Origin of the sequence: Enterococcus sp. 2G9_DIV0600 (assembly GCF_002140615.1) — a bacterium.
GTDB classification, from domain to species: Bacteria; Bacillota; Bacilli; order Lactobacillales; family Enterococcaceae; genus Enterococcus_D; species Enterococcus_D innesii.
This window is the reverse complement of record NZ_NGLL01000001.1, coordinates 1508063-1623405: the sequence shown is the minus strand read 5'-3', so window position 1 is coordinate 1623405 and position 115343 is coordinate 1508063. Positions and strand designations below refer to the sequence as shown.

122 protein-coding genes (1 of these 122 cut by a window edge) are annotated in these 115343 nt (G+C 40.9%); 11 read left to right on the top strand and 111 right to left on the bottom strand.

Annotated elements, in window-relative coordinates:
- Positions 1 to 208 carry the 3' end of a PTS fructose transporter subunit IIABC gene (locus tag A5870_RS07695; protein ID WP_086292305.1) on the top strand. It extends 1718 nt beyond the left edge of the window, so 208 of the gene's 1926 nt are visible here — the last part of the coding sequence; its start codon lies off the left edge, out of view; it ends in the stop codon at positions 206 to 208.
- 42 nt (positions 209 to 250) lie between these two features.
- Here A5870_RS07695 and A5870_RS07690 read toward each other — a convergent pair whose 3' ends face one another.
- Entirely contained in the window at positions 251 to 1582 is a 1332-nt protein-coding gene (locus tag A5870_RS07690; protein ID WP_086292304.1) for a hypothetical protein, read from the bottom strand.
- Between the two features lie 129 nt (positions 1583 to 1711).
- Here A5870_RS07690 and A5870_RS17310 point away from each other — a divergent pair, with 129 nt between their 5' ends.
- Positions 1712 to 1888, top strand: a complete 177-nt coding sequence (locus tag A5870_RS17310) for an SPJ_0845 family protein (protein ID WP_170924099.1) — start codon at positions 1712 to 1714, stop codon at positions 1886 to 1888.
- A 111-nt stretch (positions 1889 to 1999) separates the two neighbouring features.
- Here the strand turns inward: A5870_RS17310 and A5870_RS07685 are convergent, their stop codons facing one another.
- The 8 genes from A5870_RS07685 to A5870_RS07650 form a co-directional block, all read right to left on the bottom strand.
- Positions 2000 to 2881, bottom strand: a complete 882-nt coding sequence (locus A5870_RS07685) for a helix-turn-helix domain-containing protein (RefSeq protein ID WP_086292303.1) — start codon at positions 2879 to 2881, stop codon at positions 2000 to 2002.
- Positions 2882 to 3052: 171 nt separating this feature from the next.
- Positions 3053 to 3637 (bottom strand): ribosome biogenesis GTP-binding protein YihA/YsxC, encoded by a 585-nt coding sequence (gene yihA / locus A5870_RS07680; protein ID WP_077454549.1) that lies wholly within the window; start codon positions 3635 to 3637, stop codon positions 3053 to 3055.
- 70 nt (positions 3638 to 3707) lie between these two features.
- Positions 3708 to 4952, bottom strand: coding sequence for an ATP-dependent Clp protease ATP-binding subunit ClpX (gene clpX / locus A5870_RS07675; protein WP_005235713.1), 1245 nt, complete (start codon positions 4950 to 4952; stop codon positions 3708 to 3710).
- Positions 4953 to 5178: 226 nt separating this feature from the next.
- Positions 5179 to 6462, bottom strand: a complete 1284-nt coding sequence (gene tig / locus A5870_RS07670) for a trigger factor (RefSeq protein ID WP_005225965.1) — start codon at positions 6460 to 6462, stop codon at positions 5179 to 5181.
- A 119-nt stretch (positions 6463 to 6581) separates the two neighbouring features.
- Positions 6582 to 7529 (bottom strand): hypothetical protein, encoded by a 948-nt coding sequence (locus A5870_RS07665; protein ID WP_086292302.1) that lies wholly within the window; start codon positions 7527 to 7529, stop codon positions 6582 to 6584.
- Positions 7530 to 7566: 37 nt separating this feature from the next.
- Positions 7567 to 8397, bottom strand: coding sequence for an RDD family protein (locus A5870_RS07660; protein ID WP_086292301.1), 831 nt, complete (start codon positions 8395 to 8397; stop codon positions 7567 to 7569).
- A 2-nt stretch (positions 8398 to 8399) separates the two neighbouring features.
- On the bottom strand, positions 8400 to 9431 hold the full coding sequence (sppA, locus tag A5870_RS07655) for a signal peptide peptidase SppA (RefSeq protein WP_086292300.1): 1032 nt from the start codon (positions 9429 to 9431) through the stop codon (positions 8400 to 8402).
- A gap of 31 nt (positions 9432 to 9462) precedes the next feature.
- Positions 9463 to 9753, bottom strand: coding sequence for a hypothetical protein (locus A5870_RS07650; protein WP_086292299.1), 291 nt, complete (start codon positions 9751 to 9753; stop codon positions 9463 to 9465).
- A 445-nt stretch (positions 9754 to 10198) separates the two neighbouring features.
- Between A5870_RS07650 and glmS the strand changes: the two genes are divergently transcribed.
- Positions 10199 to 12010, top strand: coding sequence for a glutamine--fructose-6-phosphate transaminase (isomerizing) (gene glmS, locus A5870_RS07645; RefSeq protein WP_086292298.1), 1812 nt, complete (start codon positions 10199 to 10201; stop codon positions 12008 to 12010).
- 285 nt (positions 12011 to 12295) lie between these two features.
- Here the strand turns inward: glmS and glmM are convergent, their stop codons facing one another.
- From glmM to nifJ, 4 genes are all read right to left on the bottom strand, one after another.
- Positions 12296 to 13651: a phosphoglucosamine mutase gene (gene glmM / locus A5870_RS07640; protein ID WP_077454554.1), complete on the bottom strand. Its 1356-nt coding sequence runs from the start codon at positions 13649 to 13651 to the stop codon at positions 12296 to 12298.
- Between the two features lie 39 nt (positions 13652 to 13690).
- On the bottom strand, positions 13691 to 14782 hold the full coding sequence (locus A5870_RS07635; protein WP_077454555.1) for a CdaR family protein: 1092 nt from the start codon (positions 14780 to 14782) through the stop codon (positions 13691 to 13693).
- Positions 14779 to 15660, bottom strand: a complete 882-nt coding sequence (gene cdaA / locus A5870_RS07630; protein ID WP_005235688.1) for a diadenylate cyclase CdaA — start codon at positions 15658 to 15660, stop codon at positions 14779 to 14781. The genes A5870_RS07635 and cdaA overlap by 4 nt, the downstream gene beginning before the upstream one ends.
- Positions 15661 to 15961: 301 nt before the next feature.
- Positions 15962 to 19672 (bottom strand): pyruvate:ferredoxin (flavodoxin) oxidoreductase, encoded by a 3711-nt coding sequence (gene nifJ, locus A5870_RS07625; RefSeq protein WP_086292297.1) that lies wholly within the window; start codon positions 19670 to 19672, stop codon positions 15962 to 15964.
- 227 nt (positions 19673 to 19899) lie between these two features.
- Between nifJ and A5870_RS07620 the strand changes: the two genes are divergently transcribed.
- Complete coding sequence (locus A5870_RS07620; protein WP_077454411.1) at positions 19900 to 20415, top strand: DsbA family protein; 516 nt, start codon at positions 19900 to 19902, stop codon at positions 20413 to 20415.
- 88 nt (positions 20416 to 20503) lie between these two features.
- Here the strand turns inward: A5870_RS07620 and whiA are convergent, their stop codons facing one another.
- The 7 genes from whiA to uvrB form a co-directional block, all read right to left on the bottom strand.
- Positions 20504 to 21439, bottom strand: coding sequence for a DNA-binding protein WhiA (gene whiA, locus A5870_RS07615; RefSeq protein ID WP_005235679.1), 936 nt, complete (start codon positions 21437 to 21439; stop codon positions 20504 to 20506).
- 18 nt (positions 21440 to 21457) lie between these two features.
- On the bottom strand, positions 21458 to 22459 hold the full coding sequence (locus A5870_RS07610; protein WP_086292296.1) for a gluconeogenesis factor YvcK family protein: 1002 nt from the start codon (positions 22457 to 22459) through the stop codon (positions 21458 to 21460).
- Positions 22456 to 23346, bottom strand: a complete 891-nt coding sequence (gene rapZ, locus A5870_RS07605) for an RNase adapter RapZ (RefSeq protein WP_077454413.1) — start codon at positions 23344 to 23346, stop codon at positions 22456 to 22458. Before rapZ ends, A5870_RS07610 begins: the two co-directional genes overlap by 4 nt.
- Positions 23347 to 23459: 113 nt before the next feature.
- On the bottom strand, positions 23460 to 24170 hold the full coding sequence (locus A5870_RS07600) for an amino acid racemase (RefSeq protein ID WP_086292295.1): 711 nt from the start codon (positions 24168 to 24170) through the stop codon (positions 23460 to 23462).
- Between the two features lie 3 nt (positions 24171 to 24173).
- The gene (locus A5870_RS07595) at positions 24174 to 25427 is read right to left on the bottom strand and encodes a carboxylate--amine ligase (RefSeq protein WP_086292294.1); all 1254 of its coding nucleotides are present in this window, start codon (positions 25425 to 25427) and stop codon (positions 24174 to 24176) included.
- Positions 25428 to 25735: 308 nt separating this feature from the next.
- The gene (uvrA, locus tag A5870_RS07590) at positions 25736 to 28552 is read right to left on the bottom strand and encodes an excinuclease ABC subunit UvrA (protein ID WP_086292293.1); all 2817 of its coding nucleotides are present in this window, start codon (positions 28550 to 28552) and stop codon (positions 25736 to 25738) included.
- A 13-nt stretch (positions 28553 to 28565) separates the two neighbouring features.
- A complete protein-coding gene (gene uvrB / locus A5870_RS07585) occupies positions 28566 to 30557 on the bottom strand; it encodes an excinuclease ABC subunit UvrB (protein WP_086292292.1) in 1992 nt (663 codons plus the stop codon).
- A 270-nt stretch (positions 30558 to 30827) separates the two neighbouring features.
- On the opposite strand from uvrB, the gene A5870_RS07580 reads away from it, so the two are divergent.
- Both A5870_RS07580 and A5870_RS07575 read left to right on the top strand, forming a co-directional pair.
- The gene (locus A5870_RS07580; RefSeq protein WP_086292291.1) at positions 30828 to 32981 is read left to right on the top strand and encodes an amino acid ABC transporter substrate-binding protein/permease; all 2154 of its coding nucleotides are present in this window, start codon (positions 30828 to 30830) and stop codon (positions 32979 to 32981) included.
- A 1-nt stretch (position 32982) separates the two neighbouring features.
- Positions 32983 to 33720, top strand: a complete 738-nt coding sequence (locus A5870_RS07575; RefSeq protein ID WP_086292290.1) for an amino acid ABC transporter ATP-binding protein — start codon at positions 32983 to 32985, stop codon at positions 33718 to 33720.
- A 50-nt stretch (positions 33721 to 33770) separates the two neighbouring features.
- Here A5870_RS07575 and A5870_RS07570 read toward each other — a convergent pair whose 3' ends face one another.
- From A5870_RS07570 to A5870_RS07515, 12 genes are all read right to left on the bottom strand, one after another.
- Positions 33771 to 34010 (bottom strand): hypothetical protein, encoded by a 240-nt coding sequence (locus tag A5870_RS07570; protein ID WP_081118611.1) that lies wholly within the window; start codon positions 34008 to 34010, stop codon positions 33771 to 33773.
- Positions 34011 to 34370: 360 nt separating this feature from the next.
- Positions 34371 to 34826, bottom strand: a complete 456-nt coding sequence (locus A5870_RS07565; RefSeq protein ID WP_008382180.1) for an S-ribosylhomocysteine lyase — start codon at positions 34824 to 34826, stop codon at positions 34371 to 34373.
- Between the two features lie 12 nt (positions 34827 to 34838).
- On the bottom strand, positions 34839 to 35483 hold the full coding sequence (locus A5870_RS07560; protein ID WP_086292289.1) for a class I SAM-dependent DNA methyltransferase: 645 nt from the start codon (positions 35481 to 35483) through the stop codon (positions 34839 to 34841).
- A 2-nt stretch (positions 35484 to 35485) separates the two neighbouring features.
- On the bottom strand, positions 35486 to 36631 hold the full coding sequence (locus A5870_RS07555; protein WP_086292288.1) for a cystathionine gamma-synthase: 1146 nt from the start codon (positions 36629 to 36631) through the stop codon (positions 35486 to 35488).
- Positions 36621 to 37586: a PLP-dependent cysteine synthase family protein gene (locus A5870_RS07550; protein WP_086292287.1), complete on the bottom strand. Its 966-nt coding sequence runs from the start codon at positions 37584 to 37586 to the stop codon at positions 36621 to 36623. Before A5870_RS07550 ends, A5870_RS07555 begins: the two co-directional genes overlap by 11 nt.
- A gap of 403 nt (positions 37587 to 37989) precedes the next feature.
- Positions 37990 to 39090 carry a glycerol dehydrogenase gene (locus A5870_RS07545; protein ID WP_086292286.1) on the bottom strand — a complete coding sequence of 367 codons (1101 nt, stop codon included), beginning with the start codon at positions 39088 to 39090 and terminating at the stop codon, positions 37990 to 37992.
- Between the two features lie 187 nt (positions 39091 to 39277).
- Positions 39278 to 40447: a molecular chaperone DnaJ gene (gene dnaJ, locus A5870_RS07540; protein ID WP_005225937.1), complete on the bottom strand. Its 1170-nt coding sequence runs from the start codon at positions 40445 to 40447 to the stop codon at positions 39278 to 39280.
- A gap of 126 nt (positions 40448 to 40573) precedes the next feature.
- The gene (gene dnaK, locus A5870_RS07535) at positions 40574 to 42403 is read right to left on the bottom strand and encodes a molecular chaperone DnaK (RefSeq protein WP_005225936.1); all 1830 of its coding nucleotides are present in this window, start codon (positions 42401 to 42403) and stop codon (positions 40574 to 40576) included.
- A 52-nt stretch (positions 42404 to 42455) separates the two neighbouring features.
- Complete coding sequence (grpE, locus tag A5870_RS07530; protein ID WP_077454424.1) at positions 42456 to 43043, bottom strand: nucleotide exchange factor GrpE; 588 nt, start codon at positions 43041 to 43043, stop codon at positions 42456 to 42458.
- 38 nt (positions 43044 to 43081) lie between these two features.
- The gene (gene hrcA / locus A5870_RS07525) at positions 43082 to 44125 is read right to left on the bottom strand and encodes a heat-inducible transcriptional repressor HrcA (protein ID WP_005225934.1); all 1044 of its coding nucleotides are present in this window, start codon (positions 44123 to 44125) and stop codon (positions 43082 to 43084) included.
- A gap of 170 nt (positions 44126 to 44295) precedes the next feature.
- Complete coding sequence (gene hemW, locus A5870_RS07520) at positions 44296 to 45486, bottom strand: radical SAM family heme chaperone HemW (RefSeq protein WP_086292285.1); 1191 nt, start codon at positions 45484 to 45486, stop codon at positions 44296 to 44298.
- Positions 45487 to 45927: 441 nt separating this feature from the next.
- A complete protein-coding gene (locus A5870_RS07515) occupies positions 45928 to 46575 on the bottom strand; it encodes a hypothetical protein (RefSeq protein WP_086292284.1) in 648 nt (215 codons plus the stop codon).
- Between the two features lie 162 nt (positions 46576 to 46737).
- Here A5870_RS07515 and A5870_RS07510 point away from each other — a divergent pair, with 162 nt between their 5' ends.
- Positions 46738 to 47559, top strand: coding sequence for an aldo/keto reductase (locus A5870_RS07510; protein WP_170924100.1), 822 nt, complete (start codon positions 46738 to 46740; stop codon positions 47557 to 47559).
- A 136-nt stretch (positions 47560 to 47695) separates the two neighbouring features.
- Here the strand turns inward: A5870_RS07510 and iadA are convergent, their stop codons facing one another.
- The 4 genes from iadA to truB all read right to left on the bottom strand — a co-directional run bounded on the left by iadA (position 47696) and on the right by truB (position 52724).
- Positions 47696 to 48880 (bottom strand): beta-aspartyl-peptidase, encoded by a 1185-nt coding sequence (gene iadA, locus A5870_RS07505; protein WP_081118619.1) that lies wholly within the window; start codon positions 48878 to 48880, stop codon positions 47696 to 47698.
- A 30-nt stretch (positions 48881 to 48910) separates the two neighbouring features.
- Positions 48911 to 50602: a putative basic amino acid antiporter YfcC gene (gene yfcC / locus A5870_RS07500; protein WP_170924115.1), complete on the bottom strand. Its 1692-nt coding sequence runs from the start codon at positions 50600 to 50602 to the stop codon at positions 48911 to 48913.
- Positions 50603 to 50841: 239 nt separating this feature from the next.
- Positions 50842 to 51795 (bottom strand): riboflavin biosynthesis protein RibF, encoded by a 954-nt coding sequence (ribF, locus tag A5870_RS07495; RefSeq protein WP_170924101.1) that lies wholly within the window; start codon positions 51793 to 51795, stop codon positions 50842 to 50844.
- A gap of 2 nt (positions 51796 to 51797) precedes the next feature.
- Positions 51798 to 52724, bottom strand: a complete 927-nt coding sequence (truB, locus tag A5870_RS07490) for a tRNA pseudouridine(55) synthase TruB (RefSeq protein ID WP_086292281.1) — start codon at positions 52722 to 52724, stop codon at positions 51798 to 51800.
- A 122-nt stretch (positions 52725 to 52846) separates the two neighbouring features.
- Between truB and A5870_RS07485 the strand changes: the two genes are divergently transcribed.
- Positions 52847 to 53425 (top strand): phosphatase PAP2 family protein, encoded by a 579-nt coding sequence (locus tag A5870_RS07485; protein WP_086292280.1) that lies wholly within the window; start codon positions 52847 to 52849, stop codon positions 53423 to 53425.
- 51 nt (positions 53426 to 53476) lie between these two features.
- Here the strand turns inward: A5870_RS07485 and rbfA are convergent, their stop codons facing one another.
- The 12 genes from rbfA to A5870_RS07420 all read right to left on the bottom strand — a co-directional run bounded on the left by rbfA (position 53477) and on the right by A5870_RS07420 (position 63855).
- Positions 53477 to 53827, bottom strand: a complete 351-nt coding sequence (rbfA, locus tag A5870_RS07480) for a 30S ribosome-binding factor RbfA (RefSeq protein WP_077454432.1) — start codon at positions 53825 to 53827, stop codon at positions 53477 to 53479.
- A gap of 32 nt (positions 53828 to 53859) precedes the next feature.
- Positions 53860 to 56511, bottom strand: coding sequence for a translation initiation factor IF-2 (gene infB / locus A5870_RS07475; protein WP_086292279.1), 2652 nt, complete (start codon positions 56509 to 56511; stop codon positions 53860 to 53862).
- 12 nt (positions 56512 to 56523) lie between these two features.
- Positions 56524 to 56826: a YlxQ-related RNA-binding protein gene (locus A5870_RS07470; RefSeq protein WP_086292278.1), complete on the bottom strand. Its 303-nt coding sequence runs from the start codon at positions 56824 to 56826 to the stop codon at positions 56524 to 56526.
- Positions 56819 to 57115 carry an RNase P modulator RnpM gene (gene rnpM / locus A5870_RS07465; RefSeq protein ID WP_005225922.1) on the bottom strand — a complete coding sequence of 99 codons (297 nt, stop codon included), beginning with the start codon at positions 57113 to 57115 and terminating at the stop codon, positions 56819 to 56821. Before rnpM ends, A5870_RS07470 begins: the two co-directional genes overlap by 8 nt.
- A gap of 16 nt (positions 57116 to 57131) precedes the next feature.
- On the bottom strand, positions 57132 to 58346 hold the full coding sequence (nusA, locus tag A5870_RS07460) for a transcription termination factor NusA (protein ID WP_086292277.1): 1215 nt from the start codon (positions 58344 to 58346) through the stop codon (positions 57132 to 57134).
- Between the two features lie 21 nt (positions 58347 to 58367).
- Positions 58368 to 58841, bottom strand: coding sequence for a ribosome maturation factor RimP (gene rimP / locus A5870_RS07455; RefSeq protein ID WP_077454435.1), 474 nt, complete (start codon positions 58839 to 58841; stop codon positions 58368 to 58370).
- Between the two features lie 207 nt (positions 58842 to 59048).
- Positions 59049 to 59387 carry a DUF2752 domain-containing protein gene (locus A5870_RS07450; protein WP_170920140.1) on the bottom strand — a complete coding sequence of 113 codons (339 nt, stop codon included), beginning with the start codon at positions 59385 to 59387 and terminating at the stop codon, positions 59049 to 59051.
- Entirely contained in the window at positions 59387 to 59821 is a 435-nt protein-coding gene (locus tag A5870_RS07445) for a DUF4234 domain-containing protein (protein WP_086292276.1), read from the bottom strand. The genes A5870_RS07450 and A5870_RS07445 overlap by 1 nt, the downstream gene beginning before the upstream one ends.
- Positions 59822 to 59997: 176 nt before the next feature.
- Positions 59998 to 61938, bottom strand: coding sequence for a threonine--tRNA ligase (gene thrS, locus A5870_RS07440; RefSeq protein ID WP_005235617.1), 1941 nt, complete (start codon positions 61936 to 61938; stop codon positions 59998 to 60000).
- Between the two features lie 312 nt (positions 61939 to 62250).
- The gene (locus tag A5870_RS07430) at positions 62251 to 62427 is read right to left on the bottom strand and encodes a 2-hydroxymuconate tautomerase (RefSeq protein WP_005225916.1); all 177 of its coding nucleotides are present in this window, start codon (positions 62425 to 62427) and stop codon (positions 62251 to 62253) included.
- A 70-nt stretch (positions 62428 to 62497) separates the two neighbouring features.
- Entirely contained in the window at positions 62498 to 63013 is a 516-nt protein-coding gene (locus tag A5870_RS07425) for an ASCH domain-containing protein (protein WP_081118627.1), read from the bottom strand.
- Entirely contained in the window at positions 62983 to 63855 is an 873-nt protein-coding gene (locus A5870_RS07420; protein WP_081118628.1) for an aminoglycoside 6-adenylyltransferase, read from the bottom strand. The genes A5870_RS07425 and A5870_RS07420 overlap by 31 nt, the downstream gene beginning before the upstream one ends.
- A 140-nt stretch (positions 63856 to 63995) precedes the next feature.
- Between A5870_RS07420 and helD the strand changes: the two genes are divergently transcribed.
- On the top strand, positions 63996 to 66275 hold the full coding sequence (gene helD, locus A5870_RS07415) for an RNA polymerase recycling motor HelD (protein ID WP_086292275.1): 2280 nt from the start codon (positions 63996 to 63998) through the stop codon (positions 66273 to 66275).
- A gap of 66 nt (positions 66276 to 66341) precedes the next feature.
- Here helD and A5870_RS07410 read toward each other — a convergent pair whose 3' ends face one another.
- The 24 genes from A5870_RS07410 to fabT form a co-directional block, all read right to left on the bottom strand.
- Positions 66342 to 67001: a hypothetical protein gene (locus tag A5870_RS07410; RefSeq protein ID WP_086292274.1), complete on the bottom strand. Its 660-nt coding sequence runs from the start codon at positions 66999 to 67001 to the stop codon at positions 66342 to 66344.
- A 212-nt stretch (positions 67002 to 67213) separates the two neighbouring features.
- Entirely contained in the window at positions 67214 to 67936 is a 723-nt protein-coding gene (locus A5870_RS07405) for a YebC/PmpR family DNA-binding transcriptional regulator (protein WP_005225911.1), read from the bottom strand.
- A gap of 79 nt (positions 67937 to 68015) precedes the next feature.
- On the bottom strand, positions 68016 to 69182 hold the full coding sequence (locus A5870_RS07400) for a nucleotidyltransferase (RefSeq protein ID WP_086292273.1): 1167 nt from the start codon (positions 69180 to 69182) through the stop codon (positions 68016 to 68018).
- Between the two features lie 27 nt (positions 69183 to 69209).
- On the bottom strand, positions 69210 to 69938 hold the full coding sequence (locus tag A5870_RS07395; protein WP_081118644.1) for a class I SAM-dependent DNA methyltransferase: 729 nt from the start codon (positions 69936 to 69938) through the stop codon (positions 69210 to 69212).
- Positions 69938 to 70279, bottom strand: a complete 342-nt coding sequence (gene rsfS, locus A5870_RS07390) for a ribosome silencing factor (protein WP_034695537.1) — start codon at positions 70277 to 70279, stop codon at positions 69938 to 69940. The genes A5870_RS07395 and rsfS overlap by 1 nt, the downstream gene beginning before the upstream one ends.
- An 11-nt stretch (positions 70280 to 70290) precedes the next feature.
- Positions 70291 to 70890: a bis(5'-nucleosyl)-tetraphosphatase (symmetrical) YqeK gene (gene yqeK, locus A5870_RS07385; RefSeq protein ID WP_081118631.1), complete on the bottom strand. Its 600-nt coding sequence runs from the start codon at positions 70888 to 70890 to the stop codon at positions 70291 to 70293.
- Entirely contained in the window at positions 70880 to 71521 is a 642-nt protein-coding gene (locus A5870_RS07380; RefSeq protein WP_086292272.1) for a nicotinate-nucleotide adenylyltransferase, read from the bottom strand. The genes yqeK and A5870_RS07380 overlap by 11 nt, the downstream gene beginning before the upstream one ends.
- A 12-nt stretch (positions 71522 to 71533) precedes the next feature.
- Positions 71534 to 71845: a ribosome assembly RNA-binding protein YhbY gene (gene yhbY / locus A5870_RS07375; RefSeq protein WP_086292271.1), complete on the bottom strand. Its 312-nt coding sequence runs from the start codon at positions 71843 to 71845 to the stop codon at positions 71534 to 71536.
- A 15-nt stretch (positions 71846 to 71860) separates the two neighbouring features.
- Positions 71861 to 72979 carry a ribosome biogenesis GTPase YqeH gene (gene yqeH, locus A5870_RS07370; protein ID WP_077454368.1) on the bottom strand — a complete coding sequence of 373 codons (1119 nt, stop codon included), beginning with the start codon at positions 72977 to 72979 and terminating at the stop codon, positions 71861 to 71863.
- A gap of 1 nt (position 72980) precedes the next feature.
- Positions 72981 to 73505, bottom strand: coding sequence for a YqeG family HAD IIIA-type phosphatase (locus A5870_RS07365; protein ID WP_008378174.1), 525 nt, complete (start codon positions 73503 to 73505; stop codon positions 72981 to 72983).
- 359 nt (positions 73506 to 73864) lie between these two features.
- Positions 73865 to 74590: an amino acid ABC transporter ATP-binding protein gene (locus tag A5870_RS07355; RefSeq protein ID WP_086292269.1), complete on the bottom strand. Its 726-nt coding sequence runs from the start codon at positions 74588 to 74590 to the stop codon at positions 73865 to 73867.
- Between the two features lie 16 nt (positions 74591 to 74606).
- On the bottom strand, positions 74607 to 75296 hold the full coding sequence (locus tag A5870_RS07350) for an amino acid ABC transporter permease (protein ID WP_005225900.1): 690 nt from the start codon (positions 75294 to 75296) through the stop codon (positions 74607 to 74609).
- Positions 75297 to 75318: 22 nt separating this feature from the next.
- Complete coding sequence (locus A5870_RS07345) at positions 75319 to 76164, bottom strand: transporter substrate-binding domain-containing protein (protein WP_086292268.1); 846 nt, start codon at positions 76162 to 76164, stop codon at positions 75319 to 75321.
- Between the two features lie 190 nt (positions 76165 to 76354).
- Entirely contained in the window at positions 76355 to 77140 is a 786-nt protein-coding gene (locus A5870_RS07340) for an acetyl-CoA carboxylase carboxyl transferase subunit alpha (protein WP_077454372.1), read from the bottom strand.
- Positions 77133 to 78002, bottom strand: a complete 870-nt coding sequence (gene accD, locus A5870_RS07335) for an acetyl-CoA carboxylase, carboxyltransferase subunit beta (protein ID WP_008378181.1) — start codon at positions 78000 to 78002, stop codon at positions 77133 to 77135. Before accD ends, A5870_RS07340 begins: the two co-directional genes overlap by 8 nt.
- A 12-nt stretch (positions 78003 to 78014) precedes the next feature.
- Positions 78015 to 79379, bottom strand: coding sequence for an acetyl-CoA carboxylase biotin carboxylase subunit (locus A5870_RS07330; protein ID WP_005225896.1), 1365 nt, complete (start codon positions 79377 to 79379; stop codon positions 78015 to 78017).
- Between the two features lie 7 nt (positions 79380 to 79386).
- Positions 79387 to 79815, bottom strand: coding sequence for a 3-hydroxyacyl-ACP dehydratase FabZ (fabZ, locus tag A5870_RS07325; protein ID WP_005225895.1), 429 nt, complete (start codon positions 79813 to 79815; stop codon positions 79387 to 79389).
- Positions 79816 to 79819: 4 nt separating this feature from the next.
- Complete coding sequence (gene accB, locus A5870_RS07320; protein WP_008378185.1) at positions 79820 to 80302, bottom strand: acetyl-CoA carboxylase biotin carboxyl carrier protein; 483 nt, start codon at positions 80300 to 80302, stop codon at positions 79820 to 79822.
- On the bottom strand, positions 80303 to 81541 hold the full coding sequence (gene fabF, locus A5870_RS07315) for a beta-ketoacyl-ACP synthase II (RefSeq protein ID WP_008378187.1): 1239 nt from the start codon (positions 81539 to 81541) through the stop codon (positions 80303 to 80305).
- A 12-nt stretch (positions 81542 to 81553) separates the two neighbouring features.
- A complete protein-coding gene (gene fabG / locus A5870_RS07310) occupies positions 81554 to 82291 on the bottom strand; it encodes a 3-oxoacyl-[acyl-carrier-protein] reductase (RefSeq protein ID WP_086292267.1) in 738 nt (245 codons plus the stop codon).
- Positions 82292 to 82300: 9 nt separating this feature from the next.
- Positions 82301 to 83224: an ACP S-malonyltransferase gene (fabD, locus tag A5870_RS07305; protein ID WP_008378194.1), complete on the bottom strand. Its 924-nt coding sequence runs from the start codon at positions 83222 to 83224 to the stop codon at positions 82301 to 82303.
- A 123-nt stretch (positions 83225 to 83347) separates the two neighbouring features.
- A complete protein-coding gene (locus A5870_RS07300; RefSeq protein ID WP_005225890.1) occupies positions 83348 to 83572 on the bottom strand; it encodes an acyl carrier protein in 225 nt (74 codons plus the stop codon).
- A 52-nt stretch (positions 83573 to 83624) separates the two neighbouring features.
- On the bottom strand, positions 83625 to 84587 hold the full coding sequence (locus A5870_RS07295) for a beta-ketoacyl-ACP synthase III (RefSeq protein WP_086292266.1): 963 nt from the start codon (positions 84585 to 84587) through the stop codon (positions 83625 to 83627).
- A 9-nt stretch (positions 84588 to 84596) separates the two neighbouring features.
- The gene (fabT, locus tag A5870_RS07290) at positions 84597 to 85037 is read right to left on the bottom strand and encodes a fatty acid biosynthesis transcriptional regulator FabT (RefSeq protein ID WP_008378199.1); all 441 of its coding nucleotides are present in this window, start codon (positions 85035 to 85037) and stop codon (positions 84597 to 84599) included.
- A gap of 320 nt (positions 85038 to 85357) precedes the next feature.
- Between fabT and A5870_RS07285 the strand changes: the two genes are divergently transcribed.
- The gene (locus A5870_RS07285) at positions 85358 to 86299 is read left to right on the top strand and encodes a GIY-YIG nuclease family protein (protein ID WP_086292265.1); all 942 of its coding nucleotides are present in this window, start codon (positions 85358 to 85360) and stop codon (positions 86297 to 86299) included.
- A gap of 68 nt (positions 86300 to 86367) precedes the next feature.
- Here A5870_RS07285 and A5870_RS07280 read toward each other — a convergent pair whose 3' ends face one another.
- From A5870_RS07280 to A5870_RS07105, 39 genes are all read right to left on the bottom strand, one after another.
- Positions 86368 to 86598, bottom strand: coding sequence for a YkuJ family protein (locus tag A5870_RS07280; protein ID WP_005225886.1), 231 nt, complete (start codon positions 86596 to 86598; stop codon positions 86368 to 86370).
- A gap of 83 nt (positions 86599 to 86681) precedes the next feature.
- Positions 86682 to 87557 (bottom strand): NAD(P)-dependent oxidoreductase, encoded by an 876-nt coding sequence (locus A5870_RS07275; RefSeq protein WP_086292264.1) that lies wholly within the window; start codon positions 87555 to 87557, stop codon positions 86682 to 86684.
- A 159-nt stretch (positions 87558 to 87716) separates the two neighbouring features.
- Positions 87717 to 88901: a tyrosine-type recombinase/integrase gene (locus A5870_RS07270; protein WP_086292263.1), complete on the bottom strand. Its 1185-nt coding sequence runs from the start codon at positions 88899 to 88901 to the stop codon at positions 87717 to 87719.
- A complete protein-coding gene (locus A5870_RS07265) occupies positions 88894 to 89100 on the bottom strand; it encodes a DUF3173 family protein (protein ID WP_086292262.1) in 207 nt (68 codons plus the stop codon). The genes A5870_RS07270 and A5870_RS07265 overlap by 8 nt, the downstream gene beginning before the upstream one ends.
- Positions 89101 to 89170: 70 nt before the next feature.
- Positions 89171 to 89539 carry a hypothetical protein gene (locus tag A5870_RS07260; RefSeq protein ID WP_016620368.1) on the bottom strand — a complete coding sequence of 123 codons (369 nt, stop codon included), beginning with the start codon at positions 89537 to 89539 and terminating at the stop codon, positions 89171 to 89173.
- 43 nt (positions 89540 to 89582) lie between these two features.
- Positions 89583 to 90164: a hypothetical protein gene (locus tag A5870_RS07255; RefSeq protein ID WP_086292261.1), complete on the bottom strand. Its 582-nt coding sequence runs from the start codon at positions 90162 to 90164 to the stop codon at positions 89583 to 89585.
- An 11-nt stretch (positions 90165 to 90175) separates the two neighbouring features.
- Positions 90176 to 91228: a lysozyme family protein gene (locus A5870_RS07250; protein WP_016620370.1), complete on the bottom strand. Its 1053-nt coding sequence runs from the start codon at positions 91226 to 91228 to the stop codon at positions 90176 to 90178.
- Positions 91229 to 93592 carry a CD3337/EF1877 family mobilome membrane protein gene (locus A5870_RS07245; protein WP_086292260.1) on the bottom strand — a complete coding sequence of 788 codons (2364 nt, stop codon included), beginning with the start codon at positions 93590 to 93592 and terminating at the stop codon, positions 91229 to 91231.
- Positions 93593 to 93603: 11 nt separating this feature from the next.
- Positions 93604 to 96126 carry an ATP-binding protein gene (locus A5870_RS07240; RefSeq protein WP_086292259.1) on the bottom strand — a complete coding sequence of 841 codons (2523 nt, stop codon included), beginning with the start codon at positions 96124 to 96126 and terminating at the stop codon, positions 93604 to 93606.
- 42 nt (positions 96127 to 96168) lie between these two features.
- Positions 96169 to 96567, bottom strand: coding sequence for a TcpE family conjugal transfer membrane protein (locus A5870_RS07235; RefSeq protein WP_042890934.1), 399 nt, complete (start codon positions 96565 to 96567; stop codon positions 96169 to 96171).
- A gap of 13 nt (positions 96568 to 96580) precedes the next feature.
- Positions 96581 to 96799 (bottom strand): TcpD family membrane protein, encoded by a 219-nt coding sequence (locus tag A5870_RS07230; protein ID WP_016620374.1) that lies wholly within the window; start codon positions 96797 to 96799, stop codon positions 96581 to 96583.
- Positions 96799 to 97809, bottom strand: coding sequence for a conjugal transfer protein (locus tag A5870_RS07225; protein ID WP_086292258.1), 1011 nt, complete (start codon positions 97807 to 97809; stop codon positions 96799 to 96801). Before A5870_RS07225 ends, A5870_RS07230 begins: the two co-directional genes overlap by 1 nt.
- Before the next feature lie 10 nt (positions 97810 to 97819).
- On the bottom strand, positions 97820 to 98596 hold the full coding sequence (locus A5870_RS07220) for a hypothetical protein (RefSeq protein ID WP_016620376.1): 777 nt from the start codon (positions 98594 to 98596) through the stop codon (positions 97820 to 97822).
- Between the two features lie 168 nt (positions 98597 to 98764).
- Positions 98765 to 99127: a hypothetical protein gene (locus A5870_RS07215; protein ID WP_016620378.1), complete on the bottom strand. Its 363-nt coding sequence runs from the start codon at positions 99125 to 99127 to the stop codon at positions 98765 to 98767.
- A 182-nt stretch (positions 99128 to 99309) separates the two neighbouring features.
- Positions 99310 to 100071, bottom strand: a complete 762-nt coding sequence (locus A5870_RS07210) for a hypothetical protein (RefSeq protein ID WP_086292257.1) — start codon at positions 100069 to 100071, stop codon at positions 99310 to 99312.
- Positions 100068 to 100922, bottom strand: a complete 855-nt coding sequence (locus tag A5870_RS07205) for a hypothetical protein (RefSeq protein WP_016620381.1) — start codon at positions 100920 to 100922, stop codon at positions 100068 to 100070. Before A5870_RS07205 ends, A5870_RS07210 begins: the two co-directional genes overlap by 4 nt.
- Entirely contained in the window at positions 100912 to 102384 is a 1473-nt protein-coding gene (locus A5870_RS07200) for an ATPase, T2SS/T4P/T4SS family (protein WP_086292256.1), read from the bottom strand. The genes A5870_RS07205 and A5870_RS07200 overlap by 11 nt, the downstream gene beginning before the upstream one ends.
- A 4-nt stretch (positions 102385 to 102388) precedes the next feature.
- The gene (locus A5870_RS07195) at positions 102389 to 102790 is read right to left on the bottom strand and encodes a hypothetical protein (RefSeq protein WP_016620383.1); all 402 of its coding nucleotides are present in this window, start codon (positions 102788 to 102790) and stop codon (positions 102389 to 102391) included.
- Between the two features lie 64 nt (positions 102791 to 102854).
- A complete protein-coding gene (locus A5870_RS17305) occupies positions 102855 to 103016 on the bottom strand; it encodes a hypothetical protein (RefSeq protein WP_170924102.1) in 162 nt (53 codons plus the stop codon).
- A gap of 27 nt (positions 103017 to 103043) precedes the next feature.
- Entirely contained in the window at positions 103044 to 103352 is a 309-nt protein-coding gene (locus tag A5870_RS07190; protein WP_016620385.1) for a hypothetical protein, read from the bottom strand.
- Between the two features lie 57 nt (positions 103353 to 103409).
- Positions 103410 to 103571 carry a hypothetical protein gene (locus tag A5870_RS17300; protein WP_016620386.1) on the bottom strand — a complete coding sequence of 54 codons (162 nt, stop codon included), beginning with the start codon at positions 103569 to 103571 and terminating at the stop codon, positions 103410 to 103412.
- A gap of 32 nt (positions 103572 to 103603) precedes the next feature.
- Positions 103604 to 103918 carry a hypothetical protein gene (locus tag A5870_RS07185; RefSeq protein WP_016620387.1) on the bottom strand — a complete coding sequence of 105 codons (315 nt, stop codon included), beginning with the start codon at positions 103916 to 103918 and terminating at the stop codon, positions 103604 to 103606.
- A gap of 4 nt (positions 103919 to 103922) precedes the next feature.
- A complete protein-coding gene (locus A5870_RS07180) occupies positions 103923 to 106526 on the bottom strand; it encodes a hypothetical protein (protein ID WP_086292255.1) in 2604 nt (867 codons plus the stop codon).
- A gap of 69 nt (positions 106527 to 106595) precedes the next feature.
- Positions 106596 to 106940, bottom strand: a complete 345-nt coding sequence (locus tag A5870_RS07175; protein ID WP_086292254.1) for a hypothetical protein — start codon at positions 106938 to 106940, stop codon at positions 106596 to 106598.
- A 4-nt stretch (positions 106941 to 106944) separates the two neighbouring features.
- Positions 106945 to 107475 (bottom strand): hypothetical protein, encoded by a 531-nt coding sequence (locus A5870_RS07170; RefSeq protein ID WP_042890936.1) that lies wholly within the window; start codon positions 107473 to 107475, stop codon positions 106945 to 106947.
- A gap of 9 nt (positions 107476 to 107484) precedes the next feature.
- Positions 107485 to 107637 (bottom strand): hypothetical protein, encoded by a 153-nt coding sequence (locus A5870_RS17295; RefSeq protein ID WP_159160505.1) that lies wholly within the window; start codon positions 107635 to 107637, stop codon positions 107485 to 107487.
- An 18-nt stretch (positions 107638 to 107655) separates the two neighbouring features.
- Entirely contained in the window at positions 107656 to 107868 is a 213-nt protein-coding gene (locus A5870_RS07165; RefSeq protein ID WP_042890939.1) for a hypothetical protein, read from the bottom strand.
- A 95-nt stretch (positions 107869 to 107963) separates the two neighbouring features.
- On the bottom strand, positions 107964 to 109148 hold the full coding sequence (locus A5870_RS07160; protein WP_236550324.1) for an XRE family transcriptional regulator: 1185 nt from the start codon (positions 109146 to 109148) through the stop codon (positions 107964 to 107966).
- Positions 109149 to 109451: 303 nt separating this feature from the next.
- A complete protein-coding gene (locus A5870_RS07155; protein ID WP_086292252.1) occupies positions 109452 to 109682 on the bottom strand; it encodes a hypothetical protein in 231 nt (76 codons plus the stop codon).
- Positions 109683 to 109705: 23 nt separating this feature from the next.
- Positions 109706 to 109924 (bottom strand): hypothetical protein, encoded by a 219-nt coding sequence (locus tag A5870_RS07150; protein WP_016620396.1) that lies wholly within the window; start codon positions 109922 to 109924, stop codon positions 109706 to 109708.
- A 1-nt stretch (position 109925) separates the two neighbouring features.
- The gene (locus tag A5870_RS07145) at positions 109926 to 111299 is read right to left on the bottom strand and encodes an FtsK/SpoIIIE domain-containing protein (RefSeq protein ID WP_086292251.1); all 1374 of its coding nucleotides are present in this window, start codon (positions 111297 to 111299) and stop codon (positions 109926 to 109928) included.
- Positions 111292 to 111651 (bottom strand): hypothetical protein, encoded by a 360-nt coding sequence (locus tag A5870_RS07140; protein ID WP_086292250.1) that lies wholly within the window; start codon positions 111649 to 111651, stop codon positions 111292 to 111294. Before A5870_RS07140 ends, A5870_RS07145 begins: the two co-directional genes overlap by 8 nt.
- Before the next feature lie 34 nt (positions 111652 to 111685).
- On the bottom strand, positions 111686 to 112165 hold the full coding sequence (locus A5870_RS07135; RefSeq protein WP_086292249.1) for an antirestriction protein ArdA: 480 nt from the start codon (positions 112163 to 112165) through the stop codon (positions 111686 to 111688).
- Positions 112166 to 112291: 126 nt separating this feature from the next.
- A complete protein-coding gene (locus A5870_RS07130; RefSeq protein ID WP_086292248.1) occupies positions 112292 to 112675 on the bottom strand; it encodes a DUF961 family protein in 384 nt (127 codons plus the stop codon).
- A 21-nt stretch (positions 112676 to 112696) separates the two neighbouring features.
- A complete protein-coding gene (locus tag A5870_RS07125) occupies positions 112697 to 113005 on the bottom strand; it encodes a DUF961 family protein (RefSeq protein ID WP_086292247.1) in 309 nt (102 codons plus the stop codon).
- 31 nt (positions 113006 to 113036) lie between these two features.
- Positions 113037 to 113390: a HepT-like ribonuclease domain-containing protein gene (locus tag A5870_RS07120; RefSeq protein WP_016620402.1), complete on the bottom strand. Its 354-nt coding sequence runs from the start codon at positions 113388 to 113390 to the stop codon at positions 113037 to 113039.
- On the bottom strand, positions 113359 to 113703 hold the full coding sequence (locus tag A5870_RS07115; RefSeq protein ID WP_086292246.1) for a nucleotidyltransferase family protein: 345 nt from the start codon (positions 113701 to 113703) through the stop codon (positions 113359 to 113361). Before A5870_RS07115 ends, A5870_RS07120 begins: the two co-directional genes overlap by 32 nt.
- Before the next feature lie 172 nt (positions 113704 to 113875).
- The gene (locus tag A5870_RS07110; RefSeq protein WP_086292245.1) at positions 113876 to 114118 is read right to left on the bottom strand and encodes a hypothetical protein; all 243 of its coding nucleotides are present in this window, start codon (positions 114116 to 114118) and stop codon (positions 113876 to 113878) included.
- A gap of 531 nt (positions 114119 to 114649) precedes the next feature.
- On the bottom strand, positions 114650 to 114865 hold the full coding sequence (locus tag A5870_RS07105) for a helix-turn-helix domain-containing protein (RefSeq protein WP_086292244.1): 216 nt from the start codon (positions 114863 to 114865) through the stop codon (positions 114650 to 114652).
- 158 nt (positions 114866 to 115023) lie between these two features.
- Between A5870_RS07105 and A5870_RS07100 the strand changes: the two genes are divergently transcribed.
- A complete protein-coding gene (locus A5870_RS07100; RefSeq protein WP_086292243.1) occupies positions 115024 to 115236 on the top strand; it encodes a helix-turn-helix domain-containing protein in 213 nt (70 codons plus the stop codon).
- The last annotated feature ends 107 nt before the right edge of the window (positions 115237 to 115343 follow it).

The window sequence follows — 115343 nt, the reverse complement described above, 5'->3', positions numbered from 1 at the left end:
GGCGATCCCAAGCTTTATCGTCGGTTCTGCACTGACTGGTGCGCTTGTCGGTGCCTTTGATATCCAATTAATGGCCCCACACGGTGGGATCTTCGTTGTCCTATTATTATCTAAACCAATTTTATTCTTGCTATTCATCTTGATCGGTGCAATCGTTTCTGGCGTCGTATTCGGTTTGTTGAAAAAAGCGCCTGAGCAAACAGCCTAATTGAAAAGACCCGCAAGATCCTGGTGATCTTGCGGGTCTTTTTCATTCTTGATTGGTAAAGAGCTGCTGTTCGACTAGCTTTTGGGTATTCATAAAATATACTCGTAGTTTTTTCCCATCCTTCTTTAGGTTAACCCACGTATATTTGCGCGTGCGGTGCAAATACCCAAAATGAACATCCGGCATCGCTGCTTTCAATCCGTCTATCGGCAGCTCCTTCAAGGCTGTTTCTGGTAAATAAAATTGTAAGCAAGCCGTGTAGTCTTTAAAGCGATCCTCTGAGTAATCAATTTCGAGGTGATTCCGGATATAAAAGGCATATGCCTCGACCCCATCATCTACAGTCAATTCCGGTTTTAATACGATATAATCCATCATGCGCAACCGCTCTTGATCAATCCAAGGAAAATATGCTTGTGCATTCAAGTAACCTTTTACCCGACGCTCCTGGTACTCTTCATTCACCAGGTCGAAGCTTCGAGTGACGAAATGTGTCGCGTTACGCTTAGTTGTCGGCTGCATCCGATCATTTTGGTATTGGATGGTTTGGATCAAGTGATCGCCAAAGGCGTATTCAATATATGGTTCTCTTAAAATACCGACGCCGTTATCCCATGTCAATTGATCAATCCCAGTTTGATCACGAAACAAACGCTGGTAAGAAAGATTCAACTCGTGATCCCACTGAAATGGATCGCGATACAATTCCACCATCACGATTCCTTGATCTCTCACTTGGACTTGCTCAACTTGTTGCGCATCCGTAATGATCACCTGAGGAATGATATGCGCGTAGAATGCCGAAAAGTACATTCGCCAGCAAGAGGTCAGTGTATAGCCATTGTAAAAGACGTCGTAACCAGAAAACTGATTGCAGTCGATGACGATTTCTTGTTCAAAATTTTTCCGCTTCGGTAACGCGTTGATTTCAGCAATCGATTGAAAAATTTGTCTTTTCTCGATTCGCTCGACGTTATGCATCAAGTACTCGTCATATGAACGCAAATAGCCGAACAAGCCATCTCTTTGCATCGTTTCATCGAAGTAACTTAAAATAACTGGTTTTTGCGTGGAAAATACGTCTTTTGTAAATAGATGTCGTTGCAACACTGCTTCTTGAATGACATGGATACTGGACTCATTTTGGCCATCCGTCACAATAATTTCTGTATTGATTTCTTCAGGGGCATTATGCAACAACCGACTGATTTCATTAAAATCGTAAGGTTTCTTTTCTTGCTGATTGTAGTAATATTCCGTCGGCTGATAGCTAAGACGAACCAAAGTGAACCAATTCTCAATCAACAAACGCAACTGTGATGCTTCCATTTGTGTCGATTGTAGAAAGCCATAGATTTTTTCAGTTTTGATCATCGCTATCCCTCTTTTCTATCCCCTTTCTTTAATTATAGTAAAGGGAGAAACGATTGAACACTATTTCGCTTTTTTTTGATGAAATCTCAGACCTTTCGTGGTAAACTAAAGGCGCTTGGAGGTGAACCTATGGGCTTAAAATTCCAACGAGAAGACTCGCTAGATAAAATGCTTGATGATTTTGCCTTTCTTCCCGATAACGATAAGGACAATAAAAAGGAACAAAACGATATTGAACGTTTCTTAAAAAACGAACCTGATGATGAGAAAAAAAAACAAACAAAAGATAGTAAGAAAGCAGACTAATAAAAAAGGCAAAGGACGCTTCCCTCCCTTGCCTTTTTACTTATGCGAATAGAAAATGAGCCACTGAGTCTACTTAAATGCAACAATCAGAATTGGCATCTAACGATTTCCTTATAGCTCTTCATACATCATGCTTTGACGTAAGCGCACTAAGCCAATGGTCAACAAGCAGAGAATAAGGAAGACGGCTGCTAAGATCGTCATCACGAAGATCACCACAAAAATCGGTGAATTTGTAAAATGAATCATTGGTTCAAAGATAGTGGTCTTGATCAAGTCAGGGATCTTCGAGGCTAAGAGTTGTTGAATCGCTTGGTTAAAATCTTCCGTGGTTGAATTTGATGGCAAAACAGCCATAAAACTCCCCACACCGTAATTGGCAACCCCAATCCACGCAATTGCGACATTTGCTAAAGCGAGCCAGCCAATGCCAAGATTACCGACAACAATCGAGCCGACAGCAAGATTGCCAATCCCAACTAAAAAGCCAAAACAGAGGTTCCCTATTGCAATAACACCGGTGCTGACTGTCCCAATCCCTACCATTCCGAAGGACAATAAGCCAATCGATAAAAAACCTAAGCTGACAATTCCCAAAGCAATAACCCCTTTGGCTTTGACACCAAGGCTAAACCAGCCGCTGGCAGTTGGTAACTCTTTTATCAGAACAAAAAACTCTCGAACACTCGTCACTTGATTCAGCAATAAGAATAAATTGGGAATCAAAATGTGCATTAACGGAAGCCGCAGAACCATCCGTTCACTTTTGTATTCATAATAATAGGTTTCTTTCTTTTCTTTTAGTAACTCTTCCACTGGTGTCCCTAGTAAATCGGCTAGATGAACCAATGTCTCGATATCTGGCAATCCATTCCCTCGTTCCCATTTTGAAATGGCCTTATCAGAAACAAATAACCTTGCAGCTAATTCCTTCTGAGTTAAGTTATGCCTTGATCGATACTCTTTTAGTTTTTTACTCAGTGTTTCATGCATTCGACCACACCTCCTTGTTACAAGTTTAACAAATAACAAGGAGATTTTCGCTAAAATTGGGCAAATTTAGCACTCTACGCTGCGTAGAGTAGCATAAATCAGCTAATTTCCACTATAAAATGCGAAAAACCGAAGCAAGGGACTTCTTTGCTTCGGTTTCCGAATTAATAATTATTTTATTGCTGCTTCAATCGCTTTCCATGCTTCTTCTTTTCCTTGTTTGGTAATAGAAGAAAATAGGATAAACGTATCTGCTGGATCAAAGGACAACGCTTTTTTGATCATACTCTCGTGCTTGTTCCATTTTCCACGAGGAATTTTATCTGCTTTGGTAGCAACCACGATCACCGGGATCTCATAATACTTTAAAAATTCATACATTTGAATATCTTCTTGGGAAGGTGCGTGACGTAAATCAACCAAAGATACTACTGCTCGCAGCTGCTCTCTTTGTTCGAGGTACGTTTCAATCATTTTCCCCCATTTCGCTCGCTCGGTTTTCGATACTTTTGCATAGCCATAGCCAGGGACATCGACAAAATGCAGCGTATTTTCAATCAAATAAAAGTTCAACGTTTGGGTCTTCCCCGGTTTTGACGAGGTACGGGCTAAGTTTTTACGGTTAATCAATGTATTGATAAAGGATGATTTACCGACATTGGAACGCCCTGCTAAGGCAATCTCCGGTAAGGGTGTGTCTGGGTATTGTGCTGGTGATACAGCACTGATGACGATCTCAGCATCATGTACTTTCATTGGATCGCTCCTTTTCATTTTTTTCAAAAAGAAAGCCGGATAGCAATGAAACTATCCGACTTGGTCTCGATTAGACTGCTTTTTTGGTCTCTTCATTGTAAATGATTTTTGGTTCGCCAAGTCCTTTCGCAGCTTCTTCCGTAATAGTGACTTTTTGAATCGACTCATCAGAAGGAACATTGAACATGACTTCCATCATAATATTTTCGATGATCGAACGTAATCCACGAGCTCCGGTGTTTCGCTCAATTGCTTGCGCAGCAATCGCACGTAAAGCCTCTGGCTCAAATTCGAGTTCTGTATCATCTAATGCCATCAATTTTTGATATTGTTTGACAAGGGCATTTTTAGGTTCAGTCAAAATATGCACTAAATCATCTACCGTCAATTTCTCTAAAGCAGCCATCACTGGCAAGCGACCGATAAATTCAGGGATCAAACCGAATTTAAGCAAGTCTTCAGGAATGATCTGTTGCATCACGCTCTCGCCTTCTTCAAGACGTTTGTTGTTTGTACCAAATCCAATAGTTTTTTCACCTAAGCGGTTTTTAACAATTGTTTCGATCCCGTCAAACGCCCCACCAACGATAAAGAGAATATTGGTCGTATCGATTTGGATCATCTCTTGATGCGGATGTTTCCGTCCACCTTGAGGCGGCACACTAGCAGTGGTTCCTTCTAGGATCTTCAATAAAGCTTGCTGAACACCTTCACCAGAGACATCACGAGTAATCGATACGTTTTCACTCTTACGGGCGATTTTATCGATCTCATCAATATAGATAATCCCTTTTTCGGCCATCTCTACATTATAATCAGCAGCTTGTAACAGTTTCAAAAGAATGTTTTCCACATCTTCACCGACATAGCCGGCTTCTGTCAAACTAGTTGCATCAGCGATTGCAAATGGCACATTCAGAGAACGTGCTAACGTTTGTGCTAAGAATGTTTTCCCTGAACCCGTTGGTCCAATCAAGCAAATATTGCTTTTTTGTAATTCTACATCTTCAGCTGTCGTTTCTACATTGACCCGTTTGTAGTGATTGTAAACCGCTACAGCCAATGTTCGTTTGGCACGATCTTGTCCAATCACATATTCATTGAGAACATTCAATAGTTCTTGCGGTTTCGGCACTTCAGTAAATTCCCGAACTGCTTCTTCGTAAAACTCTTCATCAATGATTTCTTTGCACAAATCGATGCATTCATTACAGATATAGACCCCAGGACCTGCAACGATCTTTTTCACCTCTTCTTGTGTTTTTCCACAAAAAGAACAACGAACAGCTTCATTACCGTTTGTATTATCGTACATACTGTTCACCCCTTGAAAATTTTCCAACCTATTTAAAGGAGTGGAATTTGGTTTACTAACTTTGCAGTCTTAAACAATCATATCATAACTTTTTTGAAAGAAAAAGTTCTTTTTACTTTGCCTAATGTTTTCTTATCATTTGTTAGTAATTCCCAAAACCTCCATTTTTACTCCCATGAAAAAACGGCAAACACCGGTAGATGTTCGCCGCTTTTAAGAGTTTTGCTTACGCTTCTTTTGCAGTACCTGTTACAAGTTCAACTGCTTTTTTCATTGTGATATCATGTTTCAACATGTCTTCTGTTAAGACGCGTTTGATTTGATCCACTGGCATGTTGTAAGCTTCAGAAAGTTCTTTGATTTCGTTTTCGATATCTTCTTCTGTTGCTTCCAAACCTTCTGCTTTAGCGATTGCTTCGATGACAAGGTTTGTTTTCACGCGTGTTTCTGCTTCGCCTTCGAATTGTGTGTGAAGATCAGCTTCAGTTGATCCAGTTAATTGATAGTACATTTCTGGTGAGATTCCTTGACGTTGCATGTTGTTTAAGAATTCATCCATTGAACGGTGAACTTCGTCATGCACCATTGAATGTGGTAATTCAACGATTTCTGCGTTTTCAACTGCTTGACGGATTGCAGCTTCGTCTTTTGCATCTTCTGCTGCTTTTTCTTTTGTTTCTGTCAATTCAGCACGGTATTTTTCTTTTAATTCAGCTAATGATTCAACGCTGTCATCAACGTCTTTTGCGAATTCATCATCTAATTCAGGAAGTTCTTTTGCTTTGACTTCATGAACCGTTACTTTGAAGACTGCTTCTTTACCAGCTAGATCTTCTGCTTGGTAATCTTCTGGGAAAGTCACGGTAACGTCTTTGCTATCGCCAGCTTTTGTTCCCACTAATTGTTCTTCAAAGCCAGGGATGAATGAGTTTGAGCCAAGTTCAAGTGAGTAGTTTTCACCTTTGCCGCCTTCAAATGTTTCTTCCCCTAAGAAGCCTTCAAAGTCGATAACGACTGTGTCGCCATTTTCAGCTGCTTCGTCTTCTTTGATAACTAATTCAGCTTGTGCTTCTTGTTCACGTTTGATGCGTGCATCCACGTCTTCTTCTGTTACTTCACGGTCTTGTTTTTCAACTGTTAATTCTTTGTAATCACCAAGTTTAACTTCAGGTTTTACAGTAACTTCTGCTTTGATTACCCAATCTTGGCCTTTTTCCATGCTGTCAACGTCGATTTTTGGTTGCGCAACAGGATCGATCCCTGCTTCTTTTACAGCAGCTTCATAAGCTTCTGGAAGAACAGCGTTCAATGCATCTTCATACAACGCTTCTTCGCCATACATACGGTTAAATACTTGGCGTGACACTTTTCCTTTACGGAAGCCAGGTACGTTAAGATTGCCTTTCACTTTATTGAATGCAGTCGTCAAGCCTTTTTGGATTTCTGCTTGAGCGATCGTAAATGTCAAAACACCATCATTGGTGCCTGTTTTTTCCCATTTTGCAGTCATTTATTTCCCTCCGAATATTAATTGATTTACATATGAAATAGCTTCATGCATACCTTTAAATAGTACACTAACGTTGTTTAATTGTAAACATTTTACCATGAAAGTTGCGAATTTTTCTTTCAGCGAATGCTCAATCGTAGGATATTGCGCAAGTGTCGTTTGCGCTCTTCTATTTCATTCGCTGCTTTTGGCTGTTCTTTTTCTTCAAATAACCCGCGATAATCTGCAACGTAGCTTGCCACCCACGCTTTTGCCTCTTCTTTTGCTGGTAAAAATGGGTAGCTGATAGCTAAATGATCATTGATTTCTGCTGAGACACTTTCTGCTAAAATCGGATCCTCTTGGGCGATCGTTTCGTCAATCTCTTTCTTGATCGCCTTAACAGCGTCATCCTCTTGCAAAAGTTTCACCTTTTTCGGAACGATCTGCTGCATATTCCCAAGGTAATCGATCAGTTCAAATGGTTCGTCTACTTCTAAACGCACCAGCTCATCCACTAATTTAGGCAGTAAATACGGATTTTTGATGGAAGCCAGCGTTTCATGCATCAGCGTGACAAATTGTGGTTTGGTAATGGCTTGGGTAAAAACGTGCCATTCTGTTGCACTCACCGGTTGATTGGCTTCATCCAGTGCACGTAGATGCTTGCGTTTCCCATGAAAATCTTCCAGCCCTAAAATTTGCTGCACTTCTTCTACTTTAGCTAATTCAGTTGCTAACTGTTCCTGATAGCGGCTTGCAATTTTTGTTTTTTTACCTAATGTAAGCCAGCGCCGAGCTTTTAAATACTGTCCATCCAAGATCAGCAGATGACCAATTTGTAAATACCCATCGGTTTCTTTTAGATAGTCATCCAAATAGTCTTCCGCCAGATCTAACGCTTTGGCAAAATCATTCAGCTGCTGCAGACATTCCACAAGCCATTGATTGATCTCAAAACTGGCATTTTTTTGATAGAGTTCATTGTACAGGCGAAAAGCTTGCAAAAACTCTTTTGACTGGTAGGCTTTTTCTGCCGCCAGACGAAGCCGTTCATTTGGTCCTGGGAAATCAATCGTCTCACCCATTCACGATCCCTCCTTTACTACTTGCTTGATCTGCTGGTTAGTTCTGTGCACCAACCATTACATGATTGGCATCTACCTGTTTATTAAAGGCTTTGATCAGATTGATGGTCACCACACTGGTTTCTGCAAAATAATCCGCAGCCTGCTGCTTATTTTTATTAAAAATGATTGGCAGGTAACCGAGATAAAAGAAAACATTGAATTGCAGCACATAGCGCCCGCAAAGTTCGCGGATCAAGACCGTTTGCCAGCTAAGTTCTTCTTCGACGAAAGAAATAACGCGGATGCCAAAAAGCATTTTCCCAATTGTTTGACCATGATTCAGCTTCGTCATCAGAACAAAATAGCCGAGATAGATCGCTAAGGCACAGATGTTGTAAAGGCCAAACCGCTGGTTAGTTGCCGTTAGATTCGCTAGATTATAGATACTGCCGATCGTTATTTGCGTGATTGCCCGAATCACTAGAAGATCCACTAAAAAAGCAAACAGACGGATCCAAAAACCGGCAAAAAAGTAACTAGGAAAGTCATTAAAGAACCGTTTGTCTTCGGTCTGTTTTTCAGGTTCTTCAAAATGTTGCCACGCTTTTTGTCTTTCTTCGATCTCGCTTTGGGTATACTCTTCTTCTTGAAAAGACGTCAAGACTTGTTGATAAAAATCATCGGGATGGTTTACTTGTCCGTTTCTCATCGCTTTGCTAGCATTTACTGGTTCGGTTGTTTCTGAAACCTGTGCTTCAGTTGGCACATCCGTTTGACCGGTTGCCGGTGTGGAGGGTTCCCGCTGTTCCCTTTGATCGAATGGCATACTTTTGTGATTGTCATCCGTTGACGATGCGCCAGCGGAAAACTTGTTTTTCTCTGTCATAGTTATTCACCTCCATAGTAATAAAGAGGTTTAGGAGCATCGCTGGTTCCAAGGCTTTCCATCAATTGGATCACTCGCTCTGTGTTTGATTCTTTTAACCCTTGCAGTTCGGCTAAACTTGAACCTAACCAAGTAGAAGCAAATCCAGTAGATGAAACGTCATAGCTGAAAATCTCGGCATCTTCCAAGCCTAGATCTGCTTGCATTGCTGCTAATGTATCTTCAGGAAAGCCGATTTCATCCACTAAGCCAACAGACACTGCTTGCTGACCATCATAGATGCGGCCATCAGCGATCTTTCTGACAGCTTCTTCTGTCATGCCACGTCCTTCTGCTACGATTTTAACGAACCGACCATAGGCATTGTCGACATAGGTTTGCAAGACTTCTTTGTCGGCTTCTGTTGGTTCTCTCGTTGCTGAACCTACATCTTTTAGTGCACCACTTTTATACGTATTGTCTTCGATCCCTAGCTTTTCGAATAAGCCGGCATAGTTGAGCCCTGACATGATCACCCCGATTGAACCGGTAATCGTTTCATCCGTTGCAAAAATTTTATCAGCACCTGCCGAGATATAATAACCGCCACTGGCTGCCATATTTTTCATGCTGACATACATCGGAATCCCTAACTCTTTGATTTTTGCTAACTCACGAGCGATCTCCGCACTTTCATAGACGCCGCCTCCAGGGGTATTGACTTCCATCAAAATGCCCCCAATAGTTGGATCTTCTTGGATCATCCGTAGTTCTTCTAAAAACCGCTGATGATCATAAGATTCCGTTGTAAATAAACCGCCGCTGGAGCTGCTGGCGATCGTTCCTTCTAAAGATAAGCGAACGATGCGATTGTCTTGATCTCCGGCAACTAATGTTGTCTCTTCGATCGCATTACTTCCATAGAACAAAGCATTTAACCCTTGCAGCGTCTGAGTTTCCTCTTGCTCTGGACGATTTGTAATTGCTGAAAAAATCCCCGAGCAGATAAATAACCCTGCTGCGATCGCCACTGCGATCCATCTTCTTTTATTCATTTTCCCACCTAACTTTTCACCTTTCCCATAATTAGTATAGATTTTTAATGACGATCACTGCTTCTTCGTCTCCAACCGCATCAAATTTTCCACTTTTTTCAGCTAACACATAGCCACCAAAAAATTCCTTTGTTAGTTCATCCTGGACTTCGAATGTTTGCGCGGTTTCAACGGTGACTGACCCGGGCAAAATTTCTTGCAAGCTGTCCCAGCCCGTATCCAACATGACCTTTGTTTCATCTGTGACATTAGGATCTGTTTCTATCGAAGCTACCATTTTCTTTAGCTCTGAAAAAGTCATACAATTTACAAATTCTGGCATTTCATTCCCTCACTTTCTTACTTTTTTATTGTATCGAACTTAAAAAAAAAAGCATAGCTTTATGAGGAAATTTCTTGGGAATCTTATTCGACAAAGCTATGTCAGCTGTTTTGATTCCCTTTAGACAGGTTCAAATCAGCCTTACCAATAACTATACCAATTATTTTTATATAACTTTCAGTTGACAGAAACAGGAATAGATATTATGATATTGCTTGTATTTCTATAAAATATCTCACAAGGAGGATAGATAGACCAATAAGGATAGCGCCTGATCTGGAAACAGATGACGAGGAAAGAGTTTATCGAAACATTCGGCGGATGACTCTAGGGACTGCACTCTACAGGCAAGAACAAATCTCATCGCAAGATGATGACAAAGACTTGCTACGCAGATAGAAATACATAATGTCAAACTAAATTTTTTGAAAGTAGGATTATCATTATGTGTGGAATTGTAGGAATCGTAGGAAAATCAAATGCAGAACGGATTATTTTGAACGGATTGGAACGCTTGGAATATCGTGGCTATGACTCAGCAGGTCTTTATGTCGCTGATCGCACTTCAGATCATTTAGTGAAAGCACAAGGAAGAATCAAAAACTTGGAAGAAAAAGTGACTTCTGAAGTAACAGGAACGATCGGTATCGGACATACCCGCTGGGCGACCCATGGCAAACCATCAGAAATGAATGCTCATCCTCACACTTCAGCAAACCAAGCACTCGTTTTGGTTCATAACGGTGTGATCGAAAACTTTGAAGAGCTTCATCAAGAATATTTAAGCAACCACCAGTTTGAAGGTCAAACAGATACCGAAATCGTTGTTCATTTGATTGAAGTGTTGAAAGAGCAAGACAACAGCACGACCAAAGCAGCCTTCAAAAAAGCTTTGTCCTTGATTCGCGGCTCTTATGCCTTTGCTTTAGTCGAAAAAAATGATCCAGAAACCATTTATGTTGCCAAAAACAAAAGTCCTTTATTGATCGGTTTGGGAGATGGATTTAATGTCATCTGTAGTGATGCCTTAGCAATGCTTGATCAAACGACTCATTTTGTTGAGATCGAAGATGGCGAAATGGTGACCGTAACCGCCGATGGGATCGAAATTGAAGATCCAAAAGGAAACCTTGTGTACCGTGAATCTTATGAAGCACAACTAGATCTGACTGACATCGAAAAAGGAACGTACCCTTACTACATGTTAAAAGAAATCGATGATCAACCAACTGTGATGCGCCGCTTGATCCAAGAATATCAAGGAGAATCCGGTGAAGTAGTGATCGATCCAGCGTTAAAAAACGAACTTTTAGCGAGCGATCGGATCTACATCATTGCTTGTGGTACCAGCAATCATGCTGGCTGGGCAGCAAAATCCATTTTAGAAAAACTAACACAGATCCCTGTTGAGGTTCACTTATCTAGTGAGTTTGGCTACAACATGCCATTGTTGTCAGCAAAACCCTTCTTCTTGTTCTTATCACAAAGTGGTGAAACGGCAGATAGCCGTCAAGTATTAGTGACGATCAACCAGTTAGGTCTTCCTAGTCTGACGATTACCAACGTTGCTGGTTCTACTCTTTCTCGAGAAGCGAACCATACCTTGTTGCTTCATGCTGGTCCAGAAATCGCTGTTGCCTCTACAAAGGCGTATACTGCACAGATCGCAGTGATGACGTTATTAGCAAAAGCCATTGGTGATGAAAAAGCCGTCGCTGAAGCATTGGACTTTGATGTCTTCCATGAACTAAGCATCGTTGCTTCTGCAATGGAAGCTCTAGTAGATGAAAAAGCTGTTATTAGTCAATTTGCTGAAGATTTCTTATCTGATACCCGCAACGCCTTTTATATTGGTCGTGGGAATGATTACTATGTATCGATGGAAGCGGCATTGAAATTAAAAGAAATTTCTTATATCCAAGCGGAAGGTTTTGCGGCTGGTGAATTAAAACACGGCACCATCGCGTTGATCGAAGAAGGTACACCAGTGATCGGTGTGATCACGGAAGAAGTGACCGGCTCTCATACGCGAGGCAATTTAAAAGAAGTCGAATCTCGTGGGGCTCATACCCTTGTGATCGTTAGCCAAGAATTAGCAAAAGCGACCGATCAAATCATCTTGCCAAACGTCCACCCATTGGTAACCAGCTTAGTGGCAGTCGTTCCAACGCAACTGCTAGCATACTTTGCTACTTTACAACGTGGATTCGATGTTGATAAACCAAGAAACTTAGCAAAATCCGTTACGGTCGAATAAGTTTTTTAAAAGATCAAAAGCAAATTGATTAGACTCTACAAAATAAAAAGACCGGCTAAGAGGATCTCTCGATCTTACTTAGCCGGTCTTTTTCCCTTATCGCTTGCCCAATAAATACAAAAAGACTTTTAAAAAACTAGCTCCACTTGTTGAAACCGCGACTTACCTTAAATGAGCACCCTTTATTCCGGTGATAATTAGGACGATCCTTTTTCACTTTTTTCTGATTAGCAACTGAAAAAAAGACGATCAAAGCTTTCCTCTGATCGTCTTTTTTTCGTTTAATTATTCCGCACCGATTTCTTCTCGAACGACCGCTGCGATTTTTTCTACATAATAGTCAACTTTTTCAATCGTTGGCGCTTCCGCCATCACCCGAAGCAATGGTTCTGTTCCGGAAGGACGAACTAAGATGCGGCCTTCACCGTTCATTTCTGCTTCTGTCTCTTCTACGATTTTACGGATTGCAGGAACATCCATCGCACCATTCTTATCGGTCACTCGAATGTTGACCAGCTTTTGTGGATAGATCGTTACTTCTCCTGCTAATTCAGACAATTTTTTCCCTGTCTGTTTCATGATATTCAATAGTTGGATCCCTGAAAGTAAGCCGTCTCCGGTCGTATTAAAATCTAAGAAAATCATATGCCCAGATTGCTCGCCACCGAAATTATAATCATTTTTACGCATTTCTTCTACGACATAGCGATCACCAACTTGTGTGATCACATCTTTCAAACCAATGGCTTCGACTGCTTTATGGAAGCCTAAGTTACTCATGACCGTCGTAACGATCGTTCCTTGGTTCAAGCGTTTTTGTTCTGCTAAATATTTTGCACAGATATACATAATTTTATCGCCATCAACAATGTTCCCTAATTCATCAACTGCAATGACCCGATCACCATCTCCATCAAACGCAAGACCAGCATCTGCACCTTTTTCAACGACGAACTCAGCTAATGCTTCGGGGTGCGTTGAACCAACACCATCATTGATGTTCAATCCGTCTGGGGAAGTACCCATCGTGAAGAATTCTGTTTCTAGATCGGCAAACAGTCGATTGACACTGGTAGCTGTTGCGCCATTTGCTGCATCAACGCAAACCGTGATCCCTTCCAAATCGTCAGGAATCGTTTGACGTAGAAATTGAGAGTATTTCAATAACCCTTCTGGGAACTCATCCACCGTTCCTAAGCCATCAGCAGAAGGTCGCGGAAGTGTGTCTTCAGGCGCATCAAGCAATGCTTCAATTTCAGCTTCTTGTTCATCAACTAATTTAAAGCCATCATTTCCGAAGAACTTGATCCCATTGTCTTGTGCGGGATTGTGAGAAGCAGAAATCATTACACCTGCGCTTGCTTTTTGTACTTTCGTCAAGTAAGCCACTCCCGGTGTGGAAATAACACCTAGCTGGAATACTTCGATCCCAACGGATAATAGACCAGCAATCAATGCGCTTTCTAACATCTGTCCAGAAATCCGTGTGTCCCGCCCAACCAATACGCGAGGACGACGGTCGCCGGTTTCGTGCTGACTTAGTACATAGCCGCCATAACGACCCAATTTAAATGCTAATTCAGGTGTCAACTCCTTATTCGCTTCTCCTCTAACACCATCTGTACCAAAATATTTTCCCATTTTAATAACCTCTCTTATTCATTCTCTACAGTCAAACGACTAAGGACTACTTGTCGTTGTGCTGCTTGCGGAATTCTCTGTTTGCTCGTTTGTCGTGTCGACTGCCGAAGAATTATCTTGAGAATTCTCACTATTCTCTGCTTCATTGCTATCATTGTTTGATTGATTCTCCGTAGTAGTTTGTGCAACTGGTGTGATTTGGATCGTCACGACCGTCGGATTAATCGTCGTCCCATCAGGCACTGGAATGGTTACTGTCCGTTCCGTCGTTGTCGTGATTTCACTAACGTCCACCGGCACACCAATCTGCTGTGTTTCATCCAAGATACTTTGTGGTCCTGTCAAAACGGCACTAATACTGCTCATGCGGTAGATATAATGGGAGACCCCTTCTGGTGTTGTCCCTTGTTGCGTAACAAACAACTCAATTTCTTTACTTGGTGCTTCCATCATCAAGGCAACATCTACCGAATCAGGGTCAGCGATGATCGCTAGTGGATTGTTGTCACTATCCCATGCTTCGATCGTTCCACTGACAGTGATTGAATCACCTGTGATATCATCGGGATTGACGATTGCTACCACTCGGTCGATTTCCGCTAACGTTTGATCGCCGGTCGTGATTTCTACTTTCTGCGGATCGACACTCATTGAATCGACGCCGTAGCCGCTGGTTGCTCCGTCTGTGGAGATGACGGGTTCAACGGTAAAGGTTTGGGTGACTTTTTTCTCGATCGTCACAGTGACTGTTTTTGGTTCGATTTCAGCTGTGACACTTGAACTAAGATTTTTTACTTCTAAAGGGACCTCGTGCGTTCCTTCATCGAGACCAGTCAAATCAGCTACGACTCGAAAGCTCCGTGTTTCCTCACTACGTTCCGCATTCAATTGTACACGATTTCGACTAGATAAGGTCACATCCACTGTTGTTTCAAATCCTTGGATGAAGTATTCATCCGTATCGTAGGTGGTCTGAATCGGTACATTATCGATCTCTTCCTCATAAGGATTTGATGTTCCCGCAAGATTGACTTGCAGACTTGATCCGCTGGCGATGAAAAACAGAACCAGACTAAAGAACAGCGCTAGTATACCATAAAATACGTTTTGACGACGCTCTTTCTTGATCATTTTCTTCCTCCTTTGTTGACCCCTTCAAAGAAAGATTGCAGCAAGTTGCGTTTACCAGGTTTTTCTTCCGGCACTAATTCGCGATTCAACACGTCAAGATACTCTTGGCGAGAAAGTTCGGTCAACATGCGATTATTTAGCGTAATACTAACATCACCGGTTTCTTCTGAGACGATAATAGTCAATGCGTCACTGACTTCTGAAATCCCGACAGCCGCTCTATGGCGTGTCCCGAATTCTTTCGGAATCAGCGGACTTTCCGACAATGGCAAGTAGGCACTAGCAACAGCGATCTTATCATCTCTTAAAATGACTGCGCCATCATGAAGCGGTGTATTGGGAATAAAAATATTGATCAGCAATTCACCCGTCACATCCGCATCTAAAGGAATCCCGGTTTCGATATATTCTTCTAATCCCGTCGTCCGCTCGATCGTGATCAACGCACCGATCTTTCGTTTTGCCATATATTGAACAGCTTTGTCTAACGCTTGGACCAAAACTTCATCTCGTCGTTTTTCATTCTTAGAAGTCTTGAAGAAAGAGCTGCGTCCTAGATGCTCTAACCCTCGTCGAATTTCTGGTTGGAAAATAACAATTGCAGCAATCACACCATAAGTGATGACTTGATCCATCAACCAAGATAGCGTCTTTAATCCTACAATACCTGCCAAAAACCTTAGAACAATGAACAGGCCGACTCCTTTGAACAACTGGATCGCTTTTGTGCCTCGCACAAGCTGGATCAACTTATAAACCAAGTACCAAACAACGATCACGTCTAAAACATTTACTAAAAATGACCAAGAAAATATATCAAATGAGAGCAATTCTCTCCAATAATCTAAATTAAAAAAATCCCTGAAATTTATCAACATAAACAGCCTTCCTTTATTCTTAAGACTTCAGATAATAGTATAACACAGGACTTCTTCAAAGATTTGAAAAAAAACAAATTTATGAAAAAGTTTTGAAAAAATAAACAGCTCTTTTACTTAGTTTACCATTATCCTGAAATCATTGTTTGTCAAAGGTCTTCGAAGATTTCATCTAAGGAGTCATCGGCACCCATTTCATAGAAAAAAAACAAACGACCCTGAAAAAACAGCACAAACCGTTTTTCAGGGTCGTTTCTCCGCAATCGATTGATTCCTCAAAGAGCGATTAAAACCACTTAGCTTACTCTTGCTGACGGCGTTTCGCGCGTGCCGCTCGCCGCGCAGCCCTTTCAGCTAACTGTTCTTCGCTTAGGGTCTGTCTTTCTCTACGCACACGAGTCGATTTTACAGCCGTTGTTTGTTCCGGGTGACCACTTTCCAATGGGCTATTTTCGTCCGTAACGTCTGTTTTTTCAAGTTTTGCTCGTATTTTTTCTTCTTGACCTGCTAAACGGGCATAGTTATAGAAACGAGTTTTGGCATCTGAAACGGTTTTTTCAAACAATGCTTGCGCCGCATTGGGGTTGGCACTGTGTAAAGATGCAAAACGAACTTGGGTCTGCATAAAGGCGGGCATTTGGTCAAATGCCGGCTTTTTGAAATCAAGGGTCATTGGCTGTTTCCCTTTTTCTGCCAGAAGCGGGTTATAGCGGTAGAGACTCCAATACCCCGATGCAACTGCTTCTTGTGCTTCCTTCAAGGATTGACGCATTCCACCAGCAAGACCATGAGTGATACATGGTGTATAGGCAATAATGATTGACGGCCCAGGGAATCGCTCGGCTTCTTCAAAGGCTTTGATTGTTTGCATTTGATTGGCACCAGATGCGATTTGTGCGACATAAACGTGGCCATAGGTCATCGCCATCATTCCCAAGTCTTTTTTGGAAACAAACTTGCCACTCGCAGCGAATTTAGCAATTGCCGAAGTCGGTGTTGCTTTAGAGACTTGTCCTCCTGTATTAGAATAGACTTCATTATCTAACACGAGAATGTTGACATCTGCACCAGAAGCGAGGACATGATCAATACCACCAAATCCGATATCGTACGCCCAGCCATCCCCGCCAATCATCCATTGGCTTGGCTTAACGAATAAATCTTTCTCCTTCAAGATTGGAGCCAGCTGCGGAGTATCGAAGACTTCCGCTTCTAAGGCGGCGATCAGTTTCGCTGCTCGCTGCTGGGTCCCAGCACTTTCTTCTCGATGAAAGTCCCAATCCTCAATCAAAGCCTGCAATTCTTCTGATACAGCGGCTTTCAATGACTGCAACTGGGCTGCTAATTTCTCCCGTCTCGTTTGATTGGCTAAGAACATGCCATAGCCATATTCGGCATTGTCTTCAAATAACGAGTTTGACCAAGCTGGACCTTGTCCTAAGTGATTGGTTGTATAAGGGGATACTGGTGAGGTTCCACCCCAAATCGAAGAACAGCCGGTCGCATTGGCGATCATCATGCGATCCCCAAACATTTGGGTCAATAATTTGACATAAGGGGTTTCCCCACAACCCGCACAAGCACCAGAGAACTCCAATAAAGGTTTATTGAATTGGGAGCCTAGGACCGTCCCAGGTTTTGCTGGATTTTCTTTTTGACGTAAAGTCATCGCAAAAGCCCAATTTAAAGCTTGTTCCTTTTGTTCTTCGTAAGGACGCATCGTCAAAGCTTTCCCTTTGGCGGGGCAGGCTTCCACACAAAGACCGCAACCTGTACAATCTTCAACGGAAACTTGAATTCGATATTTTTGCCCATTCGCGCCTCGCATCTCTCTGACGATAAAGCCTTCCGGCGCTTCGGCTAATTCATCTTCATCTGCCAAAAACGGACGGATCGCCGCATGAGGACAGACAAAGGCACACTCATTGCACATGGTACAGCGATCTGATAACCACTCGGGGACTTCAACAGCGATCCCCCGCTTCTCAACCGCTGTTGTCCCGACAGGAATCACCCCTTCAGTCATTTGATTCCGTACGAGGGTACCCACGCTTAGTTGATTGCCTTCTTGACGGTTGATGGGTTCCACGATTTCTCGCACAAATTGTGTTGTCGCAGTGGATGTCCTTTCCGGCACTTCGATCGTTGCCCACTTGCTTGGAACAGGGATTTCTTGTAATAATTCGATGGTGCGATCAATGGCTGCTTGGTTTTTTTCAACGATCGCCATCGATTTGTGCCGATAACTTTTCAGCGCCTCTTCTTTTAAAATCGGCAAGATTTCCTCGGTCGGAATGATGTTTGCCAAGTAAAAGAAGGCTGTTTCCATCGCGGTATTGATCCGTCCACCTAAACCAACTTCCATTGCCAACTGCATGGCGTTGATGGTATAAAAACGGATCTCGTTTTCAGCAAGATAACGTTTTATCTTCTTCGGTAGATTTTTAAAGATTTGCTCTTGTGACCAGGTCGTATTTAATAAAAAGGTTCCGCCTTTTTTGAGTCCTTTCAGCAAATCATACGTATGCAAATACGCAGGCGTATGACATGCAACGAAATCCGCGTGTTCGATCAGATAGGTGGAACGAATGGGGGTATCCCCAAATCGCAGATGGGAAACCGTTAGACCACCAGATTTTTTCGAATCATAGTGGAAATAGCCTTGCACATATTTTTCGGTATGGTCACCGATGATTTTGATTGCTGACTTATTCGCCCCGACGGTCCCGTCAGAGCCGAATCCCCAGAATTTCGCTTGGAATGTGGATGGATCAGTTAGATCTAGCGTTCCCTTTGATGGCAACGACAATTGCGTCACATCATCCGTGATCCCGATAGTGAAGCGTTTCTTTTGACTGGCTTTTGGCTTGAGCAATTCGTCATAGACAGCAACGATTTGATCAGGCGTCACATCTTTTGACCCCAGACCATAGCGTCCACCAATGATCGTCGGCCGCATCGCTGCATCATACATGGCACTTTGCACATCTAAAAGCAAAGACTCGCCATTGGCGCCAGGTTCTTTGCTGCGATCCAATACAGCGATACTTTTAACGGTAGCAGGCAGTTTTTCTAAGAAGACTTCTAATGGGAATGGTCGATACAAATGGATCGACAAGACCCCAACCTTGCGGCCTGAAGCGCACAGATGATCCACCGTTTGCTGGATCGTTTGCGTCGAGGAGCCCATCGAAACGATCACTTCTTCGGCGTCTGAAGCACCATAATAATCCACTAAATCATAGTTGGTTCCTCTTAAAGCATTGATTTTTTTCATGTAAAAACGAACGATCTCAGGCAATGTTTGATAATGCTGATTGATCGTTTCCCGCTGTTGAAAATGGATATCAGGGTTTTGATTCGTTCCACTCGTTGTTGGGTGATTCGGATTCATGGCTTTTTGACGAAAAGCAGCCAATTTTTCATGATTAACCAGTTGTGCGAGTTCTTCATAGTCCAAAACCTCGATTTTTTGAATCTCATGACTGGTTCGGAAACCATCAAAAAAATTTAAAAAAGGTATATTGGCTTCGATAGCTGCTAAATGAGCGACTGGCGCTAAATCCATTACTTCTTGAACACTGCTTTCCGCTAACATAGCAAAGCCTGTTTGTCGGGTGGCCATTACGTCGGTATGATCTCCGAAAATATTCAAGGCGTTGGTCGTCACTGCTCGGCTGGCGACATGAAAGACGCCTGGCAGCATTTCACCAGCAATCTTATACATATTCGGCACCATCAGTAAAAGTCCCTGTGACGCCGTATAGGTTGTCGTTAAGGCACCTGTTTTTAGAGAGCCGTGAACCACTCCAGCAGCCCCTGCTTCGGATTGCATCTCAACAACCTTCACCGGCTGCCCAAAAAGATTATGCTTTCCTTGAGCAGACCACTGATCCACTAATTCGGCCATGGTTGAACTAGGGGTTATCGGATAGATCGCCGCAAGTTCCGTAAAGGCATAGGAAATATAGGCAGCTGCCGTATTGCCATCCATTGTTTTTCTTTTTCTCATCTATATAACTTCCTTTAATCATCATTTTGCACAATAAAACACAATTCATTATAGCTGAAAATTAAGGAATATAAAAGCATTCCCAGTATAATTCTGTTAATTTCGTGAAACGAAATACATAGATTCTCGCTCTTTTTTACTCTCATTTCACAGAGTTTGATGAAAAGACCTGTGGCTTTTCTTTCAATAGAAACTTCGGTAAACTAAGAGAAAAAGGAGGAATTTAAATGGATATTTCAATTATCAAAGCACAAGAAACAAATGCGGTAACAGGGATACATATCGGAGACCCGTCTGCAAAACCAATCGTAGAATTTATGAATTTGCGCTGTCCTTATTGTCGGCAATGGTTTGAGGAATCGTTACCGATCTTAAGTGAAGCTGTCGCAGCTGGGAAACTACGCCGTGTCATCAAATTATTTGACAAAGAAAAAGAATCCTTGCAACGAGGCAATGTGATGCACCGCTTTGTTTCTAGTACAGACCCACAAGCAACGATCGCTGAGATCACAAAAATTTATCAAACACAAGACGAATGGGGTCATTTGTCTTTACCTGAAGTGGCAGAATATGCGAAAAATACCCTAGGGCTAGCTGAACAAAACCATCCTGCGATCGCCGGAGAAATTGTGGAAGAAGCGAAAAACGCCAACATTCAATTTGTGCCAACGATTATCTTAGGTGGGCACATTTTTGATGAATCGATCTCTGCTGAAGAATTAACTGCATTGATCAATGAATAACCTCTAACAAAAAAACAGGAGCTGATTTGACACTAAAATCCATGTCAAATGCAAGCTCCTGCTTTTTTGATTTCATTCACTACTTAGATTAACTGACTTGTTCACGCAAATGATCCGCAAATTCATTGATTTTGCGAATACGATGATTGATCCCTGATTTCGAGATCGCTCCTGATGGAATCATTTCTCCTAGTTCTTTCAAGCTGACCTCGGGATGTTCCAGTCGTAATTCGGCGATTTCTTGCAGCTTTTCAGGTAAAGCTTGCAAGCCAACTCGATCTTGAATAAATTCAATATTGTCGATCTGCTTCGAAGCAGCGTCGATCGTTTTGTTCATATTGGCGGTTTCACAATTCACCAAGCGGTTGACTGAGTTACGCATATCACGCACGATCCGCACGTCCTCAAATTTCAACATGGAATTGGTGGCACCGATCAGGGTCAAAAAATCAGCGATTTTCTCAGCGCCTTTCAAGTAAGAGATATACCCGTTTCTACGCTCTAATGCACGGGCATTCAAGCCATATGCGTTTAGCATATCGCAAATATCTTGGTTATGCTCCTCGTAGATGGAATAGATCTCTAAGTGATAGCGGCTGGTTTCTGGATTATTGATCGATCCAGATGCCATAAAAGCGCCTCGTAAATAGGAACGCATTTTTTGAGTATTGCCCATGATCTCATCAGAAACATGGCTTTGAAACATCAGCCCGTCCATGATATCTAAGTCCAAAAGCACGCGCTTTGTCTCTTGCTTCAAACGAACGATGTAGACGTTGTTCTTTTTTAATTTCATTTTGCGACGGACCAGCAATTCGCTGCGCACGTCGTAATGATCTTTTAGTAAAGAATAGATGCGTCTGGCAATCGCCGCGTTTTCTGTTTGAACGTTTAAAACAAATTGCTGGTTGTTGATACTTAATGACCCATTCATCCGAATCAAAGCTGCCAATTCTGCCTTGGCATGTTCGCGATGAACTTCTAATGCAGTCAATTCTTTTTTCACTTCTGCTGCAAAGGACATAAAAAAATCCCTCCTTTCTTAGATTTTGGCCCCGTAAACGATACGTAGAAGTTCTTCAATCACTTTATCTCCGTCATGAAAAACTCCGCCATCTCTAAGCTCCAGAAAGTCAGCTGAAATGACACGGCTGGCTTCTTCTCGCAATCCTTGGAAATCGTGTTTCACTTGTACAAGATATTCATCATAAATCTCTGGGTCCATATACCCTTCTGGAACTTTCTCGGTATTAACTAACACCGTATCAATAAAGGGTTTGCCTAAATGCTTATGCAGGACCCGCACATGGTCGGCATCACTAAAGTGTTCGGTTTCACCTTTTTGGGTCATAATATTACAAATATAAACGGTTTCCGCTTGGGTTTCCAACATTGCTTGGCCAATCTCGCTGATCATGAGATTGGGCAAAATACTAGTAAAGAGACTACCAGGACCCAAGACGATCATATCTGCCTCCATAATTGAAGAAACAACTTTACGAGCTGCTTTCGGCTCATCATTATTTTCTTGATTACGAACAAAGACCCGATCGATCGTTTTGCGATCGACCGCGATCTTGGACTCGCCTACAGCTTCAGTGCCGTCTTTAAACACTGCATGTAAGACTAACGGCAGATCAGAGGAAGGAAAAACCCGTCCGTCGATATGCATGATTTTCGATAAAATCTGAATGGCTTCGTAGGTGCTGTTGCGCATTTCGGAAATCGCCGCAATAATCAAGTTCCCAAGGGCATGATTGGCCAAAAATTTGTCTTCTGCTTTAAAACGATATTGAAAAATATCATTATACAGTTGCGGCATATCAGATAGAGCCGCCAAAACATTGCGCAGATCCCCCGGAGGTGAAATCGATGAAACCAAATTGCGGATTTCGCCGCTGCTGCCACCATCATCAGCGACCGTAACGATCGCTGTGATGTCAACACCTTGGTTTCGTAAACTTTTTAAAATGACTGGTAACCCAGTTCCGCCACCTACCACAACGATCTTCGGCTTTCTGATCCGGTATGTTTTCATTTTCATGAGCGATTCACCGTCTCTTTACGCTTATCTTTGTCACGATGGGTAATATTTACACGATAGTCTTCAGACAAAGTTGCCCCGATTCGCTCCGATAAAGCAACCGAACGGTGTTGCCCACCGGTACAACCAATGGCAACCGTCAAGCTGCTTTTTCCTTCCTTGACATACCCTGGCAAGATGGTTTGCAACAGCGTAGTAAATTGCTGATAGAATTCTTCCGTTTCCGGAAAAGACATAACGTAGTCATAAACCGGCTCATCTTTACCAGTTAAAGGACGCAACTCAGGAATGTAATGAGGATTTGGTAAGAAACGCACATCCATAACGATATCAGCATCGATCGGCAAACCGTACTTAAACCCAAAAGATACGATCTCAACACGAAAACCCGTCTCATGGGAAGCCCGAAACTCTTGATTGATTTTTTCTCTCAGTTGCCGTGGAGTTAACGTCGTTGTGTCGATAACGATACTGGCACGAGTCTTCAAATCATCCAAGATCGCACGCTCTTTGCGGATCCCTTCCGTAATTAAGCCATCCATCGCTAAAGGATGAGCTCTTCTCGTTTCTTTGTATCTTGATACCAGTTCATTGTCCGATGCATCTAAAAAGAGCATCCGGGTGTCGATAAAATTCGTATTTTCAATATCGATCAGCATACTCTGGATTTCTTCAAAAAACGATCTAGAGCGCAAATCGACAACTAAGGCAATTTTTGTCACTTTCCCTGATTCTTTGATCAGTTCCCAAAATTTAGGGATCAGGCTTGGGGGCATATTGTCGATACAAAAGTACCCCATATCTTCAAAACTCTGGATAGCGACCGTTTTGCCGGCTCCGCTCATCCCAGTAATAATAACCAATTCTAAATGATCCACTTCAGTCATAGGTAAAACTCCTTTCTGAAACAACTCTATTATATCATGCCGGGCGTATCATTGGAACACCGGCATAAAAAAAGACGTTAGCTCAAAAGATGCCGCTAACGTCGCTATCAGCTTTAGATTGCTTGGCGATCTGCCAATGCTTTTTCGATCGTCCGATCAACCAATATGGATTGAGCATCCACGACTGGATAAGGATTGTCAGTCACAAACTCATCCATCAAGGACAACTCGGTACATCCAAGCACTACGCTTTCACAGCCGATGCGGGCGGTGACTTCTTCCAATATCTCAAAGTAAAGCCCTTGATCAAGATGATCATTTTCTTTGATTCGATCATAGATCAATGTATTGACCTTTTTTTGGATCGCTGGCTCTGGCAGATAGACATCAAGTCCCAACTGGCGCAGTTCTTTCTCATAGATGCCGGCTTTGACACTGCCTTCTGTCCCAAGAAAGGCCACTTTTCCAGTGACGCCTTTTTCAAAAACGACTTTCGCCGCCTCCCGAGGCATATGCAATATCTCAATCTCAGTGGCTGCTTGTAAATCATCAAAGAAATAATGAGCCGTGTTACAAGTCAGTACAATAAAATTGGGTTTTAATAGATTTTGCTTTTCGATATCATCCATTAAATAAGGAACCGGATTTTCTAACGTATTATCTAAAATATACGCGGTCCGATCTGGAACTGTCGCATGATTGAATAAAACATAGTTCAAATAGTCTTGGTCTTTATGGGTCTGCGTCCGTCGGTTTAAGATGCGAACAAAACTTTCCGTCGCTAACGTTCCCATGCCGCCTAAAATACTAAAAAAATTCTCCATCTTCTAGCCTTCTTTCGTATGGAAATACGTTTTGAATCGTTTGTTGTACAGATGGAACATTCTCTTTAATAGAATCCAACGCTTTAAAGATAAGTCTTCTTTGTAAAAAACAGTCGTTCCCCAACGATCTTCTGCTAATAATTTTTTTGCCCGTTCTTTCGCAGGATTTTCTTTTGCATAGGTCAAGAAGATGTTTTTTGGTACACCTAACCATAATTTCGCTTCTGGCGCGTCAGCTTTGCCATAAACCGTTTCTGTGTAAGGTTTATCGAAGACTAAATCTTCTGTGATAAACTTCGCCAGATTCAATCCGCTTAAGGTAATAAAGAAACTGCTTCTTCCTTGACGCAAGTTGATTTCAAATAATTTGTATTGCCCGTCTCGTGCATCATATTTCAAGTCAAAATTGGCAAATCCAACATATTCGATCTCTTTTAGAAACTTGCGGATCATTTGATAAATTTGCTCATTTTCGTCTGGAATAATCACGACATAGTTCCCAACAGCACCTGGGGTTGGGTCTTCTAGTAACGGATGACCTAAACCCATCACGCGAACTTCATGATTCTCATCAACATAAGCATTTAAAACCCGCATGTTGCTGTCGTCACCAGGAATAAAATCTTGGACGATCATTTCATATTGATACCCCGCTTGATAAATGCGAGAAACGATTTCTTCAAATTCTGCTCGATCATCAATGATGAAAGCTTTTTTGCGACCTTCAAAATCAACCGAAAGCCACGCGACACTATTTGCAGGTTTCAAGGCTACAGGAAAATCAAACGGCAGCTCTCCTTTAAAGGTTCCTTCCGTCAACAGTTCAGGCGTTAAAATGAACGTCTTTGGATAAGGCAAACCATACTCCTCGCAAACTTCGTAAAAACTTACTTTATTGATCAACCGTTTTAATAAGGAATAATCATTGGCGATAAAGGTATAATAAGGTTGCAATTCTTCTTTGTGTTTTGCCAACAATTCCGCATAGCCATCGCCGCAAGGAATCAACAAATACTTGATTGTAGGATCGTTGTAAGTGTTTTTCCCTAACTCGATCAACGTCTCAGTGAATCCGGGATCATGGTCAAAACCTTCCACTTGATTGATTTTTACAATTTTACTAAAGCGGGTTGGCGCAAGTTCCGCACCAGCATAGGCAACTGATTGAATGCCATAAGCTTCGTGGAATGCTCTGGCCATACCATAAACATTCATATCGCTTCCTAATAATATGGGAAGAAAATTTTCCTGACTCATCAAAAATCACTCTCTCTTTTGAATACGAAAAACGACCGCTCTCGTTTCGTTTAATTACAATAGCATTATCATACCACAAAGAAAAAAGCAATCAAAGTATCTATCTTTGATTGCTTTCTCCCACTTTGAACGGATAGAACTTATAGGCAGTTTATTCAATGCGAATATACGTATACCTATTGCTATTCTATCAAATAAATTTTTGATTTCAAGCCTTTATCATGAAATTTACAGATATTTCAGGCTTCCTTAAACTTTAGCGAAACCTATTGACAGATAAGTAAAAAAGTGGAAGCTTTCCCTCTTGATCATAGGACTTTTTTCAAATAATGACCGGTATAGCTTTCTGGTACGGCAGCAATTTCTTCTGGTGTACCAGTTGCAATTATCGTTCCACCGCCTTCGCCACCTTCTGGACCTAGGTCAATCACATGATCCGCTGATTTGATGACATCCAAGTTGTGTTCGATCACTAAAACAGTATTGCCAGCGTCAACAAACCGTTCCAAGACTTTCAACAAACGGGCAATATCATCCGTATGCAGACCTGTTGTCGGTTCATCTAAGATATAAAAACTCTTACCATTGGAATTTTTGTGCAGTTCACTTGCAAGTTTCATCCGTTGCGCTTCCCCACCAGACAAAGTAGTGGCTGGTTGTCCCATCGTGACATAACCTAAACCGACATCAACGATCGTTTGCAATTTCCGATGGATTTTTGGAATATGTTGGAAAAATTCCACTGCATCTTCCACAGTCATATCTAAGATCTCAGAAATATTTTTTCCTTTGTAATGAACTTCTAAGGTTTCTGAGTTATAACGTTTGCCATGACAAACCTCACAAGGTACGTAGACATCAGGTAAGAAGTGCATCTCGATCTTGATAATTCCGTCCCCTTTACATGCTTCACAGCGTCCACCTTTTACATTAAAACTAAAGCGGCCTTTTTTATAACCACGGACTTTCGCCTCATTGGTTTTAGCAAATAAATCACGAATGTCATCAAAGACACTGGTATATGTTGCCGGATTGCTTCGAGGCGTCCGACCGATAGGGCTTTGATCGATATCGATCAATTTCTCGATAGCTTCATAACCAGTAATGGTTTTAAAGCGACCAGGTTTGTTCGAATTCCGATTGATTTTTTGCGCTAATGCTTTTTTCAAAATTTCATTGACTAATGTTGATTTACCAGAGCCAGAGACCCCTGTAACTGCGACGAACTTTCCTAGTGGAAAATCGACTGAAATGTTTTTCAAGTTATTCTCAGAAGCACCGGTCACACGAATCTTTTCACCATTGCCTTTGCGGCGTTCTGCCGGTGTTGGGATTTGTCGTTTTCCAGATAAGTATTGGCCTGTTAAAGAAGACGCATTAGCTGCAACTTCATCTGGAGTGCCGGCAGCCACGATCTCACCGCCTGCGTGTCCCGCACCTGGACCAACATCAATCAAGTAGTCCGCTGCCCGCATCGTGTCTTCATCATGCTCAACGACAATCAGGGTATTCCCAAGATCACGCATTTTCCGTAATGAATCGAGCAAGCGATCGTTGTCTCGTTGGTGAAGACCGATCGATGGCTCATCAAGAATGTAAAGCACTCCAGACAAATTGGAGCCGATTTGTGTTGCCAAACGAATCCGTTGCGCTTCCCCACCAGAGAGCGTGCCTGACGCACGGCTCAAGGTCAAATAGTCCAATCCGACATTTTTTAAGAAGCTTAAACGATCATCGACTTCTTTCACGATGGGACGTGCGATCATTTGCTCTTGTTCCGTTAGTTTCAATTCTTCGACAAAGTTCAAGGCATTGTTGATGGCCATCTCACTCATTTCACCAATGTGCTTCCCGTTGACTTGCACGCACAGCGCTTGAGGGTTCAAACGATAGCCATGACAAGTTTTACAAGTCAATTCCGTCATATACAGACGCATTTGATCACGGGTGAAATCAGAATTGGTTTCATGGTAGCGTCGTTTGATATTTGGTAAGATCCCTTCAAAAGCGACCTCAACATCACGTACCCCACCAAAATCATTCTCATAATGGAAATGGAAAATTTCTCCATTCGAACCATTCAAAATAATGTCTTTGTGTTCTTCTGGCAGTTCTTCAAAGGGTGTGTCCATATCGATATTGAATTCTTGGCAAGCCTGTTCTAGCATTTGCGGATAATATTGAGAACTGATTGGGTTCCATGGCAATATGGCACCTTCAACTAAGGTTTTGGTTTGATCGGGAATCACTAAGTCTACATCGACTTCGAGCTTCACACCAAGACCATCACAGTCTGGACAAGCACCAAAAGGCGCATTGAATGAAAAGAGCCGTGGTTCTAATTCACCAACTGTAAAGCCACAATACGGACAAGAATAATGTTCACTGAAAAGCATCTCTTCTTGACCAATCACATCGACTACCGCATAGCCATCCGCTAAACGTAATGCTGCTTCAAAGGAATCAAACAGACGAGAACGGATGCCTTCCTTTACAACGATTCGGTCAATGATGATGGCAATATCATGCTTTTTATTTTTTTCTAATTCAGGCGCTTCGGAGACATCATAGACTTCGCCATCCACCCGCATCCGAACATAACCTTCTCTTTGGATACGTTCGAAGACTTTTTTATGCTGCCCTTTCTTTTGATAAACGATCGGTGCCAACAATTGGATCTTGGTGCGTTCTGGTAATGCCAAAACTTCATCCACCATCTGCTCAACCGACTGACTAGTAATCTCAATATGATCATTGGGACAAATCGGGTGACCGATTCTGGCGTAAAGAAGCCGCAGATAATCATTGATTTCAGTAACCGTTCCTACTGTTGATCGCGGGTTCTTGCTGGTGGTTTTTTGATCGATAGAAATCGCTGGACTAAGTCCATCAATGCTATCTACGTCGGGTTTATCCATTTGCCCTAAAAACTGACGGGCATACGCCGATAGACTTTCGACATATCGGCGCTGTCCTTCGGCATACAATGTATCAAATGCTAAGGAGCTTTTCCCTGAACCCGAAAGACCAGTTACAACCACGAGCTGGTCTCTGGGAATCGTCACATCGATATTTTTTAAATTATGGGCCCGTGCCCCATGGATCACAATTTTATCATTTGCCATATTGTTTCTCCTTCTAATCAGCAGCCTTCAGCTCAAGAATAGTATCTCTTAAGGTAGCAGCCGTTTCAAAATCCAATGCTTTTGCAGCATCTTTCATTTCTTTTTCTAATTTCAGCAACAAGGTTGCTTTTTCTTCACGACTTAGTTCTTCATAAGATGTCGTAGTGTATTCACCGGTCTCTTCCGCCACTTTCGTGATCGCAATCAGATCGCGAATCTCTTTGATAATAGTTTTCGGTACGATCCCATGTTCTTTATTGTAAGCTTCTTGAATACCACGGCGTCGGGCTGTTTCATCGATTGCTCGCTGCATCGAATCCGTCATTTTATCGGCGTACATGATTACTTTTCCTTCTGAGTTACGAGCTGCCCGTCCAATAGTTTGGACTAATGAACGTTCGCTTCGTAGGAAACCTTCTTTATCGGCATCAAGAATCGCAACCAGAGAAACTTCCGGTACGTCAAGACCTTCCCGTAGCAAGTTGATCCCCACTAGTACATCAAATTCACCGAGACGTAGATCGCGAATGATTTCTGTTCGTTCCAACGTTTTGATATCACTGTGTAAATACTTGACTTTGATTCCTAATTCTTTGAAGTAATCCGTCAAATCTTCTGACATTTTTTTCGTCAAGGTCGTAACAAAGACCCGTTCGTTTCGCTCAACGCGCTCATTAATTTCTCCCACGAGATCATCGATTTGACCCATAATAGGTCGTACTTCGATCACCGGATCTAACAGACCAGTTGGACGAATGATTTGTTGAACGACGGTATCGGTTTGATCGTACTCATAAGGACCAGGCGTGGCCGAAACATAGACGATTTGATTGACATGTTTCTCGAATTCTTCCAAACGCAACGGACGGTTATCCAGCGCAGAAGGCAAGCGGAAACCGTAGTCCACTAGCATTTGTTTTCTCGCCCGGTCACCGTTATACATCCCACGAACTTGTGGCATCGTTACGTGTGATTCGTCGATTACTAATAGAAAATCATCTGGGAAGAAATCCAATAACGTATAGGGCGGTTCCCCTTCTTTTCGTCCATCCATGTGGCGAGAGTAGTTTTCGATCCCTGAGGTGTACCCCATTTCCCGCATCATTTCAATATCATAATTGGTTCGCTGCTCTAAACGCTGTGCTTCTAGCAGCTTATTTTCCGCTCGCAAGACTTCCAGTCGGGCATCCAGCTCACTTTGAATCGAGGCGATCGCATGTTCCATATGGTCTTCATTGGTCACAAAGTGGGTTGCCGGAAAGATCGACACATGTTCGGTGTCACTCATTATCTCACCCGTCAAGGCATCGACTTCACGAATCCGATCAATTTCATCCCCAAAAAACTCAATGCGTAATGCTCGCTCGTCACGAGAAGCTGGAAAAATCTCCACAACATCGCCACGCACGCGAAAACGTCCCCGTTGAAAATCGATGTCGTTTCGCTCAAATTGGATCTCGATCAATTCTTTTAATAGTTGGTCTCGAGACTTTTCCATCCCTACTCGTAAAGAAACAACTTGTCTCGCATACTCAATCGGCGAACCTAAACCGAAAATACAGGAGACGGACGCTACAACGATCACATCGTTTCTTTCTAATAAAGAACTGGTTGCCGAATGCCGTAGCTTGTCGATTTCATCATTAACACTGGAGTCTTTTTCAATGTATGTATCACTGGAAGGAACATACGCTTCTGGTTGATAGTAATCATAGTAACTGACAAAGTACTCGACCGCATTATTTGGGAAGAAGTCCTTGAACTCGCCATATAATTGTCCAGCCAATGTTTTATTATGGGCAATGATCAATGTCGGTTTATTGACTTCCTTGATTAGATTAGAAATCGTATAAGTCTTACCAGTACCAGTGGCTCCCAACAAAATCTGTGCTTTTTTTCCACCGACCACCCCGTCAACCAACTGACGAATCGCTTCCGGCTGATCACCTGCTGGTTGATATTTTGATACTAAGTCAAATTCATGGGAAGTTGTTCTTTCGATCATCTTCATTCCCCCTCGATTATTCTAAACGACAACAAAAAAAGAAAAACTCGCTGTCGCTTTTCCATAAATAAGTATATCATAGCGAACATACTTTCGCCATCATTTGCTATGAAAGTTTCATGCGATTTAGCATAACTTAATATGTTCGTTTTTCTAACATCCGATGTGAGGTTTGAAGGATTTTGTCATATTTTTAAAGAGAAAGACTTGTGTGTTGAAGAAAAAATCCATATAATTTATAGATACGTTATATCTAAAGGAGGAATTTTCTTGAAAAGAAAACACATGACCTTCGCTATAATCGCGCTGATTGTCAGCTTTTTAACTTTTTCGGTAAAGTCAGCGAATGCGGAGGAAACTACGTATAAGATAGGAACAGATTTAACATTTGCGCCTTTCGAGTTCAAGAATGAAAATAATGAATATGTTGGGATCGATATAGATTTATTAAACGCGATCGCTGAAGATCAGGGTTTTGCAGTTGATTTACGCCCACTCGGTTTTGATCCTTCCATCCAAGGTGTTTTATCCAATCAGTTGGACGGAATGATTGCTGGGATGAGTATCACAGAAGAACGCAAAGAGAACTTTGATTTCTCTGACCCTTATTTTGATAGCGGGATCCAAATGGCTGTAGCTGCAGATAATGACAGCATTACTAGCTATGAAGATCTTGAGGGCGAAACGGTCGGTGCAAAGGTTGGTACCGAAAGTGCCCGCTTTCTAGAAAGCAATAAAGACCAATATGGCTACGACATCAAATTATATGATGACGCTACTGGACTATATGGCGCTGTACGCAATGGTACTGTGGCAGCCGCTTTTGATGATTATCCAGTGCTTGGCTATGCTATTAACAATGGCGAACCGATGAAACTTGTCGGCGAACCTGAAAAAGGTGCTTCTTACGGATTCGCTGTCAGAAAAGGCCAAAATCAAGAGCTACTTGAAAAATTCAATGCTGGTTTAGCCAATATGAAAGCTTCCGGCAAATACGATGAAATCGTCAATACTTACATCACAACGTCTGATTCAGATGCAGACACTAGCGAAATGGTGAAAGTCGAACCAAAGAAAGATGTTTACCGCATTGCCAGTGATTCCGCTTTTGCCCCATTCGAGTTTCAAAACGAAGACAACGAATATGTGGGAATCGATGTTGATTTAATGAATCGGGCTGCAGAATTGCAAGGGTTCAACATTGAATTCAATTTCATCGGTTTTTCAGGAGCTTTGCAAGCGTTGGACGGTAACCAAGCAGATGGGATGATCGCTGGGATGACAATCACTGATGAGCGTCGTCAATCCTATGACTTTTCTGATTCTTACTTTGAAAGTGGTATTCAGATTGCTGTAAAAGAAGGCAATGATTCCATCAAATCCTATGAAGATTTAGATGGGAAAACCGTCGGTGCGAAAGTTGGGACAGAAAGTGCAGACTTCTTGATCGCCAACGAAGAGAAATATGGCTATTCCATCAAATATTATGATGCCGCCGATCAATTATATGCGGCTGTTAACGGTGGGCAAATTGATGCCATGATGGATGATTATCCAGTGATTGGTTATGCCATCAGCCAAGGACAAAAACTGATGACACCGATTGAAAAGGAATCTGGCGGTCAGTACGGATTTGCGGTGAAAAAAGGCCAAAATCCTGAATTGATCCAAATGTTTAATGAAGCATTGAAAGAAATGAAACGTACTGGGGAGTACGATCAAATCATCAACAAATACATTGAAGATGGTTCTGCCACAGAAAAACGAGTAGATGAATCAACGATCACTGGTTTGATCAGCAACAACTATAACGTCTTATTAAAAGGATTATGGAATACCCTTTTACTAGCCTTGATTTCATTTGCTTTAGCATTAGTGATCGGGATCATTTTTGGACTATTTAGTGTCGCACCAATCAAAGCTTTACGGGTTTTTGCAGGAATCTATGTAGATATCATTCGTGGTATCCCGATGATGGTATTGGCTTTCTTCATCTTCTTCGGTCTTTCCGATGCGATTGGTATCACAATTCCGGACTTTGCAGCCGGGGTCATTACATTGACCTTAAATGCCAGTGCTTATATCGCTGAGATCGTTCGTGGCGGGATCAATGCGGTGCCAAAAGGTCAGATGGAAGCTTCTCGAAGTTTGGGGATGACCTACACTCGGACGATGCAGAAAATCATTTTACCGCAAGCGATCAAAATCATGATTCCATCTTTCGTTAACCAATTCGTTATCTCGTTGAAAGATACAACGATCATCTCGGTTATCGGAGTCGTAGAATTATTGCAAACCGGGAAAATCATCGTTGCTCGGACCACGCAAAGTACCTATGTTTACTTGATCATCGCGATTATTTACTTAGTCGTGATCACAGCTTTAACGAAACTTGCAAAAGTTTTAGAAAAGAAGGTGAAATAGCATGAAAGAAAAAATCTTAGTTGAAAACCTTGTGAAAAAATACGGAGAAAATACCGTATTGAACAATATCAATGTTTCAATCGCTGAAGGAGAAGTTGTTTGTGTGATTGGTCCTTCAGGATCTGGAAAATCGACGTTCTTACGCTGTTTGAACCGCTTAGAAGAACCAACCAGCGGTGATATCATCATTGATGGCGCGCATCTGATGGATAAGAACACCAACATCAATGCTGTACGACAACATATCGGCATGGTGTTTCAGCATTTCAATCTCTTCCCGCACTTGTCAGTTTTAGAAAACATCATTCTAGCCCCGATGGATCTAAAAAATGCTTCTCGGCAAGAAGCGGAACAAAACGCGATTCGTTTATTAGAGACGGTAGGTCTGGCTGATAAAAAAGACATGTACCCTGACAATCTATCTGGAGGACAAAAACAACGGGTGGCGATCGCGAGAGCTTTAGCGATGAATCCCGATGTGATGCTGTTCGATGAACCAACCTCCGCACTCGATCCCGAAATGGTTGGGGATGTACTAAATGTTATGAAAGACCTAGCCAAACAAGGAATGACCATGGTGATCGTCACTCATGAGATGGGCTTTGCCAAAGAAGTAGCGAACCGCGTGATGTTTATTGATGGCGGTAATTTCTTAGAAGACGGCACACCTGAGCAAATCTTTACCAACCCTAAGCACGATCGTACGAAAGATTTCTTAGACAAAGTTTTGAATATCTAAAAAAATCCTCTGGAACAGTTCTTTTCTCGGACTGTTCCAGAGGTCTTTTTTCATTGATTTTTTCTTTTTGTTTCTTCTGAGATCCGTTTTTGATTTTCACCTAAAAATACTTTTGTATCGATCGGGTTTGCTTTGTTTGCCCCACCGATGCCGGTATCAACCATCTTTCCCCAACCTTTCAATGGCTCTTTTCCTTGCGCACGAAGCCTCGCATTTTTTAAACGTAACGCTTGTTTTTTCACTTCTTTTTTCGCTTGATGTTTTGCTTGCCATTGCTTTAAGATGCTCATCTTCTTGTCCTCCTCTCCTTCTTTATTAAAAAAAGAATTGCTTACATATTTGATATAGCATATTTTTATTGAGTAGATAAATCTATTATAACATTTCCTTTTCACCCGCGTAAGCTGCAGCTCATAATTTACTGAAACTATCAAATAATATTTGAAATCCAGTGAGCAGATCAGAAGTGACATATTACACTTATTTACCAACGTTCACCCCAAAACTAATACGCCTTACAAAAAGATAACAAAAATGCAGCTTATCACTTTGAAGAACCCCAAATATTGAATCCTCTTCTTATTGCTTAGCCAACAAAAAAAGTGCCCGTGAATACAAACACAGGCACTTTTTTCTATGATCTTTTTCATTTAGGCAAAAACGGTCGACCAATTGTCACGTTCATCAAGAAATTCTTGCGCTAATTTTTGCGCACCTTCTAAGGTATGGTTCGCCGCCCAACCGCATTGCACTTCATTGCTGGCAGGTACTTCAGTTGCTTGCAAAACATCCTTCATGGTTTTTTCAAGGACTGTCAAAATCTCTTCATAATCGTCATGATTCAAGACAGTCAAATAAAAGCCGGTTTGGCAGCCCATTGGTGACCAATCCACGATATAATCTGCATGATTACGAATCAATTCTGCCGTCAAATGTTCTAAAGAATGCAGACTTGCCATATCCATATGCGCTTGGTTCGGCTGCTTCAAACGGACATCATATTTGATAATGGTATCATTCGTTCCTTGTTTTTTATCGGCAACCCGTACATAAGGTGCTTTGACTTTCGTATGATCCAAATTAAAGCTTTCAACGTTCATTTTCATTGTACTTCTCTCCTACTCTCTTTGTGCTTCCACAAGCCAAACATACTCATTGATTTGCTTAAAACGACTGGTAAACCCATGTTGGCGAAAGTACCGTTCGATATCCGCAGTAACTGGATAGTACTCCCGTTCCAGATCAGCGGCTAGTCGCTGGTGACCAGCTTGACGCGCTTTGTCGATTAGTTCCATTTTGCGGGCTAAAGAAAGAAACATCGTATCACCGAAAAGCACTTTCCCGCCTTTTGGCAGCATCGCCGCATATTTGCCGATCACCCGTTGTTTTTCGTCCTCCGTAAGATGATGAAAAACATAGGTAGAAACGATCGTATCAATCGCATCCGTGATCTCAGGAAAAACCTCCATATCACCATCAACAAAAGTCACTTTAGAAAGACTGGGTTTTGACTTGGCGATCCGCCGCATCTCTGGCGATGGCTCGATCGCCAGCACATTTTTTCCTTGATCAAGTAGAGCTTGTGTTAGATTTCCAGTTCCACTACCAAATTCTACCACAGACCGCCCTGCCTTTTCAGCAATTTCTGCTAGTAACTGTTCATATTTTAAAAAAACTGCTCGATATTCTTCATCCTTACCTGCAACTGTTTCATCGTACTCAGCTGCCCAGTCTGAAAAAATTGGAATAAACTCTCTCCCCATCACTAGTTACCTGCCTTTTCAAACGCTTGCTCTAAATCTGCCTGTAGATCCTCACCGTCTTCGATGCCGACCGACAATCGAATCAAGCCATCTTTGATCCCAGATTGCTGGCGAATTTCTTTAGGGATTGAGGCATGGGTCATCACGGCTGGCACTTCTACCAAACTTTCCACGCCACCTAAACTTTCTGCTAAAGTAAAAATCTTTAATGCTTCAACAAAGCCGGCTGTTTTCGTTTCATCGGTTAGTTCAAAAGATATCATACCGCTATAGCCAGACATCTGTGATTTGGCGATTTCATGTCCTTCATGGTCAATCAATCCTGGATAATAAACCTTTGCGACAGCTGGATGTGCTTGTAAGTAGTGGGCAATTTTCATCGCGTTGTTTTGATGTGCTTCCATCCGCAAAGCAAGTGTTTTGATGCTTCGTTGGATCAACCAGCTATCATGAGGCCCCAATACACCACCAATGGCGTTTTGTAAAAAAGCAATTCTTTTGGCGATTTGTAGCTCTTTGGCAACCGCTAATCCAGCTACTACATCACTGTGTCCACCGAGATACTTGGTAGCGCTGTGAATCACAATATCTGCGCCTAATTGCAGCGGCTTTTGAAAATATGGCGTCGCAAAGGTATTATCCACGATCGTCAAAATGTCCTGTTTTTTAGCTAGTTGGGCAACGATTGCGATGTCCGTAATCTTCAATAATGGATTCGTCGGTGTTTCTAGAAAAATCGCTTTGGTTTCAGGAAGAATTGCTGCTTCAATAGCAGCAAAATCATCGGTTTTGACTAGCGAATAAGTCAACCCGCTTTTTTCTAATACTTGATGAAGCAAACGAAACGTCCCGCCATATACATCATCCCCTAAAATGACGTGATCTCCTGTCTGAAACAGCGAGAAGACCGCATGGGTGGCCGCTAATCCAGAGGCAAAAGCAAACCCTTGGGCGCCTTCTTCAAGATCCGAAATCAATTCTTCTACGGCAAAACGAGTTGGATTGCCTGAACGACTGTATTCATATTGCTTTGGCTGACCAAGTGCGTTTTGCTTGTAAGTTGATGTTTGATAGATCGGCACACTGACCGCCCCAGTCGTTTCGTCTTCACTGATACCACCGTGGATTACTTTTGTATTAAAGTGCATTGTATTCTCCTCCTGTAAATGGTGTAATTGTGGATTCGCCAGCATAAATTTGTTTTGATAGATAGCGGTCGCCACCATCGGGAAAAACTGTGACGATCGAGCTGCCCGTTGGCAAAACAAAACTTTCTTTGACGGCTGCTGCCATGGCGGCTCCACTTGAACTCCCAATAAGCAGACCATAGTTTTTTGCCAAGTAACGAGTAAAGGCAAAGCCTTCCGCATCACTGATCGTATAAATTTGATCAATACGTAAATCGTCGAAAAATTGTGGAATGAACTCAACACCGATCCCTTCAATCTCATGGCCGTGGGCGGGACCGCCATTCAAGATTGATCCTTCTGGTTCAACAACAGCAAGACGAGTACTAGATTTTTGTTTCTTTAAGTATGTTGCGACACCTGCGAAGGTTCCCCCGCTACCAGCGCCGGCAACAAAGCTATCAATTTTTCCAGATAGCTCCTGAGAGATCTCTGGGCCTAAGGTTGCTTGGTAGGCTGCAGGGTTGTTTTGATTGTGAAATTGCATTGGCATAAAACTATTTGGCAGCTGTTTTGCTAGTTCCTTTGCTTTTTCAATCGCCCCTTGAATGCCTGCTTCAGTGGGCGTATGAACGATGGTCCCGCCTAATGCTTCAATCAATTGCTGCTTTTCAAGGCTGAATTTTTCAGGAATGACAAAAATCATTTTTAAGCCATACTCGATCCCAGCTAAAGCCAAACCAATTCCAGTATTTCCCGCTGTCGGTTCGATAACGGTTGTCTCATGATCGATCACATGCTCACGAAACGCTTCATCGATCAAATATTTTCCTAACCGGTCCTTGATACTTCCGCCAGGGTTTAAATACTCAAGTTTTGCATAGATGGTACTTCCCTTTTTGCCACCAAATGCTGCGGCATCAAATTCAAAGAATGGGGTTTGCCCAATCAATGCTTTTATATTATTAACGATCATCGCTCGACTCCTCGCTCAAGTTTTTGGTACAACTCGTATGCTTCATGTACTCATTTTCGTTTGCAATCACCAGCCGTCGCCAATGAAAGCGGTAAAAAATAGCAAACAAAAAGGGGTACTGACTATTACATCAGTACCCCAAAAATGTCGTCTTATCCGGATAGAAGCGAATCACTAAAAAACTCAGCGATCTGCTGCGACAAAGGAACTAATAATAGGCATGACAAATGGGTATGCTGCTTTCTGCACCATACAACAACAACATGTAGTTTGTGTGTTGAAGTTCGTCATGTCTTGTTCCCTCCTTTAATTTGCTTGTTAACAAAATAGCACGACTCTTTTTCATTGTCAAACGTTTTTTTTAATCAACAAGTATCGATCAATGAACGTTTATAAAATAACATCATAGAGGATAATAAGCACTCACATAGGCATCCACGGCTTTGATCGCGGCTACAACATCTTCTGCGGATACCGTGAACGGCATATTGTGAATCGTCTCCCCTTCGATGGTTGCTTGTTTGCCGACTTTCATAAGGTCTGCATCACTGACATCCGCAAGATGCATTTCAGCTAATGTCGTTGGTAATTCCAACGCCTGATACAACTCAATATATTGGTCAATTTCATCAGGATCCGCGTTTTCCAGCATCAATTGTGTAAGTGTCCCGTAAGCAACTTTCTCTCCATGAGTCAAATCATGGACGTCTCCTTCAAGGGCTGTCAAGCCATTATGGATCGCATGAGCTGCTGCCAGACCAGCACTTTCAAAACCTAAACCACTTAACAAAGTGTTGGCTTCCACGATTTGTTCAAACGCTTCGGTAACGACTTGTTTTTTATTTGCTTGATAGGCTTTCAGCGCATTCTCAAAAAGGATCTCTTCGCATTTTTCAGCGATCGCCATGCCGGCAATTGGTTGAATGCCGCCAACCATATTCTGACTATGGCTTCGGGCAACGGCGCGTGCTTCGACATAGGTTGCGAGTGCATCCGCAATACCCGCTGCCAATAACTTGGCAGGCGCTTTCGCAATAACGGCTGTATCCACTAAGACAAGTTCAGGATTTTTGTTATAAAAACGATACTTTTCAAAGCGACCTTCATCTGTATAAATAACAGAAAGTGCCGAAGTTGGTGCATCAGTAGAAGCGATCGTTGGCAAAACGGCAATCGGTATGTTTAATTCATCTGCAACAGCTTTCCCAGTATCGATGGCTTTCCCGCCACCTAACGCAGCAATCACTTCAATGGATTCGCTTTTGGCTTTAGAGACGATACGATCGATTTCATTTGCAGAAGCTTCTCCACCAAAAATTTCTTTTACCGAATCTAAATCAGCTGCTTTGAGATTATCAAATAAGTCTTCACCGGCAATTTTCCAAACTGTTTCATCGGTCAAAAGCAGCACTTTCTTCCCTAAATCTTTAATGTGGGATAAGCCATCTTTCAATACACCTTTTCCTTGAACGTATCGTGACGGACTCGCAAATATTCTTTCCATTGTATCTCCTCCTTTAATTGGTCTACTTTCATTGTGACATACTAAGCAAGCGATTTCAAAGGAAAAGAAAAAAAGATGGCCAAGAAGATTCGATTCTTGCCCATACTGCACATTTATAGCCATACAAATACTCATGCCCTTATAAAACGGATGGTTTTATAAGGGCATGAGTTGGATTTTTTCATGGTTATTTCTTTTTCCCACCAAAAGCATCTTTCATTTTATCAAAAAATCCTTCTGGTTGTTGTTCGTTCGTTTCATGGCCACTGGCTTTTGCATAAGCCCGCAATGCCTCTTTTTGTTCCTCATTTAAGTTCTTAGGTGTGATCAGCTTCACTTTGACCTGTTGATCGCCATTGCCGCCTCCCCGTAAGCGAGGGGCTCCCTTACCGCGTAAGCGGAAGTTTGTGCCTGTTTGCGTACCAGCTGGAATTTTTAATTTCACATTCCCATGAACCGTTGGTACATTGACTTCGTCGCCTAAAGCAGCTTGGACAAAGTTTAACGGCAGTTCGTAATAAATTTCCGACCCATCACGGTCAAAAATATCACTTTCTTCAACTCGGAAAACAACGTACAGATCACCATAAGGACCACCATTGGTGCCAGCTTCTCCTTGACCAGACAAGCGCATTTGTTGTCCATCTTCGACACCTGCAGGTACGTTGACTTTCACACTGTGTTTTTTCTTTTCATGGCCAGTACCATGACATGTTGTACATGGTTCTTTGATTTCTTTCCCAGTTCCATGACAAACATCACAGGTTTGACGGCTCATCACACGACCAAGCGGTGTTTGACGTTCAACATTGATGGTACCTGCACCATGACATTTATGACAGGTTTCTGGTGAAGTACCTGGTTTTGCCCCGTTCCCACCGCAGGTATGACAGGTTTCTTCACGATTGTATTGAACAGTTTTTTCCACTCCGAAAATCGCTTCTTCAAAGGAAAGATCAACCGCATATTGCAAGTCCGCTCCTTGTCGAGGTGCATTAGGATTGGCTGCTCTGCCGCCTCCACCACCGAAAAACGATTCGAAAATGTCTTCAAATCCACCAAAACCGCCACCGGAGAATCCGCCACTGTTAAAGCCGCCGAATCCACCGCCATAACCGCCTCCGTAGTTCGGATCGGTACCAGCATGACCATACTGGTCATAAGCAGCTCTTTTTTGGGAATCACTTAATATTTCATAGGCCTCAGAAATTTCTTTAAACTTTGCTTCTGCATCAGGTTCTTTATTGATGTCTGGATGATATTGTTTTGAAAGCTTACGATAAGCTTTTTTGATTTCGTCATCCGAAGCCCCTTTTTGTAGACCTAAGACCTCATAATAATCTCTTTTGTCTGCCATTGGCTTCCCTCCACTATATTCTTGCGTCTCTCGTATTTTAGCATATAATTCGCTCTAGAAAAATACGTTTCGCAAATTCATAAGAAAAAGCCAAAGCGGTGACTTTGGCTTTTTCACAAACAGCGATTATTTATCGTCACCGTCTACTTCTTCAAAGTCGGCGTCAACCACATCGTCTGCGCCGCCTTGTGCAGCTTCTGGATTTTCTTGTGCTTGTTGTTGTGCTGCTTGTTCGTATAACTTAACAGTTAAGTTTTGTACGATTTCATTCAAAGCATCACGTTTGGTTTTCATTTCTTCTAAGTTGTTTGCTTCAAGTGCAGCTTTCAACTCATCACGAGCTTCTTCCGCTTTTTTGACTTCGTCTGCATCCACTTTGCCTTCAAGCTCTTTCAATGTTTTATCAACAGTGAACAACAAAGCATCGACGTCATTGCGTAGATCAACTTCTTCTTTGCGTTGTTTGTCGGCTTCAGCGTTTGCTTCAGCATCTTTTACCATGCGTTCGATTTCTTCATCTGATAAACCTGAAGATGATTTGATCGTGATTTTTTGTTCTTTTTGTGTACCTAAATCTTTTGCAGAAACATTGACGATCCCATTTTTATCGATATCAAATGTTACTTCGATTTGAGGGATGCCACGAGGTGCTGGTGGAATATCCGTCAATTGGAATCTTCCTAATGTTTTGTTGTCAGCAGCCATTGGACGTTCCCCTTGCAAGACATGGATATCAACGGCAGGTTGATTGTCTGCTGCAGTTGAGAAGACTTGTGATTTACTTGTAGGGATCGTTGTGTTACGATCGATCAGTTTTGTGAAGACAGCACCCATCGTTTCGATACCTAATGATAATGGTGTAACGTCTAATAAGACAACATCTTTCACATCCCCAGTGATCACGCCACCTTGGATCGCAGCACCCATCGCTACCACTTCATCTGGGTTTACTGATTTGTTTGGTTCTTTATTGGTTTCTTTACGTACAGCATCAACTACTGCCGGAATACGAGTTGAACCACCAACTAAGATCACTTCATCGATTTCTGATTGTGATAAGCCAGCATCTTTCAAAGCTTGGCGTACTGGAATTTTTGTACGTTCTACTAAGTCTGCTGTTAATTCATCAAATTTCGCACGAGTCAAGGTCATTTCCAAGTGCAATGGACCAGCATCGCCAGCTGTGATAAACGGTAAGCTGATTTGGGTACTTGTTACACCTGACAAGTCTTTTTTCGCTTTTTCAGCAGCATCTTTCAAACGTTGCAAAGCCATTTTGTCTTTTCCAAGATCAATGCCGTTTTCTTTTTTGAATTCTGCTACCATGTGATCGATGATTTTGTTATCAAAGTCATCCCCACCTAGGTTGTTGTCCCCAGCAGTTGACAATACGTCAAATACGCCATCGCCTAATTCAAGGATCGAAACGTCGAAAGTACCGCCACCTAAGTCAAAGACTAGGATTTTTTCATCTTTATCTGTTTTATCTAACCCATAAGCTAAAGCTGCAGCAGTTGGTTCATTGACGATTCGTTCTACTTCAAGACCGGCAATTTTACCAGCATCTTTAGTTGCTTGACGTTGTGCATCGTTGAAGTATGCAGGAACAGTGATGACTGCTTTTTCAACTTTTTCACCTAAATAGTCTTCAGCAAATCCTTTGATGTATTGAAGAACCATTGCGGAAACTTCTTGTGGTGTATAAGATTTGCCTTCAACTTCTACTTTGTATCCTGCTTCACCCATATGGCGTTTAATAGAAGAAATCGTATTCGGGTTTGTCACTGCTTGGCGTTTTGCAACTTCCCCTACTTGGATCTCACCATTTTTGAATGAAACAACAGAAGGTGTGGTACGGTTTCCTTCTGGATTCGTAATGATTTTTGCTTCGCCGCCTTCAAGGACAGCAACAGCTGAGTTTGTTGTTCCTAAGTCGATACCGATAATTTTACTCATAAGTAATACACTCCCTTTTTTAATTTAAACATCTACTTATAGATAGAAAGAACTATTGTGCAACGATGACCATGCTTGCACGCAAGACACGATCATGCAATTTATACCCTTTTTGCAAGACAGTAACGATTGTGTCTGCCGGTGTTTCATCAGAGGCAGGTACAGTCTGCACCGCTTGATGCAAGTTCGGATCGAACATTGCACCTTCAGCAGGAATCTCTTCGATTCCCTCTTCTTTTAAGGCTTGACGCAGACTTTCAAGAACCATTTCAACGCCTTTTTTCAAATTCGCCGCTTGGTCTTGATCGACATCTGCTGCCATCGCTCGTTCCAAATTGTCGATTGCTGGCAACAGTTTTTTGCCAAGATCTTGCGAGCGGTATTTTTGTAAAAGTTCCCGCTCATTGCGGTTACGTGAAGTGATATTTGCGATCTCTGCACGAGCACGCAGGAATTGATCTTCCAATTCGTTATTCTTTTCTTGCAAAAGTTCCAATTCGCTTTTTTCCACTGCTTCTTCCTCTGGTTGAGGAGTCTGTGCTTCAGTTTCAGTTGATTCATTTGAAGATTCAGGTGTTTCTGCGGTTTCTTCAGCAGTTTTAGCTAATTCTTCATCTAAACGCTCTTCTTTTTCCGTCACGTTTCAACCATCCCTTCTACGATTTGTTTCATTGCCGCTTATTCATTGGCAGCGTCTAATGCGCGATAATAATCGGCCAATTTTTTTGCTAACTCGCCTCGAAAAACTTCCATCAGTCCAAACATCCGTGAATACGGCATACTTGATGGACCTAATAAAGCGATCGTTCCTTGTCCATGACCTTCGATTTCATAGCTGGCTTGGATCAAACTCATATTTTGTAACAAGTCATTGCCAAGCTCAGAGCCGATTCTGATTTGAATCGCAGAATCTCTTGGCGCCAGTAGCTGTGTCAGCTGATCTGCGTTTTTCATAAATGAATACATCGATTTGAACTGACTAACATCTTGCGTCGGTTCAAAATCCAGAAGATTCATTCGCCCGCCGACGAAGATTTTTTCTTCAAAAATATGGCTCAGCATCGTATCAAAGAGATCAACGATTCCGTCAGTCGTTTGAAAATACTTATGCAGAATCATCGGAATCTCGGTTCTTAATCGATGGTAGACCGTCATTAGAGGTTCACCGATCAATTTGTCGTTGATGATCCTTACCATTTTTTCCAAATCTTCGCTGCTCATCGATTCAGGAAGGGTAAAGACTTGATTTTCGACATTCCCTTTATCCGTCACGATGATCGCGATGATCTGTCGTGCATTCAAAGGGACGATTCGAAAGCCCGTCAATTTCCTTTCCTTCATATCTGGCCCTAGAGACAACGCTGTATAGCTAGTCAAGTTGGACAAGATCGTGGCAGACTGCTGGATGATTTCATTGATTTCATGAAAATCTTTTCCAAAAGAATGACGAATGGTTTGAATTTCGTTTTGGTCAACTTCAGATGGCTTCAATAAGTGATCAACGTAATAGCGATACCCTTTTATTGATGGCACACGCCCTGAAGATGAATGTGTCTTTAATAGAAGTCCAGCTTCTTCCAGCGCCTTCATCTCATTGCGAATGGTGGCAGAGCTAGCTTCAACCCCATCTTCCATCAATCGCTTCGAGCCCGTGGGCTGACCAGTATTCGTATAGTTTTGGATGATGAGGTGTAAAATCATTTGTTGTCTAGGTGTCAACATTTTATCCACTCCTCCGTTAGCACTCATTCCTATTAAGTGCTAACACGATTATAAATATACCATATTTGCTAGGAATGTCAAGTATTTGCATCACTTTTTTAGCACTCTTTCTAAGAGAGTGCTAAAAAAAGAAGCAGCGCGAAATGGCTACTTCTCTTCCTTGTTCTTTCTTATTTTTCTCCATCCAAGAGAAATGCTTCAAACACTTCGTTGCCAATGAACATCCCAGCTTTCGTTAAAAAGACACGATCACCTTGACTAGCCAACCAGCCTTTTTGAATCAACTGTTCGCTAGTTGAACCATAGATTTCCTGAAAAGACTTCCCAAATTTTTCTGCAAAGCGTATTTTTGAAATGCCAGCCTTTTTACGGAGGCCTAAAAAAAGTTCCTCTTCCATTTGATTGCTGGTTGTCAATTCTTCGATTTCGTGGATTGGCAACTGATTTTCCTGCAATGGTTTCAAATAATGCTGGATCGGTCCTTTATTCTTGTAGCGGGACTGTCCAAGATAACCACTAGCGCCTGCCCCAAAGCCAAAATAATGTTCATTGTTCCAATACACTAGATTGTGCAAGGACTCATACCCTGGTCGGGCAAAATTACTGATTTCATATTGGGTCAAGCCAGCTTTGTTCATCGCGGAGATTGCTTCGTCAAACATCTGTGTTTCCGCTTCTTGAGAAGGCAACGCCATTCTTCCTTGGCGAACCCAGTTCATAAACATGGTTTTGTTTTCTAAGATTAAGGAATACATGGCATAATGAGGCAACCCGAGATCAATCGCTCGCGTCAGCGTATCACGGAAGCTTTCAATACTTTGTCCCGGAAGTGCATAAATCAAATCGATCGTCACATTCTGAAAATCATGTTTTTCTAGCAGTTGGATGGTTGAATAAACATCTTCAGCAGTATGCTTGCGACCAATTTTTTTTAGCAAGCGATTATCAAAGGTCTGGACCCCCATAGACAATCGATTGACTTGGTGGTTTTTCAACACCAGCATTTTGTCTTCGCTCAAATCACCAGGATTTGCTTCCACTGTAAACTCTTTCGTTGTATGGGTCGGCAATAATTCGTGTACGCCTGAAAGCAATCGATCCAGCTGGCTTGCTGAAAGCGACGTTGGCGTCCCACCGCCAATGTAAATCGTTTCTGCTTCACTGACTGGCTGGTGGAAAAGAGTCAACTCAATTTCCTTCAACAGTGCTTCGATGTATTCATCCACTGGCTGGCCTTCTAAAAACACTTTGTTGAAGTCACAGTAGTAGCAAATATGTTCACAGAAAGGTATATGTAGATACGCGGAAATATTTCCTGCGCTTTTTGTAGATGGATCGTTTATTGTTTGACCTTCAAGCATTACTAAGTGATTCTCCTCTATCTTCGTTTTCACTCGCATTGCTGAGAGTATCGGCACTTATTGTAGCACAGATCTGTGAATTCTCCTATCACTTGAAATAGCAATAAGCAAAAAAACACCACTTCAAGAAAGTGATGTTTCAGAACAATCATAGAAAAAAACCAAGAGGACTACTCTTATTAAGTACGGTAAACTACCGTTTTTGTTCTTATGTCAAACAGAAAAATTGCGGTCTGCTACAAGAACTAACACTTCCCCCAAATTGTTAGCGCCACAAAAGATAAGCTGTTGTCGGCGGCTTACTGAATAAGAGTAGCTCTCTTCTTGAAAGACAATCGCTTGCCTTATCTGACTCTAGTATACCTTGATTTAAAAATTAAGTCCTATCATCTTTTTCATCAGTCTATGAAAACAGTGAGGAATGTAAGGACGCTTGATCGATTAAAAAACATGAAGCAAGATGTCGATCAAGTAACGGATCAACCGATAGGCGATAAATAAGAAAAAAATATTTCCTAGCAAAAATTGAAAAACATTTCCGATAGATCCTTTAAAGGAGCGAAAACTGAAATACCGGGACCAACGACTGAACCCATTTTGGCGATTTCGCTTTAATCGATACGCTTCATCATACTTCATCTCTAAGAGATCATAATAAAAGATCATTAGGGGTTGTTGCACAAAAAACACTTTCTTATACCCTGCCATCAGCGTGTACTGCTTATTATTGGAAGGAAAGTTGCGATTGCCGTTTTTCTTCACGCGCATCGTTGTTCCATCCTTCATGTGGAATGCATAATGATCCTCCAATTCTGTCAGTTGATAAATTTTCGGCACCTGATTTTCTTCTTCGAAAGCAAGTACGACCTCACTCGCTCGCTGATAAAGTGAAACTAACCATGCCATCATCCCTAGCAAAATAACCAACAAAATGATATTTAAAAGCAAACTTTCTTGTAACAAAAATAGGTAACCTAAGATAATCAAAATCGCCACGCCAAGAGCAATCATTCTTCTACGGAAATAACTACGATACATCAACTCAAAAGAGCGCCGATAGTAGGCAAAATCTTCTTTTACAAAATCCATTCTTACCACATCTTTCCAGGTTGAGGTTGCTGCTACTGTATCAAAGATCCCTTTGAAAGTCAATTTACCGAAAAAGTTTCAGCGTCAGATTTGTATCAAATAAGAAAACGTTTTATAATAAAAGATGTAACTAAAAAAAGCGACGAAAGTAGGTTGAAATACGTGATATTACAAGAAACATTTACTTTGCAGAACAAACTGACGATTCCTAAGATCGGCCTTGGGACATGGCAATCTTCGCCAGAAGATGCTTACAATGCAACAAAATTTGCCATCCAAGATGGTTATCGACATGTCGATACAGCTGCTGCTTATAAAAATGAAGAAGCAGTTGGGAAAGCTGTCCGCGATTCAGGCGTTGCTCGTGAAGAGATTTTTGTTACCACGAAAGTACCTGCTGAGTTAAAGACCTACCATGAAGCGGTTGATAGCATTGATGCTTCTCTAAAAAAACTTGACTTAGGGTATATCGATTTGATTTTGATCCATGCCCCTCGTCCTTGGAAAATCATGGGAAACAATCCAGAAAATAAAGATTTTTATCTGGAAAACATCGACGTTTGGAAAGCATTAGAAGAAGCCTACTTAAATGGAAAAGTAAAATCAATCGGTGTTTCCAACTTCGATCAAAAAGATTTACAAAATATATTCGACCATTGCGATGTGAAACCAATGGTCAATCAGTTTATTTACCATATTGGTCGCACAAATGAAGAATTATTGGCATTTTGCAAAGAGCACGAAATTTTAGTGGAAGGCTATTCACCAATCGCTACTGGTCGTTTACTAGACAACGATGCGGTCAAAACGATTGCTGAAGCCTATGGAAAATCGATTCCACAGCTTTCTATTCGTTACCTACTACAAAAAGATATTTTGCCATTGCCAAAATCCGTTCATGAAGAATACATTTCAGATAATGCCAAAGTTGACTTTGAAATTTCTGAAGAAGACATGAAGAAATTAGATGAGCTGCAAGCATAAGAATTCTTGCATTTAAGTGAAAAAGCAGCCCGATCAAGTCCAGCAAATGCTGGTCATAGATCGGGCTGTTTTTTTGTCTTTTACAACTCTGTTTAGAAAAACAACCGACTCTTAGTCTGCCAGAATTGGCTTCTTTTTACGCTAGTTGCTCAAAGGTACCCCATACTTTCACTTCTTGTTTTTCTACCATCGTTTTGCCTTTTGCTAGAACTGTTTCTACAGCGAATGATTCTTTGTTAAGCAAGCAAATATCAGCATCCATCCCTGCTGCAAGGCGCCCCTTTTGATCAAGCTTCAATACTTTCGCTGGATTGGAAGTGATTGCACGAATGGCGATCTCCAATGGAATCTGCTCTTTTTGGACTGCTTCTTTAATGCCTACCATCAGCGCTCGCGAACTGCCGACACCCAGACCTATGAATTGATTGTTTTCATCAAAGTAAGGGAGACTGCCTTGTCCATCAGAGGTCATGGTAAATTGATCCAGTCCGATCCCTTCTGCTAACAAGCGTTTCAACCCTTTACTGAAGCGAACCTCATCGTCTTCTTTTTCCCAGAAATCAGGATCTTCACTCGCCGTAAAATCGATCGTTCCACCCATTTTTGCAAAAGCAATACTCGCTTCGAAAAGCTCACTGGTCCGATTGGCATGTGTCGGTAAAAATTGGCTGATTGGAATCTCTGTCTCTTCGATGGTTCGTAAAAGCAGCTCATATTTTTTCTTCCCTCCACCTAAGTGGACGTTCACGATGCCTGCTTTTCCAGAAAGCATCCCACCGACACGAGCATCCGCAACCGCGCGGGTAAATTCTTCGAAACTTGGTTGTGAAGAACGATGGTCAGAAACGGCTATTTCACCGATACCAATAATTTTATCGATAGTCAAAAAATCTTGGATGATGGAATCCGTGACAGGCGTCAATGGCAATCGATAAGAACCGTCATACAAGTAAGTCGTGATGCCTTCCGCCTCTAGTCCACGGGCCTTACTGATCAAGGCAGTCATATCTCTGCCTACTCCGTCAGTACCTAAACAGCCAACCACTGTCGTTACCCCTGCAGAGGTCAGCTGAGACAATTTCACTTCAGGTGTCCGGTTTTGAAAACCACCTTCCCCGCCACCTCCTAAGATATGAAAGTGACAGTCAATAAAACCGGGCACAGCAAGCAACCCTCTGCCATCGATTTCTTCAAGAGCAACGCCTGAGAATCCTCCTTGAATCGAATCTTGAATGGCAATAATCTTGTCTTCATTTAATAAAATATCTTTTTTTCCTAAATAGTCAGGAGCGTAAACCTCCGCTTGTCGTATCACCTTCATGAGTGCTTCCTCCTTGTGCCTAATTACTTCTTATTGCAAGCCGATTGCGACCGCAATAAAGATGAAGATCGTTCCTAATACAAATAAGAACCCTTGCATTTTGATCTGGAATTTCGCCCATTTCACCCATTCGATTTTTGCGACACCTAGCACACCGATCAGACTTGCCGATACAGGAGTGAAGGCATCCATGAAGCCTGAGCCTAATTGATAAGCCAATACAGCGATCTGTCTTGAAACACCTAAAAGATCAGCTAATGGCGCCATGATCGGCATGGTCAATGCAGCCTGACCTGAATTGGAGGTCACGATCAAATTGAAGAAGCTTTGGAAAATGTACATGAACCATGCCCCAATAAATGCTGGAACATTGCTTAACAAACCACCGATGCTGTGCAAAATCGTATTCAATGCTGACGGCACGTTGGCATCAGAACCGCCGAGAACCAGAAGAATCCCTTTGGCCATCCCTACAACGATTGCAGTTCCTGCTAATTCTGAGGCCCCTGATTGAAAGGCACTCGCCACATCATTCAAGCCCATATCTTCTAATTTGAAAAGAACCGCTATGATTCCTGCCCCTAAGCCCATAACAAAGAATTGAGAAGCGATCTCGGGAATATAATAGCCTTTTTGTGTCACACCCCATACGATCCAAATCAAGACTGCTAGCATTTCAACCAAGATCAATTTATGACCTAATAGAAAGGGTTTTTGCTCACTAGAGGTTTTCTCAAGATGATTTCTAAAATATGCATCCGATTGATAGGTTAGTGACTTCTCCGGATTCTTGCGGATTCTTTCGGCATAGATCATAAGGTATGCTGCAGATAATGCGGTAACCACGACCCACATGATGATTCGGAACGTTGCCCCTGAAAGAACCGGAATACCTGCGATCCCTTGAGCCACTGCCACACTAAATGGACTCATCCACGAGGTGGCATTCCCAATCTGGGAGGCGACATAAGTGACAGTGACCGCCACGATCGAATCATACCCTAATGCGATCACGAAAGGTACCATGACCATCGAAAACGGAATGACTTCTTCTGCCATCCCAAAAGTAGCACCCCCAAATGAAAAAGCAAAGAACAATAACGGCAATGCCAAACGTTCTAATCCACGGGTTTTGCTGATAAACGCAAAGATCCCTGCATCGATCGCTCCGGTTTGCATGATAATACCAAATGCACCCCCGACCACTAAGATCAGCGCTGCGATCCCAACTGCTGATCCATATTTATCGCCAGAAACCAACCCTTCAAAAACAAAATTTAAAAAGCCGAAACCGTTAAAGTCATCAGTTCCCCAAACCTTGGCTGTTTTATGCAGTTTTTCAGAAGTATCATAAATTTTTTCCCCGTAAAGACTGTAAAGCGTATCATCGGTTAGTCCCACCTCATCTAATTGACTCTGGGATATCTCTTTAGGACCTTCAGCCAGAACAGCTGCTAAAGCCTCAGGATCGACATCTAATTCTTCCAGCTCTTGTGGATCGTCTTCCAATTGATTCAACTGTTGATAGACGTATTCGTTATCTAACGGGTAGGCATAACGAAACGAATCTTGCATTAAGACCGTTCTGGTACTGATTTCCCCATTTGCATCGGTATACTCGATTTCTTGTGTACTAAATTTCCCAGCGGGAACTAAGAAAGTCAGCAACCATGCCAACAGCACAACCCCAAAGATGATGACATACGTATGCGGCGTTTTCATTTTGGTTAAATCTTTCTTTTCTTTCCCCTTTTTTGCTTTTTTTCCAATTGTCACTTTTTCTCTCCCTTTCCCTTTGCAGCGTACTGCATAAATTATCATTTTAGCCTATTTTTTAGTATATCGAAAAAACGTTTTTTCCTCATGGGGAAAGCATTAGAATTCAAATAAACTACGTTATAAAAAGAGAGAAAAAGAAAAAGTGAAAAGAAGCCAGAAACGCTTCTTTTCACTACGAATGATTAGTTTTCTTCTGAAAGGCCATCAAAATAAGCTTCAGTGTCTCGTTCGTCTTGCTTTAGTTGTTCGATCAATGCTTGCGCACCATTGAAAGCCACTTGATCACGCAAGAAATGATGCCAGCGGATTGCCACAGTTTCCCCATAGATATCTTGGTGAAAATCGAGAATATAGATTTCAACTGTTAACTGGCGCCCTTGACCAAAGGTGTCATTGTGACCAATCGATCCCATCGATGGATACCACTTGTCACCGACTTTGATTTCCGTCACATAGACACCTTCTTTTGGCAACCGAACAGTGCTCTTCACTTTGATATTCGCGGTTGGAAACCCAAGTTCTCGTCCTCTAGCATCACCGTGAACGACGGTTCCTTCAAATTCATAAATATACCCTAACAAGCGATTGACTTGCGCCATATCGCCATTTTGTAGCGCAGAGCGAATGCGTGTGGAGCTAACCTTTTCTTCATCAAACGATTCTTGCGTGACAGTCACAACTTCAAAACGTCCTTCTGCATAGGTTGGCAACAGCGCCATGTTGGCAATTTCCTTCTTGCCATAGGTATAGTCAAAACCTGCAACAACAACTTTTGCATGCAGTCCGATCATGTATTCATCTACAAATACTTGCGGTGCCAAATTTGCAAAAGCAGAAGTAAATTCAATGATATAAAGAATGTCTACCCCAAGTTGTTCCATATGTGCTTCCTTTTGAGCCAAACTGGTCAGGTATTGCATTTTTTCAGGATCGACTTTTTGAAACACGATCGAGGGATGTTGATTAAAGGTCATCAACGCCAATTTTAACCCTTTTTCCTCTGCAATCTTGCGCCCTGTTTCAATGACTTTCTGATGGCCTAGATGCACGCCATCGAAAAAGCCTAAAACTAAGACGATCTCCTCTTCAGGAATCGTTGCGTGATCATAAGGGTGTCTCATTTCAATGATTTCCATGTTCATTCTCCTATTTCTGTACGGATGACTTTTACCGGTTTCATCATATCGTGGTATTTGTCATGAGCTTTATAAATACTAATTAATTTTTCTTGATAGAAAATCGCCACTAACTCTTCTGGGCGCTCTTGTAATCCAAATGCACGAAATGGCAAACGCATGCCATTTTTTACTTTCTGCCAGAGGTCCGCATCGATCGTCACTTGAACAAACTCCGATACCCCGTATTCTAAAGGTAGTAGTAGTTCCGAAACACGTTGTTCATCGACTGCCTTTTGAACCTCTACAATCGTGTAAGATTGTTCTTTAGAAAAACCACCGCTTTTTAGGCGAGTCAAATCAGACATATGCGCGGGTACACCCAGCAATTTCCCTGTGTCGACCGCTAATGTGCGAACATAAGTCCCTTTTCCACAAGAAACTTCAAAACGCCAGCTTTGCGTATTGTCCTCATGAGTAACCGGCTCTGAAATTCGTTCAAAGGAATAAATTTCGGCTTTGCGTTGTGGCCGCTCGACAGTTTCATTGTTGCGGGCATATTCGTAAAGTCGTTTGCCATTGACTTTGACCGCCGAATACATCGGGGGTACTTGGGTAATCGTACCCGTCAACTGTTTCATTGCCTGATCGATCTCTTCCTTCGTAAACGGACGAGTTAGTGCTTGTTGTTCAACGATATCCCCCGACCGATCCTCTGTAGTGGTACTGAAGCCCAAAGTGATCTCACCGGTGTAGACTTTTCCAGAATCAACCAAGTATTCAACGATCTTCGTTCCTTTTCCGATACAAATGGGCAAGACACCATCCACGTCAGGATCTAGTGTGCCGCTGTGCCCAATCTTTTTTGTCTTTAATATTTTTCGTAATTTAAACACGCAGTCGTGACTAGTTTGTCCACGCTCTTTCCATAATGGTAAAATCCCGTCCATCGTATTCCTCCATTTCACTTCAACTTGCTTATTATAACATATAAAAAAAAATCATTGCACGACAAAATCCTTTTCGCACCTTCTCATTACATGATAAACTAAGCATATAAGGAGGTCCTAAAATGGTTGTTTTAACGATAGGCTCATTTATTGGATTTGCCATTTTTTTGATCATGATTCAGCTCGGCACGATGCAGCGTTGGGAAGAAGCGTTTGCTTTGCAGATCATCCAAAGCCGTACTCCGTCTTTGACGCGCATGATGCACTTTTTTACCAATTTAGGAAAAGCCTTTCCGACAGTTGCGATCGCTTTACTGTTGTTTGCCTTTCCATCATCGCGGGTGGATCTTGCACCAAAAACAGCAGTCAGTATCTTCATAGTATCAGCAGCTGCTTATCTTATCAAACGAATCGTCCGAAGAGATCGGCCGATCGATCATCGTTTGGTTGAAGAAAAGGACCATAGTTTCCCTAGTGCCCATGCTGCCACATCAGCCGCTATGTACGGAACGATTGCTTTGAATCTTGGAATTTTGGTTCCCACAGCAGTCCTTCCGATGACTCTACTGGCAATTTTGTTGAGCTTTATGATTGGCTTTAGCAGAGTCTACTTAGGGATCCATTTTTTAACAGACGTGATTGGCGGTTGGCTTTTGGGGACAGGCGTTGCTGGACTGGTCACTTTACTGATGAATACCTGATGCTCATTTCAAATAAAAAAAGAACAGCTTCGATTGGAAGCTGTTCTTTTTTTATTCTTCTGAGTGCAATGAACGAATCATTTCATCAATTTTATTCCCGTATTGTACAGATTCATCCAGTTCAAATTGGATTTCTGGGACTTTATAGAGCGTTAACGCTTGACCTAATTCACGACGAACTAAACCAGTTGCTTTTTCCAGTCCTGCTTGGGCTTTTTGCTTATCTGAAGCTAAGTCCGTTAGAGTGCTGTAAAAAATCGTTGCTTGCTGCAAATCTCCAGTTACTCGTACATCTGTGATCGTCACATCTTGCACGCGAGGATCACGAACTTTTTTACGAAGAATTTGATTGACTTCTTTTAAGATTTCTTGTGCCACTCGGCGATCTCGATAATTAGCCATTCAAAAAGCCTCCTTGTATAGTTGTCATTCCGTTATTTTGTCGGTACTTCTTCCATCACATAGCCTTCGATCACGTCATCAACTTTAAGATCGTTGAATTTCTCGATCATCGCGCCACATTCAAACCCTAGCTTCACTTCTTTGACATCGTCTTTGAAGCGTTTCAAGCTGGCAAGTTTGCCTTCATAGATAACAATACCGTCACGGATCACGCGGACGCCACTGTCACGACGAATGCTGCCTTCCGTCACATAGCAACCAGCAATCGTACCCACTTTAGAAACTTTGTATGTTTCACGAACGATCATTTGACCAGTGATTTTTTCTTCGAATTCAGGATCAAGCATCCCTTTCATCGCAGTTTCGATTTCTTCGATCGCTTTGTAGATGATGCGATGCAAACGAATATCGACTTTTTCCGCTTCCGCTTGCTGTTTGGCTTGCGGTGTTGGACGGACGTTAAATCCGATGATGATGGCATTACTTGCCGCTGCTAGCGTTACATCACTTTCATTGATGGCACCAACGGCTGAATGGACGATGTTTACTCGCACACCTTCCACATCGATTTTCTTCAATGACGCAGCCAATGCTTCAGCTGAACCCTGTACGTCTGCTTTGATGATGACATTTACTTCTTTCAGTTCACCTTCTTTTAGACTTTCAAACAAGTTATCTAATGTCACACGACTACTTGATGCGCGTTGCTCCATTAAAGCACGTTTTGCCCGTTCTTCCCCTGCTGCCCGAGCTGTTTTCTCGTCTTCAAAAGTAACGAAACGATCACCTGCTTGAGGGACATCGTTCAATCCTGTGATTTCGACAGGTGTAGCAGGTCCTGCTGTTTTATCACGACGACCTAAGTCATTCGTCATTACCCGAACACGACCGAAGGTATTCCCTACAACGATTGGATCACCTACATGAAGCGTTCCTTGTTGAACCAATAGGGTAGCCACAGGTCCTTTTCCTTTATCAAGGCGTGCTTCAATGACGGTACCGATTGCCCGTTGGGTAGGATCAGCTTTCAAATCTTCCACTTCTGCAACTAAAAGAATCATTTCAAGCAATTCTTCAATGTTTTGCCCAAATTTCGCTGAGATTTCAACGAAGATCGTATCGCCACCCCAGGCTTCTGGGATCAACTCATGTTCACTTAATTCTTGCATCACGTGTTGTGGGTTGGCACCTGGCTTATCGATTTTGTTTACTGCAACGATGATCGGCACTTTTGCTGCTTTCGCATGGTTGATTGCTTCCACCGTCTGTGGCATCACACCATCATCAGCTGCGACAACTAAAATCGTGATATCGGTGATACTTGCTCCCCGTGCACGCATACTGGTAAAGGCCGCGTGTCCAGGAGTATCTAAGAAAGTGATTGGTTTGCCATTGATGTCGATTTGGTAAGCCCCAATATGCTGGGTGATTCCTCCAGCTTCACCACTCGTCACTCGTGAATGGCGCAAAGTATCAAGCAAGGTTGTCTTCCCATGGTCAACGTGTCCCATGATCGTCACAACAGGTGGTCGTGACACCAAGTTCTCTTCGACTTGTTCTTCTTCTTCAAAGAATTTATCGATGTCTGCGATATCCACTTGGACTTTTTCTTGTGGTTCAATTCCGTAATCAGTAGCAAGCAGTTCAATCGTATCTTTATCTAAAGGTTGGTTTTGATTGACCATAACCCCCATCATAAAGAGTTTCTTGATAATTTCAGCTGGTTCACGGTAGATTTTTTTCGCGATATCCGCTACGTTCATGCCTTCTGTGTATTCCAATACTTCTGGTAACTCACGGAATTTACGTGCTGGAACTGGCGGTTTCTTTTCCGTCTGCTGACGGCCTTTTTTGCCTTTTTTGTTAAATTTGTTGCGATTGTTATTGTTGAAATTGTTATTGCGTCCACCGTAATTTGACTTGCCGCGGTTTTGATTTCCTCCACGGGAATCATTCGATCCTTGCGTACGGTTATTGTTACGGTCTGCCCCTTGCGTATTTCCTGCAGATTGAGCGGCCGGACGGTTTTGTTGCCCTTGGTTGTTTGGACGGTTTTGCTGTCCTTGGTTTGTTGGGCGATTTTGTTGTCCTTGGTTATTCGGGCGGTTTTGTTGCCCTTGGTTATTCGGACGATTTTGTTGTCCTTGATTGTTTGGACGGTTTTGCTGTCCTTGGTTTGTTGGGCGGTTTTGTTGCCCTTGATTATTCGGACGATTTTGTTGTCCTTGGTTTGTTGGGCGATTTTGTTGCCCTTGATTGTTACGATTCTCTTGGTTATTCACTCGATTATGACTTCCTTGGTTATTTGGTCTGTTACTTCCTTGACTGTTCGTGCGATCTACTTGTCCTTGACCAGCAGGACGGTTATTACTTTGCGCAGTTCGCTGTTGACTTTGATTGTTATGACGGTTTTGGAAGTTAGGATTATTTCTTTGCGTTTTAAATTTCTTTTGTTCTTGTTTTTCCGGCTGGTTGGCTGGTTTCTGATTTGCGGGATTTGAGTTTGCAGATGTTTTACCATTTGGATTGCCGCCTAACGACTGCTGCAATTTCTGCGCCTCTCCATCTGAGATCGCGCCCATATGATTTTTGACATCAAAGCCTAAAGATTGTGCTTTTTCAACAACCTCTTTGCTCGATTTGTTCCATTCTTTTGCAAGTTCATAAATTCTTTTTTTCCCCATGCAATCACCTTCCTAACCTAATATTAATTCCTGCACCTTCCTTGCAAATCCTTGATCTAAGATGCCAATGACCATTCTTGGTTTCCCAATGGCCGTACTGATTTCATCAGCAGAAAATGCATCTAGGAGCGGAATTTCGTAATAAGAACTTTTGTCCTTAATTTTCTTTTGTGTATTTTTACCAGCATCACTGGCGACAATGACCAAAGCAGCTTTCTCATTGCGAATCTCTTTTAAGGTCATTTCTTCACCAGTCACTAATTTCCCAGCACGCATGGCTAGTCCTAACATATTTAATGCTTTGGTTTTATTCATTTGCAAATAACTCTTTTCGCGCTTTTTGGTGCGTTACATAGTCCAATAGTTCTTGGTAAAATTCATCTGTCAATTTCGTTTCCAACACTCGATCTAAAATACGCTTATCCCAAGCTTTCTGGGCTTCAGCCGGTTCGATCGCTATATAGGCACCACGACCAGGCATTTTTCCGGTTGGATCAATAGAAACCACGCCTTCTTTTGAACGAGTGATACGAAGCATTTCTTTCTTAGGCAACATTTCACCTGAAATCACTGATTTTCGTAAAGGAATTTTTCGTTTTTTCATCACGATCTCACCTCAACTATTTTTCGTCAAACTCAACATTTTCATAATCATCCGCAGTCATGTCTGATGAAAGGATCGCTTCATCGAGCGTTTCTGCAGATTCTGTTGCTTCTGTGCTGATTTCTTCAGCAGCTTCTGAAGCATTGGCATCATACTCATCGATATAGTCGCCTTCATCCAACTTCGCATAAAACTCTTCCATGTCTGTTTCTGATTTGATATCGATTTTGAAGCCAGTCAATTTCGCTGCCAGGCGGGCATTTTGTCCCCGTTTACCGATCGCCAATGACAATTGGTAATCAGGCACGACAACGGTACAAGACTTCGGATTATCAACATCGAAAATAACGTCGCTAACTTCCGCTGGATTCAATGCATTGGCAATGAAGATCGCTGGATCTTCATTCCATTCCACGATGTCCATGTTTTCGCCTTTTAGTTCATTGACGATTGCTTGAACCCGTTGCCCTTTAGGACCTACACAAGTGCCGACAGGATCAACGTTAGCATCAAAAGAACGAACAGCCACTTTGGCACGATCCCCTGCTTCACGAGCGATACTTACGATCTCTACAGTACCATCATATACTTCTGGCACTTCTTGTTCAAATAATCGGCGTAGCAAATCTGGATGGCTACGGCTAACAAATACTTGAGGCCCTTTAGACGTATTTTCAACACGAGAAACGAATACTTTGATCCGATCATGGGGTTGATAAAACTCATTTGGCATTTGGTCTTGTTTTGAAAGTACTGCTTCAATTTTACCTAAGTTCACATAAATATAACGATTGTCTTGACGCTCTACGATTCCTTGTAGAATGTCTTTTTCATAAGCACTAAATTCGTTATAGATAATGTTTCTTTCTGCTTCTCGAACTCGTTGCAAAATGACTTGTTTGGCCGTTTGCGCCGCAATACGACCAAAGTCTTTAGGTGTTACTTCAAAGCGGATTTTGTCGCCGATTTCATAAGCGGGGTTGATTGTCATCGCTTCTTTTAATGAAACCTCTAGTTGCGAGTCCATGACTTCTTCTGTCACTTCTTTGACTGCATATACGTGGATGTTGCCTTTTTTCTGATCAAATTCCACTTCCACATTTTGTGCTTGCCCGTAATGACGTTTGTACGCTGAAACCAATGCCGCTTCCAAGGCATCGATGACAATCTCTTTTGAAATGCCTTTCTCTGCTTCTAATGCATCCAATGCATTCAACATTTCTTTACTCATGATTCTTTCATTCCTCCGTGTTTAAAATTGAATGGCTAAACGAGCTTTGGCAATATTTTTCCGGTCGATCGTTCGTTCTTTTTCTCTGGTTTTGATTCGGGTCTTCATAACTAGCTGATTTTCGTCGAATGACTGTAAAAAGCCTTCGAACTGTTTTTCTCCATCAATCGGTTGATATAAAGAAACATGAATGTACTCTCCGACTGCCCGTTGATAATCTGCTTCTTTCTTCAATGGACGCTCGGCGCCAGGGGAAGAAACTTCCAAGAAATAGGCTTGTGGAATAGGATCAGGATCGCATTGGTCTAATTGTTCACTAAGTTGTTCACTGACAAAGGCACATTCCTCGATATCGATTCCGCCTTCTTTATCGATGAACACACGAAGAAACCAATTTTTCCCTTCCTTCACGAATTCTACTTCAACTAATTCAAATTTTTGCGCATCCAGAATAGGGGTCACTATATCTGTAACAGTTTCCACTACTGTACTCACAACATCGCCTCCTTTATTTCTCAACGAAACGAACTTCATTCCATTAAAAAGAGTGAGCGAAAAAACCGCTCACTCACTCTAAGTATCATTACATTGTAAATATAACACAATTTTCATAAAGATTCAACTACTGTCGCATGTTCCCTTCGCTTTCAGAAAAAAACAAAGCATTTTCTTAATGTTTTTTAATGCTTGGGTGAATGGATGTTAGTGAATCACTTGACCAATCCGACGTAGTAGTTGTGGGAAAATACTTTCTGGATCAAAGTCCATTGGCGCTTCATGTGGGAAATGAAGCCAGAGCCGACCGCCATAAACCACTAGTACTAAAAGTGTCAATGTCACCCACAGGTTTTGACTGTGGTAAAGTTTGCCGATTTTCGGATTTTTTTTGAATAAAACGATCCCGAATACGATCGGCACTAACCAAAACAAGGGATGAAAATGTAGCGCGCCTTGAAGATCGCCTTGGAATAAATGTAAATATGCGCGCGTCATGCCACAACCTGGACAAGGAACCCCCGTTATCCATTTAAACGGACAGATCAATAATCGACCCAATCATCTGAATCAAACGGATCATTTGAAGCATCAGATGATGTCATAGTATTTTGATCAGCTGCTTCCCACATTTGGTTCATGTCTCCTTGTAAAATCGCCATATTGATAAAATCAAAATTAAAGAGGCTTAAGACAACAAACAGGATTTTGTTGTCACTCAAACGAGGCATTTTCGCTCGTTGTTGCGCACTCATAAAGATATCCGCGATTCGATACCACCAATAAATTTGATACAACCCACAAGTAAGGATCGTTAATAAAATCGACGTCTCTGGTGAAAGACGATTGTCCCCACTGTACTCTGCTAGCTCTTTGGTTGTTTGGTACATCCAAAAGAATGTATAAATACCACAAGTAATAAATGTTAATAGAATGACCGATACAACCGATTTTTTTCTTACTCCATAATTATAGTTCATCACATACCCCTTCTATTTTTCTCCTTGTTGCTACCGGTTAATTATATATGATTTTATTCACAAAAACAAAATTTTCTGCATTTTCCACAGTTTTTATAGAACAAAAAGAGATAAACAGCACCTGCTAAAAAGCAGGTGCATATACTATAAGACAATTATCTTCTTTGTAACAAAAACTATGCGCGGCTATAGTTTTTCACTTCTGCAGCCATAGCATCAACAAAAAGATTCAACTCTTCCACTTGAGTTTCTTTGCTGCCATAGCGACGAATATTGACTGTTGCGTCATTGACTTCTTGATCCCCAACAACGATTTGGTAAGGAATTTTTTGTGTTTGCGACGCACGGATCTTGTACCCCATTTTTTCATTGCGATCATCTACTTCCACTCGCAGACCTTGCGCTTGCAAGCGTTCTTTGATTTCGTATGCATAGTCGCTGTGGGCTTCGACTGAGACCGGAATGATCGATGCTTGGATTGGTGCCAACCAAGTCGGGAATGCCCCTTTATAGACTTCTGTCAAATAAGCCACAAAACGTTCCATCGTTGAAACGATCCCGCGGTGGATCACCACTGGACGGTGGTTGTTTTCGCCATCTTCACCAACGTATGTCAAATCAAAACGTTCTGGCAATAAGAAATCCAATTGGATCGTTGACAATGTTTCTTCCATACCTAGAGCTGTTTTCACTTGGACATCTAGTTTAGGTCCGTAGAAAGCTGCTTCACCGTCAGCTTCAAAATAATCCAATTCTAATTCATCCATGGCTGCTTTTAGCATTGTTTGCGCATTTTCCCACATCGCATCGTCATCAAAATATTTGTCTTTATTTTGTGGATCGCGATAGCTTAAACGGAAACGATAGTCAGTAATATTAAAGTCTTCGTAAACGCCCACCATAAGATCCAGTGTCCGTTTGAATTCTTCTTTGATTTGATCAGGACGAACGAATGTATGACCGTCATTTAAGGTCATTTCACGAACCCGTTGCAACCCTGATAGCGCGCCAGATTTTTCATAGCGGTGCATCATCCCTAATTCAGCAATCCGAATTGGTAGTTCACGATACGAATGAATGTCATTTTTGTAAACCATCATATGGTGCGGACAGTTCATTGGTCGTAGAACCAGCATTTCGCCATCACCCATATCCATTGGTGGGAACATGTCCTCGTGGTAATGATCCCAGTGCCCTGATGTTTTGTATAAATCCACGTTTGCCATGATTGGTGTGTATACGTGTTGGTACCCAAGGCTAACTTCTTTATCCACGATATAACGCTCGATCGTACGACGGATCGTTGCTCCTTTTGGCAGCCAGAAAGGCAGACCAGCGCCGACTTCAGGAGACAACATAAACAATTCTAATTCTTTCCCTAGTTTACGATGATCGCGTTCTTTTGCTTCTTCCCGTAAACGGATAAATTCCTTCAAGTCTTTTTTATCGAAAAAGGCTGTTCCGTATACTCGTTGCATCATCTGGTTATCAGAGCTTCCACGCCAGTAAGCACCTGCCACTGATAACAATTTGTATACTTGGATACGACCAGTTGATGGGACGTGAGGACCGCGGCAAAGATCGACAAATTCACCTTGCTGATAGGCAGTAATCGTTTCGTCATCTGGTAATTCAGTGATCAACTCTACTTTGTATGGATCTTCGGCAAAAAGGGCCAACGCTTCTTCTTTTGTTAATACACGTCGTTCGATTGGCAGATTTTCTTTGATGATCTTCATCATTTCTGCTTCGATTGCCGGTAGATCTTCCGCAGTTACTGGGTTTTCCCCATTATCTGTGTCATAGTAAAAACCAGAATCAATTGCAGGTCCTACCCCAAAATGAATCGATGGATAGAGTCTGCGCATAGCTTGAGCCATTAAATGAGCTGTCGAATGACGAAGTAAGCCTAAGGCGTCTTCGTGATCGGGTGTCACGATCTCAATCGTTGCATCTTCTTCGATCGGACGTGAAAGATCGATCAGTTGCCCATTGACTTTTCCAGCTAAGGCTTTTTTTGCAAGACTTTTCGAGATACTTTCAGCAATCTCTTTGGTTGTTACCCCAACAGCAAATTCTTTTTTTGCGCCATCAGGAAATGTAATAAATAATGACATATGAATGTCCTCCTTTGAATGATTTCAATCAATAAAAAAAGTCCTAGTATCGGTTACGATACTAGGACGATCACTCGTGGTTCCACCTATTGTTTAAAAACAGAAAAAGTCTGTTTTCCTCTTCATGAGATAACGGTTCAACCGCCTCCGTTTCGACAGAGGTCTAAAAAAAGTGGTCATCCTTTGGTTTTCTTCTAGGAAATTTTCAGCCAAGATTTCCCTCTCTTATCGAAGACTCTCAAATTCAGGTGTCTTTTTTATTGATCGATTATGGCTCAATTAAACCACTACCTACAAGAAAAAGCAAGAGAATTATTTCCAATCGCCATTCACAGCATAGGTTCCTTGCTTCATTTCATTGATGATAACGTGGATATGCTCCTTAGGGGCACCCGTATTTTTATGGACTGCCTCAGTGATTTCTTTCATCATATTCGTCAGTTGTTCTTGTGAACGCCCTTCAACTAGTTCGACATGGATAAATGGCATACGATTTCCTCCTTTGTTTGCTTTTGATTATACACCTTTTTCAGAAAGACAAAAGCGATTGTCGCGCTTTTCATTGAAAATCATGGCCTTCATCTTCTTGATACACAACAGAAAACTTCTCGCAAACACACAGCATTTGATCGTGAAAAGACAAACCCGCTGAGGCATAAGCTCGTCGAAAAAAAGCTTCATGAACACGGCGCCAATAAGCCAAAGTGCGATCTCCTTCCCCTTCTAAAAAGGCGAACGCTGCTGTCACCTCATCAAAAGGCACGATCGACACTGACTCTAAATAAAGAACAGCTCTTGGTACATCCGAACCATCTAAAAGAACACTATACGTTCCTGATTGCGGCAATGCTTCTTGCTCGATTTCATAGAGGGCAGCGGCAGATGTCGTTGCCGTCTTTTTGCCAGCTAAAACCAGTGCTGCCAGTTCATCGGCCATTTGTGGGGTATCACCAAAGGACCAAGCATCTTCATAGGTCAGAGCAGATTGGTTTCTTGGGTTTACTTTTAAAAATTGTTGCCAAAAAGCCTGAATCTGACTGTCTTTTATTTTTGGTTCTCTGGTCTCATCTGCCAATTTTTTTCACTCCAATACTTCGTATATTTTTGGACATTCTCAGCTTCTTGCCAATCATAAGCCAATCCCAATTTCTCGCTAATTTTCTTTGCTTGGCCATCAAATCGTTTTTGCATCTTCAAAAGTGACTGACCGCAAGCAGTGATCGTGGAAAAATCAAGCAATGAGGTCAATTCCCGCCACTCCTTTTCCGTGAGAAACGACTGCAGGTATTTATGATTTTTTCCAGTACTCACCTGAAATTGCTGAGTGTGGGCAACAAACAAATCTTCAATCCATAACAATTCTTGCCAACAAATGGTGTATAAATGATCCGCAGCATAAATCAGCTGCTTTCGAAGCAGCCCTTTCACGACATACGTGCTTACCCACCAAAATTCGTTGCAGTGTTCCCGAAAAGCGGCTTGGGTCGGACGCTTGATCCAGTAATGCGAATGATTTGCTTGATTAGTAAAACTTAGTAATTGGTCTGGATCAAGCAGCGGCTGCAAGCCTGGTTCGTTAGCCAGCCGATCGACCAGTGCAAGAGGACAAAGCATGAGATCGATTCTTACTCCGTCTAAAAAATGCATCAAGTACGTAAAACAACCACCCAGACTGGGCGGATAGATGGTGCTAGCTTCCGGTGTTTGCCTGATCATGAGCGGTCCAAAGGCTTCTAACCATGAAGGATCATCGACCAAGGGCTGAATATCATCCATTACATAAACCACATCAAAGTCTTGCAAAAAATCTTTTGGCGCCTGCGGATCGGTCCGTGAACCAGATAAACCGATGGCACGTGCCCCAACACCTTCGCCCACCGATTGGATCAGTCGGAGTAGTTCTGCTTCTTCCCTCACTCTTTCCACCTCTAATTCGACTAATTTTTGAATTACTATGCTCTTTCTATAAATATTAGCATAGTTTCTTTTTTTCCACGACATTCGCAGGGAAAATATGCTATAATTTTATGTCGCAATTTTTTTAAGGAGGATCCTTCGTGAACGAACGTCAAAAAGAACAACAACATGTTAATGAAACCATTGCTCTGATCCACAGAGAACAAGCGATCCTTTCGCAGCAAAAACAAGAGTTAGCCGCTAAAATGGATGATCAATTAAAAGAAATCGCCGATAAGAAAATTCGCGGGGGCGACAGTGAAGCCTTTTATGAATCAGTTATCGAGTACCAGCAGCATGAACAAGAATTGCTGATAAAATACCAAACCGCAGAATCGCAAGAAAAACGCGTCAAAACCTTAACAACGATGGCGGGCAATCCGTATTTTGCTCGAATCGATTTCAAAGAAGAACAAGAGACCGAGACCCTCTATTTGGGGATCGCTTCATTACGAGACAAAGATGAAGAAACGATCGTCATTGACTGGCGCGCACCGATCGCCAATCTTTACTATGAAGGAGAGCTTGGTGAGACCTTCTACGAAACAGACACTGATCGGTTTACGGTAGAATTGCTTTTGAAACGCCAATTTAAAATTCAAAATGGTGAAATCTTGTCGATGGTCGATACTTCGGAGATCATCAATGACGAATTTTTGTTGGAAATTTTGGATGAAGCCTCTTCTTCTCAAATGCGTAACATCGTTTCAACGATCCAAAAAGCGCAGAACCAAATCATTCGTGATACCACCAATAAATTCTTACTGATCGAAGGGATTGCTGGAAGTGGGAAAACCTCTGCTTTGTTGCAGCGGGTCGCCTTTTTACTTTACCGTAATCGCAAATGGCTGGATGAAAAACAAGTCTTGCTGTTTTCACCCAATCATTTGTTTTCTGATTATATTTCCATGGTCCTGCCTTCTTTAGGGGAAAGTGAAGTGCCCACAAGAACCTTCCACCACTTTATCCAATTGATTCTGACTGGCTATGAAGTGACGAAAGAAACCCAACAAGAAGAAACCTTTTTAAGCGGAGACGACGACGCCATTGAAAAAATCAAAAGCAGTCTTTTCTTGGTGGAAAAAATCAACCGTTATGTCCGTTCGATCGCACCGATTGGTCCCTTGTTCCGTGATCTAAAAATCCAAGGGCAAACCTATTTGACAAAAGAACAAATTCGCCGCTGGTATCAAGAAACCAATAATGAACTGCCGATTTACCAAAGAACCCAACTGCTTCAAACGAAATTATTAAAAAAAATCGGCGGCTTGGAAAAAGATGAAGCCAAAAAAGACTGGGTCAAAGAAGCGACCGAAGAACAATTGCAACAAGTATTCGCCAACGATCCTCATCAAGAATACAGCGAAGAAAACGAACGCCGTTTACGGAAGAAGCTCAGACAGCAAATCGTCCGCAAGAAGTTCCGTTCCTTGACGCGGGGAGTGAAAAACTTTCAGTTTATCAACCAAGCCAAACAATACTTACACTTTCTACAATCGGTTGAGTCTGCTGCAGTCAAAGAAACTGGTATCGAGGCTGCGGCTTGGCAGCAAAGTATTGCCGACATTCGTCAAGGTATGCGCCAAAGACAGATCAAACAAGAAGACGCCGTTTTGTTTTTCTTACTGATTAAACAGCTCTATCCTGTTCACGTCGAAGAAAAAGCTCGGTTTATCTTTATTGATGAAATGCAAGATTTCCCACCTGCCCAAGTGGCATTGCTGCGTCAGCTTTATCCAAAGGCTGGTATCACCCTTTGCGGCGATTTGAATCAAAAAGTGTATGGCAATGAAACGATCGTCGGGGCATTAGCAGAATTATTCCCCCACGAACGTGTGAAACGTTATCAATTGAAAACCAGCTATCGTTCGACTAAGGAAATCACAGATTTCGCCAATCAATTTTTAGTGGGCAGTGATCAAGTGGAATTGACGGCTCGTAAAGGGGCGGTACCAGAAATTACTAAAGGAACTGCAACTGAAAATCTGGCTTTCCTAGAAACTAGTATTCGTGACGCAGCTGAGAATCAGCGTTGGCGCACCGCGATCATTTGTAAAACCGCAAAGGATTGCCAACAATTATATGAACAATTGGCAGAAACAATGCAGGATCAAGTGCAGTTGATTACTTCTGAAGAAGACTTCATGAAACGCAATGTGATGATCTTCCCCGCCTTTTTAGCAAAAGGGCTAGAGTTTGACCAAGTCTTTGTCTGGACGCTGGGGGCCGCTTTTGAGACCGAACAAGACCAATTGATTTTCTATACGATGGCGACACGGGCCATGCATCAGTTGACAATTCTTACAAACGAAGAATTGCCGCTTTTAGCAAAAGCCAATCCTGCCACTTATCAGTTCCAAGAAGCATCAAAGATTGACTAAAAAACTAACAAAAAAACATCACGATCGGCTTGTTTCTTTTGAAGAAACAGTCGAAAGTGATGTTTTTTAGCCTTTTAATTCGCCGATAAACAAGCGGGTTTCTGGATAACGCATCCCGACGATGGTTAAAATCATTTGCAGCTCAGAAACGTGTTCTGGATCTTCTGTAACGAATAATTTTGTATGTCGGCCGATACTGCCGTTATCGATCAAGCGATGGGTACGATTCCATTGACTAAATTCCTCAATCGTCGTAAAGCGACTAAGAGGGAAGCCAGCACCATCAAGAATTTCTGTCAATCGAAAAAGTACATAGGAACTATCGATAACAAATTCTTTTCTGTGAGGCAAAGCACGCGTTCGTTTATAATCAATAATTGCTTTTTCTGGTCGATGCTCTAAAAGCCAATCCAACAGCAAGAAGAACCCTTCCATTCGGTACTCATCGATAAAGAGCCGTTCAGAGTATTCCGACATGCGAAAGACTAATGGAATCAAAAAACGCTCTTTATAAATCAATAATGGTGCGCGATCAACCACGACGTTTAAATAACGATTTAAGTAGGAAGAACCACGATAATCGCCCAAACGATACCCCTCTACCCCATACTTTTTATATTTTCGGCAAAGGGCCGAACAGTCAGAAATCGATACAGACACTTCTGCTAGCTTCTCAAAACCACTTAAGATTCGATTAAATGGCTCTAAAACGATTTTTTCTTCCATGTCTGCCCCCCTAACGAGTTGTTTGCTTATGTAGTAAATCATAACATATAAAATGCCTAGAAACCAACTGAAAAGATAATGAATCTGGAAGAATTTTCAAGAGAAGTGCTTCTCGCTCTCTTGTTTTTTCACTTGGCTAAGCAGCGGAAAACCCATTGAAAAAAAACACCAAAAAATGGCAGCCAGATTACCTCTAGGCTGCCAAGTGCGTTTTATTCTTCGGCGTCTGCCACATTGTGATAGACGTTTTGTACGTCTTCAAGATCTTCTAACACATCGATCATTTTTTCGAATTTTTCTAGATCGTCACCCGTCAAGGTTACTTCATTTTGAGGAATCATTTGCATTTCTGCAATTGAGAATTCAGTGATTCCTTTTTCTTTCAAGGCTTCTTGAATGGCATGGAAGTCACTTGGTTCACCGTGAACGATGATTTGTCCATCTTCTTCAACAACATCACGAACATCGATCTCTTTGTCCATCAAGTATTCTAAGATCTCATCCGCATCGTCACCGGCAAAGCCAAATAATGCTGTGTTATCAAACATATAAGCAACTGCACCTGAAACGCCCATGTTCCCGCCGTTTTTACCAAACGCGGCCCGAACATCGGCTGCAGTACGATTGACGTTGTTTGTCAAAGTATCGACGATCACCATAGATCCGTTTGGTCCAAATCCTTCATATCGAAGTTCTGAGTATTGTTCATCGCCAGAACCTTTGGCTTTTTCAATCGCACGGTCAATAATGTGTTTTGGTACATTGTAGGTTTTCGCACGTTCGATAACAAAGCGTAATTTTTGGTTCGCGTGAGGATCAGGATCACCCGATTTTGCTGCTGCGTAGATTTCGATTCCAAATTTTGCATAAACTCGGCTATTGTTTGCATCTTTAGCAGTTTTCTTCGCTACGATATTTGCCCATTTACGACCCATGATTTCACTTCGCTTTCTTGTTTTTAAAAATCCTTATTCATTATACTTGTCAAATGGCGTTCTGTGAAGTAATTTTCACTTATTTATCAATAAAAAGCGGAATTCTTCGAAAATTTTGTTCTGTGATTTGAGCATTCCCTTGTTGATAGATCTGGTCGATCCGCAATGACAAGCCATAGCGCTGTGCTTCTTGCTTACCGAATTTAGCGATCAGCGGCAGGGTCAGCTCTTTTTTGACCTCTTTTAAATAGTGCTGCCCTTGCTTCGTATACCCTAAGACCCGAATAAAGGAATGTTCTTGGGCTTCCTTCATTTCAGCTTTTGTCACTTGGAACAATACATAACAAGCAAGACGCTGCAGCCGCGTTTGGGTATAACGCTTCGTCTTTAACAACTTGATAAAATCTGCAAAAGAATCCGCCACAGTCACATATTGTTTCAGTCGATATTCTAGTCCTTCTTCCATCTGGTAAATAGCCGCTAATTTTTCAAGAGGGGCAGAAATGATCTGGTATTGAAGATACGGCCAAAAAGCTTCCCAGTCGACTGTTGCTTGTGAAAGAAAGTTTTGTGTAGCTTCCGGAACAAAATCCGCAACAGCTGCACCTTGTTTGATTGCTTGGCGAATGGCTGTTGCACTGGCGATCGTTGGATGATTGAATTGTTCTGAATGATAGGACGCCGCAACACGTTGGATGGGGACCAAGCGCAATGGTTTTTCATAATGTAACACTTCCCGTGCATACGCCATACCCAACAGATGATTCGGCTGATCTTTTTCTGCATGGTACTCAGGATAAAGCTCACTGAGAACCGCACTCATTTTTTGACTATAGGTAGCATTTTGCCTAGCTATGCGTTGAAATGCATCATCGATCATCCGCTGATTTTCTTTTTCAAACTGAGCGAACTTTGCATAGTCAAAGGGTTGTTTCGCATCTGTTCCAAAACACAAAGAATCACATTGCAGATCTTGTAAGACCCTAATCGCTCCCGCTGCAAAAAAATCAGCAGACTGGACGGCCCAAGCGGATGGCAGTTCAACGACCAAATCGACGCCATTTTGCAATGCCGCTTGGGCTCGCTGCCATTTATCGATGATTGCCGGTTCACCACGCTGTAAAAAATTTCCACTCATCACGGCTACAATGACCTCGGCGTTGGTTTCTTGCCGGGCTTTGTCCACGTGGTATTGGTGTCCATGGTGAAAAGGATTATATTCTACGACTAGTCCGCAAGCCTTCATCGACATCCCTCCTGTTTTACATAACGGTTACTTATGGCAGACAAAAAACCAGCGACGGCTTTTTTCATTTGGTTTCGTATCGATAAAATCGGCGTAGCATTCAACATTAGCAAAACCAGCATTTTCTAACATTCTTAAATAGCTTTCGAGAGGATAGGTTCTTTCTTGATGAAGCTCATCTAAGCGTTCAAACAAGCCATTCTCTTGTGCAACAAAAAAGGTCAGGAAGTGTTCAATGCTATGGTCTTTTTCGCCTTGATAGCTTTCCCAAAGAAAGGCAAATTCATCGGTTTGGTAATGATAGCTATAATCAGGAAAGACTTCATCGATTTGATATAAAGAATGCACATCAAATAAAAACACGCCATCTTCTTCTAAACAACTGTAAACACCATCAAAAACTTGCTGCACACTCTGCTCGTCTTCCATGTAGCAAAGGGAGTCAGAATAACAGGTAATTGCTTGATAGGTGCCAACATCTACGAGATCCAGCATGTCACCCGCAACAAACTGCACAACTGCCGCTTCTTTTTCAGCCCGTTGACTAGCGATCATCAGCATCTCTTCTGAAAGATCCAACCCAGTCACATCAAAACCAGCCTTGGCAAATTCAACGGCTAACGCACCGGTTCCACAAGCCAATTCTAACAGCTGTTTTCTTTCTCCTAAATGACGACAAGAAAAATCCAGCCACTTTTTATAGAGACTGGAATCCATTACTTCGTCATAGACAAATGCGAAGGTTTCGTAAGCCATTACGCCACGACCCATTCATTAAGATCCACAAGCGGCGCATCAGACCATAATTTTTCTAGGTTGTAAAAAGCACGTTCTGAGGCACTGAATACGTGAACGATCACGTCACCTAAATCGATCAAGACCCATTTCCCACCATCTTTTCCTTCGACACGGCGAACAGATACTTGATTTTCTTCTTCTTTATCGATGACTTCATCGATGATCGCATTGATTTGACGTTCACTATTTCCTGAACAGATCACAAAGTAATCTGCTAGTAAAGAGATTTCCCGCACATCTAATGCCATAATATCTTCGGCATGTTTTGAATCGGCGGCTTTTACAGCAATTTCTAATATTTTCTGACTATCTATGGTAATTCCCTCCTATATTTGGCTACCCAAAAATTGTAGGTTTCGATCGTTTTTGGGTAGATAACTGCTTCTGTTTCGATCAAATGAAGCAAGGTATGTTTCGTTTCGTAAGCAACAGCGGCATCTAAGTCGATCATTGCGATTTCCCTAGCCTCAACGACTCCAGGAAACGTTCGTCCGGGTTCGATATAATCTGCCACATAGATGATTTTATCTAGTAGGCTCATCTTGGCAGCTCCGGTGGTGTGCAAACGGATCGCTTGTAAGATTTCTTCATCATCGATCTCTAATTCTCGTTGAACGAAATCAGCACCGACGAGTCCATGCCAGATCGCATTGTTCCAGTTCAAGAGATCCAAATCAAATCCATCTCTACGAATGACTAATCGAAATTCTTCATCGCTGCGTTCCTTTGCATAATCATGAGTCAAAGCAGCAATGCTGGCTTTGACCGGTGAAGCGCCATATTTTTCCGCAAGGGCAACGGCGGTTTTTTCGACACCCAACACATGCTCAAAGCGCTTTTGACTCATCTGCATTTGGACCTTTTGCATCAAAAGTTCCCGTTCTGCTTGTGTGTAGTGTTCACTCTTCATCCAAGTACAACCCCTTTTCTTGAATATAGTGTAACACATTATCTGGCAATAAGTAGCGAACGGAATAACCTTGTTGTACTTTTTTACGAATTGTCGTTGAGCTGACATCCATCAAGGGGATATCAATCCAAATAATCGGGTATGGACTGTCAATGGGCACTTCCGGGCGGCGAACCCCCACAAACGTTACCAATTCCATCAGCTCATCGATTTGATGCCATTTTGGTAAATAGTTCACCATATCCCCGCCAATGATAAAATAATAATTAGTATCTGGATTCTTAGCTGTCAATTCCCGCATCGTATCAACCGTATAACTCTTCCCTTTTCGTTCCAACTCAATGGTCTCTACAGCAAATCGCGGATTATCGGCGATCGCCAACTCCAACATCGCTAAACGATGCTCAGCGGGGATCGTCTTTTTCTCATCAACATGAGGCGGTAAATACTCAGGCATGAAATAAACTTTATCCAGCCCTAATGCTTGCCCTACTTGCTCACCCATGACCAGATGTGCGTAGTGTACTGGATTAAAATTTCCACCAAGAATGCCCACTTGCTTTTTCGGTACCAGTTCTTGTGTTTGTGTTTCTAAAACCGTTTGTACCTTGCCAAATGTTTGTCCTTGCATGCCTTTTCCCTCCTAAATTGAACGAACTTTGCTTGAAATCGTTTGGTATTTTTCTTTGCTTGACGGTTTGAATAAAACGATCACTCGTCCGATGATCTGTACCACTTCACAGCCGACTTTATCACGGATCGTTTCAGCTGCTTCGTCAGCAACCTCATCGGTATTTTGGAGCAATGAGACTTTGATCAATTCTCGTTTTTCTAGTGCTTCTTCAATTTGCGCCATCATTGCGTCATTCAAGCCGCCTTTGCCGATTTGAAAAATCGGGTTTAAATGGTGCGCTTCACTTCGTAAAAATCTTTTTTGTTTTCCTCGTAAGTCCATAATCTTCCTTCTTCCTTATACTAATGCTTTACGTCTAAGCACATCGACACCTTTTGGCGCCCACCCGGCGATGACACACGGTTTGGTGATCGTGATCCAGCCAAGTCCCGCAAAAACGATGTCGGTTTTTTCTTTGATTGAAAATTCAAAACGGACGAGTTCAGGAAAATCCGCCACTTCATCTGCTCGCGGCGGCTGCAGCAGCCCACCAACATGTTTCTCATAAAACTCATCGGCTTTCGTTAATTTGGTCCGATGGATCGCCACATCATTTGCTACATAAGCAATAAATGAACTGCGTTCTCCTTGAATGAAATCAAATCGGGCAAGTCCTCCTAAAAACAAGGTTTGTTCTGGATTCAGCTGATACACCTTTGGTTTGATCTCTTTGGCTGGTGCCACGATTTTTAGATCTTTTTTACCTAAATAATGCGCCATTTGATGACGATGAATGATTCCTGGTGTGTCGATCAAGAAGTGTCCGTCATCCAAGGGAATCTCGATTTTATCCAATGTGGTTCCTGGGAAACGCGAAGTCGTGATCAGTTCGTTGATCCCCGCTGTTTGTTTGATGATTTGATTGATCAATGTTGATTTTCCAACATTCGTCACACCCACCACATAGACATCGCGTCCTTCACGATACGTTTCGATTGCTTGCAGTAAAGCTTCCGTTTCACCTGGTTTCTTGGCGCTCGTCAATAATACATCGACGGGTCTTAAGCCAGCTTCATGGGCACGTTCCTTCATCCATTGGGTCATCTTCGATTTTTTCAAAGATTTCGGTAAAATATCCACCTTGTTGCCCACTAATAAGACAGGATTATTCCCAACAAAGCGGTGCAGTCCTGGGATCAATGAACCATTAAAATCAAAAATATCGACGACATTAACGATCAAGGCATCTTTTTCTCCGATTTCATTCAGTAAACGCAGAAAATCATCGTCTGTCAGCGAAACATCTTGAATCTCATTGTAATGGCGCAAGCGGAAGCAACGTTGACAATAGACTTCTCCTGATTCAATTCCTTTTTCTAATGCAGATTGCGGGGTGTAACCCAATTCGTTAGGGTTTGTTGTTTGAATCAATGCCCCGCAGCCGATACAGTGAATTTCTTCGATTCCTTCTGTCATATTAAATTCCTCCACGCCATTTTAACTCTGGGTTATGTTTCAATAGATAGTTCATGATTTTTCTTTCTGCCGCTCGATTAAACTGGGTTTTCCAAGAATCCGTTGGGATCACTGGTTTCACTAAAATACTGCGAACACCGGCACGATTGGCACCTCGTACATCCGTCATGATTTGATCGCCGATCATGACGACCTCTTCTTTTTTCAAACCTAATTGCTGATACCCTTGTTTGATGCCTCTTGAAAAAGGTTTTAGTGCGCGGTGTACGTACTTTAAGCCAAAGGGGGCAACTGCCCGTGCCACTCGTTCACTATTGTTGTTAGAAACCACTATCACCGGTATGCCAGCGTTTTTCATTTCCAATAACCAGTTTTTTAATTCTTCGGTTCCATCAGGATTGTTCCAAGCAATCAAGGTATTGTCAAGGTCAGTCAAAATCCCCTTGATTCCCTGTGCCTTAAGTTGGCTGGGCGTAATTTTATAAATCGCATCGACCATCCAAGTCGGTTTATAATTTGAAAACATAAAATCTCCTTTGCTGCATGATTTCTTCACGTATTAAAAATCGGCGACTAGTCATCGATCCAAATTGTCGATCCTTAAAAAGAAACAGTCCGATGTGCATAAAATCACGCAGATGGTTTCTATCAAGATCAGACCTCTTCAACCTGTAATTATACAATAGAATCTTTTTGAATACTAGCAAGTGCGCCAGTTTCTGCAGGTTTCTTGTAAAAGAACTGAAAAAGGAACCTGCCAAGACAACCGTTTGTTCTATCACTTCTTCAATGTAGTCATTTTTCCGTCAAAAAAGCATCCTTTTACTGAAAGGATGCTTAGGAAAGGTCCAAATTTATCACTAACAACTGCGAACTTCTCGCAGTTTACAATACTTTACTCAAAAAATCAATGGTTCGTGGATTTTTCGGATGATCAAAGATCTGTTCTGGCGTTCCTTCCTCCATAATGATTCCCTGATCCATAAATAAAATCCGATCCGCGACTTCCTTCGCAAAGCCCATTTCATGAGTGACGATGACCATCGTCATTCCTTGCTGAGCCAAACGCTGCATAACGGACAATACTTCGCCAACCATTTCAGGGTCTAACGCAGAAGTCGGTTCATCAAAGAGCATCACATCCGGTTCCATCGCCAAAGCTCGTGCGATTGCGATCCGCTGCATTTGTCCACCAGAAAGATTTTGAGGATAAGCTTTTGCTTTATCTGGTAAACCGACATCATTCAGAAGTTGTTTTGCCAACTGATCCGCTGCCGATTTTGCTACCTTTTTGACTTTCGTCGGGGACAAGGTAATGTTTTCTAAAACCGTCATATTAGGAAAAAGATTAAAATTTTGAAAAACCATACCCATTTTTTCCCGCATCTTATACAAATCATTTTTTGGATCGGTAATATCGGTTCCTTCAAAAAAAATCTTCCCGCTTGTCGGTACTTCTAATAGGTTTAAACAGCGTAAAAACGTACTTTTTCCTGACCCAGATGGCCCAATCACCACCACAACTTCTCCTTGATCGATCGTCGTGGTGATCCCTTTTAGCACTTGATTGCTGCCAAAGGTTTTGTGTAAATCTTGAATATCTAACATCATAGCTTGTCTTCTCCTTTTAACGACGATAGCCTTTGCCTAGTTTCTTTTCCCATAAACTCAATAGTCGCGAAGTCGTAAACGTCAAGATGAAGTAAATGACCGCCGCTACATAAAAAGGCGTTAACGGTTGGAAAGAACTGGTGACAACGATCTGCGCACTGTTCATCAGCTCGTAGATGCCGATCGTTGAAAGCAAAGAGGAATCCTTAATCAAAACGATAAATTCATTGCCTAGTGGCGGCAAAATGTTGCGTAGTGCTTGTGGCAACACGACATAACGCATCGTTTGAAAAGGCCGAAGCCCTAAAGATCCTGCCGCTTCTGTTTGTCCGTAATCAACGGCATTGATCCCCCCTCGGACGATTTCAGCAACGTATGCCCCGGAATTTAGTGATAAGGCAATGATCCCTGGGAAGAGCCGCCCAAAATCAAGACTCAGCACGCCGATTGAGACCGTCGGCAAAGCAAACATTCCTTGCAAAAGACCAAAAGCGATCAAAATTTGCACCAGCATCGGTGTGCCGCGGATGACTTCAATATACGCATTAGCAAACCAGCGCAAAGGCGTCACTTTTGATAATTTCATTAGGGCAAAAATCACCCCTAGAATCGTTCCAAAGATCACGGTGATGATAGAGATCACGATGGTGATCACCACACCAGAAAGAAAATAAGGGTAATATATCGCTAAAAAGGATAAATCCATAATTGTGTCTACTCCGTTCTATCTATTGCGCCGCATTTTCATTGGCTAGATCTGTGTTCTTTTGTACATACTCATCGATTGTACCATCTTCAATCAATTCTTTCAAAATACTGTTTAGCTCTTCTTGTAGTTCGGTACTCCCTTTAGGTAAAGCAATTGCATAAGAATCGCCTTCAGATGCTTCTAATGCTACATCAGTGATCACGAGGTCATCATTTTGTGCAACATACGATTCAGCAACCGCACTTTCAAGGACCAAACCGGCGATCGAGCCTTGTTTCAATTCATTGACTAGATTCGGGACTTTGGCAATGGAAACCAATTGCGAATCAGCTAATTGATCTTGAACGATCATTTCTTGGATGGAGCCTTTTTGAGCGCCAACCTTTTTACCAGTTAAACTTTCGATTGAATCAAATGCCGACTCGTTATTTTTATTGACAACTAATTTTTGTTCTGGTGTAAAATAGTTGTCGGTGAAATCAAAAGTCTGTTTACGTTCGTCAGTTGCTGAGATGCCTGAAACAGCGATATCGGCTTTCCCTTGTTGCAAAGCAGTCAAAACAGCATTGAAATCAAGATCCAAAATATTCACTTCGACACCAAGACGATCAGCGATCTCATTGACCATATCGATATCTGCGCCCACGATCGTATCTTTGCCATCGATCAAGGCATGAAATTCAAACGGGGCAAAGTCAGCAGAAGTTGCCACATTTAACACACCAGCTGCTTTGATGGCTTCCAATTGATTATCCGCCGAACCGCTGGCACTAGAACTTCCAGTACTCGATGAGCCGCCATTCCCACAAGCTCCTAAAACCAAAATCCCCGTCAATACAACAAGTGCTCCAAATAATTTTTTCATTAAAAACGCTCCTCTTCAAAACAAATATTTATGCAATATAATCTTCTTATATTCAGAATATATACATAGTAGCACAGAATAATTAAATTTTAAACTAAAAACTTTGTCATTTGCACGATTTATTCAATAACACTTTCAATAAAAAAATACTAGGATATCCTTCCTCTAATTAGAGTGGATATCCTAGTTGTTAAAATCGGCGAAAACGCTGATACCTTGCCTCAAGCAATTCTTCTGTTTGTAAGGTAGAAAGTTCAGCAAGTTTCGTTGAGATTGCCGCTTTCATCTGTTCCATCAATTGCTCTTTCGGTAAAAAGGCCTCTTCATTGGTTTCAGCAATCACTTTTTCAATAACGCCTAATTCATATAGTTCTTGGGCAGTGATCTTCATCAAGCCAGCAGCTTCTTTGGCACGGCTGCCATCTTTCCATAGGATCGAAGCAAAGCCTTCGGGAGATAAAATGGCATAGATCGAATGTTCCATCATCCAAACCTCATCGCCTAATGCCAGTGCTAAGGCACCGCCGCTGCCGCCTTCACCAATGATGATTGCCAAGATCGGCACCGTTAAATCGGACATTTCCATCAAGTTACGGGCAATCGCTTCGCCTTCTCCGCGCTCTTCCGCGCCAATACCGCAAAATGCCCCTGCTGTATTGATCAATGTGACCACAGGTCGCTGAAATTTTTCGGCTTGCTTCATTAAGCGTAACGCTTTTCGATAGCCTTCAGGATGTGGCGAGCCAAAGTTTCTGCGTAAGTTTTCAGGCAGATTACGGCCTTTTTGAATACCGATCACGGTCACTGGCTTGCCATCTAAACAAGCGATTCCACCAACGACAGCTTCATCTTCGCCAAACAGACGGTCTCCATGAAACTCTTCAAACTCAGAAAAAATGCCTTCAAAGTAATCCAGTGCCGTCAAACGGTCTTTGCTGCGAGCGAGTTCAACGATTTCGTGGGCTGCTCTAGTCATTGCGATCCCATCCTTTCCGCGTATGCAAAGAAATCAAATGGTGGATTTTCTCCCGCAAGTTCGTCCGTGGAACGATTTGATCGACAAAGCCATGATCTAGCAAGAACTCTGCTTTTTGAAAATCTTCAGGTAATTCCTGACGAATGGTTTGTTCAATCACTCGTCGTCCAGCAAAACCAATCAAGGCTTGCGGTTCTGCTAGAATGATATCTCCTTCCATCGCAAAACTAGCGGTAACGCCACCGGTGGTCGGGTCCGTTAAAACCGTTAGATAAAACAAGCCAGCTTTACTGTGGCGTTTTACCGCCGCAGAGATTTTTGCCATTTGCATCAGTGACAAAATCCCTTCTTGCATCCGTGCACCACCTGAAGCGGTAAAAAGAACAACTGGTAGCTGTTTTTCGATCGCACGTTCAAACAAACGGGTGATTTTCTCCCCTACGACCGTTCCCATGCTGCCCATGATGAAATTCGCATCCATGACACCGATTGCTAACGGCAATCCTTGCACTTTGGCCTCTCCTGTCAGGACAGCCTCATGCAACCCAGTTTTTTCTTGCATTTGTGCGACTTTATCCAGGTACCCTGGGAAATCAAGGGGATCTTTTGTGGTTACATCTGTGTCCCATTCCTCAAAGCTTTTCTCATCAATCGTGATAGCGATCCGTTCCCAGGCACTGATTCGGAAATTATACCCGCAGTGAGGACAGACTTTTTCCGCCCCCATCTCCTTCGTATAAAGCGTTCGTTTGCAACTAGGACATTTCGCCCAAAGATTATCTGGGACGACTGGTTCATTCGTTGGCAGCTGACCTCGATTAGGATTGATGCGAATGTAGTTTTTTTTCTTAAATAAAGCCACTCAACTTCCCTCCTATTGTTCAGGTGTCCAATTCGGCAAAAATTCCTCTTGTAAAAAGGCGGTAGTGTAGTCTCCCGCAATCACTTTCGGGTGACTGATCAAGTCCATTTGGAATTCTGCATTCGTAATGACACCATCGGTCACTAATTCGGCTAACGCCCGCTGCATCTTCATCAACGCTTCGAAACGATTCTCGCCGTGAACAATCACTTTAGCGATCATCGAATCATAATAAGGTGGGATCGTGTAGCCGGAATACATGGCACTGTCTACACGAACGCCTAGACCGCCACTTGGTAAAAACAAATTGTTGATCTTACCAGGAGAGGGTGCAAAATTGAAGGCTGGATTTTCTGCATTGATCCGACATTCGATCGCCGCGCCCGTCATCTTGATGTCAGCTTGCGTCAAGCCTAGCGGTTCGCCACTAGCGACTTCAAGTTGTTTTTTGACTAAATCAATGTTTGTCACCATTTCGGTGATGGGGTGTTCCACTTGGATTCGAGTGTTCATTTCCATGAAATAAAACTCCCCAGTGTCCGCCATTAAAAACTCGATCGTGCCAGCATTACGATACCCTACCGCTTGTGCGGCACGCACCGCTGCTTCTCCTAGTTCTGCTCGCTTGCTTTCAGAAATCACCACAGAAGGGGATTCTTCCAACACTTTTTGGTTGTTGCGTTGTAGCGAGCAATCGCGTTCACCAAGGTGGATAATATTACCAAAAGAATCACCTAACACTTGCACTTCTATGTGTCGAGCAGGATAAATGATTTTTTCAATGTACATTTCATCGTTGCCAAATGCCGCTTTCGCTTCTTGCTGCGCCGAAGCAAAATGATGCGGCAATGCTTCTTTATCGGCGACTTTCCGTATCCCTTTACCGCCACCGCCAGCTGCTGCTTTGAGCATGACTGGGTAACCAATCTCTTCAGCGATCGTTAAAGCTTCTTCCACATCAGAAATCGCGCCTTTGCTTCCGGGAATGACCGGTACTTCTGCTTCGATCATCAAGCGTCTTGCATTGATTTTGTTTCCCATTGCATCGATAGTCTCACTCTTTGGCCCAATAAAGACGATATTGCATTCCTCGCACATCGCAGCAAAGCGGCTATTCTCTGAAAGAAAGCCAAATCCAGGATGGATCGCCTCAGCCTTTGTGACGATCGCAGCGCTTAGGATCTGCTGTACATTCAAATAAGAGTCGGCTGCTTTGGCAGGTCCGATACAAATCGCTTCATCGGCAAGCTCTGTATGCAACGCTTCTTTATCTGCTTCTGAATAAACGGCGACCGTTTGAATACCTAATTCGCGACAAGCGCGAATGATACGTACGGCGATTTCGCCACGGTTTGCGATCAATACTTTAGAAAACATGTCTCACCTATCCAATCATGAAAGTCAATTCTGCTTCCGCCACTTTTTTCCCATCAACATAGGCAATTCCTTTGCCGATGCCGGCTGCAGATTTCACTTTGATTATTTCTACTTCTAAGATCAAGGTATCGCCCGGTGTTACTTTTTTTCTGAATTTCGCTTTGTCTAAACCGCCAAAGTAGGCAGTTTTCCCACGAAAATCTTCCAATGATAGCAATGCCACAGCACCTGCTTGCGCCATTGCTTCCACGATCAATACTCCGGGCATCACTGGTTCATGGGGAAAATGACCTTGGAAAAATGGCTCATTGATAGTAACGTTTTTCTTCGCAACGACCCGTTTGCCTTCTTCTAACTCCTCTACCCGATCCACTAAAAGCATCGGATAACGATGAGGGATGATTTCTTTGATTTCTTGAATCGTTAATGCGCTCATTGCTTTACCCTTCTTTCACACGGAATAATGGTTGATTGTATTCAACGATTTGTTCGCTTTCAACCAAGACTTCAACTAATTCGCCATCGACGTCGCTGACGATTTCATTCATGACTTTCATCGCTTCAACGATACAAAGAATATCGCCTTTTTTCACGTGATCGCCGATTTGCTTAAAGTTATCTTTGTCAGGACTTGGCTTCAAATAAACGACACCCACTAATGGAGAGACAACTTCTTTGCCCTCTAAGACAGGTTTTGCCACTTCTACTGTGTCAGGTGTTGCTGAGACAGCAGGCGTTGGTGCAACAGGAGTTGGCGCAGCATTCGCTGCAGGAGCAGGCGCAGGTGCAGAGGATGCATTTTGTAGCCCACTTGTCGTATTTTTATTAAAATAAAGTTCAAAGGTCTCTTTTTTTAATTGAAGCTCAGTTAACGTCGATTGATCGAATTGGCTGAGCAGCTCTTTTACCTCATGTGTTTCCAATTACGCTTCCTCCCAACGTTTCAGCAAGATCACTGCATTATGACCGCCAAACCCAAGTGAATTACTCATGGCATAGGTCAAATCTGCTGGTTGGCTTTGATTGATAACAACGTTCAAGTCGATCTCAGGATCTTGTTCTGTCACGTTGATGGTTGGTGGAATAAATTGATGTTGTAATGCTAATAGTGAAGCAATGGCTTCGATTCCACCAGCCGCCCCAAGCAAATGACCAGTCATTGACTTTGTACTGCTGACATATGGTTTTTTATAGTCTTCCCCTAATCCGTATTGGATCGATGTCGCTTCTGCACTGTCATTGGCGGGCGTGCTTGTACCGTGGGCATTGATGTAGCCAACTTCAGCTGGGGTGATCGCCGCTTCTTGCATCGCCAATTTCATTGCTTTTCCAGCACCTGATCCATCAGGGTTTGGTGCAGTCATATGGTAGGCATCACAGTTCGCACCATACCCTACGACTTCACCTAAAATCGTTGCCCCACGTTTTTGCGCATGCGCCAATGATTCTAAAATGAAGACACCAGCGCCTTCACCCATGACAAACCCACTACGATTTTTATCAAACGGAACGGAAGCTTTGTCAGGGTCTGATTCAGTGGTTAACGCCGTCAGAGACGCAAAACCAGCAATACCGATTTCACAGATCGTCGCTTCTGAACCACCAGCGATCATAACATCTGCATAGCCATGCTTGATGTTCCGAAAAGCTTCACCGATTGAATGGGTACCAGAAGCACAGGCGGAAACAGTCGTCGTACAAATGCCTTTCGCACCTACCCGTAACGCAATGTTGCCGGCAACCATATTTACAATCGACATCGGTACGAACATTGGTGATACTCGATTTGCTCCTTTGTCATGCATCCGAATCACTTGATCTTGAATCGTTGGCAAGCCGCCGATCCCTGAACCAACCATCACGCCAAAACGATCCACATCAATGGTTTCTGTATCTAACTTCGCCATTTCCATCGCTTCTAACGCCGCATAAATTCCATAAATGGAAAAAAGATCCATCCGCTTCGTATCTTTTTTAACGAAGTACTTTTCTAACGGAAAATCTTTGACTTCAGCGGCAACTGAGATCCCTGTTGCTTCTGCGTCAAATTTTGTAATCGGGCCGATGCCGTTGGTCCCGTTTTGTAAACTTGCTAAAAATGTTTCTGGGTCATTTCCGATTGGAGAAGTGACGCCGTATCCTGTAACTACTACTCGATTCATCTATTCTTCCTCCTACCCTTGCATTGCCATCCCGCCGTCTACACTGATCACCTGACCAGTGATGTAGGGGCTTTTTGCTAAAAAGACTGCTGTTTGCGCAACATCCTGTGTGGAACCAAAACGCTGTAATGGAATATTTGCCAATGATTGTTCTTTGACTTTATCCGACAGCACTTCAGTCATCTCTGTTTCGATAAATCCTGGGGCGATCGCATTGCAGGTGATCCCCCGAGCGGCACCTTCACGAGCGGCAGATTTCGTAAAACCGATCACGCCAGCTTTACTTGCCGCATAGTTGGCTTGCCCGATATTTCCCGTCAAGCCGACCACACTCGTCAAATTGATGATGCGGCCTTCTCGCAGCTTCATCATTTTTTTCAACGCGTGCTGCGTCATATTGAAGGTACCAGTCAAATTGATTTTGATCACTGAATCAAAATCTTCGGGTTTCATTCTCAACAATAATTTGTCATTCGTGATTCCGGCATTATTGACTAAAATGTGGATCGGTCCGACTGCCGCTTCTGCTTCCAAAAGCATGGCTGCCGCTTGATCAAAATCAGAAATGTCCCCATTGATCGCTACACATTTCACGCCGTAGCTGGTGATGCGATCGATCAATGACTGGGGAATTTCTTTTCGTCCATTTAAAATGATATTCGCTCCTTCTTTGGCAAAGGCTTCCGCGATGGTAAAACCGATCCCTCGCGAGCTACCAGTTACAAAGACGTTTCTATTTTGCAGATCCATAAATTCCTCCTAGTTGAATCGGGCTAGTGTATCTGCCAACGTTTGGCTATCTTCTACACGCGCAGTCTGGATTTCTTTGTCTATTTTCTTCATAAAACCGCTCAATACTTTTCCTGGTCCGATCTCGATGACTTGTTGGATGCCAAGCTGCTTCAGTGTCGCAATGCTTTCGTAAAAACGCACTGGCGATTTCACTTGCAGCGTCAACAGTTCCTTGATTTGGTCTTGCTGCATTGGCTGCGCGGTTGTATTGCTGATGACAGGTACTTGCAACTCATCAAAGGTGATTTGAGCTAATTCCTGTGCTAATTGCTGCGATGCGGGTTCCAACAACGCAGTATGGAAAGGACCACTGACATTTAAAGGAATCACCCGTTTGGTTCCAGCAGCTTTTAACAATTCCACCGCTTTATCCACTGCCGGCGCTTCACCGCCAATGACGATCTGCTGCGGCGTATTGTAATTGGCTGGTGTCACGATCCCGACTTGACTTGCTTCTTTACAGATTTCTTCAATCGTTTCAGCGGGTGTGTTCATCACAGCGACCATTTTCCCAACACCTGCTGGCGCCGCACTTGCCATATACCGACCGCGCTTTTGCACCAATGCGACTGCGGTCTGGAAATCAAGCGCACCACTAGCGACTAAGGCTGTATATTCACCTAAACTCAAGCCAGCAACAGCATCTGCTTTGATTTCTTGCGCATCCAAAAGTCGCCAAAAAGCCGTGCTTACTGTTAAAATGGCAGGCTGTGTATATTCCGTCTGGTTTAAACGTTCGTTTTCAGTAAAGCATAACTCGGCCATATCATATCCTAGAATCGTGCTGGCCTGTTCAAACGTCTCACGAACGATTGCTTCTTGGTGATAGAGCTCTTCCCCCATTTTTGGGTACTGTGCACCTTGACCGCTAAATAAAAAGGCTGTCTTCATTTTGCACTCCTTCATTACTTTGATGGTTATCGTTGGAGAACATGGATTCTTGCAGTTCGTCTATGAATCAGCAAAAACACGTTCTTAAAAAGGAAAGGCTAGGCTGTCTGCCTAGCCTTTGTTTTATGCTTGTTGTTTTTCTACATATTTAACTAGATCTTCAACGGTTGTGATACCATCTTCTGTTTCGATCTTCACATCGAATTCATCTTCGATCTCGTTAATGATTTGGAAAAGATCCAAGCTATCTGCTTCTAAATCTTCTTGGATGTTCGTGTTCAATTTGATTTCTTCTTTTTCTTTTCCTAATTCTTCTGCTACGATTTCTTGAATTTTTTCGAATACCATGTGTATATTCCTCCAATGTGTTTTTCAATAGTAATTTTGTTTCGTGAACAAGTTATAAGGTGGCTAACATAGTTCCCCATGTCAATCCGCCGCCAAAACCTGAGAACACCACTTTTTGACCACTGCCAAGTGACAGTGTACCTCGTTTGATTTCTTCATCTAGCAATAACGGAATCGAGGCTGCCGAAGTATTGCCATAATCTTGCATATTTTGCAAAAATTTCTCACGGGGCTGCTTCAGCTTGCGAGCAACTTTGTCTAAAATACGAGAATTTGCTTGGTGAAGCAAAAAATAATCGATTGCTTCATCTTGTGTCAGATCATTGATCGAGGCGACCACATCACGCGTCGCAAAATCAAAGATTTCTCGTCCAATCATTTGCATACAAGCACTATACGCCGGAGCGTTTTGTGAAAAAGGATTCTCATTCGTGAGAAAACCAGATGTCAAGGACATGCCTCGCGTCCCATCTGCTTTTAAAGACTCTTTGAGTAAATGCTGCTCTGAAGATGCTTCCAGCAATAGTCCACCGGCACCATCTCCGAATAAAACAGCCGTCGAACGGTCGTTCCAATCCAAGACTTTTGAAAGTACTTCTCCACCGATGACCAATCCTTTTTTAGCGCCTGTTCGAATCAGTTTTTCAGCCATAGACAATGCATAAACGAAACCAGCACATGCTGCACTGATATCAAATGCAAAGGCATTGACTGCCCCAATCGCTCCTTGGACTTGGCAAGCAACCGCCGGTGTATTGAAATCCGGTGTGATCGTCGCTACCAAGATAAAATCTAGACTTTCTGCTGAAAGCTGAGCATCTTGCAAGAGCGTTTGAGCGACGCGAATACAAAGGTCAGAAGTGTTTTCGCCAACAGCGACTCTTCTACGTTTGATTCCCGTACGAGAATGAATCCATTCATCTGAAGTATCCATCAAATTTGATAGATCATCATTTGTTACGATTTTTTCTGGAACATAACTTGCAGTCGCGGTAATTTTCCCAAACATATTCATCCATTATTCTCACTTATAATCTTGTAAAAAGTCATGCAGATTTTTCAGTGCTTTCAACAGTGCCTGTTCCTCTTCAGGAGACATCTGACTCAAGACACCCTTCACCATCTCACGATGAAAATGCTGATGAACACGATAAAGGAGTTTTCCTTTTTTCGTCAAACCTAGTTTGACGACTCGCCGATCATCTTCACTGCGAATCCGTTCTACATATTCTTTTTTCACCAAACGATTGATCGCGATGGTCAAAGTCCCAACAGTGATCGAAAGTTCTTTGGCAACTTCAGTCGTAGTCTTTTTTTTGTACATCCCGATGGCTTCGATGGTATGCATTTCGGTAATTGAAAGGTCTTTGAATTGAGATTTTTTCAATTCAGATTCTTCAATCACTAAGATGTCATTAAAGACGCTGACTAAGTAGTCATTAACTGTTTCTAAATTGGGTTCCATAACCTTCACCATCCGAATACTTTGATAATCAAATCATTTGATAGTCAAACTATATCGGAAGTTATTGAGAAATGCAAGAATTTTTTCGAACTTTTTTTATTTTTAAGCACATTTTTATTTAAGAATTGATTTTCTAAGATTCTAAAAGCTGCGAGTTGACAAAATAATCCGTTTCCGTTATAGAGAAATTTCCTTTGAATGCCAAAGTTTATCATTGCGTTGCCTCCACTCTATTTCTAATTTTTTCTTGTCGATGGCCAGCAAACATTGCTCTCTTACGCTTCATCTGCTACTCTTTGGAGGAAGGAGAGGAACGATCGATGAATCCGAACAAAGAGTTTTTAAAAAACAAAGCAAATACCCTGCCTGAAAAGCCTGGTGTTTATCTAATGAAAGATCAGCACAACGAAGTCTTGTATGTAGGAAAAGCCAAATCATTGAAACAGCGTGTCGTTTCCTACTTCCGAAAAAACCAGCAGCATGCCAATAAGGTGCTTCGACTTGTTTATAATGTTGTTGATTTTGAAACGATCGAAACAGATACAGAATTGGATGCACTTTTACTTGAATGTCGTTTGATCCAAGCTTTTCATCCTATCTACAACCGACAAATGAACCATTCAGCCAACTACTGCTTTGTTGACTTGACGAATCATACCTTCACGATCACTCAAACACCACAAATTGGCAGTTATGGCCCCTTTCGGCAAACAAAAAAATTGCCGATGTTGTTTCAATTATTGTCAGAAACCTTTCAATTGCCGACTGTCAACGAACTGACACTATTGACCTTACGTAAGCAACTCCCTCAAATGGAGGCGTATCCCTTGGAAGAGAAGTGGCGAGAAATCGGCTGTTTTTTTGCTGGACAAAAAACCGAGTGCTTCTCACTTTTGGATGAACGCTTAACCTATCTTATTGATCATTTATTATTTGAACAAGCAAGTTTGCTACAGGGAGAAATCCATTCGGCGCAAAGCTTTTACCAAGAAATCGTGAGGGTCAATCAGTTTATTCAAGAACCAGAAGTGATTTTTTCTATACCCCTTGACTTAGAGGAGCCAGGATCACAGACGACTCAAATCAAATACTATCAAGTTAGCTTTGGCAAGTTGATCCAAACAAACATTCTTTCTCCTGAAGAAACATTCCAGCCACTTCCGCCAGCAAGCGCTGCGCTTCCTTTAGCCCCGAAAGATCTCGATCCATTAGGGATCATCCTCAATCACCTGTATCGCCAAGAAAAAGCAGCAGATAAATAAAAAACAGCAAGCCCCAGTAGGCTTGCTGTATAGAAATGAGAAAGCGACGACGAACGTCTCACTCATTCTTATTGGATCAAATCATAGATTTCCATGGCTACAATATCAACGTTATCAAATTGATAAGATTGACTTGATTCTGCTTCCGTTAATTCAAACGTTTCTGTCGAATTGTCATAAGTAACGGTACATTTTTCGACGCCTTCTTTTTCAAAACGACGTACTTGAACTTCATTGTCTTGCGCTTCGACCATCGCTTCTAAACGTTTGATGATAGCGACTAATTGCGAACTTTTCATTCGTAAGCCTCCTTTTTCTGTCCGTTATATTGTATCAAAACATCCTCTATCTTGCATTGATTTTTCGTATTTTTTTTGTCATTTTAAGATTTTTTTCCATCTTGCCACCAAAGTTTAATCAGCGCCTGCGTTCCGTCATTTTCGAAGCCTTTGTCAGCCAACTGATCATACATTTTTTTAGCTAAAGTGGTGCTCGGCAAATCCAATCCCATCTTCTTAGCCTCATCCAAAGCGATTCCCAAATCTTTGATGAAATGTTTGACAAAAAAGCCTGGTGAATAATCCTCTTTTAGGATACGAGGACTGTAATTCGTCATGGACCAATTGGCTGCACCACCGCCAGAAAGCGTGTCAATCACTCGTGGTAAATCAAGACCCGCTTGGTTCGCATAGACCAGCATTTCTGTCATCCCCGTCATGGTTCCGGCAATCATGATCTGATTGGCCATTTTCGTATGCTGACCCTTCCCTGCCCCTCCTTGAAGTTGAAACGTCTTTCCTAAAACTTCAAAAAGTGGTTTTACTTGTTGATAAGCTTCTTCATCGCCACCAACCATAATCGTTAGCGTGGCGTTTCTCGCACCAAGATCACCACCAGAAACTGGTGCATCAATACTCGCTGCTCCTTTTTCCTTCGCTGTCTGGTAGATTCGTTCTGCCAAATCAGGGGTGCTGGTGGTAAAATCCACCAATGTTTTGCCTGTCACAGTCGTTTGAAAAATCCCTTGAGGCCCATAGTAAACCTCTTCAACGTCAGATGGATAACCAACCATTGTAAAGATGATTTCACTTTCTGATGCAACTTCTGTTGGGGTGTCACACCAAATTGCTCCATTCGCAACGAGTTCATCTGTTTTTGCTTTCGTCCGATTGTAAACATTCACTGTATGTCCTGCAGCTAAGAGATGACCAACCATCGCTTGACCCATGACACCAGTACCGATAAATCCTAACTTCATGCAGATCCCTCCAAAATAAAAAAGTTCATGTCTTTAGTATACGCTAAAAACATGAACAAGGGAAACAAATCCACTGCTATCAACGGTTACAGCCCCTTTATTTTCTCGTGAGAACATTCGTGAGAACATTTTCCAATATTTTGCTTCTATTATAGTACGTTATTCTCTACCGCTGATCGTATTTAAACGATCAACAATATCAAAATTCTCTGTCGGATACAAATGAGAATATATATCTAATGTCATTTCAATCTTGGCATGACCTAATCTTTCTTGAACCATTTTAGGATTCTCTTTCATATGAATAAGTAAACTAGCATGTGAGTGCCGCAAATCATGCAACGTAGCTCTAGGAAGACCAAACTTCTCTTGCAAGCGTTTGAACTTAACTCCCATCCAAGCTCCATCAATGAATACATCGTCATGGCTAAACACTAATTTTATGTCACCAGAACGATGTTGATAAAATCTCCACTTTTTTAATAATAAAATCGTCCTGTTATCAATAAATAATGTTCTTTCACTACTTTTCGATTTTGGAGTAGATAGATATTGTTCCGACTTTTTTTTGGATCGATTACCAACTGTATATAGCACCTTGATTTTTCCTTCTTCTAAATCAACATTTTCCCACAATAATGCAGCGCTCTCCCCAAATCTTAAGCCAGTGAAAAACAAAAAGCGATAAAATAAATAGTGAAAAAAATCATAGTATTCAGTTTGCGATAGATTTTCTTGTAACATAATTTTATTCTCGAGATTAGTTGTAAAAATACTTTTCTCAAAAACTTTGAAATCATCCAACGTCCAAAAATTGATCTTTTTCTTTTCAACCCTTATTCTTCCTAATGCACGAAATGGATTTTCTTCAACAAACCCAAAGATTTTTGCTCTATCCCATATACCAGCCATTAAAGAGCACAACAAATTAATATATGATCCGCACACACCACTTGATAAAAGTTTATTTTGAAATATCTGCACATCCAAAACACTAATATCACGCATATTCTTGTTTTCAAAATCTTTAAAATCTTTCAGCAAACAGTATTTTCTTGGATTAAATGTGTTCGGCTTAACTCTCGATTTATACCAATCCAAATATATATGATCCCTAAAATCCTTAAAAGTCATATTTTCTTTACTATCTGAATCAGAGACCACTTGATCTTTAGCTTGTGTCTGATTCAACATAAAAACCATATACGCACGATATGCCTCTGCCTCTGTCTTAAAACCTCTTTTCGTTTTAGTAAGTCTTTTTCCAGTAATTGGATCCTTCCCTAGATTAGCTTTGAAATAAAATCCATTTGAATCCTTATAAACATTTTGCTTTTTACCCATTTTGAGATACCTCACCCGACTCAAGTTCGTAACCCAAAATTTCCTCAATCGCCCACTTCGGAACTCTCCCTCTCCCTTTACTTAAATAGAAAGGGCAGCCCCTTTTTACTAACATTAACTTTGCTTCACGAATTATTTCTCTTGCTTGATATTCACGATATCCTTTCTTCATCAAATCTTGTTTTGTACATGTTTCCATTATAAGACACTCCTCCTAAAAAAAATACCAGCAAGGATTAATTTCCTCACTGGTACTCACTTCATTTATTTTATTCAACAAATTTTCCACTACGATAAACTTCCTCATAGTTGCCTTCTTTCAAGATATTTGATAATTGGCTTATAGAGCCATTCCTATCTAGTTCTTTCAACTGGTAAGAATATAGAAAATCCATTCTGTTCGGCTCACCATTATATGGAATAAAAGCATGTGCCATATAAACATCTAATAATTCACTATAGTATACTTTAAAGCTATAGTCATCTTCCGAGTATTCATATTCGTCCTGTCGCTCTTTTTCCATTATTGCATCAATAACCTCTCGAACATCATTGTTCGGTTTATTACCACACCCAACCAAAACTACAATAAAGATCATCAAAACCAGAACAACCCTTATTTTAATTCTCTCCTTCATAATTTTCTCCTTTTTTTTGAAGATATTATACGCTTATTTTAGTTTACACATAAATCAATTCAAATTTCAAGCCTATAATAACCCATTTCCCTTCTAATTCTAATTCTGTTGTCACTAAAAGCCTTTGTTCTAAACCATCGACTACTAAATCTAAAATATTTACAACTGTCGCTCGCCTTTCATCTTCTTCGCTATGAAATGATCGATAAGTCATTTCTGATATATTTCCCGAATATACTTCTTCATCTTCCGAAAAAAGATGATCACTATGGAGAGATTCTGATAAGACATTTCTCAACACCTGATTTCTCTCCTCAATTGACCATTCACCATAATATGCATCGATCATCTTCCGATTAGTTTCTAAAAAAGACAACGTATGATTTATTTCGCCATCTTCGTCAGCTCTATTTTTTTCTATAAAAACTGTATCATCTGTTTGATTTATAGAATCTTCTGAGTCAGAGATTGATTGAGGCGGACTTGGTCGAAAATCAAAAAATTTTCTCGATTCTTCCGTTTCCTCAACACCACGCTCTGGTTCAAGATTTTCATTAGAAAAAATTAAAGCTGTAACCCCTCCTACAATTAAGACAAAAACAATAATTAAGCTTATTTTTTTCACACAACCCCTCCTCACTTCAAGCCCAACACTTCCGCTGGGTCTAGTAGACTAGCATTTGATAAATCTCTTGACGTAGAAATTTCAAAATGAAGGTGCGGTCCCGTACTTCTACCAGTACTTCCAACCAAAGCTATAACTTCTCCTTGCTTCACTCGGTCACCCACTTTTACATTATTCGAGACATTATGAGCATATAGACTACAATATCCATTGCCATGTTCGATTCGAACATAGTTGCCCCATGAATCATGCCAACCTGAAAAGATCACTTCACCATCCGCAATTGCTCTGATTGCTGTGCCCTGTGGGTGAGCAAAATCAAGTCCTCTATGAAATTCGGGTCCCGCTCCAATATTGCGCATACCAAACCAAGAACTTATATTTGGTGGATCAATAGGAAGAATAAAACCATCGACGCCACCAGTAATTATAAATTGTTGGACAAGACCAACATAATGGAAGTTACCACCATTCTGGTATTGATACGTTCGTCCATCTGCAATAGATACAGCATTGATATACACATTTTTCACACCCGTCGTGTTTCCCAAAGATGGTGCCACCACACTTCTCGAATATCGCTCCGCTAAGTCAGTTGTATGACGTTTGCCGTTATTAGCGATAAATGAAATGTAAGACAGTCCAAAGTTATAGCTTTGCACAGCTGACCATTCATCTACTTCGTTTTCTCGAGCCATCGATAAAGCTTGCGAATAATACTTCACTCCTTGCGCAATAGACTCTCGTTCGTTTAACGTATTGACAGGCAAACCTAACGATTCACTTGCTTGAAATAAGTCTGGATACCTACCGCCGCTTTCAACCATCATCATTGCTAGTAAAATTGGTACTTGATCCAAAACATCATGTTCTTTTGCTACTAGCTCGACTTCACTTTTCCATCGTAAAACAGCTTCACTTAAACCGACATTACTATAAGATCCATCGAAGAAAATATCTTCACTTTTATTTTGTGATTGATCATATCCTCCTGCAACAAGAATTAAAAACGAGCTAACAAAAAACAATGGCAATAATGCTGAAACCATCCATTTTTTTATCATTTACTCACCTCGAACTTCTGCTAATAATGCATCGAATGCAGTTTTTTCATCCACTGACATTTTATTCGTTTCTAGTTCTTGCTTTTTAATTTCTGCACCAAAATCTGTATTAACAATCATATTCTGACTATCTGTAAAACTGTGTGATTCTACGATATGTGGCATAACCGCTTCTTCCGACTGATAAATCGAATTAGCTTGTACTAAGGTTTCATTTTCCAACTGTGCAAAGAACTCATTTGTTTGCTGATCTAGGTGTTCTAGGTATATATCAGGCGCATCATAATCGATTTCATTCGCACTCAAGACATTTTCGACACTTTGGTATCCAGTGACTTGATCAGTCTCTAATTCTGCTGTTATCTCCAAATCGGTAGCTTCCAGCCCATTGATCTTTGCTTGTTCCACTTTCCCTGTTTCTGCTGTTTCAATTTCTACCGTATCAATCTTGTGCGCTTCATCGTTTGTCGTTTGGACATCAGTAGATTCCAGCTCATTGATTTCTGCTTGCTCCACATTCTCTGTTTCTGCTGTTTCAATTTCTACAGTATCAATCTTGTTTGCTTCATCGTTTGTTGTTTGAACATCAGCAGCTTCCAACTCATTGATTTCTGCTTTTTCTACGTTCTCCGTCTCTGCCGTCTCAATTTCTACAGTATCAATCTTGTCTCCATTCTCACTCGTTTCCTGAACATCAGTAGCTTCTAACTCATTGATTTCCGCTTGCACATCATCAACATTCAAGTCCATATCATCCAATTCAACAGACTCTTCTGTTGCCCCTACATACTGACTTCCATTATCAAACGCATTTTCTGATTGTTGGTTATTCGCTTGTTCTTCCCCATCAATAACACCTTTTGCACGATCAACCGTATCAAAGTAATCATCTACTGCAAATTGTGTCTGATCGTCTTTTTCCTGCTGTTTGAATGCTTGTCGATCGGCATAAATATCATAAGCATTTTCTCGCATAGAATTTGCCGCATTCTTACCTGCATTCGGTATAACTTCTCCTAAAGGAACGCCGACTGTTACCAAGCCTGCCACATCAGCACCAAGCTTTGCTGTATCTTTAGCTTTTTTCTTGAATGGTGCACTGGCTTTATTCCATAAGCCGCCATCAACACTTGAAATCATTCCACCAGAAATCATTTTAAAAATTTTATCTCGATTTTTCCAAACAACAACAATAGTTACAGTAATTGCAATCACTTGTAATAAGTAATTGGCAACGCCATCAGCTGGAATTACACCACGAATGACATTTATTACAGAAACTAACATCATAAAGGATATTCCTAACAATACTCGAATTGCGAATAAGCCTATCAAAGATTGTAAAGACTTCAAAAAAGCTCCTCTAAAACGGGGAATCATACTGATAAACATTGCTAGTCCGATGAAAGCAGACACAATTAACGCCATAATCCCTGTCAATAAATTTAGCACTTGCAAGATTAAAATAGGTGTTCCTAAAACGATAGTCGTAATTGGTGATAAAAAACCAACCACAAACTTCCAACCAGCTTTGTCAGTCGTCATAAAGACATTCTCGTCCGCTCTTTCCTTTACAACTTTTTCAATCTCTGCATCTTTTTCTGGAGTCCATTCTCCCGAGAACATCAAAGAAGAAATAGCACTTGCGTCATAAGCAGAAATAACTTCACTTCGGCTTGCGACACCAAAATTCATTAGCAAAAACGGCTCCTCAATCGCTAATTCAAATAACGTATTTTGTGCATGAGTCACAGGTGTTGTGGCATTCGTTGATTGAGCATTGCTTGTTGTACGAATTAAGTTTCCTTGAACCTCTTCTGTTAAAGAGTTAAAATCACGAATAATTGTAGTTGCACTATTATTCCAAACCATACTTATAATCACCACAGCCGAAAAAGCAAAAAACTGCTTAGCGGCTTGCTGGGGCGATTTCATAATGTACAAATACAAGCAATACAACGCCATCGCTACAATAATAGTAAGTCCAAAGTCACGATACAAGGAATCATACATTGATTTTGAATAAGTCGTAAAAACAGAAACATAATCATTAATTACATTAGCATTACCAAACAAATCTATCCCCGTTCGAAACATAGAAAAAACGATTTTGTTCAAGTCAAAAAATAAGTTTGCACCACCATTTAGCCAGTTTGCAATATCTAAACTTTGAAACCACCTTTTCCGTTCGACCATGTAACTCTGATAAGAATCTAAGTTATATTGCTCTGCTTTGTCAGTGACACTTGTTTCTTGATCGGGATTAATCGGTGTCGGAGTAGCATCAGCACTAACCGTTGTCAACAAGATAAAAAACATCAAAAATAACCCTAGCCATTTAAATACTTTTCTTTTATTTTTCACACAAACCCTCCTTAGGCAAATTGTTTTTCAGCCTGACTGGATGCGGTTTTCTTCACTGTCTGCAGAGCATGATGCCATTCAGGAAACAAATTATGAACACTTAATTTTGCTGTTCTACCATAGATATCTCTGAATAAACACTGTCCTTTTTTCATATTTTCAACTAACGTCATATTTCGCTCATTTACTTCGATCCCGATATGACTCAAAATATCACTTCGCTCAGATTGCCAATCAAAGGCAAACATCGTACCAAAACTATTTGTATCTTGATCATCTCCAACGTCTTTGACTGATTGAGTAGAATAGACAAGGATATTACAAAACGACCGTCCGACGCGCTCCATGGCTTTCAACACTTCACGTCCGCCTTTGGCTTTAGCTAATATCCAAGCTTCATCAAAGAATTCGATCGTATATTGTTCTTCATTTTGATTTCCAAACTTTTCACAGAACTTGCCTAAAGGCAACATCAAACAAGTAGATTTCTTATTCGCTTCTGAGTAATCTTTAACTGGCACGTGCGGTTCAGGGAGATTTAATCCTGCAATCCCAAGAACTGTACATTTATGATCTAAATCCAATCCTTTGGAATCGCCATCACTAAAGCCAAGCTGTAAGACACTGTTTTGGATTTTAGACAACAATAATTTTGCCGCACGTTTGATTACTTGATCTTCGTAGGCAAATAAGCGACGAATGACAGTGAGTAATCCGACTTGTTCTCCCAATTCTCGCTCCTCAATGGCTTTATCCAGTTCCTCATTTATCGCAGTTTCCACTTCTTCACGATTATCTAAATTATAGATAGATTGGATCATAGCTTGTGCGGTGTCTTTAGCTTCCACTCCATGGAGGAAAACAATCGGATCTAGGACACCATGGTTTTCTTTTTTAGAGGCATCTAAAGTCACGTAATTAATAGAGTTCAAATATGTCACAAAACTCGGGAATTTTTGTTGAATAACTGGATCATTGGCAGTTCGTTTAAACTGCTTGGCAACTTGATTCTTCGGATCGATATACAATACTTTTGCATCTAATAAAGACGAATAAAAGAACAATAAACCTGTCAGGTATGATTTCCCTTTCCCAGTCTCACCTGTGATTGCGACGTGTGGACTATCCGTAATTGCTCCTTCTTGACCTTGATTGGCAACCAACATATTGTAAAAAACACTGTTTCTTGAAGAATGAATACTATCCTTCAAGGTTTCTGACTCAAGAAACGGATCAATTCGACCAAGGTACCACCCTGATCGGGTGCCAGCTCGATTCGTCACTGCAAACAAGCTTTCCGCCAAACCATACCCATTAGTTACTTGCATCCAATCAGACATTGATTCGATTGACGCACCAAACAAACAGCGATAGAACAATTGTGCTTGTTTCGCACTAGGGCGTACTACATTGATCTTCAAAGTCTTCATCGCATTCATTAATGCATCACCTCGCCGCTTGTTTTGTTCACGACTTTTTCCAGTTATAACGAAGCACCCTAGCCATCGCAAAATCGGCTCATTGTTTTCTAGTTCATTTGCTAGCGATTCTGTTGCCTGAAAATTTGCTTTTATCCGTGAACTGATTGACTCTCCTGCTTGACGAGCTTCCTTTGCTTCCGTCTTATGACGATTTTTTTGAATCATAACCTTAGAAGAAAAACCTGTTACTCCTTTTGGATCAGGATAATGCGCTTTAATCCGAAATCGGCAAGGAAAATCCATTTGTTGAGCAATCTGATACAAATGATTATAGGCAATATCGTTTTCTTCAAAATCCGCTATTGGTAGATACGAAACTACACTCTTGCCAACATCCGATTCTAAATGAATAAAACCTACATCTTTCCCAGCATCAACAATCGCCTGAGAAATTCGCTCCTTAGAGTAATCTTCTTGATTTTTTTCATGCGGCAAACCACCGATAAAATTCAACCGATTCAAGTAAATCAGTTCATCTTCTGTCAGACGACTTGCTTTTCTACTTCGTAAAGAGCGATATAGCTCCTCCTCAACTGGTTTGATTTTTGCTAATTCATCGTCAGCCGTTAATACTTTTTTCCCCAACAACGACAGTATCTGATCACTTACATCTTCGGCAACTCGTTTCATCGATTCAATCGGATTTTCGTTCGAATACATATCTTTAAGACGAACACCCAGTATAAAATCTGGTTCAGTGATTTCCCCGAGCTCATTTTTTAAAGTAACTACCGTTCGCCCCATATACTCTAGCCCTAACGAATAATGCTCAGGTGCTAAATCCTTAGAAAACTCTTTGAATCGTTCCGCTAGCTGTTTATCCTTGGGGTACATATCTAATTCAAATTCACCATACTTCGGCAATGTCTTCCGAAACATCGTTGCCCAACGTTTTTTGTATTTTTCTAATTCTTCTAAATTATTCGGATTCGTTTCTTCAGCGGTTATCCGATAATACGCCCAAATATAGCCATCTTTATCGAACAATAGATTCTCTTTGATTGATTCGATAGGAATTTTTGCTAACTTGACCATTTCTTTTACTGCCTTCATTTGTTCCTCCTTTGCAAAAAAGAAAGAGCCATTAGACTTTTTCTAGACTCTTTCTTCTTCTCTCACTTTTTCAAACATAATTTTGGAAACATCTTGAACAATCTCTTCTTCGCAATAACGTATTTTCAATCCCTTGAAAATAATCAAATATAGACTCAAATCCCTTAGATATGGGAAAATCTTTTGACCATCTGGGTTTAATCCCAAGAGCTTTCCCGAAACCCAGTACGGAAAGAAAATATAGATCGCAAATTTCGACCCACCTAGAATTTGATTGACCCCATCAATTAATCCGCTAAATAATAGGTAAGTGATTCCTAGAAACACACCCCATAATACGAGACGGTTTAATTGCAGTGGCATTGGTAAGGAGAATTGTCCAAATGTACGTACTCGAATTGGATCATCAAATATTTTTTTGTAGTTATAACAAACCTTCACTTGCTTCCTCCTCTTATCTAAAGAATAAGTTGCTCACCGCTTCAAACGCTTGAGAAACAACTCGTGGATTGTTTACTACAAAAGCCGTTGCGCCCGCCGCAAGTAGAAAGATCACAAATTTACTCCATTTTTGTTCAAACAGGTATTTCAATGCAAAACCGACCATAACGATCCATACTGCATTAATTCCTTCTCTTTGTACCCAATCTAAAAGTGCTGATAATGTTGGCATTAGTTCATTCCTCCTAAAGTATGTGTAAGTTTTTCAACAAAAAAACGATCCCCATCGTTTGAGATCGTTAGTGTCATATGTTCTTTATGTGTGATTTTTGTATTAACCAATTGGAACTCTACCACCGATTGAACGATTGTCTCCTCACTGTCTTCGAATTGATATATTTTATTTTCAGATTGAACATAGTCAAACTGTCCATCGAGCGAGATTGGTTCTTTCATCATATATGCGATATCTTCAACGCTACTAGAAGAGTAATTCGTAAAGAATTGTTCAAGAAACTCTTCCAGTCCTTCTACTTCTACTAAAGACACTTGATTTCGTTCCGATAAGCTACTTTCAACCCTTGAGACAATCCCTCGATTTTCTGGTGCTAAGGTGAAATAAGGAAATTCCGTAATTGCAAACACGCCATTTTCTTCCACAAAGGGAATATTTATCAAGTGCTCAAATGTTTGAGGATTCTTCCCTTCGATTTCACTAGTCGTATAGCGCACAAAATAGCGAGCCACAAACCCTTCATCCGCATGATTAAGTTCATACAAACGGAAATCTTTTAATCGACGATTCGTGTCATTTCCGACCACGTGATCACTCGTAGTTTCAAAATAGTGTTCTAATAACGCTTCACGTTCCACTCGTGCATCATAGTCTTCTGAATCAAGGTTCATAAAAATCGGTAGGAACTCAGAAAAATAGGCATCTGCCTTCTTTTCATCTACCGAAAATGCCGTTAAGGTTGAGAGCTGTTTCGCCAATGTCGTAACCTCTTCTTCCAACTTCACGTTTTGACTAGAAACGTTTGTCGCTTTGATAAACGCAGAAACCCCACTAAATCCTAAGAGCACAATCACGCCCCACACAACATAACGAGTGCGTTTAGCAATCGTTCGTTTTCCAGCAGGGATTGCCGTTTGTTTTTGACGATCTTTAAACAATTTCTTGTCGTTGACAACTGCTGTACTAGGAGCAGATTGGCTCGTGTTGCTTGATACCTTTAATCCCATCTCACCCCTCCTATTCTGGCAATTCACTTAAATTTTCAAGTATGTTACCTTCTTCTGGCAAACTGAAAATATCCACAGGTTCAATTTTTTCCAACCGAATACTTTTCAACTCACTCGCTAAAATCTTCTCATCGTCAACTATTAGATAATTGCCTTCGATCGGAAAATATTTTTTGAGTGCGCTATTTCGTGTCTCGTTTTGTTCGCCCGACTGAAATTCACAACTGATTTGCACACCGTCAACTTTTGTAAAAATCATTTCATAATCATAGACCGATAATACAGGTTCTTCGCTTTGGTCAACAACTTCATCCATAATTTCTTTTGGTGGGAAGATTGGTTGATTATATGGCGCATCTTTACTATCGACCACTGTTGGTTTAAACAACCAAGGAAACAGCTTAGCCACTAGTCCTTTTGAGGATCTCACGTTGGAACTCATTTCTGGAAATTGAGTTGCTTCTGTATTGAACTGGCGATTAATTTCCGTATAAATTCTTGCGCCATCAATTTCTTCTCCTGCTTCTAACAGTTGCTTTTGTAATTCATCTAACAACTGTATTTCGCTTGCACTTGGATCAATATAAACTTCCTGAAACTCATACTCTTTTAACTCTTCCATGTCTTGCACAAAGACTGTTAATTTGGTAATTCCGCTAAGCTTCTTTTGTAACTCAACGAGTGCCTGTTGTGCCTCATACGCACCATACGTCCCTCGTAAAAAACGATACTTTCGATAAAGTTTCTTCTCTACCTCTCGAAATTGAAATGAATATTTTTTATTCAAACACTTTTTCCTCCTACATTTTTATTTGACGATTACTAAACCATTGTTGCCAACGATCTTGAATTACTTCCCAATTGCTCATCACTATTGGAGTGATGAGGATTACTATTGCAAACGCAAGTACAAAGAGCCACAAACGCCCTGTTTGGTTTTCTTGATTCACCTATATCACCTCACCTGTGAGATTGCCTGACCACCGGTTGCCATATACACAGTAGGCATCGGCAAAAAGACAACTTCATAACTACCAATAATTTCATAAGAAACTGTATCGCCAAAACTTACTTTTTCACCTACTTGTGGACTCTTGACACTATATCGACCTTGAAAATACTCTTTTGAGTACGTTTCAATTTCTTCCATTGCTTCTTGCGTTAAACCGCCACGCCGCTCAATACGATAATTGACTTGTTGTCGAAACGTATTCACATCCTGTATTTGATAACAAAAAATCGCTACACTTAGAATAAAACACGTAAGGATCAATCCAAGTAAATAGCGAAAGATTTCACTGACTGGTTGTTCTAACATTTTAGATCACCCCTCCCGATTGAAAATATGTGATACAGCCAATAAAACTAAAATCATCAACAAAACACCTGTACTACGAAAAAAATAAAAACTCACACCCATCACAACAAGAAATAATACAAATACCAATAAAACTCGCCACAATGGATACTCCTCAGATTCTTGATTCACGTAAATCCCCCTCAAAAATAAAATCCGACTTGCCCAATTTGATAGATAAACAAAGCAAGTGCAAAACCGACAATCAGTACCACAATACTAGTCATCATTTTCGTAAATAATAATTGGAATCGTTTGACTTTAAACGAAATAATTTGATCAATTCCTTGCATCATTTCTTGACTTGCTAGTTGTCCGAGCCGATCAATCACTTGTAAGTTAATCGCTCCTTGTTCCAGATCATAGAGTGTTGACATAAACAAAATACTCATCTCACTTCCAGAGACAGCTTTTGCATAATCTTCATAAGGCTTTATGCTGTTTGGAAAATCAGAAATATCTTTCATTAATGCCATCAATAATTTCTGATCGACTTCGTAGGATAAACGAGGAACAACACGGCTAAAAATTTTATACAGATTAATCCCAGATTCTGCTTGTTTTAAGAGAGGAATCAATAGTCGAGCAAATTTTGCAAATTGCATTTGTCGTTCAAAGCGAAATTGCATGTACACTCGTTTGACCGTTTGTAGTTGGTTTCTATATAGTATCAAGCCTAGCACTAACCCAACAGGCGCTAACCGCAAATCTATAAAGTAACCTAGAGGCAAAAATAACCCCGTCAGCAATATAATCCGTTGGATATTTTTCTTTTGCCACTTCGATATCGCACGGGTGCTATTATGCATTTCTCTTAATTGTTGCACGATGTCATTAGGCAATAACCGAACAAAAAAAGAAGGTTTTACATCGATTGAAATTTGCTTCTCTATACTTAGACTCATTTTGTTCGAACACCTACTTCCATCACAGAATCATCAAAATAATTTTTCAAAAATCTGTTAATGATTAGAAAGTAAATTGGTACATAGATTCCAGTAGTGACATAGCCAATAATGCTTCTTGCAAAGCCATCAATATACATTTCAAAACTGTTTCCCATGACATAAGACGATAGGTGAAACATACCAATCAAACCAATAATCATCGTTGACATCAGCTTCACACCTCGCAAATAGTCATCTTTTGCCGCAAAAAATATCTTGCGCTTTTGAAGCATATCGTTGTGGTGTTTGGTCAAATCTTGCATGGACGATACATTATGCTTGCCTTCATGAATTGTCGTTTCCAATTGTTCCAGATATTGGCAAAACAAGACATCTTCGTCGTATTTTTCATTCAGCTTTGCCATTGTCTCAATCACTAATTCCATATCTGCACCAATCATTAACGAGGCAACTAATTCTGCCATATCGGTTTGAAGTTCACCACGCATACGTGGCAAGATATGCTCAATCGATCGTATTACTGTTTTACTTGGATCTGCCATAACTTGCGTCATCGTGTTCATAAAATGATTGCGAGCAGATAAAGCTTCTGTTTCATAACGTCTTTGTACAATCTTAGGCAAGATTTTACGATACCCATACCAAGCACCAAAAGCCATTCCAATTAACACAACCCACCAAAGATATGTTAATAATCCCAGCATGACTCCTATCACTAGAGCTGGCATAGCAATCAGTCGCATCACTTCTTTTCGCTGCATTCCATTTCCATACGCCGCACTTAGCGCATAAAGTTCCTCTAAATCTAAGTAGTTCTTTTTCTGTGTTTCAATCTGACTAATTTTCATAACGCTTCACCACATCTTTGATAACCGCTGTTAACTCCGCAGATTTTTGAATCTCTTCATCCTGCATTTCTGGAAAATCAAACGACAAGAATTTTTCTGCCATTCGTTCCTGAAATTTTTCCGATAAAACACCTGTCGTTACATAAAAATGCCCATGAGCAAATGTTTGTTTAAAAATAGACCGTGACCCATCAGGAGAAAACTCAACGATCTCAGACAAATAACGAACGACTTTGAATATGTTCTTTTCTTTGTCTACTGTTAATCGAAGCGTTTTAATATGAATGCCAAAATCAAAATACCTCAACACGTCTTCGGTTACCGCATCCTCATTAATGGCATATTTTGAATTACACATATTAACTAACCGCCTAGGAATCGACCATGCATCTGTCGCATGAATTGTTGTGACAATTTTATGATCTGTCAACGCCGCCTGAATCATCTCATAGGCTTCTGCTCCTCGAGTCTCAGAAACATTCACATATTTGGGATAAAACCGCAAACTCGCTTTCACCAAATCCTCAATCGATTTTTCTTGTGAAGTAACCCACGCGAAAACATCATGTTCAGGTAAAAGCTCCTTTATATGCGTTTCTTGAACATCCTCGATCACAATCTGTCGTGTTTCCTTTGGAATAAATGAGAGAAGTAATTTTAGCAGCTCTGTTTTACCTGAACCTGTTTCTCCTGCAATTGTCATACACACGCCTGCTTTCATAACCACTTTAAAGAAGTCAAGAACAAACTCAGGTGCAAAGTCAATAAAATGTTCTTCTGTTAAAGCTAATCTTGGTCTTACAACCCTTAATGAAGTTGTTGTTCCATTCGGGCTTAGGCTTTTATCAACGGCACTTAAACGTAAGTGATTAAACACTCCATCCAGAATCGGTCTTGACGGATTAAATGCTTTGCCTTCTGAATTTGCAAAACGATTAATGATCCGCAATACTGCTCCTTCAGGATCATTTAGTTCCAAATCCTCTTTTGAAAAAATTTTGTACGAATCACTGCCTTGAACAGTCAAAAATGTACCATTCCAGCCAATATCAGTAACAGTATCATCTAAGAGAATCTTTTCAATGAATCCAGTACCTACAATTTCTTGTACAACATATTCCGCAATTTCTTTGCCATGCATGCTTAACCGCTGTTCTTTTTTTACTATTTCCAACAATTCATTTCTCGCATCCTTATTAACAGCCGCATCTAAAATAAGTTTTGTATGGTGCTTGACTAAATCCTCACGTATACTCATCAATTGCTCGTCAGAAATCCTTCGCTTAAAATCTTTCTTGCTTACTGTTTCATCTTTTTTTGGCAAAAAGCCATTCGCCTGAACATCAATCACTTTACTCGTGATTGCATCTTGAACAGGCTCCATCTTCTTAACAATTTTTTTCACTGTCGTAGACTTTTCATTAACATTATCTTTCACAGCTTCAGTAACTTTTAATGCCAACTTATTAGCCCTCCTCCTTGTCGTTTGTTGACGTGCTTAATATACAAGTCGCCTGTTCAACAGAGTGTCCATCATTTACGTACACACGAATCGCTTTGATTCCTTTCTCATTCGTTGACATCAAATAATCAAAATCAATTGTTATGGTACGATTACGATAAGTACCTTGTTTTTTTATTGATTGTTCAAACTCTTTCTCAAAATTTTCCTTGTCTAAATAAAATTCTCCCTGTTTTACTCGTGCAGAATCATCTCGATTCGCAAGAGCTGTCGCTCGTAACGTTTCCGTTAAAGTAAGGGACTCAACATCTGTTTGATAGTTGCCTAAAACAAAGATAACGAGACCTGCAACAACCAAAAAGATAAGAGACATCAAAGCAACTTTTCTAGGTATTCCTGATAACATTTGCCACCTCCTATATAACAAGCAAAAGGCAAGGGATATCCCTTACCTTTGCCTTTTCCACTGTTTAGTTAGGCACTGTAATTCCGTTGATATAGTTCTGCATTTGTCCAAAAACACTATCTATCAATTCTGGAAAGAACAGCAGTGCTGCACCAATGACTAGGGAACACAATGCAATCACGCCCAAGGTTGCCCAAAAGCGATCTGTATTCAATTCTAAATTCATTCAAATTCCACCTTTTTCTAGTTATTTTTATTGTGCATTTTCAGGTCGTTCGGCTGTTTCTTTTCTTAACAACGCTTCTTTTTCATTGATCAACGGATAGACTTCCTGATCGAAAATCCGCCGTACTCGTCGATCAATGACAGACGCTGCTAGTGGTTCCGTCACCGACTCCAACTCTTTGTTTCTTCGATTGCGGCTAAATGCTTTCAATTCATCTAGCTTTTGATCAATCCATTCAAATGGTACATTTTCAGCTTCCATTTTTTTGACAAACGATTCTGAGCAAGTTGAAAACAACTCCTGCCAAATTTCTTCATAAATACTTTCAATATTCATGGTAGTTCCTCCATTTCCCTAAGAACAAAAAAAGGAAGATCGCTCTTCCTTATGTCCTTAGTTAGGCACTGTAATTCCGTTGATATAGTCCTGCATTTGTCCAAACACACTATCCATCAATTCTGGAAAGAACAACAACGCTGCACCAATGACTAGCGAACACAATGCGATCACGCCCAAGGTTGCCCAAAAGCGGTCTGTATTTAGTTCTAGGTTCATCTATCCTCACCTCCCCTCCATAAAAAATAATTCTACTTAGAGAACAACAACTGCCGCAGTGATTTGAAGAAAGTCGCAAACACAGTGATTAATCCTGTTAGAAAAACCACTACCGATTGAACAAGATCGTTTTCTAGAGCAATTTGTTTGAATGACAGATTTTGAGAAAAATCGCCAGACATCAAATTTTGAGAAAGTCCGTCCATAAAGGAAAAAGGAATCTTAAATAAATGACGAGCCAGCAATATGCCTAAACTAACAAGAAACAAAAAACGAACGAAGCGCCAAAAAGCAGCACGACTTCGAGCAAACTCGCCGTAAATGGAATAAGCATGTGTACCATACACAAAATCATCCCCCCTTCAACCAAGCGATTTCGTCATCCGACCATCCATCTGGTGCGTCGGTTTCTGGAAAGACTGGTGTTAACAACAACTCGTCTAACTCTTTTGTGTCGCTATCCATTGTTGCGTACATATACGCAAAGACATCGACAGTTTTTGTCATTTCTAATTGGATATGATTCTTCCCTACGATATCGGATTCAATTGTTACATTGTAACTTCCGAGTTCAAGCCAAATCGGCAAATAGAAGTTACGACCACCATCAAGTAATTCATGATTGGCTCTAGTCACCTGATTCCCTGTAAAGAGATTTCCTGTTATTCTCTCAACACGTATTTCTGGAAATTCATAAATGAAGGAACTATCCGCTCGACTATCTCCTGAACGAGTTAGCGCCCATGTTTGATCAAGAGGAATAGTTACTTCATTTCCTCTTGCGGCAAAAACTTCGTGTATTTGACTATCAACTAACTCTTGCGGTACGTTTACTCGAAGATCAAAAGCTTCCAAGGAGTCGTGAACTTGACTAGAAAAGTGTGGCGCTAAGTCAATCGCGAAACCATAGCCTGTTTTAGAACGGATAGTTGGATCAAAACCAAAACGAATGGTCTCATTGAATTCTTGAACTGCTTCTTCGTTACGCAAGCGTAGTGTACGAGCCACCGCTTCATAATCTACTGCATCATTAACTACATCCTGATTGGTCAAGACCTTTTCAGTAGCTGTATAACCGTGAGTCGCTACATCTTTGGTGTCCGTGACAAATTTGTTCTTGTCAGGATTATCCACTACCTTGATTGTCACCAGATAATCAATTTTTTCTGCTTTTTCAGCTGCATCCGTTGGTAGCAATAGCTCCAAAACATCGGCTTCATCTTTCACAGTCAGTTCTTGTTCATACACCACACGATTTGTTGCTTCTTCGATAATTTCGATAACAAAACGCAGTTTCGACAAATCCTCTTCGTATTCTGCTTCTTTTGTTAAAACTAATCGCGTTGGTAGTCCACCATCCTTTTCTGCTTTAGAAGTATCAATTTGAATGGATTCGACATTTACTTCCAGCAATGGAATATGATACGGAATCACAAAGTATAGATCACGACCATTTATTACACCTGAGTGAGTAACAGTTGATTTGTACCGATTGCCCTCGTCATCTTCTAAATCATTGAATGGCTCATATGAGTACGACTCCCCATCGAATTTCGGTTCGACTACTTTTCGGAGCAATTCTTCACTGTACTTGTCAATATGATCAACAATAATCTCTCTTCGAAATAATTGTGTTGTCACCTCTTCTGACACTTTCGGTTTATCATCCACGCTTACACGAACGATATTACGAAAAATCACATGATCGGACTCAATAAGTTTTTCCAACTCTTTTGCATCCTTTGCCTTCACTTCAACTTCGATCCGATAATCCGTATCATAGAAGCGTGCTGTTTTTAGCACAGCTGGTTTCGCAACAAAATGAATTTTGTCCTTTGTCGAATAATCGTCAAAATATAATGAGACATCTCTGTCTTCTTGATCAAGGATTCGATAGTTCACAACTTCAAGACCAGCTGGCAAATCATCTCTGATTTCATACGAGCGATAGTAAAATTCATCTAATTCATCAGGTACTTTATGAATTAAGAGATACGTAAAGGAATCATGAATTGATTCAAGAACTGAGCTGGTTTTCAAACCATCATCCGATTGGATATATTTTTCAGGTTCAATCGTGGCAGTACGAGCAAGTTTTTTACCAGTAAATCCAAAGAACTCACCGCCTCTTTCATGAATATTCGGTTCTCCTATTGACAAGTGACTAGGTAAATTCTTGAGATTCCAATCAAATTCGACAAAACTTGTGTCTTTGTACAAAAACGTGAATTGCGCCCACAAGTCGCTAGGATCAGCATTTACACGAAACGGATCATAAACAGTTAAAGAACCATCACTCTCTTTTTTGACACTAATATTACTGTCTTCTGTTACGTAAATCGTTCCTAGATGAGGGACAGTATTTTTGTCGAAAGTCACTCCTTGATGAAAATCGATATCCGTAATAGTCATATATCCGCTCAGCTTCACAGGTTGTCCTGTTTGAGCATCGATAAATTCCCATCGCTGTTTAACGAAACGATAACTTTGTTGGATATGAGCGATTGCACCAGTCGTATAAAAAATATAACCATAGTTATTCGCTCCTTTCTCCCAATCAGTAACCGTGATTTTTAGATCAATTACCCGACCATTGTTCATTCCAACGTTATGATAGATTACGCCAAGATTTCCTTTTCCACTATCATTTGTAGGCAAGTGTCCCAAAATACCTGTAGCACCACCATAGCTATATGACCAACTATCCCAGCGACCCCCGAACGTGGAAACTGTCGTTACCCCATCGATCCATCGTGCAATAAAGGAATAATCGCCACTGATTTCTGTTTCATCATTCACAATTTCACCATATTCAGAACTTCCTAAATTACCGACTCCCCATGTATTTACATTTCTAGAAGCATCAGCAGTTGTAGTTTTAACAAGCAACAGAACAAGTAACAATCCTATCGAAGCAAAAAAATGCACACTTACTTTTTTAAACAATGTTTTCACATCCTCTCTTTCTTTTTTATGATAATAGCTTAGGCGGCGAACGTATACTCATCCAAAAACTTCCTTTTGTCATTTATTTTTTACCCACTCTACACAGCGTAACAATTGATTTCTTGTCATGTGTCGACCATACATTTTGATATTTGATCCTTGACTTTGTTTAGGAATAAAAGTGATTTTATAAAAGTCGTAATAATACACATTTTTCTTCGCACAGCCTTCAATAATCAATGACGTGATTCTCGAAAGCTGTTTTTCATAGCAAACGGGCGTGTAGGGTTTAAACTTCATGTTCTTGTTGCCAGTCTTTTTTTGTAGCTCACAGAATTTCTCGTACTCCTCTTTTGAAGGACTAGATACATAACACATAAAGCCTTTTTCTTTTAAGTGATCCACTAGACGAATTGATTTCATAAATTCACCTTGCTTGTAGTCCAATATAAAAAGACCCAAAATCTCGTTCAAAACGCAATATGAGCGCTTGTAACAACCATTCTTGGGTCTTTTTAGACGTAGTAATATTCAGTTCATCGTATCCCGTTGCTGGGTTCGTGCGTTCATCAAATTTCTCATTCGCAATAAATTTCTCACGATTCAGAATAAACGCACGATCTTCCGCCTCAAATTTTGTCTCTTTCATTAAAGAGTGATTCTTGATCTCATTTAAATAGAAATCAATGAAATCATCCTTCGGTACCTGTCGTTTATTGGCATCGAAGAAGTCGGCACGATCGACTCCAAACCGATGAATATTCTCAAACAAGAATTCACGGTCAGGCTTCTTTCGATTATCGGTTACGAAATTGTACCAATCTTGTTCTGCAATTTTTTCTTCTTCTGTGAGTAAAAATATCGATCTTGAACAATTTTCGTCATAATCAGGAATCGTTTTTCTTAATACCTCGCCGATTGAGTCCATATAACAGTCAATGTATTCCCGAAACTCCAATTTAAACACCTACTCGTTCATTTTGTCATCAATTTTCTCAACAGAGAAATCTTCAAAGTTCCTCAGTGGTTCCTCTTTTATCCAACATTCCAAAAAGTATTCAGCACCAGCCTCATCTCCAAAGATATTTATCAACTCGCCATCTTCAAAAATTCCCCACACAGATTTCACCTCATTAGATTAAAAATCGCTCAGTATACTTTGCATCAAGTCCCCACTTATCACTCCTCTTGCATACATGCCATACAAATGATTTTTGGCATAAACATAAGGCTCCATCGGGAAGAAAGGATTCCCATCAAAAATTCTTTTCAATTCACGCAAGCCATCCCTTGCTTGCAGTGATAGATCGTATTTTTCTGGATTGGACAATAGATCATTAATACGTTCCATTCGTTTCTCCATCCCAATCATTGATTGTATAACATTTTATGATATTTATTTCGTATGAATTTTCCATTCACATCCTCCGTTATTTTCTATATTTATCAAAGAATCATATCATCAATTCTTGTTGTTTGTGCTTCAATCATGTGTAAATGCTTGTCACTAAGCTCAGCTTCATCGATAATTTCTTGCACTTCATCTGTTTCTTCAATCTCATCTACTTCCATCAACATTTTTATCGTAGGAGCCACCGATCGTTTAAACCAATTTTTTGAGCGTTCGTATAAAGCTTCATTCGGTTCAGTTACTAGCTTTACTTTTTCAACACCACCAAGAAAGTATTCCCATTTTTTATTTACAGGCCAGTACTTCCTTGAAACACCGCCTTTTCTATCTACAAAGCAAAGATAGTCACTTAAAATTCCCAATAAAAATTCAGTCAAATCACCAGTTTTCGTATAGCCATGAATCGCCTGTTCGGCTTTTTCATCTTTAAACCGAAGCTCATAACGATTCTTGATTGGCACATCCTCTACATCAATCCCAAGTTTTTTCGCCTGCTCATAATTCTTTTGATAAAACGCAATATAAAGCTCGCTTCTTTTTGAACCTAGATAAATAGTGACACCTTCTCGTTTCTTTTTAGAAATTGATCCAGAACCATTGAAATCGAAACGTTCAAAACGGGAAATCAGTTCTTGTCGATTTATTTTGTTTAGCAATGTCGGAATACTCAAATATTCTTTATAATCATTAATAGCTAAATCAACTCTAGTGAACTTTGCTCTGTAATCAAAACAAGTATGAAAAAAATCAAACCAAGTCCGCCCTTGAGCTTTCAGAAATGCTTCAAACTGACGACATCCTTGACCAGATAATTGGATCATCGTTCCACGAGAATCACCTTTTTTAGAATACATAACCATCAAGTAATCTAACTGATACCCTCCGACATAGCCGTAAAGGTGGCTAGATATTTGTGCAAAAAATTCTTTTTTGACTTTTAAAATCTCATTAAAAATTAGTTCAACATCATGAGTTTGAAACGTGATACGAATATAATCAATAATACTTTCCAGCGGCTCATGACAATTTTGCTCTGTAATAAAGTCATAAATTCGATACATTTTTTCATCTGATAGTAAACTTAAACCTCTTTCGAGGTTATAAATCGATTGCCTCGAAAGACCAACATTTTTAGCAAAAGTTGCCTGAGTCATTTTCAACAGACTTCTCGAAGCTTTTATACTTTTACCAATCAGCTTCAATTCTTCACTATCCAACACTTCACCTCTAATCATGCCTTACTTTACATTTTCGCCATTTTTTTCGAGCGCAATGTAAAGTAACAAATCGCTTATATATCAATGTTTAATCGTTAAATTCTGTCATTTTTACATCTTCATTACCCCCCTGTTAGAATACGGGGGTTATACGGGCACACGGCGGTGCACAGCACCACCTATGCCCAGAAAAAGCCTATCAGCGCCTTCCTGCTATCGCAGCGGCGCCTGCTAAGGCTGCACAGCAGCCTTGCCACGCCTTTTTTTCCGACAGTCACGAACCCTCAAGTTATACTCTAGACTACTTTAACTCATAGCTTCCTCAATTGATTCCGTAGCTTCTTCTAAAGAATCAATAGCATCACTAATCTGGTCAATAGCTTCTTCTGATTTTTCATAACGTTCTGAACCATAAAGATTATCAGGCACATTCTCTTTGTAATTTTCTTCGTTATCTCTAATATCTTGTAAAGTTCCAATCAACTCAGAAATAGAATCAGAAACACCTTGCAATCTTGCTCTTCTTAGCCTATTCATCATATTCCTCCAAAATATATTTATTAAGACAGTAGTTGTTTTCGTAATGCACACTTATATAGTAAATTCTGTAATTGTGAACACTCACTATCCATGCGGCTTATTTGCATTTGGGAAAGCTCATCTTTCATTTGTTTCTTATGAAGACGGATAGATTCAATAGCAGCAGTAATTAAATCTGCTATCAACTGCTCTTCTTCTTTCGTATACTCTATGGAAAAAGTACTTAATCTCAATGTCATCTTACCCTTCGGACTCTTTTTTGTTTTGTATATCTAACTCGATCATGTGATCATATTTTTTAAACTCTTCCAAAAAATTGTATGATTTAGGTACGAACGGGGAATAAAATTCCCTGACTACGCCACTGCCATCATCAATGTAACCTCTACCTTTGATCGGTTTATTAAAAAATGCCTTGTTTTTACTTTCATCACCGAATACCATGTAATACCCTTGTACAGATAATTTTCCAAGAGTTACCCGACACATTAAATTATCTCGAACCCCCGACGGAAAATCAGAACTGTCAGGTTTTTGAGTGCCAAGGATTAAAAAGATACCAGCTTGTCTGGCTTTCATAACTATTTGTTGAACTGCATTATCCACTCGTTCAATTTTCTTATAATCACGACCTAGACTCCCATAAAATGCCTTCCACTCATCAAAAATAATGAACTCAGGAGGCATCTTATAGAATGCATAATTACGCCCTGATTCATAGTTTGGTAAAGATTTCATATACTTAAATCGCTGTTCCATACGTTTGACTGCATCTTCTAAACAACGAATCATTGTTTCTCCTTGTCCGTAATGAACTTTCCCTCTGAAAACAGGTAAATCTGCTAGATCAGCTAAATCAGATGACTTGGGATCACAAATATGCACGGTTCCAACTGATAAAATTGCTTTGATCAGCGAGTACATAAAATACGTTTTCCCTCCACCTGTTCCGCCTGCAATTAACATGTGCGGTAACTCGTCATATGCCCATTTCACACCGTTCATGAGTGTAATTGCGCCATCTTTAGCAATAACTTCACTGATTGCGATTCGTTTCGAAAGGACATCCGTCATGAAAGAATAGGTCACAAAACCAAAGTCCATTTGTTCTGCAACTAAATCTGCTAAAAACATTTCTTCTAACTTCTTTCCCAACTGTAAAAATCGATCGTGGTGCTGCCCACCGTCTAATGGTAACGTGACATCAGTTGTATGTTTGCCTTTTTTTACATAAACTTTTGGGAATTTTTCTTTAGGTTTCTTACCAGCTTGACGTGATTCTTTCTTAATTACAAAGCCACTTAGTTTTAACATTTTCGCAATCATGTCATAGTACTTTACTTTTAGAAAATAACCACCCTTTAAACGAGACCACATCATAAACGAAAAGACAATAAAACAAGCCCCCACTGTTAGGAGCGTTATCACTAAAGACGGAACAATTAACTGTTGCGCCTTTTGAAAATCTGTCATGACTGGTTTTAACAAAAGAAATCCAACAAAGCCGATTCCAATCAAAAAAGGACTCAGCAAAAATAAAAAATGAAGCCACCAATCATAAAGATGGACTTTTTTTATTCGCCGTCCTCGATATTTGAATATTTCTTTAAACATAATCTGCACCTAACGATTTCACTTTTTCTTCTAAATCAATAACACAGCGTTCATACACATCATTTAGTTTGGGTTGAAACTCTTGTTCTACATATTTTTTAAGCAATTCCTCTTGCGTTTGCACATCGCTAAATGTACGATCAAAAAATTTTTCAGCTAGCTGTTGTGATCCTTCGTCATGTATATTCGTTAGTTTTTTCATTTGATTGTAAAAGAAAGCTTCTAGTTCTACTAAAACTTTGTCATCCGAAATTTGTTTATGTTTCTTATAAAATAGCTCTCTGAAACTATTTCTTTTTTCGGTTGATCTTTCAGTCAACTGATACAACCACTTTTTTGTCGTTGGATTCATTCCATCCCCCTTATCTCATTTATACGAGCACTTATTATTTATAAAATGCTCCGTCATCAGTGTAAATAATATTTCCTTCAAATCGACAATCCCGACCTAATGCTTCTTCATCAATGTATGACCGCAAGTTTTCAGGAACTTCAAATAAGCCTTCTTCGACTAAATGGTTCCCATAATCTTTGTCATTATAAACCGCTGGTAAGTGAATGATCTCCTCATAATCTTCGATTGCTTCTCGAATATCGCTAAAGAAAGCATCCTTAATTTCAGCTAGATTATTTTTGTAGCCGCTAGGCAGGTCTTCTAACAATTCTGCTAGCTCGTTTAATTCTTCTAAATCATCATACTCACCAATTGGAAACGGACTTTCAAAATCAGTAATGATATGTTCATCACCATCTTTTAATCCCAGTTTTCGATTCATATGGTCAATACTAACAGGTAAATCAAACCAATCCCCCTTCAAATTCCCTTGATTTCTAACATGTAAGTTTTCAACAAATACTTTCGCCATTGCTTTCACCTCGATTTATTTTTCCAACACACGCCCCAAGTTCAATCCACTTTATGTATCTCCATCTATCAAAAAAAGCGCACAACTTGAATCTTTTGTTGTACGCTTTTCGCTAATTTTTTATTGTTACTTATTCGCTTTTTGTTCATGTGATTCTGGTTTTCTTTGATCCACTTTCTTTTGAACTTTCTCAATGCCATCGGCGACAACCTTCAGATAGTTGTTTGTCCGATTGCCTTGTCTGAACGAATAATATTCGATTCTCGGATTGATCAATTTTACCTGATCACCAAACTCAAACTCTTTCCGATCAGCAGAGACATCAATGCTCACAATCTCCTCTGACACTTGACGTTTCGATTGCACCACATAACGAACTTGGGTAGAAATGAGTTCTCCCTCATCGTTTTCTCGCTTTTTATCTTCTTTCATTCGAAGAAATTTCAATTCACCGAAGGTTTCTTCAATATTTAAACTAATTCCTTTGTTCAATTCATTGATTTTTGCCATAAACTATTACTCCTCCAATACTTACGCTTTTTCGATACCTTGTGCCTTGATCGTCCATCCAGCAACTGCTCCATCTGTTCCTGCTGCTTGGCTGAAAGGCTCGCATCTCACATCTCTCAAAACAACTTCATCACCGTAGCTTAATCCTGATGTATTCACACGATTGGGAATGATTACTTCGATTGTTTCTTGTTGTTTCACCGACATAATTGCATGATAATAGCCCACTGGTTGACGCCGACCATTAACGTATTCTGCAAATTCTTCTTTTCTACCTACATATTCTAAACGACCAAATGTTGCTTTAGGCTCACAAATAGCAAACTCCATAAATTTAATACCTCATCTTTCTCAAAAATTATCATCCTTGTTCTTCAACTAAGATATACCTAATGTACTCTTCTAGCGGTTTCAAATCATTTTGGACAAAATACCAGATTTCTTTTAAATCTATTGTATTATATGCATGCACTAAGTCATTTCTGAATAAACGATAATGATCCCAAGATATATCTGTATACTTTTCTTTTAGTTCATCACTCAAATTATGACGAATCATTTCGCCAACTTGAGTAAGACTAAATGCTACCGATTTTTGATAGTCACTATCATTTTCAAACGAAAAAAAACTGTTACCAAATTTAGTAACAGTTTCTCTAATCTCATCTATAATTATTACAATATTAGTTAACGAAAACTTGTCTTTCTGCTCCATAAATCACCTTCATGTCTTCTTGAATATTTTTCAAAAAGAAAGGATTTCTTTTACGATTACTAGGATTATCCAGTGAAGACTTCAAGATAACATCAATTTCCTTATCCAATAAATTTTCCAGCTGACTTTTAAAGGCCATCTTGTCTAATAAGGAAACGATATTAGAATCTACTGTATCTACAACAAAATCTAAGTCACTCTGTTCGTCTGCTTCACCTCTAGCATAAGAACCAAAAAGATACACTTCATGGATTTTATATGCTTCACAAACAGGCTTAATGACTGATTGTATCTCTTCAATGGAATAAATCATGTAATCATCGATCCTTTCTCATTTTAGTTTACTTAAGACACGTTCACAAATACGGATTTCATTTTCAATATCTACTTTACACGAAATTCGGTACTTTGAAAACTCTCTTAATAAACATTTCAATTCTTGTAATCGTGACTCTAATAAATCTTTTAAATAGCTCGTATCTATATTACATAGCTCTGACATCATATTCTCCTGTAAATACAATTACTTCAAGATCATCTAATACATCCAACAAATAATCTACTAAATCTTTTAATTCATCTACACTATATGCGTTTTTTAAATAGTAAAATAAGTTAATTTCAGAATGATTTTTGGCAAAACAAATCTTATTGTCTTTCCAACCAATCAAACAACCCACTATCTTTAGTAAACGAGCTGTTCTTCGAACTAATTCAACTTTCGACATTCATTTATACACTCCTATCGAATCATAGTTCTGATTTTTCCTTCCGCTAATTTTGGCGCTATTAATGCTATAATCAGAAAAATTCGTCGCATCAACATGCTCCCAACGGAAATACAGACATGCCAGCTAGGCTTCTTTGTCAGTCACGCACACACTCATCTCGTTACCGAGTCTAAGCGTTCCATCTAGTACGATCAGCACCCCCAATGACCGAGTCAAGCGAGCGACTTATGGATTTTATAAATGGTTTCCACTACCAACCAAAGCGTTTTTCCCTTATAATGAAATCAACCACGATTTGCAAAGGGGAAACTCTTTGTAGGGAATCAACGATACTTACAGCTTCTGACCTCTTTTGATTAATTCCGCTTGTAGTATTGTTGGTTCCTATTTACTTTTCAATGGACATTAAAGGCTAACGCCTTAGTGAAACAACTTAATTCTGCCATCTATTTTAAGTTGCTTCGCTAAAACCCCTTTGTTAGATATAGTAATTTCACACTCTTTTGTTTCGTTTTCGCAACTTGAAGTTCAAAAAAAATTATCAATGCTTATTCTTAATATCTCAGATAGTCTTTTTGCTTCTTCCAGTGAAAAATCTCGCCCATTTGTTCGATTAATCTTAAGATTGAATGTCGTGCGATTCATTTCCATTTTATCCGCAACATCTTTTTGACTCTGTTCCTGCTTCTCAATTATTATTTTCAAATTATTATACGGACTTTTGAATTGTTGTGCTGTGACCATACCTAAACCTCCTTGTTTGTTTCGTTTTCGAAACTTTATAATTCTATATTATCATAGCTATTTACACTGTCAATACGAAAACCGTAAAAAATATGTTTGTTGCGTTTTCGCAACAGGAAAGATATAATATCATAGAGAACAAAAAGGGAGGATTCAAATTGATTGGGGACAAATTAAAACAACTAAGAATAGAACGACATTTAACCTTAGAAGATTTAGCAAAGCAACTCAATGAAAAGTATCCAGATACAGCTAAATTCAGTAAAGGAAAACTATCTAAGTGGGAGAATAACAAGGAAGAACCAAAATTATCATCTGCTAGAATTCTTGCTGATTTTTATAATGTGAAAATCGAAGACTTCTTTTCATAAAACGTATATTATTTCCATTACTGGCATAATTTACTTTAAATTCACCATAATATAAAAAGCATTATCATTAAAGACAATGCTTTTTATATTACTTTATCCTTTAAAGA

Bases quoted from the DNA above. Each gene is read 5' to 3' on its own strand.
- A5870_RS07690 (WP_086292304.1), bottom strand. From the start codon at position 1,582: ATGATCAAAACTGAAAAAATCTATGGCTTTCTACAATCGACACAAATG.
- A5870_RS17310 (WP_170924099.1), top strand. From the start codon at position 1,712: ATGGGCTTAAAATTCCAACGAGAAGACTCGCTAGATAAAATGCTTGAT.
- A5870_RS07685 (WP_086292303.1), bottom strand. From the start codon at position 2,881: ATGCATGAAACACTGAGTAAAAAACTAAAAGAGTATCGATCAAGGCAT.
- yihA (WP_077454549.1), bottom strand. From the start codon at position 3,637: ATGAAAGTACATGATGCTGAGATCGTCATCAGTGCTGTATCACCAGCA.
- clpX (WP_005235713.1), bottom strand. From the start codon at position 4,952: ATGTACGATAATACAAACGGTAATGAAGCTGTTCGTTGTTCTTTTTGT.
- tig (WP_005225965.1), bottom strand. From the start codon at position 6,462: ATGACTGCAAAATGGGAAAAAACAGGCACCAATGATGGTGTTTTGACA.
- A5870_RS07665 (WP_086292302.1), bottom strand. From the start codon at position 7,529: ATGGGTGAGACGATTGATTTCCCAGGACCAAATGAACGGCTTCGTCTG.
- A5870_RS07660 (WP_086292301.1), bottom strand. From the start codon at position 8,397: ATGACAGAGAAAAACAAGTTTTCCGCTGGCGCATCGTCAACGGATGAC.
- sppA (WP_086292300.1), bottom strand. From the start codon at position 9,431: ATGAATAAAAGAAGATGGATCGCAGTGGCGATCGCAGCAGGGTTATTT.
- A5870_RS07650 (WP_086292299.1), bottom strand. From the start codon at position 9,753: ATGCCAGAATTTGTAAATTGTATGACTTTTTCAGAGCTAAAGAAAATG.
- glmS (WP_086292298.1), top strand. From the start codon at position 10,199: ATGTGTGGAATTGTAGGAATCGTAGGAAAATCAAATGCAGAACGGATT.
- glmM (WP_077454554.1), bottom strand. From the start codon at position 13,651: ATGGGAAAATATTTTGGTACAGATGGTGTTAGAGGAGAAGCGAATAAG.
- A5870_RS07635 (WP_077454555.1), bottom strand. From the start codon at position 14,782: ATGATCAAGAAAGAGCGTCGTCAAAACGTATTTTATGGTATACTAGCG.
- cdaA (WP_005235688.1), bottom strand. From the start codon at position 15,660: ATGTTGATAAATTTCAGGGATTTTTTTAATTTAGATTATTGGAGAGAA.
- nifJ (WP_086292297.1), bottom strand. From the start codon at position 19,672: ATGAGAAAAAGAAAAACAATGGATGGCAATACGGCAGCTGCCTATATT.
- A5870_RS07620 (WP_077454411.1), top strand. From the start codon at position 19,900: ATGGATATTTCAATTATCAAAGCACAAGAAACAAATGCGGTAACAGGG.
- whiA (WP_005235679.1), bottom strand. From the start codon at position 21,439: ATGTCCTTTGCAGCAGAAGTGAAAAAAGAATTGACTGCATTAGAAGTT.
- A5870_RS07610 (WP_086292296.1), bottom strand. From the start codon at position 22,459: ATGAAAATGAAAACATACCGGATCAGAAAGCCGAAGATCGTTGTGGTA.
- rapZ (WP_077454413.1), bottom strand. From the start codon at position 23,346: ATGACTGAAGTGGATCATTTAGAATTGGTTATTATTACTGGGATGAGC.
- A5870_RS07600 (WP_086292295.1), bottom strand. From the start codon at position 24,170: ATGGAGAATTTTTTTAGTATTTTAGGCGGCATGGGAACGTTAGCGACG.
- A5870_RS07595 (WP_086292294.1), bottom strand. From the start codon at position 25,427: ATGAGTCAGGAAAATTTTCTTCCCATATTATTAGGAAGCGATATGAAT.
- uvrA (WP_086292293.1), bottom strand. From the start codon at position 28,552: ATGGCAAATGATAAAATTGTGATCCATGGGGCACGGGCCCATAATTTA.
- uvrB (WP_086292292.1), bottom strand. From the start codon at position 30,557: ATGATCGAAAGAACAACTTCCCATGAATTTGACTTAGTATCAAAATAT.
- A5870_RS07575 (WP_086292290.1), top strand. From the start codon at position 32,983: ATGAAAGAAAAAATCTTAGTTGAAAACCTTGTGAAAAAATACGGAGAA.
- A5870_RS07570 (WP_081118611.1), bottom strand. From the start codon at position 34,010: ATGAGCATCTTAAAGCAATGGCAAGCAAAACATCAAGCGAAAAAAGAA.
- A5870_RS07565 (WP_008382180.1), bottom strand. From the start codon at position 34,826: ATGAAAATGAACGTTGAAAGCTTTAATTTGGATCATACGAAAGTCAAA.
- A5870_RS07560 (WP_086292289.1), bottom strand. From the start codon at position 35,483: ATGGGGAGAGAGTTTATTCCAATTTTTTCAGACTGGGCAGCTGAGTAC.
- A5870_RS07555 (WP_086292288.1), bottom strand. From the start codon at position 36,631: ATGCACTTTAATACAAAAGTAATCCACGGTGGTATCAGTGAAGACGAA.
- A5870_RS07550 (WP_086292287.1), bottom strand. From the start codon at position 37,586: ATGATCGTTAATAATATAAAAGCATTGATTGGGCAAACCCCATTCTTT.
- A5870_RS07545 (WP_086292286.1), bottom strand. From the start codon at position 39,090: ATGGAAAGAATATTTGCGAGTCCGTCACGATACGTTCAAGGAAAAGGT.
- dnaJ (WP_005225937.1), bottom strand. From the start codon at position 40,447: ATGGCAGACAAAAGAGATTATTATGAGGTCTTAGGTCTACAAAAAGGG.
- dnaK (WP_005225936.1), bottom strand. From the start codon at position 42,403: ATGAGTAAAATTATCGGTATCGACTTAGGAACAACAAACTCAGCTGTT.
- hrcA (WP_005225934.1), bottom strand. From the start codon at position 44,125: ATGTTGACACCTAGACAACAAATGATTTTACACCTCATCATCCAAAAC.
- hemW (WP_086292285.1), bottom strand. From the start codon at position 45,486: ATGCTTGAAGGTCAAACAATAAACGATCCATCTACAAAAAGCGCAGGA.
- A5870_RS07515 (WP_086292284.1), bottom strand. From the start codon at position 46,575: ATGGATTTTGTAAAAGAAGATTTTGCCTACTATCGGCGCTCTTTTGAG.
- iadA (WP_081118619.1), bottom strand. From the start codon at position 48,880: ATGAAGGTGATACGACAAGCGGAGGTTTACGCTCCTGACTATTTAGGA.
- yfcC (WP_170924115.1), bottom strand. From the start codon at position 50,602: ATGAAAACGCCGCATACGTATGTCATCATCTTTGGGGTTGTGCTGTTG.
- ribF (WP_170924101.1), bottom strand. From the start codon at position 51,795: ATGGAAATCATTGAAATGAGACACCCTTATGATCACGCAACGATTCCT.
- truB (WP_086292281.1), bottom strand. From the start codon at position 52,724: ATGGACGGGATTTTACCATTATGGAAAGAGCGTGGACAAACTAGTCAC.
- A5870_RS07485 (WP_086292280.1), top strand. From the start codon at position 52,847: ATGGTTGTTTTAACGATAGGCTCATTTATTGGATTTGCCATTTTTTTG.
- rbfA (WP_077454432.1), bottom strand. From the start codon at position 53,827: ATGGCTAATTATCGAGATCGCCGAGTGGCACAAGAAATCTTAAAAGAA.
- infB (WP_086292279.1), bottom strand. From the start codon at position 56,511: ATGGGGAAAAAAAGAATTTATGAACTTGCAAAAGAATGGAACAAATCG.
- A5870_RS07470 (WP_086292278.1), bottom strand. From the start codon at position 56,826: ATGAATAAAACCAAAGCATTAAATATGTTAGGACTAGCCATGCGTGCT.
- rnpM (WP_005225922.1), bottom strand. From the start codon at position 57,115: ATGAAAAAACGAAAAATTCCTTTACGAAAATCAGTGATTTCAGGTGAA.
- nusA (WP_086292277.1), bottom strand. From the start codon at position 58,346: ATGAGTAAAGAAATGTTGAATGCATTGGATGCATTAGAAGCAGAGAAA.
- A5870_RS07445 (WP_086292276.1), bottom strand. From the start codon at position 59,821: ATGAACTATAATTATGGAGTAAGAAAAAAATCGGTTGTATCGGTCATT.
- thrS (WP_005235617.1), bottom strand. From the start codon at position 61,938: ATGTCATTATTTATTACATTTCCTGATGGCGCAAAAAAAGAATTTGCT.
- A5870_RS07430 (WP_005225916.1), bottom strand. From the start codon at position 62,427: ATGCCATTTATCCATGTCGAACTAGTTGAAGGGCGTTCACAAGAACAA.
- A5870_RS07410 (WP_086292274.1), bottom strand. From the start codon at position 67,001: ATGGAAGAAAAAATCGTTTTAGAGCCATTTAATCGAATCTTAAGTGGT.
- A5870_RS07405 (WP_005225911.1), bottom strand. From the start codon at position 67,936: ATGGGTCGTAAATGGGCAAATATCGTAGCGAAGAAAACTGCTAAAGAT.
- A5870_RS07400 (WP_086292273.1), bottom strand. From the start codon at position 69,182: ATGAAGGCTTGCGGACTAGTCGTAGAATATAATCCTTTTCACCATGGA.
- A5870_RS07395 (WP_081118644.1), bottom strand. From the start codon at position 69,938: ATGGCTTACGAAACCTTCGCATTTGTCTATGACGAAGTAATGGATTCC.
- yqeK (WP_081118631.1), bottom strand. From the start codon at position 70,890: ATGAAGAGTGAACACTACACACAAGCAGAACGGGAACTTTTGATGCAA.
- A5870_RS07380 (WP_086292272.1), bottom strand. From the start codon at position 71,521: ATGCAAGGACAAACATTTGGCAAGGTACAAACGGTTTTAGAAACACAA.
- yhbY (WP_086292271.1), bottom strand. From the start codon at position 71,845: ATGGACTTACGAGGAAAACAAAAAAGATTTTTACGAAGTGAAGCGCAC.
- yqeH (WP_077454368.1), bottom strand. From the start codon at position 72,979: ATGACAGAAGGAATCGAAGAAATTCACTGTATCGGCTGCGGGGCATTG.
- A5870_RS07365 (WP_008378174.1), bottom strand. From the start codon at position 73,505: ATGTTTTCAAATTATAAACCGACTTGGATGGTCGATGCGATTTATAAA.
- A5870_RS07355 (WP_086292269.1), bottom strand. From the start codon at position 74,590: ATGATGTTAGATATTCAAGATTTACACAAAACCTTTGGCAGCAATCAA.
- A5870_RS07350 (WP_005225900.1), bottom strand. From the start codon at position 75,296: ATGGATTTATCCTTTTTAGCGATATATTACCCTTATTTTCTTTCTGGT.
- A5870_RS07345 (WP_086292268.1), bottom strand. From the start codon at position 76,164: ATGAAAAAATTATTTGGAGCACTTGTTGTATTGACGGGGATTTTGGTT.
- A5870_RS07340 (WP_077454372.1), bottom strand. From the start codon at position 77,140: ATGACTAGAGCAGCCCACGAAATCGTTGAACTCGCTCGCAGCAAAGAC.
- A5870_RS07330 (WP_005225896.1), bottom strand. From the start codon at position 79,379: ATGTTTTCTAAAGTATTGATCGCAAACCGTGGCGAAATCGCCGTACGT.
- fabZ (WP_005225895.1), bottom strand. From the start codon at position 79,815: ATGAGCGCATTAACGATTCAAGAAATCAAAGAAATCATCCCTCATCGT.
- fabF (WP_008378187.1), bottom strand. From the start codon at position 81,541: ATGAATCGAGTAGTAGTTACAGGATACGGCGTCACTTCTCCAATCGGA.
- fabG (WP_086292267.1), bottom strand. From the start codon at position 82,291: ATGGATCTGCAAAATAGAAACGTCTTTGTAACTGGTAGCTCGCGAGGG.
- fabD (WP_008378194.1), bottom strand. From the start codon at position 83,224: ATGAAGACAGCCTTTTTATTTAGCGGTCAAGGTGCACAGTACCCAAAA.
- A5870_RS07300 (WP_005225890.1), bottom strand. From the start codon at position 83,572: ATGGTATTCGAAAAAATTCAAGAAATCGTAGCAGAAGAATTAGGAAAA.
- A5870_RS07295 (WP_086292266.1), bottom strand. From the start codon at position 84,587: ATGAATATGTTTGGGAAAATTACCGCGACTGCAAGTTATGTTCCAGAA.
- fabT (WP_008378199.1), bottom strand. From the start codon at position 85,037: ATGGAACCCAATTTAGAAACAGTTAATGACTACTTAGTCAGCGTCTTT.
- A5870_RS07285 (WP_086292265.1), top strand. From the start codon at position 85,358: ATGAATCCGAACAAAGAGTTTTTAAAAAACAAAGCAAATACCCTGCCT.
- A5870_RS07280 (WP_005225886.1), bottom strand. From the start codon at position 86,598: ATGAAAAGTTCGCAATTAGTCGCTATCATCAAACGTTTAGAAGCGATG.
- A5870_RS07275 (WP_086292264.1), bottom strand. From the start codon at position 87,557: ATGAAGTTAGGATTTATCGGTACTGGTGTCATGGGTCAAGCGATGGTT.
- A5870_RS07270 (WP_086292263.1), bottom strand. From the start codon at position 88,901: ATGGGTAAAAAGCAAAATGTTTATAAGGATTCAAATGGATTTTATTTC.
- A5870_RS07265 (WP_086292262.1), bottom strand. From the start codon at position 89,100: ATGGAAACATGTACAAAACAAGATTTGATGAAGAAAGGATATCGTGAA.
- A5870_RS07260 (WP_016620368.1), bottom strand. From the start codon at position 89,539: ATGAAGGAGAGAATTAAAATAAGGGTTGTTCTGGTTTTGATGATCTTT.
- A5870_RS07250 (WP_016620370.1), bottom strand. From the start codon at position 91,228: ATGATAAAAAAATGGATGGTTTCAGCATTATTGCCATTGTTTTTTGTT.
- A5870_RS07240 (WP_086292259.1), bottom strand. From the start codon at position 96,126: ATGAAGGCAGTAAAAGAAATGGTCAAGTTAGCAAAAATTCCTATCGAA.
- A5870_RS07230 (WP_016620374.1), bottom strand. From the start codon at position 96,799: ATGCCAACATTATCAGCACTTTTAGATTGGGTACAAAGAGAAGGAATT.
- A5870_RS07225 (WP_086292258.1), bottom strand. From the start codon at position 97,809: ATGGGATTAAAGGTATCAAGCAACACGAGCCAATCTGCTCCTAGTACA.
- A5870_RS07215 (WP_016620378.1), bottom strand. From the start codon at position 99,127: ATGTTAGAACAACCAGTCAGTGAAATCTTTCGCTATTTACTTGGATTG.
- A5870_RS07210 (WP_086292257.1), bottom strand. From the start codon at position 100,071: ATGAGTCTAAGTATAGAGAAGCAAATTTCAATCGATGTAAAACCTTCT.
- A5870_RS07205 (WP_016620381.1), bottom strand. From the start codon at position 100,922: ATGAAAATTAGTCAGATTGAAACACAGAAAAAGAACTACTTAGATTTA.
- A5870_RS07195 (WP_016620383.1), bottom strand. From the start codon at position 102,790: ATGTTATCAGGAATACCTAGAAAAGTTGCTTTGATGTCTCTTATCTTT.
- A5870_RS17305 (WP_170924102.1), bottom strand. From the start codon at position 103,016: ATGAATTTAGAATTGAATACAGATCGCTTTTGGGCAACCTTGGGCGTG.
- A5870_RS07190 (WP_016620385.1), bottom strand. From the start codon at position 103,352: ATGAATATTGAAAGTATTTATGAAGAAATTTGGCAGGAGTTGTTTTCA.
- A5870_RS17300 (WP_016620386.1), bottom strand. From the start codon at position 103,571: ATGAACCTAGAACTAAATACAGACCGCTTTTGGGCAACCTTGGGCGTG.
- A5870_RS07175 (WP_086292254.1), bottom strand. From the start codon at position 106,940: ATGAAATCAATTCGTCTAGTGGATCACTTAAAAGAAAAAGGCTTTATG.
- A5870_RS07165 (WP_042890939.1), bottom strand. From the start codon at position 107,868: ATGGAACGTATTAATGATCTATTGTCCAATCCAGAAAAATACGATCTA.
- A5870_RS07155 (WP_086292252.1), bottom strand. From the start codon at position 109,682: ATGAATAGGCTAAGAAGAGCAAGATTGCAAGGTGTTTCTGATTCTATT.
- A5870_RS07150 (WP_016620396.1), bottom strand. From the start codon at position 109,924: ATGACATTGAGATTAAGTACTTTTTCCATAGAGTATACGAAAGAAGAA.
- A5870_RS07145 (WP_086292251.1), bottom strand. From the start codon at position 111,299: ATGTTTAAAGAAATATTCAAATATCGAGGACGGCGAATAAAAAAAGTC.
- A5870_RS07140 (WP_086292250.1), bottom strand. From the start codon at position 111,651: ATGAATCCAACGACAAAAAAGTGGTTGTATCAGTTGACTGAAAGATCA.
- A5870_RS07135 (WP_086292249.1), bottom strand. From the start codon at position 112,165: ATGGCGAAAGTATTTGTTGAAAACTTACATGTTAGAAATCAAGGGAAT.
- A5870_RS07130 (WP_086292248.1), bottom strand. From the start codon at position 112,675: ATGGCAAAAATCAATGAATTGAACAAAGGAATTAGTTTAAATATTGAA.
- A5870_RS07125 (WP_086292247.1), bottom strand. From the start codon at position 113,005: ATGGAGTTTGCTATTTGTGAGCCTAAAGCAACATTTGGTCGTTTAGAA.
- A5870_RS07120 (WP_016620402.1), bottom strand. From the start codon at position 113,390: ATGGAGCAGAAAGACAAGTTTTCGTTAACTAATATTGTAATAATTATA.
- A5870_RS07115 (WP_086292246.1), bottom strand. From the start codon at position 113,703: ATGATTTATTCCATTGAAGAGATACAATCAGTCATTAAGCCTGTTTGT.
- A5870_RS07110 (WP_086292245.1), bottom strand. From the start codon at position 114,118: ATGTCGAAAGTTGAATTAGTTCGAAGAACAGCTCGTTTACTAAAGATA.
- A5870_RS07105 (WP_086292244.1), bottom strand. From the start codon at position 114,865: ATGGTCACAGCACAACAATTCAAAAGTCCGTATAATAATTTGAAAATA.